This window comes from Paenalcaligenes suwonensis (assembly GCF_011290505.1).
In the GTDB taxonomy this organism is placed as follows: domain Bacteria; phylum Pseudomonadota; class Gammaproteobacteria; order Burkholderiales; family Burkholderiaceae_B; genus Paenalcaligenes; species Paenalcaligenes suwonensis.
This window is the reverse complement of the sequence record NZ_JAANPV010000001.1, coordinates 230,686-346,028: the sequence shown is the minus strand read 5'-3', so window position 1 is coordinate 346,028 and position 115,343 is coordinate 230,686. Positions and strand designations below refer to the sequence as shown.

At 49.6% G+C, this 115,343-nt stretch carries 112 protein-coding genes and 1 pseudogene (2 of these 113 only partly in view); 47 read left to right on the top strand and 66 right to left on the bottom strand.

Translation table 11 applies throughout. The features are described from left to right. The 8 genes in view from GY634_RS01570 to crcB are tightly spaced (at most 27 nt apart) and all read right to left on the bottom strand, a layout consistent with a single transcriptional unit that may run on beyond the window. Nucleotides 1-2,098 carry the 5' portion of a fimbria/pilus outer membrane usher protein gene (locus GY634_RS01570; protein WP_166406820.1) on the bottom strand. It extends 386 nt beyond the left edge of the window, so 2,098 of the gene's 2,484 nt are visible here — the first part of the coding sequence; its start codon is at nt 2,096-2,098; the stop codon falls past the left edge of the window. 27 nt (nt 2,099-2,125) lie between these two features. Continuing rightward, nucleotides 2,126-3,220 carry a sterol desaturase family protein gene (locus GY634_RS01565; protein WP_166406819.1) on the bottom strand — a complete coding sequence of 365 codons (1,095 nt, stop codon included), beginning with the start codon at nt 3,218-3,220 and terminating at the stop codon, nt 2,126-2,128. Nucleotides 3,221-3,224: 4 nt separating this feature from the next. Continuing rightward, entirely contained in the window at nt 3,225-3,860 is a 636-nt protein-coding gene (locus GY634_RS01560) for a phosphatase PAP2 family protein (RefSeq protein ID WP_166406818.1), read from the bottom strand. Continuing rightward, complete coding sequence (locus GY634_RS01555) at nt 3,857-5,182, bottom strand: F390 synthetase-related protein (RefSeq protein WP_166406817.1); 1,326 nt, start codon at nt 5,180-5,182, stop codon at nt 3,857-3,859. Before GY634_RS01555 ends, GY634_RS01560 begins: the two co-directional genes overlap by 4 nt. Then, nucleotides 5,179-6,015, bottom strand: coding sequence for an MBL fold metallo-hydrolase (locus GY634_RS01550; protein ID WP_166406816.1), 837 nt, complete (start codon nt 6,013-6,015; stop codon nt 5,179-5,181). The genes GY634_RS01555 and GY634_RS01550 overlap by 4 nt, the downstream gene beginning before the upstream one ends. Nucleotides 6,016-6,019: 4 nt before the next feature. Continuing rightward, nucleotides 6,020-7,057, bottom strand: a complete 1,038-nt coding sequence (locus GY634_RS01545) for an NAD-dependent epimerase/dehydratase family protein (RefSeq protein ID WP_166406815.1) — start codon at nt 7,055-7,057, stop codon at nt 6,020-6,022. A gap of 7 nt (nt 7,058-7,064) precedes the next feature. Beyond that, complete coding sequence (locus tag GY634_RS01540; RefSeq protein WP_166406814.1) at nt 7,065-8,051, bottom strand: 3-oxoacyl-[acyl-carrier-protein] synthase III C-terminal domain-containing protein; 987 nt, start codon at nt 8,049-8,051, stop codon at nt 7,065-7,067. A 13-nt stretch (nt 8,052-8,064) separates the two neighbouring features. Continuing rightward, nucleotides 8,065-8,451 (bottom strand): fluoride efflux transporter CrcB, encoded by a 387-nt coding sequence (gene crcB / locus GY634_RS01535; RefSeq protein ID WP_166406813.1) that lies wholly within the window; start codon nt 8,449-8,451, stop codon nt 8,065-8,067. A gap of 299 nt (nt 8,452-8,750) precedes the next feature. Here crcB and GY634_RS01530 point away from each other — a divergent pair, with 299 nt between their 5' ends. Beyond that, nucleotides 8,751-10,133, top strand: a complete 1,383-nt coding sequence (locus GY634_RS01530) for an undecaprenyl-phosphate glucose phosphotransferase (RefSeq protein ID WP_166406812.1) — start codon at nt 8,751-8,753, stop codon at nt 10,131-10,133. Nucleotides 10,134-10,174: 41 nt separating this feature from the next. On the opposite strand, the gene GY634_RS01525 is transcribed toward GY634_RS01530, so the two are convergent. From GY634_RS01525 to GY634_RS01470, 12 genes are all read right to left on the bottom strand, one after another. Next, nucleotides 10,175-11,590, bottom strand: coding sequence for a mannose-1-phosphate guanylyltransferase/mannose-6-phosphate isomerase (locus GY634_RS01525; RefSeq protein ID WP_166406811.1), 1,416 nt, complete (start codon nt 11,588-11,590; stop codon nt 10,175-10,177). A gap of 20 nt (nt 11,591-11,610) precedes the next feature. After that, nucleotides 11,611-12,387, bottom strand: a complete 777-nt coding sequence (locus GY634_RS01520; protein ID WP_166406810.1) for a WecB/TagA/CpsF family glycosyltransferase — start codon at nt 12,385-12,387, stop codon at nt 11,611-11,613. A gap of 6 nt (nt 12,388-12,393) precedes the next feature. After that, entirely contained in the window at nt 12,394-13,539 is a 1,146-nt protein-coding gene (locus GY634_RS01515; RefSeq protein ID WP_166406809.1) for a glycosyltransferase, read from the bottom strand. Continuing rightward, nucleotides 13,532-14,812, bottom strand: a complete 1,281-nt coding sequence (locus GY634_RS01510) for a hypothetical protein (protein ID WP_166406808.1) — start codon at nt 14,810-14,812, stop codon at nt 13,532-13,534. Before GY634_RS01510 ends, GY634_RS01515 begins: the two co-directional genes overlap by 8 nt. A 3-nt stretch (nt 14,813-14,815) precedes the next feature. After that, nucleotides 14,816-15,877: a CDP-glycerol glycerophosphotransferase family protein gene (locus GY634_RS01505; RefSeq protein ID WP_166406807.1), complete on the bottom strand. Its 1,062-nt coding sequence runs from the start codon at nt 15,875-15,877 to the stop codon at nt 14,816-14,818. After that, nucleotides 15,858-17,084, bottom strand: a complete 1,227-nt coding sequence (locus GY634_RS01500; RefSeq protein ID WP_166406806.1) for an oligosaccharide flippase family protein — start codon at nt 17,082-17,084, stop codon at nt 15,858-15,860. The genes GY634_RS01505 and GY634_RS01500 overlap by 20 nt, the downstream gene beginning before the upstream one ends. Then, nucleotides 17,081-17,983: a dTDP-4-dehydrorhamnose reductase gene (gene rfbD, locus GY634_RS01495; protein WP_166406805.1), complete on the bottom strand. Its 903-nt coding sequence runs from the start codon at nt 17,981-17,983 to the stop codon at nt 17,081-17,083. The genes GY634_RS01500 and rfbD overlap by 4 nt, the downstream gene beginning before the upstream one ends. Nucleotides 17,984-17,995: 12 nt before the next feature. Next, nucleotides 17,996-19,024 carry a dTDP-glucose 4,6-dehydratase gene (rfbB, locus tag GY634_RS01490; RefSeq protein ID WP_166406804.1) on the bottom strand — a complete coding sequence of 343 codons (1,029 nt, stop codon included), beginning with the start codon at nt 19,022-19,024 and terminating at the stop codon, nt 17,996-17,998. A 10-nt stretch (nt 19,025-19,034) separates the two neighbouring features. Further along, nucleotides 19,035-19,496 (bottom strand): adenylyltransferase/cytidyltransferase family protein, encoded by a 462-nt coding sequence (locus tag GY634_RS01485; protein WP_166406803.1) that lies wholly within the window; start codon nt 19,494-19,496, stop codon nt 19,035-19,037. A 156-nt stretch (nt 19,497-19,652) separates the two neighbouring features. After that, nucleotides 19,653-20,141 (bottom strand): GlcG/HbpS family heme-binding protein, encoded by a 489-nt coding sequence (locus GY634_RS01480; protein WP_166406802.1) that lies wholly within the window; start codon nt 20,139-20,141, stop codon nt 19,653-19,655. 92 nt (nt 20,142-20,233) lie between these two features. Beyond that, the gene (locus GY634_RS01475; RefSeq protein WP_166406801.1) at nt 20,234-20,842 is read right to left on the bottom strand and encodes a response regulator transcription factor; all 609 of its coding nucleotides are present in this window, start codon (nt 20,840-20,842) and stop codon (nt 20,234-20,236) included. After that, nucleotides 20,839-22,386 carry a sensor histidine kinase gene (locus tag GY634_RS01470; RefSeq protein WP_166406800.1) on the bottom strand — a complete coding sequence of 516 codons (1,548 nt, stop codon included), beginning with the start codon at nt 22,384-22,386 and terminating at the stop codon, nt 20,839-20,841. The genes GY634_RS01475 and GY634_RS01470 overlap by 4 nt, the downstream gene beginning before the upstream one ends. A gap of 108 nt (nt 22,387-22,494) precedes the next feature. Between GY634_RS01470 and rfbC the strand changes: the two genes are divergently transcribed. Next, entirely contained in the window at nt 22,495-23,034 is a 540-nt protein-coding gene (gene rfbC / locus GY634_RS01465) for a dTDP-4-dehydrorhamnose 3,5-epimerase (RefSeq protein ID WP_166406799.1), read from the top strand. A 44-nt stretch (nt 23,035-23,078) separates the two neighbouring features. Here rfbC and infA read toward each other — a convergent pair whose 3' ends face one another. After that, on the bottom strand, nt 23,079-23,342 hold the full coding sequence (gene infA / locus GY634_RS01460) for a translation initiation factor IF-1 (protein ID WP_135864739.1): 264 nt from the start codon (nt 23,340-23,342) through the stop codon (nt 23,079-23,081). 175 nt (nt 23,343-23,517) lie between these two features. On the opposite strand from infA, the gene GY634_RS01455 reads away from it, so the two are divergent. Together GY634_RS01455 and GY634_RS01450 are read left to right on the top strand one after the other, a co-directional pair. Beyond that, nucleotides 23,518-24,051 carry a VUT family protein gene (locus tag GY634_RS01455; RefSeq protein WP_166406798.1) on the top strand — a complete coding sequence of 178 codons (534 nt, stop codon included), beginning with the start codon at nt 23,518-23,520 and terminating at the stop codon, nt 24,049-24,051. A gap of 20 nt (nt 24,052-24,071) precedes the next feature. Further along, complete coding sequence (locus tag GY634_RS01450; RefSeq protein ID WP_207625450.1) at nt 24,072-24,482, top strand: hypothetical protein; 411 nt, start codon at nt 24,072-24,074, stop codon at nt 24,480-24,482. A 49-nt stretch (nt 24,483-24,531) separates the two neighbouring features. On the opposite strand, the gene GY634_RS01445 is transcribed toward GY634_RS01450, so the two are convergent. Continuing rightward, nucleotides 24,532-27,135, bottom strand: coding sequence for a TRAP transporter permease (locus GY634_RS01445; protein ID WP_166406797.1), 2,604 nt, complete (start codon nt 27,133-27,135; stop codon nt 24,532-24,534). 97 nt (nt 27,136-27,232) lie between these two features. Next, the gene (locus tag GY634_RS01440; protein WP_166406796.1) at nt 27,233-28,228 is read right to left on the bottom strand and encodes a TAXI family TRAP transporter solute-binding subunit; all 996 of its coding nucleotides are present in this window, start codon (nt 28,226-28,228) and stop codon (nt 27,233-27,235) included. Between the two features lie 527 nt (nt 28,229-28,755). Here GY634_RS01440 and GY634_RS01435 point away from each other — a divergent pair. The 3 genes from GY634_RS01435 (at nt 28,756) to GY634_RS01425 (ending at nt 32,923) form a co-directional block, all read left to right on the top strand. Continuing rightward, nucleotides 28,756-29,676 (top strand): LysR family transcriptional regulator, encoded by a 921-nt coding sequence (locus GY634_RS01435; protein WP_166406795.1) that lies wholly within the window; start codon nt 28,756-28,758, stop codon nt 29,674-29,676. Nucleotides 29,677-29,767: 91 nt separating this feature from the next. Continuing rightward, nucleotides 29,768-31,015, top strand: coding sequence for a D-amino acid dehydrogenase (locus GY634_RS01430; RefSeq protein WP_166406794.1), 1,248 nt, complete (start codon nt 29,768-29,770; stop codon nt 31,013-31,015). Between the two features lie 492 nt (nt 31,016-31,507). Further along, the gene (locus GY634_RS01425; RefSeq protein ID WP_166406793.1) at nt 31,508-32,923 is read left to right on the top strand and encodes an aspartate ammonia-lyase; all 1,416 of its coding nucleotides are present in this window, start codon (nt 31,508-31,510) and stop codon (nt 32,921-32,923) included. Nucleotides 32,924-33,167: 244 nt separating this feature from the next. On the opposite strand, the gene GY634_RS01420 is transcribed toward GY634_RS01425, so the two are convergent. Both GY634_RS01420 and GY634_RS01415 read right to left on the bottom strand, forming a co-directional pair. Then, nucleotides 33,168-34,394, bottom strand: coding sequence for an ammonium transporter (locus tag GY634_RS01420; RefSeq protein ID WP_166406792.1), 1,227 nt, complete (start codon nt 34,392-34,394; stop codon nt 33,168-33,170). Between the two features lie 43 nt (nt 34,395-34,437). Further along, on the bottom strand, nt 34,438-34,776 hold the full coding sequence (locus tag GY634_RS01415; RefSeq protein WP_166406791.1) for a P-II family nitrogen regulator: 339 nt from the start codon (nt 34,774-34,776) through the stop codon (nt 34,438-34,440). A 499-nt stretch (nt 34,777-35,275) separates the two neighbouring features. Here GY634_RS01415 and fmdA point away from each other — a divergent pair, with 499 nt between their 5' ends. From fmdA to GY634_RS01400, 3 genes are all read left to right on the top strand, one after another. Beyond that, on the top strand, nt 35,276-36,475 hold the full coding sequence (fmdA, locus tag GY634_RS01410; RefSeq protein ID WP_166406790.1) for a formamidase: 1,200 nt from the start codon (nt 35,276-35,278) through the stop codon (nt 36,473-36,475). 64 nt (nt 36,476-36,539) lie between these two features. Continuing rightward, nucleotides 36,540-36,830, top strand: coding sequence for an FmdB family zinc ribbon protein (locus tag GY634_RS01405; protein WP_166406789.1), 291 nt, complete (start codon nt 36,540-36,542; stop codon nt 36,828-36,830). Between the two features lie 122 nt (nt 36,831-36,952). Next, on the top strand, nt 36,953-37,609 hold the full coding sequence (locus GY634_RS01400; RefSeq protein ID WP_166406788.1) for an HAD family hydrolase: 657 nt from the start codon (nt 36,953-36,955) through the stop codon (nt 37,607-37,609). Here GY634_RS01400 and GY634_RS01395 read toward each other — a convergent pair. Further along, nucleotides 37,606-38,127 carry a putative pterin-binding protein gene (locus GY634_RS01395; protein WP_166406787.1) on the bottom strand — a complete coding sequence of 174 codons (522 nt, stop codon included), beginning with the start codon at nt 38,125-38,127 and terminating at the stop codon, nt 37,606-37,608. The two genes, GY634_RS01400 and GY634_RS01395, sit on opposite strands and share 4 nt — an antisense overlap. 695 nt (nt 38,128-38,822) lie before the next feature. Here GY634_RS01395 and GY634_RS01390 point away from each other — a divergent pair. Further along, on the top strand, nt 38,823-39,071 hold the full coding sequence (locus GY634_RS01390) for a GlsB/YeaQ/YmgE family stress response membrane protein (protein WP_166406786.1): 249 nt from the start codon (nt 38,823-38,825) through the stop codon (nt 39,069-39,071). 8 nt (nt 39,072-39,079) lie between these two features. Here GY634_RS01390 and GY634_RS01385 read toward each other — a convergent pair. The 5 genes and pseudogenes from GY634_RS01385 to GY634_RS01365 all read right to left on the bottom strand — a co-directional run bounded on the left by GY634_RS01385 (nt 39,080) and on the right by GY634_RS01365 (nt 44,054). Further along, nucleotides 39,080-40,521, bottom strand: a pseudogene (locus tag GY634_RS01385) (DUF3482 domain-containing protein). Continuing rightward, nucleotides 40,514-41,935, bottom strand: coding sequence for a DUF2868 domain-containing protein (locus GY634_RS01380; RefSeq protein ID WP_166406785.1), 1,422 nt, complete (start codon nt 41,933-41,935; stop codon nt 40,514-40,516). Before GY634_RS01380 ends, GY634_RS01385 begins: the two are co-directional and overlap by 8 nt. Nucleotides 41,936-41,992: 57 nt before the next feature. Further along, on the bottom strand, nt 41,993-42,487 hold the full coding sequence (locus GY634_RS01375; protein WP_166406784.1) for a TPM domain-containing protein: 495 nt from the start codon (nt 42,485-42,487) through the stop codon (nt 41,993-41,995). Between the two features lie 9 nt (nt 42,488-42,496). Beyond that, nucleotides 42,497-43,423, bottom strand: coding sequence for a TPM domain-containing protein (locus tag GY634_RS01370; RefSeq protein WP_242683568.1), 927 nt, complete (start codon nt 43,421-43,423; stop codon nt 42,497-42,499). Nucleotides 43,424-43,439: 16 nt separating this feature from the next. Next, nucleotides 43,440-44,054: a LemA family protein gene (locus GY634_RS01365; RefSeq protein WP_166407125.1), complete on the bottom strand. Its 615-nt coding sequence runs from the start codon at nt 44,052-44,054 to the stop codon at nt 43,440-43,442. 199 nt (nt 44,055-44,253) lie between these two features. Between GY634_RS01365 and mtnC the strand changes: the two genes are divergently transcribed. The 8 genes from mtnC to GY634_RS01325 all read left to right on the top strand — a co-directional run bounded on the left by mtnC (nt 44,254) and on the right by GY634_RS01325 (nt 53,842). Continuing rightward, entirely contained in the window at nt 44,254-44,931 is a 678-nt protein-coding gene (gene mtnC / locus GY634_RS01360) for an acireductone synthase (RefSeq protein ID WP_166406783.1), read from the top strand. 169 nt (nt 44,932-45,100) lie between these two features. Further along, nucleotides 45,101-45,814 (top strand): LuxR C-terminal-related transcriptional regulator, encoded by a 714-nt coding sequence (locus GY634_RS01355; protein WP_166406782.1) that lies wholly within the window; start codon nt 45,101-45,103, stop codon nt 45,812-45,814. A 99-nt stretch (nt 45,815-45,913) separates the two neighbouring features. Further along, nucleotides 45,914-47,731 carry a sensor histidine kinase gene (locus GY634_RS01350; RefSeq protein WP_166406781.1) on the top strand — a complete coding sequence of 606 codons (1,818 nt, stop codon included), beginning with the start codon at nt 45,914-45,916 and terminating at the stop codon, nt 47,729-47,731. Nucleotides 47,732-47,941: 210 nt separating this feature from the next. Next, entirely contained in the window at nt 47,942-49,264 is a 1,323-nt protein-coding gene (locus GY634_RS01345; RefSeq protein WP_166406780.1) for a DEAD/DEAH box helicase, read from the top strand. A 238-nt stretch (nt 49,265-49,502) separates the two neighbouring features. Then, on the top strand, nt 49,503-50,588 hold the full coding sequence (locus tag GY634_RS01340; protein WP_166406779.1) for an ABC transporter ATP-binding protein: 1,086 nt from the start codon (nt 49,503-49,505) through the stop codon (nt 50,586-50,588). 55 nt (nt 50,589-50,643) lie between these two features. Continuing rightward, a complete protein-coding gene (locus GY634_RS01335; protein WP_166406778.1) occupies nt 50,644-51,687 on the top strand; it encodes an ABC transporter substrate-binding protein in 1,044 nt (347 codons plus the stop codon). Nucleotides 51,688-51,747: 60 nt separating this feature from the next. Then, nucleotides 51,748-52,995: an ABC transporter permease gene (locus tag GY634_RS01330; protein ID WP_166406777.1), complete on the top strand. Its 1,248-nt coding sequence runs from the start codon at nt 51,748-51,750 to the stop codon at nt 52,993-52,995. Between the two features lie 10 nt (nt 52,996-53,005). Further along, nucleotides 53,006-53,842 carry an ABC transporter permease gene (locus GY634_RS01325; RefSeq protein ID WP_166406776.1) on the top strand — a complete coding sequence of 279 codons (837 nt, stop codon included), beginning with the start codon at nt 53,006-53,008 and terminating at the stop codon, nt 53,840-53,842. Between the two features lie 64 nt (nt 53,843-53,906). Here the strand turns inward: GY634_RS01325 and GY634_RS01320 are convergent, their stop codons facing one another. Further along, the gene (locus GY634_RS01320; RefSeq protein WP_166406775.1) at nt 53,907-54,623 is read right to left on the bottom strand and encodes an SDR family NAD(P)-dependent oxidoreductase; all 717 of its coding nucleotides are present in this window, start codon (nt 54,621-54,623) and stop codon (nt 53,907-53,909) included. A 134-nt stretch (nt 54,624-54,757) separates the two neighbouring features. On the opposite strand from GY634_RS01320, the gene GY634_RS01315 reads away from it, so the two are divergent. Next, the gene (locus GY634_RS01315; RefSeq protein WP_166406774.1) at nt 54,758-56,365 is read left to right on the top strand and encodes a peptide chain release factor 3; all 1,608 of its coding nucleotides are present in this window, start codon (nt 54,758-54,760) and stop codon (nt 56,363-56,365) included. Nucleotides 56,366-56,428: 63 nt separating this feature from the next. Continuing rightward, nucleotides 56,429-57,064 carry a hypothetical protein gene (locus tag GY634_RS01310; RefSeq protein WP_166406773.1) on the top strand — a complete coding sequence of 212 codons (636 nt, stop codon included), beginning with the start codon at nt 56,429-56,431 and terminating at the stop codon, nt 57,062-57,064. 81 nt (nt 57,065-57,145) lie between these two features. Here GY634_RS01310 and bfr read toward each other — a convergent pair whose 3' ends face one another. Both bfr and GY634_RS01300 read right to left on the bottom strand, forming a co-directional pair. Further along, nucleotides 57,146-57,619, bottom strand: coding sequence for a bacterioferritin (gene bfr / locus GY634_RS01305; RefSeq protein ID WP_166406772.1), 474 nt, complete (start codon nt 57,617-57,619; stop codon nt 57,146-57,148). Nucleotides 57,620-57,783: 164 nt separating this feature from the next. Then, nucleotides 57,784-58,065 (bottom strand): (2Fe-2S)-binding protein, encoded by a 282-nt coding sequence (locus GY634_RS01300; protein ID WP_166406771.1) that lies wholly within the window; start codon nt 58,063-58,065, stop codon nt 57,784-57,786. Between the two features lie 182 nt (nt 58,066-58,247). Here GY634_RS01300 and GY634_RS01295 point away from each other — a divergent pair, with 182 nt between their 5' ends. After that, complete coding sequence (locus GY634_RS01295) at nt 58,248-58,826, top strand: hypothetical protein (protein WP_166406770.1); 579 nt, start codon at nt 58,248-58,250, stop codon at nt 58,824-58,826. A gap of 271 nt (nt 58,827-59,097) precedes the next feature. Beyond that, nucleotides 59,098-60,792, top strand: coding sequence for a 2-isopropylmalate synthase (leuA, locus tag GY634_RS01290; RefSeq protein WP_166406769.1), 1,695 nt, complete (start codon nt 59,098-59,100; stop codon nt 60,790-60,792). A gap of 100 nt (nt 60,793-60,892) precedes the next feature. Here the strand turns inward: leuA and GY634_RS01285 are convergent, their stop codons facing one another. Beyond that, a complete protein-coding gene (locus GY634_RS01285; protein ID WP_166406768.1) occupies nt 60,893-61,240 on the bottom strand; it encodes a DUF1840 domain-containing protein in 348 nt (115 codons plus the stop codon). A 99-nt stretch (nt 61,241-61,339) separates the two neighbouring features. On the opposite strand from GY634_RS01285, the gene GY634_RS01280 reads away from it, so the two are divergent. The 4 genes from GY634_RS01280 to GY634_RS01265 all read left to right on the top strand — a co-directional run bounded on the left by GY634_RS01280 (nt 61,340) and on the right by GY634_RS01265 (nt 68,101). Next, nucleotides 61,340-64,891, top strand: a complete 3,552-nt coding sequence (locus GY634_RS01280) for a phospholipase effector Tle1 domain-containing protein (RefSeq protein WP_166406767.1) — start codon at nt 61,340-61,342, stop codon at nt 64,889-64,891. 119 nt (nt 64,892-65,010) lie between these two features. After that, a complete protein-coding gene (gene argS / locus GY634_RS01275; protein WP_166406766.1) occupies nt 65,011-66,696 on the top strand; it encodes an arginine--tRNA ligase in 1,686 nt (561 codons plus the stop codon). Nucleotides 66,697-66,701: 5 nt separating this feature from the next. Beyond that, a complete protein-coding gene (locus tag GY634_RS01270; protein WP_166406765.1) occupies nt 66,702-67,418 on the top strand; it encodes an SPOR domain-containing protein in 717 nt (238 codons plus the stop codon). 59 nt (nt 67,419-67,477) lie between these two features. Further along, nucleotides 67,478-68,101 (top strand): thiol:disulfide interchange protein DsbA/DsbL, encoded by a 624-nt coding sequence (locus GY634_RS01265; RefSeq protein WP_166406764.1) that lies wholly within the window; start codon nt 67,478-67,480, stop codon nt 68,099-68,101. Nucleotides 68,102-68,232: 131 nt separating this feature from the next. Here the strand turns inward: GY634_RS01265 and GY634_RS01260 are convergent, their stop codons facing one another. From GY634_RS01260 to GY634_RS01235, 6 genes are all read right to left on the bottom strand, one after another. After that, complete coding sequence (locus tag GY634_RS01260; protein WP_166406763.1) at nt 68,233-69,048, bottom strand: MetQ/NlpA family ABC transporter substrate-binding protein; 816 nt, start codon at nt 69,046-69,048, stop codon at nt 68,233-68,235. Nucleotides 69,049-69,086: 38 nt separating this feature from the next. Beyond that, nucleotides 69,087-69,752, bottom strand: coding sequence for a methionine ABC transporter permease (locus GY634_RS01255; protein WP_166406762.1), 666 nt, complete (start codon nt 69,750-69,752; stop codon nt 69,087-69,089). Between the two features lie 10 nt (nt 69,753-69,762). Further along, nucleotides 69,763-70,590: a methionine ABC transporter ATP-binding protein gene (locus tag GY634_RS01250; protein ID WP_166406761.1), complete on the bottom strand. Its 828-nt coding sequence runs from the start codon at nt 70,588-70,590 to the stop codon at nt 69,763-69,765. A gap of 237 nt (nt 70,591-70,827) precedes the next feature. Continuing rightward, nucleotides 70,828-71,259 (bottom strand): RidA family protein, encoded by a 432-nt coding sequence (locus GY634_RS01245; RefSeq protein ID WP_166406760.1) that lies wholly within the window; start codon nt 71,257-71,259, stop codon nt 70,828-70,830. Further along, a complete protein-coding gene (locus GY634_RS01240; protein ID WP_166406759.1) occupies nt 71,256-72,479 on the bottom strand; it encodes a pyridoxal phosphate-dependent aminotransferase in 1,224 nt (407 codons plus the stop codon). The genes GY634_RS01245 and GY634_RS01240 overlap by 4 nt, the downstream gene beginning before the upstream one ends. A gap of 3 nt (nt 72,480-72,482) precedes the next feature. After that, nucleotides 72,483-73,199, bottom strand: a complete 717-nt coding sequence (locus GY634_RS01235) for a ribonuclease activity regulator RraA (RefSeq protein ID WP_166406758.1) — start codon at nt 73,197-73,199, stop codon at nt 72,483-72,485. A gap of 104 nt (nt 73,200-73,303) precedes the next feature. Here GY634_RS01235 and GY634_RS01230 point away from each other — a divergent pair, with 104 nt between their 5' ends. Then, nucleotides 73,304-74,206, top strand: coding sequence for a LysR substrate-binding domain-containing protein (locus GY634_RS01230; protein ID WP_166406757.1), 903 nt, complete (start codon nt 73,304-73,306; stop codon nt 74,204-74,206). On the opposite strand, the gene exaC is transcribed toward GY634_RS01230, so the two are convergent. Beyond that, nucleotides 74,203-75,726 (bottom strand): acetaldehyde dehydrogenase ExaC, encoded by a 1,524-nt coding sequence (gene exaC, locus GY634_RS01225; RefSeq protein ID WP_166406756.1) that lies wholly within the window; start codon nt 75,724-75,726, stop codon nt 74,203-74,205. The genes GY634_RS01230 and exaC overlap by 4 nt on opposite strands. A 123-nt stretch (nt 75,727-75,849) precedes the next feature. On the opposite strand from exaC, the gene GY634_RS01220 reads away from it, so the two are divergent. Further along, nucleotides 75,850-76,236, top strand: a complete 387-nt coding sequence (locus tag GY634_RS01220) for an RNA-binding S4 domain-containing protein (protein WP_166406755.1) — start codon at nt 75,850-75,852, stop codon at nt 76,234-76,236. Between the two features lie 8 nt (nt 76,237-76,244). Here the strand turns inward: GY634_RS01220 and GY634_RS01215 are convergent, their stop codons facing one another. The 3 genes from GY634_RS01215 to GY634_RS01205 form a co-directional block, all read right to left on the bottom strand. Then, the gene (locus tag GY634_RS01215) at nt 76,245-77,240 is read right to left on the bottom strand and encodes an asparaginase (protein ID WP_166406754.1); all 996 of its coding nucleotides are present in this window, start codon (nt 77,238-77,240) and stop codon (nt 76,245-76,247) included. Next, nucleotides 77,237-78,439 (bottom strand): cystathionine beta-lyase, encoded by a 1,203-nt coding sequence (gene metC, locus GY634_RS01210; RefSeq protein WP_166406753.1) that lies wholly within the window; start codon nt 78,437-78,439, stop codon nt 77,237-77,239. Before metC ends, GY634_RS01215 begins: the two co-directional genes overlap by 4 nt. A 75-nt stretch (nt 78,440-78,514) precedes the next feature. After that, nucleotides 78,515-79,585: an MBL fold metallo-hydrolase gene (locus tag GY634_RS01205; RefSeq protein ID WP_166406752.1), complete on the bottom strand. Its 1,071-nt coding sequence runs from the start codon at nt 79,583-79,585 to the stop codon at nt 78,515-78,517. 125 nt (nt 79,586-79,710) lie between these two features. On the opposite strand from GY634_RS01205, the gene aceK reads away from it, so the two are divergent. The 10 genes from aceK (at nt 79,711) to GY634_RS01155 (ending at nt 90,726) form a co-directional block, all read left to right on the top strand. Then, nucleotides 79,711-81,546: a bifunctional isocitrate dehydrogenase kinase/phosphatase gene (gene aceK, locus GY634_RS01200; protein ID WP_166406751.1), complete on the top strand. Its 1,836-nt coding sequence runs from the start codon at nt 79,711-79,713 to the stop codon at nt 81,544-81,546. Nucleotides 81,547-81,598: 52 nt separating this feature from the next. Continuing rightward, complete coding sequence (locus GY634_RS01195; protein WP_166406750.1) at nt 81,599-82,780, top strand: acetyl-CoA C-acyltransferase; 1,182 nt, start codon at nt 81,599-81,601, stop codon at nt 82,778-82,780. A 655-nt stretch (nt 82,781-83,435) separates the two neighbouring features. Further along, nucleotides 83,436-84,584: an ABC transporter substrate-binding protein gene (locus tag GY634_RS01190; RefSeq protein ID WP_166406749.1), complete on the top strand. Its 1,149-nt coding sequence runs from the start codon at nt 83,436-83,438 to the stop codon at nt 84,582-84,584. A 202-nt stretch (nt 84,585-84,786) separates the two neighbouring features. Then, nucleotides 84,787-85,545 carry an SDR family NAD(P)-dependent oxidoreductase gene (locus GY634_RS01185; protein WP_166406748.1) on the top strand — a complete coding sequence of 253 codons (759 nt, stop codon included), beginning with the start codon at nt 84,787-84,789 and terminating at the stop codon, nt 85,543-85,545. Nucleotides 85,546-85,593: 48 nt separating this feature from the next. Next, nucleotides 85,594-86,256: an amino acid ABC transporter permease gene (locus GY634_RS01180; RefSeq protein ID WP_166406747.1), complete on the top strand. Its 663-nt coding sequence runs from the start codon at nt 85,594-85,596 to the stop codon at nt 86,254-86,256. Nucleotides 86,257-86,267: 11 nt separating this feature from the next. After that, a complete protein-coding gene (locus GY634_RS01175) occupies nt 86,268-87,038 on the top strand; it encodes an amino acid ABC transporter ATP-binding protein (RefSeq protein ID WP_166406746.1) in 771 nt (256 codons plus the stop codon). After that, nucleotides 87,031-87,207 carry a hypothetical protein gene (locus tag GY634_RS01170; protein ID WP_166406745.1) on the top strand — a complete coding sequence of 59 codons (177 nt, stop codon included), beginning with the start codon at nt 87,031-87,033 and terminating at the stop codon, nt 87,205-87,207. The genes GY634_RS01175 and GY634_RS01170 overlap by 8 nt, the downstream gene beginning before the upstream one ends. Beyond that, nucleotides 87,204-88,565, top strand: coding sequence for an amidase (locus tag GY634_RS01165; protein ID WP_166406744.1), 1,362 nt, complete (start codon nt 87,204-87,206; stop codon nt 88,563-88,565). The genes GY634_RS01170 and GY634_RS01165 overlap by 4 nt, the downstream gene beginning before the upstream one ends. Before the next feature lie 9 nt (nt 88,566-88,574). Then, complete coding sequence (locus GY634_RS01160) at nt 88,575-89,456, top strand: transporter substrate-binding domain-containing protein (RefSeq protein WP_207625448.1); 882 nt, start codon at nt 88,575-88,577, stop codon at nt 89,454-89,456. 10 nt (nt 89,457-89,466) lie between these two features. Further along, nucleotides 89,467-90,726 (top strand): NAD(P)/FAD-dependent oxidoreductase, encoded by a 1,260-nt coding sequence (locus GY634_RS01155; protein ID WP_166406743.1) that lies wholly within the window; start codon nt 89,467-89,469, stop codon nt 90,724-90,726. Between the two features lie 87 nt (nt 90,727-90,813). Here the strand turns inward: GY634_RS01155 and GY634_RS01150 are convergent, their stop codons facing one another. Further along, the gene (locus tag GY634_RS01150; protein WP_166406742.1) at nt 90,814-91,077 is read right to left on the bottom strand and encodes a hypothetical protein; all 264 of its coding nucleotides are present in this window, start codon (nt 91,075-91,077) and stop codon (nt 90,814-90,816) included. Between the two features lie 254 nt (nt 91,078-91,331). Between GY634_RS01150 and trxA the strand changes: the two genes are divergently transcribed. Further along, on the top strand, nt 91,332-91,652 hold the full coding sequence (gene trxA / locus GY634_RS01145; protein ID WP_166406741.1) for a thioredoxin: 321 nt from the start codon (nt 91,332-91,334) through the stop codon (nt 91,650-91,652). Nucleotides 91,653-91,739: 87 nt separating this feature from the next. On the opposite strand, the gene GY634_RS01140 is transcribed toward trxA, so the two are convergent. The 6 genes from GY634_RS01140 to GY634_RS01115 all read right to left on the bottom strand — a co-directional run bounded on the left by GY634_RS01140 (nt 91,740) and on the right by GY634_RS01115 (nt 95,467). Then, nucleotides 91,740-92,846, bottom strand: coding sequence for a hypothetical protein (locus GY634_RS01140; RefSeq protein ID WP_166406740.1), 1,107 nt, complete (start codon nt 92,844-92,846; stop codon nt 91,740-91,742). A gap of 24 nt (nt 92,847-92,870) precedes the next feature. Then, on the bottom strand, nt 92,871-93,893 hold the full coding sequence (locus GY634_RS01135; RefSeq protein WP_166406739.1) for a Nif3-like dinuclear metal center hexameric protein: 1,023 nt from the start codon (nt 93,891-93,893) through the stop codon (nt 92,871-92,873). Nucleotides 93,894-94,096: 203 nt separating this feature from the next. Next, complete coding sequence (locus GY634_RS01130; protein WP_242683567.1) at nt 94,097-94,468, bottom strand: DUF2294 domain-containing protein; 372 nt, start codon at nt 94,466-94,468, stop codon at nt 94,097-94,099. Between the two features lie 91 nt (nt 94,469-94,559). Continuing rightward, a complete protein-coding gene (locus tag GY634_RS01125; protein WP_166406738.1) occupies nt 94,560-94,838 on the bottom strand; it encodes a 2Fe-2S iron-sulfur cluster-binding protein in 279 nt (92 codons plus the stop codon). A gap of 15 nt (nt 94,839-94,853) precedes the next feature. Then, nucleotides 94,854-95,159: a ferredoxin gene (locus GY634_RS01120; RefSeq protein WP_166406737.1), complete on the bottom strand. Its 306-nt coding sequence runs from the start codon at nt 95,157-95,159 to the stop codon at nt 94,854-94,856. Then, on the bottom strand, nt 95,159-95,467 hold the full coding sequence (locus GY634_RS01115; protein ID WP_166406736.1) for a 2Fe-2S iron-sulfur cluster-binding protein: 309 nt from the start codon (nt 95,465-95,467) through the stop codon (nt 95,159-95,161). Before GY634_RS01115 ends, GY634_RS01120 begins: the two co-directional genes overlap by 1 nt. 196 nt (nt 95,468-95,663) lie before the next feature. Between GY634_RS01115 and GY634_RS01110 the strand changes: the two genes are divergently transcribed. After that, nucleotides 95,664-95,819: a hypothetical protein gene (locus tag GY634_RS01110; protein WP_166406735.1), complete on the top strand. Its 156-nt coding sequence runs from the start codon at nt 95,664-95,666 to the stop codon at nt 95,817-95,819. Here GY634_RS01110 and GY634_RS01105 read toward each other — a convergent pair. The 6 genes from GY634_RS01105 to GY634_RS01080 all read right to left on the bottom strand — a co-directional run bounded on the left by GY634_RS01105 (nt 95,816) and on the right by GY634_RS01080 (nt 102,761). Continuing rightward, on the bottom strand, nt 95,816-96,841 hold the full coding sequence (locus GY634_RS01105) for a 2Fe-2S iron-sulfur cluster-binding protein (RefSeq protein ID WP_166406734.1): 1,026 nt from the start codon (nt 96,839-96,841) through the stop codon (nt 95,816-95,818). The genes GY634_RS01110 and GY634_RS01105 overlap by 4 nt on opposite strands. A 21-nt stretch (nt 96,842-96,862) precedes the next feature. Beyond that, nucleotides 96,863-97,342, bottom strand: coding sequence for a GlcG/HbpS family heme-binding protein (locus GY634_RS01100; RefSeq protein WP_135865206.1), 480 nt, complete (start codon nt 97,340-97,342; stop codon nt 96,863-96,865). Nucleotides 97,343-97,372: 30 nt separating this feature from the next. After that, nucleotides 97,373-98,833 carry an aldehyde dehydrogenase family protein gene (locus GY634_RS01095; protein WP_166406733.1) on the bottom strand — a complete coding sequence of 487 codons (1,461 nt, stop codon included), beginning with the start codon at nt 98,831-98,833 and terminating at the stop codon, nt 97,373-97,375. Between the two features lie 67 nt (nt 98,834-98,900). Further along, nucleotides 98,901-99,635 carry an iron-containing redox enzyme family protein gene (locus GY634_RS01090; protein ID WP_166406732.1) on the bottom strand — a complete coding sequence of 245 codons (735 nt, stop codon included), beginning with the start codon at nt 99,633-99,635 and terminating at the stop codon, nt 98,901-98,903. Between the two features lie 126 nt (nt 99,636-99,761). Then, nucleotides 99,762-101,237: a gamma-glutamyltransferase family protein gene (locus GY634_RS01085; protein ID WP_166406731.1), complete on the bottom strand. Its 1,476-nt coding sequence runs from the start codon at nt 101,235-101,237 to the stop codon at nt 99,762-99,764. A 9-nt stretch (nt 101,238-101,246) separates the two neighbouring features. Then, entirely contained in the window at nt 101,247-102,761 is a 1,515-nt protein-coding gene (locus tag GY634_RS01080; RefSeq protein ID WP_166406730.1) for a hypothetical protein, read from the bottom strand. Nucleotides 102,762-102,944: 183 nt separating this feature from the next. Between GY634_RS01080 and GY634_RS01075 the strand changes: the two genes are divergently transcribed. Beyond that, nucleotides 102,945-103,685, top strand: coding sequence for a sulfite exporter TauE/SafE family protein (locus GY634_RS01075; protein ID WP_166406729.1), 741 nt, complete (start codon nt 102,945-102,947; stop codon nt 103,683-103,685). A gap of 85 nt (nt 103,686-103,770) precedes the next feature. Continuing rightward, nucleotides 103,771-104,478, top strand: coding sequence for a GntR family transcriptional regulator (locus GY634_RS01070; protein WP_166406728.1), 708 nt, complete (start codon nt 103,771-103,773; stop codon nt 104,476-104,478). Here GY634_RS01070 and GY634_RS01065 read toward each other — a convergent pair. The 6 genes from GY634_RS01065 to GY634_RS01040 are packed head-to-tail and all read right to left on the bottom strand — an operon-like array spanning nt 104,475 to nt 110,178. Then, on the bottom strand, nt 104,475-105,293 hold the full coding sequence (locus GY634_RS01065) for a phosphodiesterase (RefSeq protein ID WP_166406727.1): 819 nt from the start codon (nt 105,291-105,293) through the stop codon (nt 104,475-104,477). The genes GY634_RS01070 and GY634_RS01065 overlap by 4 nt on opposite strands. A 9-nt stretch (nt 105,294-105,302) precedes the next feature. After that, entirely contained in the window at nt 105,303-106,154 is an 852-nt protein-coding gene (locus tag GY634_RS01060) for a carbohydrate ABC transporter permease (RefSeq protein ID WP_166407122.1), read from the bottom strand. A 5-nt stretch (nt 106,155-106,159) separates the two neighbouring features. Then, a complete protein-coding gene (locus tag GY634_RS01055; RefSeq protein ID WP_166406726.1) occupies nt 106,160-107,047 on the bottom strand; it encodes a carbohydrate ABC transporter permease in 888 nt (295 codons plus the stop codon). A 12-nt stretch (nt 107,048-107,059) separates the two neighbouring features. Next, nucleotides 107,060-108,322 (bottom strand): ABC transporter substrate-binding protein, encoded by a 1,263-nt coding sequence (locus tag GY634_RS01050; protein WP_166406725.1) that lies wholly within the window; start codon nt 108,320-108,322, stop codon nt 107,060-107,062. An 18-nt stretch (nt 108,323-108,340) separates the two neighbouring features. Beyond that, entirely contained in the window at nt 108,341-109,411 is a 1,071-nt protein-coding gene (locus GY634_RS01045) for an ABC transporter ATP-binding protein (protein WP_166406724.1), read from the bottom strand. Further along, a complete protein-coding gene (locus GY634_RS01040; RefSeq protein ID WP_166406723.1) occupies nt 109,408-110,178 on the bottom strand; it encodes a DeoR/GlpR family DNA-binding transcription regulator in 771 nt (256 codons plus the stop codon). Before GY634_RS01040 ends, GY634_RS01045 begins: the two co-directional genes overlap by 4 nt. Before the next feature lie 171 nt (nt 110,179-110,349). Here GY634_RS01040 and GY634_RS01035 point away from each other — a divergent pair, with 171 nt between their 5' ends. Both GY634_RS01035 and GY634_RS01030 read left to right on the top strand, forming a co-directional pair. Next, on the top strand, nt 110,350-111,360 hold the full coding sequence (locus tag GY634_RS01035) for an acyltransferase (protein ID WP_166406722.1): 1,011 nt from the start codon (nt 110,350-110,352) through the stop codon (nt 111,358-111,360). Between the two features lie 6 nt (nt 111,361-111,366). Then, entirely contained in the window at nt 111,367-111,795 is a 429-nt protein-coding gene (locus tag GY634_RS01030) for a YbaN family protein (protein ID WP_166406721.1), read from the top strand. Between the two features lie 33 nt (nt 111,796-111,828). On the opposite strand, the gene GY634_RS01025 is transcribed toward GY634_RS01030, so the two are convergent. Beyond that, nucleotides 111,829-112,299, bottom strand: a complete 471-nt coding sequence (locus tag GY634_RS01025; RefSeq protein ID WP_166406720.1) for a DUF4148 domain-containing protein — start codon at nt 112,297-112,299, stop codon at nt 111,829-111,831. A gap of 247 nt (nt 112,300-112,546) precedes the next feature. Here GY634_RS01025 and GY634_RS01020 point away from each other — a divergent pair, with 247 nt between their 5' ends. Together GY634_RS01020 and GY634_RS01015 are read left to right on the top strand one after the other, a co-directional pair. After that, nucleotides 112,547-113,476: a LysR family transcriptional regulator gene (locus tag GY634_RS01020; RefSeq protein WP_166406719.1), complete on the top strand. Its 930-nt coding sequence runs from the start codon at nt 112,547-112,549 to the stop codon at nt 113,474-113,476. A 117-nt stretch (nt 113,477-113,593) separates the two neighbouring features. Beyond that, nucleotides 113,594-114,055, top strand: coding sequence for a Smg family protein (locus GY634_RS01015; protein ID WP_166406718.1), 462 nt, complete (start codon nt 113,594-113,596; stop codon nt 114,053-114,055). Here the strand turns inward: GY634_RS01015 and GY634_RS01010 are convergent. Then, nucleotides 114,052-115,343: the 3' end of a GDYXXLXY domain-containing protein gene (locus GY634_RS01010; protein WP_166406717.1), read on the bottom strand. The gene runs 1,330 nt beyond the window's last position; only the last 1,292 of its 2,622 coding nucleotides appear in the window; the start codon falls outside the window, past its right edge — the gene reads right to left on this strand; it ends in the stop codon at nt 114,052-114,054. The genes GY634_RS01015 and GY634_RS01010 overlap by 4 nt on opposite strands.

Below are 115,343 nucleotides of genomic sequence, written 5' to 3'. Positions count from 1 at the left end.
GGTAGGCCGACAAGCCGGGCACTACAGCCAAGCCATCTTCATCAGTATGTACATTCACCCCATTTAACACCCGAATGCCTTCGGCGTCGGGGGCAATAACCATCACATTGGCCTCGGACAACGGGTGGGAAAACACCACGCCATATTCGGACGCCGTCACCGCGCCCATTACCCCGTAACTCAAGGTGCTGTGATTATGCCGTGCATACGAGTACGCCGCATTGACCTCACCAAAACCACCTTTATAAACCGCGTTTACACCACCGTAATTACCCACACCCTGCGTACCAAAACCTTGTTGCACACCCCAACCCAGTCGTTTGTCATAGGCATCACCATCTAAGCGCACACTTTGATCTACACCACCCTCGTTGTTGTGGCTCACCGTATAGCCTGCCCGCAGACTATTTTCCCCTTTGCGCGACAGCGGAATACTGAGAGTCAGCATCACTTCGCTAGAGTTACGGCCACGCTCGGCCGATGCCAAGGCACTGCGCTCGCGGCCAGTGTCCTGATAGCGCCGGAAATACAAACCATAATTGATGCCTTTGTAGGTGCCCGTGTAGCCCACACTTAACGAACGAATATCACGCCCGCTGCTAAATCGTTGATACACCATGTCGGCGTTAAGTGCCCCCAAACTATCGGGTAAGCCTTGCACCACCGATGCACCTATACGGTTTTTTTCCTGATCGGCAGGTCTATCAAAAGCAATAGCATCTTTAAAGTTCAGGTAATTTTTATCCAGTTGCTGTTGCAAGCTAAACGAGAAACGCGTGTTCGTGCTCGTGACTCCCTTGGCATAGTCTACGACCAACGCGCGCCCACTACGTGTACCCTCGTGACGGGTGTCATATCGCGCATACTTCACCCCGCTAGACAATGCGCCAAACTGCCCTAAGTTCAACCCTAGCCCCATGGATGCAGCACGGTAATCACCAGTTACCTGCGCCCCACCATATAGCGTGGTGTAGTCGCTTAGGCCATACACTAGCTCGGCCTGCCCCACATTGTGGTGCGCACCATCCCAACTATCTTCCAAGTAGCGGCCAGCCGAAACACTGTATTTCACGCCCCCTTTACGCTCCAAGATAGGTACGGAGGCAAAAGGCACAATAAACTCATTGGTACTACCGTCAGACTCTTGCACAGTAACGTGCAGATTCCCACCATAACTCGCCGGTGAGTAATCAGTGATCGTAAAGTGCCCAGCGGGCACAGAACTTTGGTACACCACTTGGCCGTTTTGCCGTATGGTTACCCGCGCGTCTGTGCTGGCAACCCCGCTTACTGCCGGCACATAATTACGCTCAGAGACGGGGCGCATCTGCTCGCTACTTTGCAGCATCACGCCCCTAAACTGTATAGAGTCAAACACTGTGGCAGAGGAATACACATCGCCCAACACTAACTCGCTGTGCCACGAACGTATGTTTCGTGACAGGGTGTTGTTTAGGTTTTCCCAGCTTTGCTTCACATCGTCTTTATGCCAAACCGAGTAATTCCGGTAGCGCCATGCCCCAATATTAATGCCGGGGCGTACGTTCAAATATTGCTCTCGTTTATTGGCATTTTGTGAAGCCGAGTAAGCGTAGTTCAGGAAGACATTGTCTATTCCATCGTCCCACATCCCCTCTTCCACCTGACGCAGCTTGTGGCTATCTACGTAGGTTTGCGGCACTGTTAGCAGCAACGAACGATCATCCCAATCGGCTTTGTAGGAAATGTAGCGTAGCTTATCTAAGTCTAAGCACGCACGTTCACCGCTTTGAAACGTAGCGGGTTTGAATAACCAAATCCCGGCATTGCTCAAGGTGTCTTCAGATAAACACGGCAGCAGTTTACGTTGGTCGCCCTGGCCCTTTTGTGCAAATGGAATCTCCAGCACATCGACCAGCTTATTATTCACGTACAAGTGCATGCCATAACTACCGGGAATCACCCCGCCATCCGGCACCATCACGTCGGCTTGATTAAGTTGTTCTACTTCTTGTGCTACCCAATCAGGCAATGGCTGCGACACCGCGCTACCTGCCGTGAGCAACCCACCTGCACTCACCACACCACACAGCACGAGAACACGAAATAGCTTATTCATCTGCTCTGTGCGAGTCGCTTTACTGGATCATGATGACGCTACTGGCGACGGTCTATGCCACAGCACCCACAAGGCATGTAGGCCTAAACCACCCAAACATAACCACCAATACCATTGGTGCCACGCCAATACGCCTATGACCCAAATGGCTAGCCCCGCTACTACTGCAAACCAGCCCCAACGCGCCCAGTTTCTACCCTCTGAAAGCCCCCCTATGGCGACAGTCCCTAGTACCAATAGTGCAAAAATCGAGTATTGCTGCCACGTCTCCCAGTAGCCATCCCCCGCCACATACAACAGCACCACGACAAACAGCCCCACCCCGGCTGTCGCAATCACCCATGCTGGCCATTCAACCGTCATGGCTGAGCGTGGTAACACCGGTTTTCGTAACCAGCGACGCAGTGGGTCGTGATTGGTGTGTACAGGGTTGGTAGAGGCATCGTGCCCCGTTACGCCATAGCACAAGGGGTATTCAGGCTGTGCCGTTTTATAGGTACCAAACAACTTATCCCAGATGAGAAACGTGCCACCAAAATTGGTGTCGTGATACACCGGATGATCGCCATGGTGCACGCGGTGATGGTTAGGCGTCACCATGAATGCTTCCAGCCATGGGGTACGCGGTGTCACCGCATTATGGTTAAACAACTGCACGCCATAATGGAAGGTAGAGACCACGAGGAATATTTCTACCGGTAGCCCCAAAAATGCCATCCAAATAAAGAATGGAACCGAGCTTAACGACGAATACCACGAGTTACGCGCCCCCAACGACACGTTGAAATAACGCCCTTCGTGATGCACCTCATGAATGGCCCACAGCAACCCTATTTTGTGATGCGTGTAATGCAGTACGTAGAAACAAAAGTCCCACACAATAAAGCCAAACACCCACTGCCATACGGTAGGCCAGCTAGAAATAACGCCTAGGCTCCAATGGCTGGCTACCCAGCCAAAGGCAAATACTTCAAAACCACGGAACAGCCATAGCACCACATGCCCAGAATTTAGGTTCAAGATGGTGTCTTTCCAGCTGTACTCTGAGCCCCTACCCTGCCATTGCAGCACAAACATTTCGGCCACAATAAAAAACAGCATAAACGCGAGAGGAAAAACCATTAGATTAATCTGCGTCACTCTGCACCTCTGCTTTCCCTGCACCAGCATAATGGCTCAAGGCAATCAATACGACGGCTATTGCTATGGCGGCCAACACATCGATAAAAAAATGCCGCTTTAACTGCAAAACGGTATAACCCACCCACACCAACCAGCCCACGTAGCAGCCTTGTACCCACCAACGCTTAGCGTGCGAAACCGCATATACCGCTAATAACGATAACAAGATATGCAGCGAAGGCACACAGTTTTGACTGGAATCCAGATGTAACAACCAGGCCACCACTTGCCCTGCCCAGGTTCCTGTTTCTACGGGTGGATACACTATCGTTGTGGGATACAGCAGGTAGATTACCCCGCAAAACAAGGCCCCCCACTGCATTTGTCGCGCCAACGTTTTAACTCTGGAGATGTCAGAAAATAGGTACGCAGCAGGTATAAGCAAGAAAAAAGACAAATATCCCCAAATAGCCGTTTGATCGTACCCCACCGCCCTATCTACCCAAGTTTCATGCACCACGTTCCCCGCTCCTTGCCAGTAGTCAGTGAGGGAGTAAATCACCCCTACCGTGCCCCAGCCCCACGCCATCCACCACAAGCGGTAGAACAGCGATTGCTTCTCTGTGGGTAACACACTCACGCTACCACCTGCTTTGTCACACGCACAATACGGCGTTTTTTCCGCAGAAAATCGCGCTCTGGGGGTTGGGCCACACCTTCCCACCGCAACAGCGATACATCCACGTTCTGAGTGGCTAGCCACGACCACAGTGCATCGTGCACCTGCTGCAATTGCGGTGCAGTAAGCGGGGCGTAAAAACGCAGTAACACGGTGTTTTCGCCCTCGTCTGGCATGACGTGCTCGAGCACATAATCCGCATCCCACGGCAACGTGTGGGCCAATACCCTATTACATGCATCGGCAAATATCGTTACCCACGGCTGCTGGCTGCCGGGCAACCTTAATTGGTCGTCAGCCCGTCCTTCTATGTGGGTAATCACACGCGTAGGCCTGCCACACAGGCACGCACACCCGCCATCGTGCAACACATCGTCTAGCCTATAGCGCACTACAGGCTGCGTAGTACGCCTGAAATCGGTAATGATAGGAACAAAACGTGTTTGGTCTACCCATTCAGTTTCTATGTACAGCGACTCTTCATTTAAGTGCATTGCACCTAACTCGCAGGTAGCCCCCAAAAAGCCCTCAGTTGCTTGATACACCTCGGCCACATCACCAAACTGGTGTTGTAAACGTTGTTTGTCGTGGGGACTCAACACCTCGGCGGCGGAAATCACCCGTGCGGGCTGTAAGGTAATGCCACCTTGCTGCGCTTTTTCTGCCAGCGCTACCAACACTTGGGCCGGTGCCACCAAAATCGTAGGTTGATACTGTTGCAATGCCTCGCACTGCTCATCAAAATTTGCCAACAAATCAAAAAATCGGAAGCTTAAAAAACGGCTGTTCACGTTCTGATAGAGCGCATTGTCAGCACGCAAGAACAATGCCACCCGTTCACCAGCAAACAAGCCTTTAGGCAGCAGCTTAGACAAAATCGTGCCGGACCAGAGGGCACGCTCAGCTTTACTGGTCACAAACAAGCCACGTGTACCAGACGTACCCGACGACAACCCCACACTGTATTCAGACACTAACTGCGAGAAATCACGGCTAGTCTCTGCACGCAACGCATTTTCCAGCACTACATCACGCTGCAAGCCTGCCGTATTCATCTGATCAAACTGCGCCATCATGAGCGCTTTATTCATCAACGGCCATGTGGGTAACGGCTGGCCCACATACGCACTAAAGTACGGGCTACGCACCAACACGCGTTGCATAAAGCGCTGTAGTTGTTGCTGTTGATACTGTTCTAACTGTTCACGCGACCACGCCCGTAAACGTTTCTGTAACCGTTTTGCTTTGTAGTACTGCCATAACGTCTGCACACTTTGCGTCATAGCGCAGACTCCGTGACTGAAGTAGAAGGAATCCCCCCCTCGTGCGCCAACTGAATCTTCACCTTGCCACGCTTATGCAGCTCGTGCAGTTTTTGTAAGGTCTGGAACATGTGCTTGGCATCGTCCATGATTAAACGTGATATCCAAGCAGGTTGACGTAATTCTGTGTAGTTTTCAGGAGCCCATGCGGCATCGGCAGCCAACAATATCCAACCAGCGGCGGTACGTATAAACACGCCCAAATGCCCACGCGCATGTCCTGGCAACGACACCACAAAGACTTCACCTTTACTGTGCGGCAATGCCCAGCCCTCCTCAAACGGAGCCAGCTCAGCCGGTAACGCACCGTACTCCCACTCTTCTACAAAGCCTAAGCGCGACTCGAAGTCCTCCGGAATTAAACCTGGTACAAAGCCTTTACGTACGGCACGCAGCCCTTTCAGCAACTTGTAGTAATCCCAGCCCGGTTGGCTGGCATACACTTCAACGCCGGGGAAATCTCGCAGCCCTGCAATGTGATCACCGTGGAAATGCGACACTACAATGCCACGTATGTCTTCACGGCCTATGCCGTGTTCGGCCAACTGTAGAATCAGCGCTTCATCATTTTTAAAATGTACCGGGGTCACTGCGGGGTATAAGCGATACACCCCTCTAGCGGTATGACTGTGAAAATGGCTGGCATAACCGGTATCCCACACCCATAAATCACGCCCCACTTCAATCACATAAGCACGCGCCGGAAAGCGACACAACTTAAAGCCGCCTCCCTTTAGCGCCACACACGCTGGGTGCATGCAGTACCCCACCTCGTACGTATGTAAAACAGCCATCTTCTTACCTTTGTGGCTGCTGTCGCAGCCAGTCAGCGGTTAAGGCGATGGCCTCTTGCATGCTATAGCGCGGGTAATACCCCAGTTCTTGCTGCGCCTTGGTTGAGCATAAGGTCATATCAAAACTCAGTGCCCCCACGCTATAACGCGTCAACATAGGTTCTTTATGTGTGAGGCTAGCCGTGGCTTCCATCCCTGCGGCAACCGTATAGAGCAGCGGATACGGCACCGCTTGTATACGTACATGTCGCCCTAACGCTTTTACAAATAACGCCTCAATCACCTCACGCAGCATCATAGGCTCTTGATTGCTAATGTTGTACACCGCGGCCGGAGGCAATGCTGGCTGAGTACTGGCCAAGTGCATGGCATGCACCACATTCAGTACAAAAGTTAAATCCACGCAGGCTTGTCCACCACGCGGCAACTTAAGCACACCATTAAAACGCGCTAACTGCTCTTGCAAACGCGGCACAATCACTCGATCGTGTGGGCCAAAAATTCCACGTGGACGCAATAACGTAAAACGCGTAGTCGGATAACGCTGTTGCGCCTGTTGAATACAGCCCTCCGCCATAAACTTGGTTTCCGCATAGGCGTTAGCAAAACGCGCCGCAATAAACGTCTCTGGGATATTGCGTCTAGCCTGAAAATCAAAATACAGCGACGGCGTAGAAATATGCACAAACCTTTGCACCTGTGCCTGCCCCGCCGCCTGAGCCAGTTTTTCGGTCGCCAGTACATTAGCGGCTACAAAATCAGCCCTAGCCCCCCACGGCGACGACAAGGCGGCACAATGCCACACCCAATCTACCGATTGCACCAAAGCATCTAGCTGGCTAGGCGCTGCGGTGGCTAAATCGCAGGCCACAAACTGTATGCCCTGCTGCGCTAGGGCAGCACCCGCTGCTTTATCACGACCCACACCGACAACAGCATAGCCTGCTTGCTGCAACCACAATGCGGCATTACGCCCCAGCCCACTGGTTGCCCCCGTGACCAACACCTTAGGAAGCACTGCTGCGCCACTATGTTGTGTCATCGCTTGCTCACAGTTTCAGTACCATGCCTGCAAACGACACGCTGGCGGCGGTGGCAATCAACATCACCACATCACCGGCTTTACACCGCTGCTGGTGCAGTGCTTCGTACAATGCCGTCGGCACAGAAGCTGCCACCTGATTCCCGTGCGTCGCATAAATATCCATCAACTTATGCGTAGGAATATCCAACTGCTTGTGTATATGCTGCATGGCTAAATGGCTGGCCTGATGCGGAACCACTAAATCCACATCACGTAGCGTCACACCGGCTTGCGCCAATAACGCGTCTTGATAGTCATTAATAAAACGCGAGGCGATCTTAAACACCTTACGCCCCTGCATCTTGAAATAAAAGTCGTGCTCCTGCATACCCGCACGGGGGTTGGCTCGCGTACCACCAGCACGGATTTCGCAAAAATCACCTTCTAGCACATGGTTCTCTAAGCGCGTTGCCAGAATCCCCTTAGACCCATCGCCTTTTTGCACCAACGCACACGCCGCGCCATCGCCAAATAAATAGGAAGACTCTTCATCATCCCAATTCAAACCGCGCGATGCCAATTCAGCGCTCACAATAGCAATGCGTTGATAGCGGCCAATTTGCAATAAACCGCTAGCCACCTCTAGTGCCGCCACAAAACTGGCACAACTGACATTCACATCAAAACCGGGCGTGCCATCTGGCGCCTGAGCCGCCCGCAAAATATGCGTCGCCGTGCAGGGCAGCGCCTGCACAGGAATAGCAGAAGCACTAATGAGCAGATCCACATCTGCCATTTTCCACCCTGCAGTGCGCAATGCATTATGTAGCGCCTCGGCACCTAATTCTGCTTGTGACACATGACTATCGGCCAAGGATCGCGACACAATCCCCGAACGTTTTTGAACATAGCCTTCAGCCTTACCCAACCGCGCATCCAATTCAGATGACAACACCGGCGTAGAAGGTAGCGCCTTGCCCATAGCGCTGATTTCAAGCGGGACTAGCCCCATGCTTAGTAATCCTTTACCACACCGACTTCAACCACCAAACCGTGGCCAAACCCGCTATAGTCATTAACAGCGAACCCAGTACATGCACGCTGACCATTCCCAACGCCCAGCTGTAAGCGCCCCGTTCCAGAGCAGTTACCACTTCAATAGAGAATGTAGAAAAGGTGGATAACCCACCACAGAATCCCGTAATAATGACTAAACGCCATTCAGGGGATAAATTAGGCATCTGCGCAAAAACTGCCACAGCAACACCCACGATATAACCGGCAACCAAGTTAGACACCAACGTACCCAGCGGCATATTCGGCCACACAGCATTCAAGCGCAGACTTAACATCCAGCGCATCACACCGCCGCAACCCGCCCCAACAGCAACAGCCGCTATGGCTTTCCACATAGAGCACTCTCCATCACGACACACTGCCGCTTTGTTGGCAGCATCACACTTGCACTACCCAGTAAAACGCTTATCGTAGCACCAGAAAAGCCGTGGGTTTTGGTCTTTTTGCTGATTTTGAAATCCTGTAACTCAGTGTAATAGTCTAAAAAATTACTCCCTACAAGACATTTACAGTAGTTACATTGTCATAAAGCGTCATCAATGGGCAGAGTTAAGTGGCCGCCACGCGATGTCCCTTCTATAATCAGTCATCCTCTGACCTCGGCTATGTGTTTTAGCCTACTAAATTTGTGCGCATGTCCAAGAAACACTCTCCAGCTCCAATTCTTGCAGAACGCTATCCCCTCGCCTTGTTGGCCGGGCTTATTGATATTGCATTAGTCATTGGCGCAGCATACGTTGCTTATCATCAGCGCTTTGACTTCTGGAGCATGAGCTCTCGCTATGAAGTTGCCACATTAGCCTTAGCTTTAATGGGCACTATCTGTCAGTTGGGTATGGACACCTATGGCTCATGGCGAGGCCGCCCCTTCCTAAAACAACTTGGCCGCGTCTATACAGGCTGGTTACTGGCTTTTGCTCTACTGTTAGGTATTGCTGTTGCTACAAAAGTTACTGGCCAGTATTCTCGCCTCTGGCTAAGTACTACCGCTCTGTATGCCTTAGTCGCAGTTACCCTTTTTAGGCTAAGCACCTACCTACTATTACGTTTTGCTCGAACCCAAGGTAGAAACCAAAAGCACGTATTAGTGGTAGAAGGACATATCCCTTCTGACGAGCTCAGTAAAAGCCTGCCTGATTTAGGACGTGTAGGCTATGAAATACGTCAGCGTCTCACACTAGAAAACAATCAACAATGGTTCGACAAGCTCATTGCTACAGTAAGTGAACAAAATGTACATGAGGTATGGCTGTGTTTACCTTTACAAGAAGGAGAATCTATTAAAAAAATTCTACATAGCCTACGTCACCTCACTGTAGAAGTACGTTTCATACCCGACTTAGGTGACTTACCCCTCTTAAATCATCGGGTGAGTCAGATTGCTGGACTTTATGCGCTAGATATTAGCTTAAGCCCCATGGAGGGTTCAGCGAGACTAGTTAAACGAATAGAGGATCTTATTATTGGTAGCCTTATCTCTATCCTGATACTACCAGTCTGTCTACTAATCGCTATTGCGATCAAGATGACTTCAACAGGGCCCATCATTTTCAAGCAATACCGAACAGGGATTAATGGCCGACAATTCAAAGTTTATAAATTCCGCTCCATGGAAGTACACACCGAAGTGGCTGGTCAGATAACCCAAGCCAAATTTGGTGATCCTCGGGTGACTCGCTTAGGTGCTTTTCTACGTAAAACCAGCTTAGATGAGCTCCCCCAGTTTTACAACGTACTACAGGGACGCATGTCCATTGTAGGACCACGCCCTCACGCGCTGGCCCACAATGAACATTACAAAGATTTGGTTGAATCCTACATGAAGCGCCACAAAGTCAAACCAGGTATTACTGGTTGGGCACAGGTAAACGGCTATAGGGGTGAAACCGATACTATTGAGAAGATGCAAAAACGTGTTGAGTACGACCTGTGGTATATCAATAACTGGTCGCTCTGGTTAGATTTGAAGATTATCTTCTTGACCGTTTTTAAAGGGTTTGTCAATAACAAACCCTGATCAAATCTCTCCGCTATCCGTTATGCTTAAAGTGTTTACTCTTAGATTCTACCGTACCTATCCTCAAAGCGAACAATATCATCCTCACCTAAATAAGCACCTGATTGCACTTCAATCAACTCTAAAGGAATAACACCAGGATTCTCAAGCGCGTGAATCTGCCCGATCGGAATATAAGTTGATTCATTCTCTGTTACTAAATAAGTTTCATCGCCATTTGTAACTCGCGCCACACCACTGACAACAATCCAATGCTCTGCACGATGATGATGCATTTGGACTGACAATTTACCGCCGGGCTGTACAGTAATTCTCTTGACTTGGTAACGCTCGCCCTCATCAATAGACTCATACGTCCCCCAGGGGCGATAGACTTGTTTATGTGCAGAAAATTCGTCCCTACCCTGCTCTCTTAGTCTTTCAACAACCGTCTTAACTTTTTGCGATTGCGTCCGCTCAGAGATAAGAACGGCATCTTTTGTTTCTACAACAACCAAATCTCTAAGTCCAACAACAGCAACTAGCCGTGAGTCTGCTTTCACATAAACACCTTGTGAATCCTCAACACAAACGTCACCAATCAGAACATTATTGTTTTCATCTTGCTCAGCAATTTTCCATAAGGCTTCCCAAGCGCCAAGGTCACTCCAGCCGACCGAAAGAGGCACAACAGCTGCATTCTGTGTATGCTCCATAACAGCATAATCTATAGACTGCGACGGAGACTGTTCGAAAATATCACCTGGGATCCGTATAAAATCCATGTCAATTTGTGAGGCATTAAATGCATCCTGACAAGTTGCTAATATAACAGGCTCAAATTTCTGAAGTTCACGAAGGTAAAGATCACTTTGGAAAGCGAACATCCCGCTATTCCATAGATATTTTTTAGATAGCACATACTCTTCAGCTAAGGCCAGAGTCGGTTTTTCTACAAAACTATCCACCAAAAAACCGGCAGAGCCTGAGATTGGTGCCCCACTTTTGATATAGCCGTATCCTACCTCAGCGTAATCAGGCAACACCCCAAACGTGACCATATACCCTTGTTCTGCAAGGTCTAATCCTTTAGCTACTTGAGATATAAATGCATGTTGATCAGAAACAAAATGATCAGCTGCTAAAACAATCAGTATAGAATTCTTGCATTGGTCTGTAGCAGCCAATGCGGCTAGAGTAATTGCTGGGGCTGTATTTTTTCCGATAGGTTCAAGGATAATCTGAGCACTATCTATTCCTACTTCTCGCAATTGCTCTGCCACAATAAATCTATGCTCATCAGCACATACTATTATGGGCAAATTATTAGATAGACCCTGTGCCCTTAAGACTGTTTCTTGAAACATTGAAAATTTATCATTAGTCAACTTTAGAAACTGCTTAGGCTTGCTTTTTCTGGATAATGGCCAAAGTCTCGTACCAACACCACCGGCTAATATTACAGGAATAACTCTCATTGTCCGAACCTACATAAACATTAATCTATCGATCTTTTATCTCTCTCCCCAGAGAAAGACTCAATACCTCTAACCAGAGAAAATATCTTAAGATTATCATAATATCTTTTCCAAAGCCTACGAGGATTTTGAAACAATCTAAACAACCACTCAAAACCAATAGTAGAAACTATCTTAGGTGCCCTTTTCTCTTCACCAGACAAGAAAAGAAGAGAAGCCCCTATGCAAAACCCTAGCCCTTTAGATCCTTCCAGCTTTGAAAATTTGTTCGCCAAGATTTCTTGCTGAGGGGAACCAACTGCAAAAAAAACAAAATCAGAAGGATTATTTAACAGAAAATCCAAACATTTCTTAACCTCAATGTCATCATTAATAAATCCCATTTTAGGATTATAGTGATTTACAAACTGTAGTTTGAATTTTTCTTTTACTTTATCTACTGTCTCTTCGCTTACTCCTATAATAGATATTGTATTTACACTACCATCAATAATTTCTTCAAAAATCTTTAAAGTCAAATCACTACCTGTAACTACACTTCTAATAGGGTATGATTTTTTAGTTAACAACCTATATAACACTCTACTATCACACAGGCTTAGCCACGAATCCTTATAAAGATTCTGATACTCACTAGATCTACAATTTCTCACTACATGATCTACATTAGGAGTAACAATATACCTAAAACCCATTTCATTTAAATCATTTAAACCAGAAATTATCGACAAAACCTCATCTTCAGAAAGTAGATCAAAGTAAGTATTTAAAACACTAATTCTATCAAAACTGATCATAAATATCTATTCACCAAAAATAAAAATATCACCCATTTGTTTATCAAATTTTATATTTCTATCATTAATCCATTTCAAATCCTTAATGGTCAATGATTTATGATGATTTTCATTAATAGAATTAGAAAAATCAATAGGATCATCAGTTACAAAAAGGTTAGATGGTAGCTCATCAATTCCTCTGACTGCCTTATTTGTTAAAACCACAGGTTTACCTAATGATATAGCCTCTAAGGTTTTTATTTGTATCCCACTACCTTCAATAGAAGGAATTGCTATACACTTACCCGATAGCAAAAACTCAGTAGATGATTCAACAAACCCTACATATTCAATATTCTCATATTGATTAAAAAAGTCTTTTTCAAAACCTCTTCCTGCAATTCCTATCTTTACATTTTTATCTAATCTAGGATAGACCTTATCTAAGAACCAAAGCAACCCGCTTCTATTTGCATCCCAAGACCAACTCCCCAGCATAACAACATCATATAATATATTACATTCTCTGTACTTATCTCTATCTAATTCAGGTATAGGTAAGTTGACTTGTTTTATCTTACCTTCATTCCCATAATTAATAGCATAACTATCTCTATCACTTTCCGTTAAAACCACTGTGCATAAAGATCTGTTAATTGCTAATCTCTCAATCTTCTTTATTAGCCTACTTTCTCTTTTATAGATTAACTTTTTAAAAAAAGATCCAGAGTTTTCAGCTATCTCTTCATATAACTTTGACTCATCATTATGAGATATAAATACACAATTCCCCAGATCCAGATACTTTAGCACCCATGCCATCTGTGCATGCTCAACTACAATATAATCATAACTATTTTTTTCTATTTTTTCTTTAATCAATTCCAAATATTTTTTTGAAAAAAACTTGTATGACGAGTATGGCATATTACAAAAAATAGCCATCAGAAATTTTTTAATAAAGAAAAAATTTCTGAAATTAGTTTCTATAGATATAGAATCAACAACAGAACCTTTAACAGCTCCACCATCAGAATCTCTACTATATCCTAAAACATCAATTTTAAAATTATTGCTTAACCATTCAGTAAAGAAATTAGTTGCAACTTCTCCGCCAGTAGAGGGTTTATCAAATAAAACAGTTGTAATAAACAAAATATTTTTAGTCATTTATATAGATACTCTCTCTATTTTTCTTATTAATAAACGGCAGCAAAGCATAGAGAAAAAATGTTCCTGAATAAGTTAATGACGATTCCGTAAAGAAAGACACAACCAAAGTGGAAAAAGAAACCAAGTATACAGAAATCAAGAATCCATTTAAGTTTCTAATTTTTGTTTTAATAAAATAATAGAAAAATGAAACATAGAGAAAAATTGCAAAAATCCCAATCTGACCTACCATTGCACCAAAGTAGCTTTCAGAAATGTTAAATTTATTAGTCCCATATAAATTCCCATAGTTTCCCGAAGATCCAATCCCTTGCCCAAATGGATATTCAATCAACGATAAAAAAATATTTATATAAGATTCAATCCTGACATAAACGGAATTTATTTTCCCAGAAAAAGCAAGATACAACAAAGAAAACACCAAGGCAGAAAAAATAGCTATCGTAAATGTATTAATAATTATTTTTCTTAATTTAGTTAAATTATTATTTTTAAAATTATAGATTATAACCGAAAGAAAAAATACTAAAACTCCGCCTTTACTTATGGTCAGCAAAACCGCCAGGGATGACAAAATAAATAATAAAAATCTTTTACTAACAAATGCATAGACCATTAAGAATGAAGCAATATGACCAAAGATAGTTGGTTCAATAATAAAAAGAGAAACCATTCTTCTTACTGATCTATCAAAAAAAGAGATCAAGTCATAGCTATAAAAATTCCCTAAAACCCCACCTACTCCATAAGCCCACTTATCCATACCTTTTACACTAAGCAGGTCTTTAAAATTCATCATGGACCAAAAGGATTCAGTAGCATCATGCAAGAAAAATAACTCTACATAACCGCTAATAATCAAAAAAATCAACACAGGAACTAGAATATTTTCTATTTTTTTAACCAAACCATCACTTCTTGAAGATGACGAAAAAATTTCTCCATATATCAATGCTAACGGTAAAATCAAAATTTGTCTAAATGACTCAATGTATACCCCAAGAAAAATAGAAACAAAAAGATAGTAAGAAAGAATTAATATAAAAATCAAAAGAAGGATAGAATACCGACCAAGACCCTCTCTTCTTAAAAAGTAGCAATAAAAAGAACCCAACAAACAAACCAAGATAATATAAAAATCTTTTAAAACTAAAAAATACTTACTTGGGTCAAAATAGAAATTAATCAGCAGAAAAAAGAAATTCTGAAAAAACCCAAAAATAATAGGCAGTAAAAAAAACACTGCTAGTCTTGCATCTGTAGATCGCATTTCCTATGGCCCTACTAATTTTGATTTTATAAAATCTAAATCTTTATAAAAATTATCATTTGAGTAATATGAATCTAAAATATTACTGATACCAACTCTGTCTTTATACTCTCTATAATCAGGGGCAACCAAAAAGCAAGATAACTGCCTTTCCATACAATCCAAAAAAATACTAGAATAATCAGTTACAACAAATTCGTAAGAGCTCAAACTCTCGTATAAATCTAAGCTAGTATCAATTTCTATATTATTTACATCACAGAAAGAAACAAAGAGCTCTTTATCAATAGGATGAGGCCTAACCACTAAATCATAATTTATTGATTTTAAATAATTTGAAATTTTCACTAGATTTATTTTTTTAAAATACAAATCAAAATCAAAATTCTTGAACTGCAAACTTCTATGAGTTGGAGCGAAAAGTATTTTTCTTTTTTTCTGGATTACTACATCGTTGAAATAAGAATTTCTAGGCTGTTCTCTTATTATTATCTTTGGTCTTGAAACACAAAAATAATTACTATAGTTTTTTTTCAAACTAGGAAAAGGACAGTAAACATAATCACACGTCATGTAGTAGGCTGGAGCAAAAATCCTGTAGAACAAGATTTTTATTTTAAGCATAAACTTGTTATCAGAAGACCAATCTGTAACAGGGCCAATATCTTTCAACGGAACGCCATGCCAAAGGTTATGTTTTTCAGCCCCCATCACTAAAATTGAGAAAAAATCAAATAACCCATGTGTGAAATATATTTTTTCTGCTCTAATCTGTAAGAAAATTCCTTTTAAAGACCACCCATAAACAACATTAAATTTTGTTTTTTGATAAGAATTTACAACATCAGGATTAAAAGTTATAAAGTACTTTTCCTTATCATTGCTACTTAGATATTCATATTTTGCATTATCTACTATAGAGTAACCATTCATTGACCCATACAAGACCAAATCTTTTCTCTTTGGGATCAAGGCTAAAATATAAGCAATAGGTGAAAATATAATATAAAAAAATTTTTTTAAGGTATTTCTTTCATAATAAGATTTATATTCTCTTTTTTTCATTTTTATAAAATTTTAAAAAAATAAACAATCTAAAAACAAATACAAATATCTCTGTTATAAATACAGAAATAGCCATACTTATTCCCGTAATATTATCAGATAAAAACATTATTACCACTAATGCTATGAATAATATTCCGCCAGAAAAAACTGAATAATTGGCCCATTTTATTTTTCCTATAGACCCTAAAGCAGTATAGCCAAACATAACAGAACAATAGTTTGCAACTAAGGTTAATACCATAATATTAAGGATTGAAAATGATTCTTTATATTCAATCCCAAAAATAATGATAATTAAATTTTCTCCTACAAACCAAAATAAACCTATACCTAATAATAATAATAAAGAGAAAAAAACTACGTACTTAAAGAAAACATCCCATTTTTTTTCTTTAACCATATATGGGAATATGGATTGTGATACAGATGAGGTTACTGCTTGTCCTGCTTTGTATCCCTGCTCTGCTACTGCATATAATCCAGCTTGTTGTAAAGAAAAAGCACCTACAATAATTGAACTAGAGGACGTATACAAAACAGATGCTATTCTCGACCAGAAAAATGCTGATGTTTTTTTAAGTTCTTTCCACGCGCTACCTATACTAGAAAATCCAACTTTGAAGCCCAGTTTTTTCATTACAAACAATGCTATAAATAGGCCTATTCCATTAGAAACTGACCAGCTCAGCAAAACTAGGTAGCCATCATCATCCTTCTTAACCAAGAGATATGCCAAAAACAAATGCAATACCTTTGATGCTCCCATATATAAGGAATAAAATTTTAATTTTTCTAACCCTTGATATAACCATATGGGTTGATATGATTGAAAAATTATGGCCAATATTCCTGACCAAAATATATATTTATAATCATAATAACTCGGCAGAATAGATACTATAAATAGAATAGAAATTACTATTAAACATAGGAAAATTTTTGATGTAAATATTACTGCTATTAATCCATTGATATACCTGATATTATTTCTATTTTTTGATATCCTGTATGTAGCAGCAAGCGAAAATCCATAATCTGTAATGATATTAGATGTAACCACCATAGCCATCGCTGTCATTACTGCTGAAAACTCATTAATTTCTAATATACGTGTTAAATATGGTAGTAATATCAATGGTGGCAAATAATTTAGCAACTGCAAAGTCGCAAGAGAAATAGTATTGCTTAATACTCTATTTTTCATATTTCTTTATCTCTTTGAATCCAATCCTGGATTCCTTTTCCTCTTAATGCATCCAGCCATCCTTTTGGTTTTATTTTATACATCAAAAAAATCTTATCCATACATAATTTTGTAGATTTTGGCCTTAATGTTCCACTTTTGTATTCATTTTGGCTGATAGGAATTATTTCAATTTCTTTTTTTATGTTCAATTCTTTATTTATTTCTACAGCAAACTCATACCATGAGCAGTAGGGATAATTTGTATAATGATAAATCCCCCATTCCAATTTATTTTCTTTACGATAGATAGTAAAGATTTCCCATATTACTTCAGCCAGAAATTCTGCTGATGTAGGGCTTCCATACTGATCATTTACTACTTTTATTTCTTCTTCTTCTATAATTTTTCTTATTATTTTCTTCAAAAAGTTATCCCCATACTTACTAAATAACCAACTAGTTCTTAGGATTAAACTTTTTGAACACATTTTCAACAAATCTTCTTCACCTTCCAGCTTGCTTTTTCCATACACATTTACTGGATTAGTTTTATCTTCCTCTGAATATGGATTTGGATTTTCCCCATCAAATACATAATCTGTAGAAATATGAAAAACGGGAATTCCTCGTCTTTGTGCATACTTCCCTAGATTTCTAGGCCCATCTTTATTTACTTTATATGCTTTTTTTTTATTAATCTCAGATTTTTCCACTTCAGTATAAGCAGAGGAATTGATAATAACGTCAGGTTTATATACACCCAAATTTATTAAAACCATATTCTCATCGCTCACATCAAAATCAGCAGAACTTGGTGCCCATATTTCTATATTTTCAGGTTTTTTTCGCAACAATTCCCGTCCTAGCATTCCGCTACCACCGCATATAAAAACCTTTAATACTTTATTAATATCCATACTATTTATATTTTAGTATTTTTGAATAGTTTCCAGCCATTTAAAATTTCTAACATACCACAATACAGTTTCTTTCAGCCGATCCTCAAAACCAACTTCTGACTTCCATCCTATTTCTTTATTTAGTTTTTTAGTATCAAGCGCATAACGAAAGTCATGCCCTAATCTATCCTCTACAAATTCAATAAGATTATTATGTGGTTTATTTTTTGATTCAGGAAAAATATCGTCTAATATTGAACAAATAGTGGTTACCAGGTCTATATTTTTCACTTCATTATTTGAGCTAATATTATAACTATCTCCTATTTTTCCTTTTTCTAAGATACTATATATTGCCCGAATATGATCATCCACATGTAACCAATCTCTTACTTGCTCTCCATTTCCATAGATTGGTATATTTTTTCCTGATATGGCATTTAGAATAACTAGAGGGATTAACTTTTCAGGATACTGATATGGTCCAAAATTATTGGAGCAATGAGTTATCACTACTGGTAAACCATATGTTCGCCACCAAGCCCACACTAAATGATCTGAACTAGCTTTGCTTGCAGCATAAGGAGAGCTAGGTGCATAAGCGCTGTTTTCCGATGTTAGGTTCTGGCTATTTTCACCCAGATCACCGTATACTTCATCTGTTGAAACATGTAATAGTTTAAAATTATTTTTTTTGTTCTCAGGTAATGATGACCAAAAAAGATTAGAAACTTCCAATAATACATAAGTACCAATTATGTTATTTTTTATAAAATCTTCTGGTCCTGATATAGAACGATCAACATGCGATTCTGCTGCTAAGTGAATAACCCTATCTGGCTGATAATTTTCGAAAATATCTTCCATAGCACTTCTATTACATATATCAGAACGTATAAAACTAAAACGCTCGTTATCGGAAACGTCTCTCAGTGATTCTAAGTTTGATGCATAAGTCAGCTTATCAATGACAACTACTTGGTGGTGCGTTTCATTAATGAGATAGCGTACCAATGCTGACCCCACAAAACCAGCTCCACCCGTCACTATTATTTTCATTTCGTTATTTCTAATTTAATTTATCTAAAATTGATCCAACAAAATCTATGGATTTTTTTAGATCTTCCAAATCCTTTCTATTAACAAACCCGAACTTTGATTTAATTGCTGTAGTTGATATACCAGTCGTTCTAGGAATATATACAACTTCGCATAAAGTTTTTAAATTATCGAATTTCCCCTGCCAATCATCACCTATACCAAATATTGAAACATTGTAATTCTGTATATCTTTTTCTTTTTGATCCCAGGAGTTCTCAGGAATAACTATATCTACACACTTTATTGACTCGACGATACTTAATCTATCTTCAAACTTTATAATTGTACTTTTTCCTTTCTCTTCATTAAATTCATCTGTTGATACTCCAACAATCAACTCATCTCCCAAACCTTTTAACTTTTTCAAAAGGTTAAGATGCCCAATATGAAACAAATCGAATGTTCCATATGTTATTACCGTTCTTTTCATTGCTTCTCTTCCAATAGAGTCTCTACGATGACTACATTGTACTGCCAGCTGCTCCGCTTATCCGCACAAATACTGCATCCTAAGGTACAAAATACAAGAAAGCCCGCCTAGCGAAAACCAGGCGGGCTTTTCAAAACGTTACAATCGCAAGCTTATTTACACATCTGCACCGATGGCTTTTAACCCTGCTAAAGCACATTGTGCATCAATATCGCCGTTAGGTGCTCCACCCACGCCAATGCCTGCAACTAGGGCATTATTAAACTTAACAGGCAGACCGCCGCCTTGTATCACCATGCGCTCATCCATATCGCGCATACCGTTGTTGGCAGGCTTAGAAGCAATGAACTCAGCTAAGCCTGCCGTGTCGCGGCCCATAGCAGCTGATGTAAAGGCTTTACCGGTGGCACTGCCTACGGTGTGCGGGCCAGAGTTATCGGCTTTCAACAAGGCTTTGGTGGAACCATCACGTGCCACAACGGCCACGCTTACCGCATAGCCTTCGGCCGCACACGCTTGTACGGCGGCTTGCGCGGCTGTAGTAGCCAGCTCTAGCGGTAGGTAAGGTGCTGTGGGCAAGGTGGTTTGCGCACCAGCAGCCAAAGGAACAAGTAATGCAGACGTTAACGCGAGTGTACGAATCATGCTGAATCTCCACTAAGTTAAAAGATACCTACAGAATAAACAGCTCACCTTTTTTGCACCATGCGTAGTGCTTGCAGACCAACTACGTAATCCTACGGATACTCCCGCCCTTCTAGCCATAATCGCGTCATTTCTGCCTGCGATGTAGTACCTAGCTTAGCGCCCAACGCCGCTCTATGGCTTTCTACTGTGCGAGGGGACAAACCCAAGCCTTCTGCTATTTCTTTAGAGGTAAAGCCAGCGGCTACTCTTCCTAGTACTTCTTTTTCTCTGGGTGTCAGACTCGCCAGCAATGCAAGGGTTTCGTCTTTTTCTGCCTGCTCACGCAATCGTCTCTCTACGATTTCTTGGCCTTTTTGTATGGCATCAATTAAGTCTTGCTCATCTACCGGTTTAGATAAGAAATCTATAGCGCCATTTCTAAATGCACGCCTACAGGCTTCTATATCGCCGTGCCCAGAGATGACTATCGTTGGCCAGTTCACCCCAAGCTCTAGGAGTTTTTCTTGTACTTTAAGTCCTGACACCCATGGCATACGTATATCCATGATGATGCAACCAGGTTCTAACTGGCTCACTGTTGCCAAAAACCGCTGTGGATCGGCAAAACTCTGTACAGTGATGTCTACGGTAGATAACAGCAGCTCTAATGCGTCGCGTACTGCCTGATCGTCATCGACTAAATAAACCGGGTGACTCATTCACGAGGCTCCATGACAGTGGGGTGGCTGACTAAGCGTATTCTGAACAAGGCCCCCGCGTTAGAGTTTTCTTGTAACAGTAATTCACCACCTGCACGTTCTACCAACCGCTGACTTAACGCTAAGCCCAGCCCCGTGCCCCCTTCTTTGCTTGTCACAAAGGGCGTAAACAGTTCGCTGTGTAAATGTGTGGGTACGCCCGGACCGTTGTCGGCCACATCTACTTGCACATAACCCTCTTGTTCCATCGCCGTAATATGAATGCGCCGCTCTGTACTGGCCTCTTTTAAGGCATCCATGGCATTGCGCAACAAATTAAACAGCACCTGCTCCATTTCTATGGGATCGGCTTTTACCAGTAATGGCGTTGCCGGCACATCCAAACTGATATGTACCTGCAAGTTCTGCGCTTCTTGCCGCACTAGCGCCAGCACATTTTGCAACGCATCACGCAAATCAAAAGACACCGTAGGCAAACGCTGTGGGCGTGACCAATGACGGAAATGCTCCAAAATAGCCGATGCGCGCTGCGCCTGAATCACGGTTTCATCTAAAGACTTTGCCAAACGCTCGGTGTCACCCTTGGTAAGCAACCGTCTACCGGCCTGACTTTGCGCCAAGATTGCAGTTAACGGCTGGGTCAGCTCATGCGTGAGCCCGCTTGCCATTTCACCCAAGGCATTGACCCTTGAGGCATGCGCTAACCTAGATTCCATGCCACTAATACGTGCTTGTTCTACCGCAGCTTGTACTCGTCTACGTTGACGCCAGCCCAAATAAATACCTGCATACGCTAGGCTTACCAGCAACACCATGCCTAAAGTTGGCCACAGCGGTAGTAGATCGCGCCATTTTAGTTTCAGCCCGGTTTCCAACAGCAGGGGCTGTGTTGCACTGCTCAGCGCTTTAGAAAAATGCATGGCATTCGCTGTATCTATAGGCTCGCCCAAAAAGGGCGTGCCGTCAGGCAACGATAATCGTAACGTCACGTCTGGCTGCGACCACAGTGCTTCGCCATTGCCCAGCAACCTCGCGGCATCTATATCCAACAACAGCGCATACCCCAATGCATCCAACCCTGGATTACGCTTGATCAGCAAGTAATGCCCTGCATGTGTGGGATGCACCAACAATTTCATGTGTTCGTTGCCCGTCCATGCCTGCTCTTGTATCCACGTTTGAATACTAGGGTCTACAGCCCCTACACCGGTAGGTGCTTCATCGGCTGTGGGTTGTGTCACCAACTCAATGGCATCAATGCTGGGATAAAAATTCAGAATACTGTGCGCTACATCTTTGAAGAGCTCGTGACCACTCTGATCTACCGAGGTTTGCACCACAGCAGCTAAGGCAGTCAAATGCGCATCATGCTGACCGGCTCGTTGCGATGCCAACCGCTGCAGCAATACGCTTTCTTTTTCTAAGACCTGTACATGGGTGTGATAACGCCAACTCGCCAACCCTGCAATGGTTAGCAGCACCAGCAATACACCAATCAGTATTGCTACACTGTAGCGGTAAAGAAAAAACGAGCTTGTACGCATAACGTAACGCGTCCCATAACGCATGATGAGTACGAATTATGGCATAGGGCTCGCACCGCGTTTATCACGCATACCGTAAAATCACCCTTTCACCACCTGACCATAACGATGAAAGTCATCACCACTGCACTACCCGGCGTACTCATCATAGAACCCAAGGTTTATAAGGATGAGCGTGGTTTTTTTACTGAAACCTTCCAACTGGAACGCTATCAGCAAGTGGGAATTACGCAGCCTTTTGTGCAGGAAAATCACTCTAGGTCCCAGCGTGGTGTGTTGCGTGGTTTACATCAGCAACGTACACGCCCCCAAGGGAAACTGGTTAGAGTCAGCCGTGGAGCGGCCTTCGATGTAGCCGTAGACCTTAACCCCGCATCACCCACTTATACACAGTACGTGGGGGTAGAGTTAAACGACGAGAACCACCTACAACTCTGGATTCCTCCAGGTTATGCGCATGGGTTCTGCGTATTGGGCGACCTTACCGACGTGCACTATTCGTGCACAGACGTGTACTGCCCGGACGATGAAGATGGCGTACGCTGGGATGACCCCGATCTGGCCATCCCCTGGCCTATTCAGCAGCCTGTTTTATCTACCAAAGACCTAGCACTGCCTACGTTACAAGCACGTATGCAACGACTATAAAAAAGGTTTACAAAACTGCTGTGCAACAGCCTGCAGCGTACAAATTAACGACGTGCAGCGCGATTCTGCGGCTGACGAGGGGCGCGATCTTTGAGGTGACGGAAGGTAATACGACCTTTGCTTAGGTCATAAGGTGACAGTTCTAGTGAAACATCATCACCAGCCAAAATGCGAATGTGGTGTTTACGCATTTTGCCGCCTGTGTAGGCAATCAATTCATGACCGTTTTCTAAGGTCACACGGAAGCGTGAATCTGGCAGCACTTCATTCACTGTGCCACGCATTTCAAGGATTTCTTCTTTAGCCAATAGTTTGCTCCTAAAAAATTAGACTACTAGTATAACATACGCCTTTTTTTAGTGATTTTTCAATAAAGTACGCTAAACTTGGCGGTTACTTGCGGCTTGGGATTCTTGCCCTCTGTCGCGATCTTCGCTATGACGCTGCGCCGGACTATTTTTCTGGTGGCGGCAGGAGTTTTCTATGTTGCGCGCTACATGGCTAGCGGCGTATGCCTGCGCCGTTCTGTTAGCCAATGTCTACTTGGACAGCTTTATTGAACTGCCCTGGTTTGGGCTGTTTAGTATTGGCTCCATCTTTTTTGCAGCCGTTTTCACCCTACGTGATCGCCTGCACCAATACGGTTTACCTACGGTGTATCTGGCCATAGGCTCCGCTGTACTCATCACCACCTTATACGGCCAGTTTGTAGCCCAGATCAGCCCCCGATTTTTATTGGCATCGTTTATCGCGATTTTGGTTAGCGAACTGGCTGACACAGCGATGTTTCAGCGCTTGCGTCATTACCGCTGGCATAAACGTGTACTCGCTAGCCACGCCGTGAGTGTGCCCCTAGATAGCCTTGCTTTTACCCTACTTGCCTTTGCCGGCATGATGAGCAGCTACGACATGCTGCAAATTATCTATGCTGACGTGTTGGGTAAGTATCTGATTGCTGCGGCAGTGGCGTACTTGCCGTTTATTTCTGTGCGTGAACGCCGCACGGTATCACCCTGATTTCCTCGTAGGCCCTACTTATGACTACATCTACTGACCACACTTATGTGCCAGCCGATGCACACAGCTATCGCTCACCGGATACGGGTGCATTACTGAAAACCATTGCCAACCCTCACCCACAGTATCAAAGCTGGCAGGAACACCTACTGACCTTACCCGAACTGTGCCCTGCCTCTCGCAACCCCGGTACAGGCTCTACGCTGTCTATTCGCTATCACGCCCCCCAACGTTTTTTAGAAGTGTTCTCGCTTAGCGCATATATACAGGCCTTTATAGGCCACAAAACCGTGCGAGATGTGGAAATGCTGACTCAGGTGATCGCGAGAGATTGCGTTGCTGTGTTGGGTGTAGCCGTAGAAGTAGAAGGCTGCTTTGAACTACCCGCTTTAGGCCAGCGCGTCACCACGCGCGTTCAGGCGCAACCCTAACAAAAAGGCCACCGTTATTAGGTGGCCTTTTTTCTGCGTAGATAAGGCATTATGCCTCTTCGGTTTTACGCATACGTACACCTTGATTCCACCACAAGAATGCCAGTATCAGCAACGCTGGCAAATACATGTAGTAATCCATCAATGCACTAGGGTTAGGCTGTTTAACCACCATCACATCCCACCCTTGCTCCCAACCAGAACGTCTGGCTTGGCTACCAAAACCGATATTGGAAAGTTGCACCATATCACCAAAGGCCATCACCCCAATGCCCGCATCTGCCATACGCTTACGACCGGCTGCTTCACCCGTCAGCGTAGAGCCCTCTTCTAGCATCGGCAATTCAGCACCTACCGTTTTACGGATGGTATCGCCTTCTAGCGTCATCCCTTCAATTTCCACCACCAGTTGTTGGCCTGGGCGTAAATCGGCGGCCACAGCATAGATTTGTGCTGGTTCTGCATCCAAGTAACGCGTTTGGATATGGTTCATGAACCAATCTGGGCGGAACATGATGAACATCACCACCAAGCACAGTACGATTTCCCACCATTTTGACTTGATACGCATCCAGCCCATGGTTGCTGCCGCAAAAGCCAGTGAGCCCATGATAGAACCGAACGCCACAAACACAAATTCGTACCAGCTTTCTATACCTATCAACAGCAGCAGCGGGTTAAACACAAACATAAAGGGCAGCACGGCGGTACGCATCGCGTATTTAAAGCCTTGCAGACCAATTTTCAGTGGGTCTTCCCCAGCAATCGCCGCCGCCGCAAAGGTTGCCAGCCCCACGGGTGGCGTAATATCGGCCATTAGCCCGTAATAGAACACGAACATGTGTACGGCAATCAGCGGAATGATCAGGCCGCTTTGTGCGCCTAATTCAACCACTACAGGCGCCATCAAGGTAGCCATCAAAATGTAGTTGGCGGTAGTGGGCATACCCAAACCCAACACCAAACACACTACAGCAGTGAAGCCCAACATCAACAGCACGTTCCCCATGGACACCAGTTCCACGAAAGATGTCATGCGCAGACCTAGCCCTGTTAGGGTGATGGTACCCACGATCAAACCTGCCGTACCACACGCCAAGGCAATACCCACCATGTTGCGGGCACCTTCTTGCAAACCTACAAGGGTGTCTTTAATACCTTCTGCTAACGCCTTGCCTACCTGCTGACGGCGGAAAAAGGCTTGCAAAGGGCGGCGCGTTAGCATCAACGTCAGCATGGTTGTGACTGCCCAGAAAGCAGATAAACCTGGCGAGAAACGCTCAATGGTTAAGCACCACACCAAAATACCAATAGGGATCAGGAAGAACAGACCAGTACGCACCGTGGGCCACACCTCAGGCCGCGTCATAGTGCCATCTTGCTTCACCAAATCAGGCAAGTCATCATGCTTAGAGGCCATCCACACCAACCCCACATACAGTGCGATCAGTAAGGTCACTAAAATACCAAAAGCCTGTTGCGGGAATAACTGCTGTGTCCCCACCCCTATCCAATAGATCAACGCGACCACAATAATGGTGGCGGAAATCCCCATCCCCATTCGCCCTATGCGCTGAATAGGTGTACGCGCTTGCGTGGCCGCCTGCATGGGTTGCAAGCCCAAACGCAGTGCTTCTAAGTGCACAATGTAAAACAGTGACACATAGGACAGTACCGCAGGCAATAGCGCGTGCTTGATGATTTCCGTGTACGGAATACCCACATACTCAATCATCAAAAATGCCGCCGCACCCATGACCGGTGGCATGATTTGCCCGTCAGCCGATGCCGCAGTTTCAATCGCCCCTGCTCGCACGCCACCATAACCAGCACGCTTCATCAGCGGAATAGTAAAAATACCGGTAGTCACGACGTTCGCCGTAGACGAGGCTGACACCATGCCGTTCACAGCCGATGACACTACTGACACCTTCGCTGGACCACCACGCAAGTGCCCCAACAACGAGAAGGAAACCTGCATCATGTAGTTCCCTGCCCCGCAGCGGTCTAGCAATGAGCCCAACATCACAAAGATGAAAATATAGGATACCGACACACCCAGCGCCACACCGAACACCCCTTCGGTAGTCAGCCACATGTGCGAAACCAAACGTTCTAGCGACGCACCACGGTGTGCCAACACATCAGGCAAGTGCGGGCCTAGAAAGACGTAAATAATCACTAACGTACCTAACACTGCCATGGGAGCGCCCAACGCACGGCGCGTTGCTTCTAACAGCAACACCAAACCAATGCTGGCAACTACAACGTCCATGGTGGTAGGAATACCGGGGCGCAATGACAGTTCTCGGTAGAACAGGAACAAATACGCACCACAAAACGCCGCAATAATCGCTAGTACCCAATCGAGTAAGGGAACACGATCGCGGTTTGATTTTTTGCTAGCAGGATACGAGACATAGCCCAGAAACATGGCGAAGCCCAAGTGCAATGCACGCGCCTCAGTATCATTAAAAATGCCAATGTGAAATGTAAACGGCAACGGTGAGGCATACCACAACTGGAAAAATGCCCAACATAACGCCACCACCGAAATGATCATTGCTACTGCGCCAGTAACATTGCGACCACCTCGATCTACCTCTTCTACCATCTGCTGTAAGGCTTGCTGATTGGAATTACTACTCATCATCCATCCTTCTTCTGATTATCTAGATAACGTGGGCCACCCTTTTGGGGCAGCCCACGATGAAGAGGTGCATGCGCACACCCCTTCGCACTACAAAGGATTACAGCAGACCTTGCTCTTTAAAGAAGCGCTCTGCACCAGGGTGCAACGGTGCGGACAAGCCATTTTTCACCATGTCTTCTTTCTGCAAGTTAGCAAACGCTGGGTGTAAACGTTTGAAATCTTCAAAGTTGTTAAATACCGCTTTTACGACTTCGTACACGCGGTTCTCAGGCACGTCTTCAGAGGTCACAAACGTCGCCAACACACCATAGGTAGGCACATCATTAGGGTTGTTCTGGTAGATACCGCCAGGGATCACCACTTTGGCGTAGTAAGGGAATTCTTCTACTAAGGAATCTACCGCCTCACCCGTGATGCTCACCAATTGAGCGCCACATGTGGTGGTAGGGTCTTGAATGTTGGCGGAAGGGTGACCTACACCGTAGAAAAAGCCATCTACTTTGCCGTCACACAGTGCTTGACCATGCTCATCAGGACGCAGCTCAGACGCCAATGAGAAGTATTCTTGCGGGGTTGTGCCCATACGCTCTAGCAACTGCTCCATCGAAGCACGTGTCCCGGAACCGGGGTTACCAACGTTAAAGCGCTTACCTTTAAGCTCTTCAAAGTTTTTCACGCCACTTTCTTTACTGGCCACAGCCGTAAAGGGCTCAGGGTGAATGGAAAACACTGAGCGCAATTTTTTGTATTCGCCAGCATCTTTAAACTGGCCTTCACCGTGGTACGCGTTATAGCCCACGTCGGACTGCACAACGCCCAAGTCCAATTCGCCCGCTTTAATGGTGTTCACGTTAAATACTGAGCCACCCGTGGACTCTACCGAGCAACGTACGCCGTGATCCTTACTGTCTTTATTCACCAAGCGACAAATCGCACCACCTGCGGCGTAGTACACGCCAGTTACACCACCAGTACCAATACTCACAAACTCGGTTTGTGCAGCAGCTGGCAGAGGAGCCAGCAAGAGTGAGCAGAACGCAGCACCCACTGCGAATGTAGAACTTTTTACTTTTAGATTTAGCTTTTTATTCATATATGACTCCTCTATTGACGCGTCTTGCGACGATGCAACCCCTTGGGTTGGCTCAGAATGAACCACTAGATGGTACAGATCTCCTGCTTGAAAAAAACAAGTGAAATCCCTGATTCGCAGCGCATTTTAAACAACAAATGATTCCTGAAAACACGTTAACGAAACATCTGTATCGGCGAATCATACTTGAAAATCAATGGATAACAAATACTTGTTTATCCGTAGCCCTAGAAGACTGGCACAGCCAACTTATACACCAGAATACTTTCATCACATAACTGTAAGCCCAAAATAAGCCATAAATTTGGAAACCAAATGCGTTAAATCAATAAAATTCCAATCAGCGAAACACATGAATCCTACTCATTTCATGCCCTAAAAAGATCCGCTAGGCAGCCCTATTTCTCTAGGCTTAGCCAATACCCCCCACGCAGCGACCCCACCGCCTTAACCACCCTGCCACCCTATAACTTAAAGGCATGTAATAATGGCAGCATCACCTTTGTTTCTACTGCGTTCTTCAGCCCATGCGATTACGCCATATTGAGATTTTTGATGCGATTTGCCGTACCGGATCGCTAACGGATGCCGCTAAGCTGCTGCATATTTCACAGCCTGCCGCCAGCAAACTGCTTGCTAGCGCAGAGCAGCAATTGGGCTTTAAGTTATTTGAACGCATCAAAGGCCGCCTGCAACCCACTCGAGAAGCGGGCATCTTGGAACCACGCGTTGCCCACTTACAGCATGAGCTAGCCCACGTACGTCGTTTGGCATTTAATTTACGTCATAGCCAACATGGCCATTTGCGCATAGGCATCAACCCCACCATGGGTTTAGGCTTGTTACCCGAGGTAATGCGTCAAAGCCAAAAAGCACAGCCACATATCACCTTCGATTTACGCGCACACCACAGTGGCGAATTACGTGAAGCCCTACTGTCGCGTGATCTCGATATGATTATTTCTTTTTCTAGCGAACAAACGCCGGGCATTCAGCTCACCCACCTCGGTCAAATAGAACTGGTGCACCTAGGGCCTGAAGGCACACTAGGCGCAAAGCACATTAGCGATCTAAACCATAAGAACTACATTGCACTAGACCCCCGAGACCCATCGGGTAGCGTCTTACAAGGCGTTCTGGATGAACACAAAGTAGAAGCCAAAGTCTGCGCACAAGTACAAACACACTATGTAGCGTGTTCATTAGTCGCAGCGGGTTTAGGCGAAACCGTTATAGACCTCATCACCGCCCACGCCATGCTGCGACCAGGGCTGATGATTAGTCGATTAACCCCCCACACCACAATCCCCATCACCTTGATGACCCATGCCAACGACCCGTTGTCTGCCATACAGCGCACCTTAATCGACAGACTACAAAAAGCCTGCAAACAGTATGTATTTCCCAGCAAAACGGATAACCTACTTTCCCCTCACTCTATAACCTAATGTTATAGACCACACCCGCTTCGCTATTGGAAAAGTCCGTGCTTCACTGTCAGAATCGAAGCGTTACTCACTTAACGTTACGGTTATATTCATGCATGTCTGCATTATTGGCGGTGGGATTGTTGGCGTAGCCGCTGCCTACCAACTAACTAAACAGGGCATACAGGTCACCCTGATTGAAGCTGAACACGATGTTGCTCTGAAAGCGAGTTTCGCCAATGGCGGACAGTTAAGTTACAGCTATGTGGCCCCACTGGCTGACCCCTCTGTCTTTGTTGACTTGCCCAAATGGCTGGGCCGCAAAGATTCCCCGTTGAAATTCACCCCACAGTTCAGCTTCGCGCAATGGCGCTGGCTCACCCACTTTTTGATGGCTTGCCGCAGCTCGGTGCAAAGTGCATCAACTAAGGCTTTGCTGACACTGTCCTACCAAAGTCGCCAAAACATTCATCATTGGCTGGAACATGACGGGCTGGAGTTTCATCACCAAGTCAATGGCAAACTCATTGTGCATGAGAACGCTAAAAGCTGGGACAGCGCGCGCCGCCAAGTAGAAAAACAAGCAAAGCTGGGTGCATCGCAAAAGCTGTTGGATGCCGAAGAGCTGTTCGCGCTTGAACCTGCTATGGAAGGTATGCGTGGCCGCGCTATTGGTGCCGTCTATACCGCCGATGAAGAGGTTGGCGACTGCCATGTATTAGCGAAATCCATGCTGCAAAAGCTGCAACAAAGCAGCACCTTCACCCTGTTAAATGGTGTAACGGCGCACGGGTTCAAAAAAACAGGATCGGTGGTTCATGCCGTGCAGACCAGCGCAGGCGATATAGAAGCTGACCACTTTGTGGTGTCTGGTGGCGTACAAAGCGGTAGCTTGCTAAAACCCTTAGGCTACTCACCACTGCTCTTCCCCCTCAAAGGCTATAGCCTGACTTTGGATCAGGAAAATCAGTCGGCACTGTTCCCAAAAATCAGCGTCACCGATTACGCACGCCGCATTGTGTATGCCCCTATTGGCACACAACTGCGTATTGCGGCCATGGTGGATATCAAGAACTTCTCTAACGATGTAGACCCAGCGCGCATTGGCATCTTGAAAAACCAAATTCAAGGTACTTTCCCGCAACTGAATCTACAAGAAGCTCAGCCGTGGGCAGGGTTACGTCCCGCTACACCGACAGGGAAACCCGTGATAGGTGCCTGCCCTAACACGCAAAATGTGTGGATGAATATTGGCCATGGCGCATTGGGTTTCACCCTCGCTGCCGGTTCAGCCCAGTTGCTAAGCGATATGCTGACCAACAGCCCGTTGTCGGTAAACCCAGCTCCTTTCGCCCCCTAACCACCAACTGCGTTTCTAGCACGCATGTCACTCCTAGTAGGCTGCCTGTAGTCCTCAACCACTACGAGCAGCCCAATGTCCACGCGGTGAACACCCTAAAATCCTTTAGGTTACAAAAAAGTGAATCTCACGCAACGATTGGAGTTTTTTTTGTAAATCAGCCGAAACAATTGCTCCATCTGAACCCTATAATTAACAGAACGGTGTCACTTCCCAGCTGTGCCTGTTAGTATGTAGGGTTCATGTCATGGTTACTACCCTACAAAGTACGGGTCGCGGGCATCGCGGCGTCTTGCCAAAAACATAGATGACGAACATTGAAGTCCTACGCTCACTCCCTACACAGGATTTTGTGAATGCGGCTCCATCACTCGTAAAAACCTGCATGCTCATCACAAGCATCGCCCATCATCGACTGGCTTTGGTAAGGGGCGATCACTTCATTTTTTGTTTTTTATCACCGCGGACATCTACGTCTAAAAACATTTAATTATGAGCACTTCTTCACTCTCACGTATAGAAAAAGACCTTCTTGGAACACGAGAGATCCCTGCTGAGTCCTACTACGGTGTACAAACACTGCGCGCAGCCGAGAACTTCAATCTGACCGGTATTACTCTGGCAAACTATCCTAAGTTTGTCGCCGCCTTGGCAATGGTCAAACACGCCGCCGCAACAGCCAATAACAAATTAGGCTGCCTGAGTGACGAGAAATGCCAAGCCATTACCAATGCGTGTAACCGCATTATTAATGGCGAATATCTGGATCAATTCGTTGTAGACATGATTCAGGGTGGTGCTGGTACATCCACCAACATGAATGCCAATGAAGTGATTGCAAACGTGGCGCTGGAAAGCATGGGCCATCAAAAAGGGGAGTACAAACACCTGCACCCCAACAATGATGTGAACATGGCTCAGTCCACAAACGACGCTTACCCTACTGCGATTCGCGTAGGCTTGTTGCTAAGCGTTGAGCGTTTGACTCAAAGCTTGGACCAACTGGTTGCATCGTTCAACAGCAAAGCTGACGCCTTTGACGGCATCTTGAAAATGGGCCGTACCCAAATGCAAGACGCTGTGCCTATGACAGTAGGTCAAGAGTTCCGCGCTTTCGCGAACAACATCGCTGAAGATGCACGTCGCATTCGTCAACAAGCACCAGAATTGCTAGAAGCGGTTAACTTGGGTGGTACAGCGATTGGTACAGGTATCAATGCTGACCCTGACTACCAAATGCTAGCTGTGCAAGCTTTGGCTGATGTCAGTGGCTTTAACATTAAAGCCGCTCCAGACTTGATCGAAGCCACCTCTGATATGGGCGACTTCGTTTCCTTGTCAGGCGAACTGAAACGCACTGCTGTGAAGCTGTCCAAAATCAGCAATGACTTGCGTTTGTTGTCTAGCGGCCCACGCACTGGTATTGGCGAAATCAACTTGCCAGCACGCCAGCCCGGTAGCTCCATCATGCCAGGTAAAGTAAACCCTGTAATTCCTGAAGCCGTAAGCCAAATCGCTTTTGAAGTGATTGGTAATGACCTAGCCCTGACATTTGCTGCGGAAGCAGGTCAGTTGCAGTTAAACGCGATGGAACCACTGGTTGCCTACAAGCTGTTTAGTTCTATTGAAATGTTGGCACGTGCTGCCGACATGATGCGCACACTGTGTATTGACGATATCACTGCTAACCAAGAGCGTTGCGAAACACTGGTTAAACAGTCTATTGGTCTGATCACTGCATTGAACCCTTACATCGGCTACGAAAACTCCACACGCATTGCTAAACATGCGCTGGATTCTGGCCGTGGTGTGTTGGAACTGGTTCAAGAAGAACAGTTGCTGGCAGAAGATGTTCTGGCTGACGTAATGCGCCCAGAAAACATGATTGCTCCGCGCAAAGCCAAGTAATTCGTTACTGGCACTATAGAAGACCGCATAGCGCTCTAACACGGTATTACTGCTAAGTTAGACACTACGCAGCTAAGGTCTGAGATTCTGGTATCACACCGAACTCAGGCCTTTTTTGCGCCCGTTACCTAGACCTTATCACCATAGCTAAACCCTAAAAACAGAGCGTTAAGGCTTAACTATGCTGACAGTAGAAAGGCAGGCCAAATGGCCTGCCCTTGCTCTTTCTGTACGTGTAGTACGTTTAGAGGGAATATGCGGATTCCCCATGCGAGGTAATATCCAAACCTGTGCTTTCTTCATCTTTACTTACTCTCCAACCAATCGTTTCATGTACGGCTATGCATGCGCCTAATGCCACAACGCCGGACCATACCATGGTAATCAGTACGCCTTCTGCCTGTATCCACAGTTGATAAGGTACTTCGGAAAAGCTGGCCAAACCGGGCCCACCCAATAATTGGGCATTAAAAATACCGGTTAGAAGTGCACCAACGATGCCACCAACACCATGAATCCCGAACACATCCAGCGCATCGTCCACTTTCAGCATGTGGCGCAAACCATTTACTCCCCACACGCATGCCGCTGCAGTCAGTAAACCAATCACCAATGCCCCAAATGGCCCAACCAAACCAGCCGCTGGTGTAATACCCACCAAACCCGCTACAGCACCTGATGCCGCTCCTAGCAAGGAGGCTTTGCCTTTCACTAGACGCTCTACCAACAACCACGCCAAAATACCGCCTGCTGCCGCAATAAGCGTATTCAAAAAGGCTAAGGCTGCCTGCATGTTGGCACCCAAGGCCGAACCCGCATTAAAGCCAAACCAACCTACCCACAATAATGCTGCGCCAGTCATGGTCATAGGCAAGTTATGAGGCCGTAACGCTTCACGCCCATACTCTAATCGACGCCCGGTATACCACGCAGCCACTAGCGCTGCCATACCCGCATTGATGTGCACGACCGTACCACCAGCAAAGTCTAATGCCCCTCGCTCAAACAACCATCCACCCGGCGACCACACCATGTGGGCAACAGGCAAATAGGAAAATGTCATCCAAATGGCTGTGAATAGAATCACCGCACCAAAGCGTACTCTATCGGCAAAACCACCCACAATCAGTGCGCACGTAATACCAGCGAAAGTGGCCTGAAACGCCGCAAAGCTGATTTCAGGAATGCTGCCGGCCACCTCAAACGAGTCGCTAGATAGATCCAACATGCCAGCAAAAAATAGTTTGGACCATCCGCCAATCACGGCATTGCCTTCGGTAAACGCAAACGAGTAACCATAAGCAAACCATATAACCACGGCCAAACTGAAGGTGGTCAACACTTGGGTAGACACCGACAGCACATTTTTACCGCGCACCAATCCACCGTAAAACAAAGCAAGACCGGGCGCGACCATCATCAGCACGAGCAACGTCGCGACGCTGACCCAAACAAAATCTGTTGAGTTCATGTGTATTCCTTAAATAATAAATAGCATCAGCAGGGATCAGGCGTCATATCGCCCCATCCCCTGTTTCCTGTGTACGAATGCGGATCACCCGCTCTAATGGCAAAACAAACACCTTGCCATCGCCAATGGCACCGGTATAAGCCGCCGCGCATAGGCCATCTATTGCCCGGTCAACGTCGTGGTCGCTGACAGCAATTTCTATTCGTAATTTGGGGATAAAGTCGACAACATAATCGGCACCGCGATACTGCTCGGTATGGCCTTTTTGTCGCCCGAAGCCTCGCGCTTCGCTGATGGTCATGCCCTGAACACCAAGCTCAGACAATGCTTCTCGAACATCATCCAGCTTGAAGGGCTTAATAATGGCAGTAATCAATTTCATGATTATTTCCTCTGTTGCTCTTTAAAAAGATGTGCAGGCACGCTAGGCGTGCCAGAGCTCCAGAGAAAAAATACCTTGCGATCACGAGGCCTGTTTCCAGGAATACTCGGACTCGCCAAACGCCCTATTTACTAAAATAAACACAAATAAAAAAACGCACCAGAACTTCGTGTTTACCCTTAGATTCTCGTGGTGGCGCTACTACAAAAATCACCAACAATGCATTTTCAGAGGGGTAATGGGCCTTCTGAACTGCGGCTACGTCGCTCCCAAACGTATGAAACACAACGGTATCAGAGGTAATACGTTTTCCATCCTCAAAAACCGGCCTAAGAAACAATGTGACCGACGGGTTATATCCGTGAACTCAACAGCGGATTTCCCTCTTTGACAAAGCGCCTCACACCATGCTGTTATTACGAAAGCTAGCGTAATACATTACGCGGCATATATTTTTATAAACACAAGCAAGCGTCCTTCGCTATAAAAAGGAGACCTTATGCAGCACATTAAAATCAAACCTGGTGCTCCATTATCTGAACAGGCAGAAATCGGCCATAACCGCTGGCACCCTGACATCCCAGAACTCACTAGCGTCAAACCCGGCGAAGAGATGATTTTGGAATGTCTGGACTTCTTAGATGCCCAGATTAAAGATACCGATAGCGTGAACGATGTACGTGATGTAGACCTGACTCGGGCACACCCGCTGACAGGCCCTATTCACGTAGAAGGTGCCGAACCCGGTGACATCCTCGTAGTAGACCTGCTGGACATCCGTTACATCACTCCCGTTGGCTTCTCGGGAATTTTTGCCAAAGAAAACGGTGGTGGTTTCTTGGTAGATACGTTCCCTGACGCCGACAAAGCTATCTGGAATTTGCACGGTATGCATGCCACCTCACGTCATATTCCTGGCGTGCGTATTGGTGCCATGATGCACCCAGGCTTGATTGGTACCTTGCCATCTCACGACCTGCTGCGCGAGTGGAACCGTCGTGAAGCTCCTTTGGGCGCTAAAAAACAAGCCAACATGCCTTACGCAGAAACAGCCGTACTGCGTGGTCTGAAAGGCGCTGAGTTTGACCGTATTGCTGCTGAAGCTGCACGCACCGTGCCTCCACGTGAGCACGGCGGTAACTTGGACATCAAAAACCTGACTATAGGCTCACGCATTTACTTCCCGGTATATGTAAAAGGCGCTGGTCTGTCCATGGGTGACTTGCACTTCTCCCAAGGCGATGGCGAGATCTCCTTCTGTGGCGCGGTAGAAATGGACGGTGCAGCACATCTGGGCTTTGACTTGATCAAAGGCGGGATGGCGAAATACGGTATCACTGCCCCTATCTACGTACCTGGCAAACACGATGTACGTTACGACGAGTGGCTAAGCTTCACAGGTATTAGCGTAGAAAACCGCGTGAACACCTACCTGGATGCTACCGTTGCCTACCGTCAAGCGTGTTTGGCTGCTATCGATTACATCTCGCGTGTTACCGACCTAAGCCCTGCACAAGCCTACATGCTGCTGACAGCAGCGCCTGTGGAAGGCCGTTACGGCGGTGTAGTTGACCTGCCCAACGCTTCAGCTTCCGTATCCATTCCTACTGGAATTTTCGATACCAACATTCTGCCGCAAGGCGCATTGAATGAAGCTGCCCACTATGGCCGCCCCGGTGTGAAAACCACCCGAGGCTAATTGCTAAAAACAGCCTGTGCCAATCACCTTGGTACAGGCTGCGTAGACTACTAGGTGACTACACATGCCTATTTACGATTATGAATGCTCCCATTGCGACAGCATTGTGAGCGCGTTACGCCCCATGGCACGTCGCCACGACCCAAGCACCTGCCCCGATTGCGAAGCCGGTACGCTTAGCCTCAAAATTACAGCCCCTCGCAGCCTGCAATTTAAAGATGGCCCTAGGCGCGCCATGACCCCTCAGCAGGCCTTGGCGGGTACTGATGTACGTGGCCCAGGCACACGTTCTGGCACGCGCAATTCGGTATTGCATAACTGTGCAGGTGCAGCCTGTGCGGTGTGTGCAGCGTAGTGAGCATCCGGTATCAGACCCGTATTTCTACACGGGCCTGATCGCACCATAACGCCCCACAGACATTCCGGTATTGTGTAACAATGTACCGGTGCAATACATTTGTTGGAGTAGCAGTAACCATGCCATACAAGGCCATTCTTTTTGACTGTGATGGAGTCTTAGTCGACAGTGAACCCTTGGCTTTGAGGCTGTTGCAAGAAATGCTGGCCGATTTAGGCTGGCACCTTAGCGCAGAAGAATGCGAAACCCTGTTTATAGGTAAGTCCACCAAGGACGAGCTGCAACTGATTCAGGCCCGCACAGGCAAAAAGCTGGAACAAGATTGGATTGACGAATTTCATCTGCGCTTAATGCAGTCGTTACGTCAAAAACTCGTACCTGTACCCGGCATTATTCCTACACTGCAAGCGGTACAAGCGCATTGGGGAACGCACATGGCCTGCGCCTCTGCCAGTGAATACCGCAAACTGCACTTACAACTAGAAATGACGGGGCTTTTAGCGTTTTTTGATGACCGCATTTTTAGTGGCGGCGATGTCGCACGTAATAAACCCTACCCCGACGTCTACCTAAAGGCCATGTCTAGCCTTGGCTGCGCACCGGAAGACTGTTTAATTATTGAAGATAGCGTGACCGGTATACAAGCGGGTGTTGCGTCGGGTGCGACCGTATGGGCATACGACCCAAAACACCGCCCAGCCCCTTTGCTAGAGCTGGGTGTACAACGCACTTTCAATCATATGCAAGAATTGCCCGCATTATTACAGCTGCATTAGCCGTGCGATATTTCTTCGTCGCAATAATCACAATTGCTGAGATTACGGTTTAGCTGACTGTCATACACCACAACAGTGCGTAACTGCCATACCCAACGCATGTCATAACGAATGTCCTGCAACTCTTTCATAGAGTCGCGTGGGTATACCACCCATACAGGGCCGAAATGGCGCACAGACAGTCGTAGCCCACTCATGGAGTGCGCAAAAATTGCATCAAAACGTCTGAAATCGCTTAACGGTACATCAACGATATAGCCGTTCAGCGCCTCTAGCCGGACGGTATCGCCTTCAAAATTGTACCTATCCAATACATTACGGATCAAAGGACCGCTAAATATATGCGATCCATATGTCACTTGCGTGGATGTCTGTATTCTCTGTTCAGGGAAAGCATACAGCTCGGCATAGCTCATCGTGTAAACCTGGGCTTCGTTCTCGCCCGCTTTCTGACCCACAAAAGTCAGCACTACATCGTCACTATTCTCAGCCTGAGCAGGAACGACTGTGAAAAGCATGAGCAACAACATGCCCATGCAGTACCAGAGCCCTACTCTTTGCTTTGCCCCATTCGGCATATCACCCATTGCTGTCTCCGGCTACATACAAAATGAAGCAGATAAATATTTTCGAAAATGATAATCACAGTATGGCAAATTATTGTCACACAAATAAACTTATTTACAATATTTGAAGATATTAGATTCTTTTAACAGCCAGTTATTAACCGTTATTAACAATTAACATTTAGATTTTTAATGGTCACTCATTGGGGACGTAGGCTAAACACCAAAACTACCCTCTACTGCTTGGAGATGATACAACCACTTACCAGCAGGCGCTGCAAAACAACAGTTACAGGAAATAACTAACCAAAGCTATGCCCTGCACTCTATACGTAGCAAGCCTTAGCAGTATTTCTGGTATGGAAAACACGTCACACCCATGACTTCTGTTACCCAACAGTATCAGTGCTGTGCAGTCGTAACAAAGCGTCTATTGTGAAGTGACTCTTTTATATCTTTCATTATTTAATCTAGTCGTTTATTTATAATTATTTACATTCTTATTAGATTAAAAATTAATAAAAATCCAAAACAACTACTCAATAACAATCTAACAATTATTGACAGAATTTATTACGCCAATACCAGACAGATAACATGCTCCATTCCTAAAATAGATAACTCTTGTAGGTAACTGGGAGCACATTATGGGCTTTATCTGGATGCTAATCGTTGGCTTTATTGTAGGTTTGCTGGCACGCGCCATCATGCCCGGCAATCAAAGCATGGGCATTATTCTGACTACCGTACTGGGCATTATCGGTGCACTAGTAGGTGGTTTCTTAGGCCAAAGCTTGGGTTTGTATCAGGAAGGTTCGCAAGTAGGCCTGATAGGCTCCGTTTTCGGTGCTATCGTCGTGCTCTTCATTTATGGGCTAATTAGCAAGCGAGGCTAACGACGCACTTATAACCGTAATTTGGCCGTCAGAGCAGCTACAGCCTGCTCTCGTCGGCTAGATACCGTTTGCATATGCTGCATGGTGCTCCATTCAGCATGCAATCTAGCCTCAGACAATTCAGTTGGCAAACTCCCTTTACGCCAATCCAATGCTGATGCTTGCCCTTCTGGCATAACAGGCACAGTGGCACTGGTACTGTCGGCATCCAACGCCACGACTGAGCGTGCAATGGCGATAGGAATTTGTGCCGCATGACCGCGTCTCTCTAGGGCGTGAATCAATGCCGTTTGGCGTAATGCCAAAACGCGTATCACACTGTCATCGACGGTAAGCTCCATTTTTCCCTGCCACTTACCTAACAAGCGCTGTCCCCACTTATCCAACCCTGCCAGACCCCACCCGCCGCTGCGCCAATAACGGTACCGCTGCCCAAGCTAAAGCCTAGGGTTAGCAAATCTACTGTGGCACCAGCCAAGGCCCCCGCAGCCACCCCTTTACCCATATGCACGCCCAAGTCTTTTAAGGCTTCGGGGTTAAACAAATCCATTTCCCAACGCGTACCGTCTAACGACAACGTATCGGGTAAGTAGTCTCTAGACGTAAAGTTAAACCGTTTGAGCAAAGCCTTCACACAACGCTCTTCACGCTTACGCACCTGCTCTTGCATGGTACGAGTACTTTCCTGCATGGATCGCTCGTCGGGCTCACTCACCATACGCCATGCCGCCACGTCTATAAGCAAGTCAGCCAGAAGTCGCCAAGCGTCTTCCAATCGCTGTACACGCTGCTGCTGCACGTTCGTAATCAAAGCGCGCAGTGTTTGCGCATGCGCCTCGCTGAGTAACAGGGCCAAACGCTCATATAACTGTTCTTCGCCATTGAGTGGCGGGGCCACCGTATCGAATTCGCTCACCGCATGCAAACCCACAGCGGCCAACGCTGCTCGCCATTCATCAATGCGCTGTTCTTCACTGCGAGTGAAGTTGAGTATGGGCAGCAGTGGTTTACCTGCCCATGCCAGAATACGCAATTCATCTTGATGTTTGGCCAACACAGGGTCGCGTACATCAATCACGTAAAGCCCTGCATCCGACGCCAAGAGCTGCTTCACCACACGGGCTTCCTGCTCAAAACGCCCCACCGCTTCGGGGGTTTGTAAGAAACGCTCTAAAACGCTGGGGCCATCTAAGCGTTCGCCTGGTAACACCAAGCGCTCTAAGTAATCACGTAACGCCATACTGTCTTCAATACCCGGTGTGTCGAATAGCTCTACCGCAGCCGGACCATCGCTTTGCAAACGCACAGCTTCTACGTGGCGCGTGGTGCCGGGGCTATTACGTACCTCACCAAACTCGGTGTCACGCGTTAAGGTGCGTAACAACGATGTTTTACCGGTATTGGTATGCCCAACCACCGCCAATCGCAACACTGAAGACAGGTTATTCATAAGTCAAAGAAGAAGGAAATAAAGACTGCACGTTGATGTGTACCTGTTCTGCCTTAAACCCGGCAGCCCCTAACCTATTACGCCATGCCTCTAAGCGTTCGGGTTGTACCATACCATCAGGCTCTAACTGCAACACCACAGCACAATAACGTCCATAACTACTCAATTCACCCAGCCAAGCGACTACACCCCGATCTGGTGTCTGACCCGCATCACACACCACTACTAGGTAGTCAGGTGACTGTTGTAGCAAACGCTGCAATAACTGCTCTCGTTCAGCACGCGTATCCACCACACCAGCATCCACCCACCCTGTGGGTAAGATATGCGGTGGCCAAGGGCGATCAGAAGGGTATTCCACCGCCACTACACACACCGTATCCGAAGGGCTGGGCGGTATAAAAACTGTAGGCTGCACAGCCGCTACGTAATCAGCGGGTGCTTCAGCATCTACCCCCACCTTCACATGCACGGGGAATAGCCGTTCTTGTTGCTCTACCCAACCGGGTAATTGCCTATCCAACTGTAAGTGCCGTAGGCGATAACGCATCACCAGCGCACTGACTACCCAAGCCAGCACACGAGGCAAAAGCCCGTAGCACACCAAACACCCCAATAACCAGCTTGACCATACACGTTGATCCGCCACCGTTAACGGGTTTAAACCATTGCTTAACCGTATAAGCTCTGCCGATGGCACGTCAAAACCTAGCCAACGTGGCACACTGCCCAAACTTTCTACCAACACCACAAAACTACCATCGGACAAAAGCGTAGTTTCCCACCCAAACCCATATCGCCTTGCCGATAAAGCCCACAACAGCGCCAAAATGGCGACTAGTGTTGCCCACACCCAAAAGGTATGGCTGACCAAACCAGACACCCAGCGCCCTAGTTTGTGGCGTGCCACCACATTCACACCAGCCCCCAACACCAGCGTGTTAGCTTCACCACGCGCCACGCGCGCCAAGAGTTTCAGGCTTAACTTGCCCAACAGGCTACCTGGCTTAGCCGAATCCTTAGCCATAAAAAAACTGGCTAACCAAAACAGCAAGGTCAGTACATTTAAGCCCACCAACCCCACCAACGCGGTGATGATATTGATAGTTGAGCCTACTCCCAATACACCCCAGACAGCACTTAAACCGGCAACAACCGCTAGTAGCAGCACCAGCGGCAATAACCACCGCAACACCTGCCGTAAATGCTGATACGCCGTGGCCCACCCTTCACGTTGCGCTAACAACTGCGCTCTAAATAGCAAGCGTTCTTCACTGCTGCCACCGTTAGCTATCGCACGACGTACTTCTGCCGTATCTTCTAAAGGCCCCCACCCGCTTTCTTTTAGGCGCACGGCCTCAGCCAAGCAATGCGCTTGAAAACCTGTGCTATGGGATGTCAACTCGTGTGTCATGTAAACCTAGAAAACGGGAATAAACACATCAATCACAACCAAACTGCTTTTCCATGCTTACAGCAGCACAGGTGTATCTGGCAGATAATTAGGTTCTGTAGATTCTGTTAGCGGTGGCGCCGTACTGCGCAAGATAGCTTCTATGTTTTCTACCGCTTGAAGCAAGCCCTCAACATAGGCTTTACGGCCAAAGGCCTGCTGTAATTTAGTACAAACTTCTTGCCACTGCTCGGCGCTAGCCGAAATACCGCGATCAGCCACAATTTCTATATAGCGCTGATCTAAAGCCAAATACAGTAATACACCGCTATTCAAGGGCGTATCCCACACTCGTAGTCGGCCAAAGACTTCCAAGGCCCGTAGATAGCTGTCTGGCTCATGACTAGGCATCACTGCCTCTACCGCCAACACCAACTCACCACTATGACCTTGTTCGCTGTCATGGATACGTTGTGCAACTTGCTCTAGCACCTGAGCGCTGAAATGCTTGTGGCGCAACCAGTGCCCTTGCACTTGCGCCACGCCCATCATGTTCTTTAATAGTCTTGCCATGGGTTTCTCCTACCAGCTACCAGAAGCACCGCCGCCGCCACTGCCACCGCCGCCTCCGCCGCCAAAACCACCGCCACCACCGAAGCCTCCGCCCCCTCCACCAAAACCACCACCGCCGGGGAAGTTACCTCGACCTCGCTTACGGCCATGGCTAGCCAAGCCATCCAATGCTCCGCCATATTTAGAGGCTCTGCCGGAGCCTGAGCGTCTGCCACCCGCTCCGATGACATACCCTATTAGTGAAATCACCACGCCTACCACAGCCCCTATGAGTGCTAATGGCAAACTTTCAAACAGGATAAATACAAAGACACCCGCCATTAAGGCAGCCGCTACCACAGGCATCACTAGCGCAAAAAAGGCTAACGGAATTAATACGATGGCAGGGCTTTCATCGTCATCAGCACTTTGTGTGACCGGAGGCAAACTTTCACCACGAATCAAACCGCTTAAGCTTGTCACCCCTGCAGCAATACCTGCGGCGTAATCGCCCTGTGCAAAGTAAGGTGTAATCTGCTCGCGAATAATGCGCCCTGCCTGTAAGTCAGTGATGGCACCTTCTAGCCCATAGCCCACTTCAATGCGCAGACGACGATCATCTTTGGCCACTAGCAGCAATACACCATCGTCTACTTTTTTACGCCCTACTTTCCACGCATCAAAAACGCGCCGCGCATAGCTTTCTACACTATCGTTGCCTGTAGTTGGCACAACTAGCACAAATAACTGTGCGCCTTTTTCCAGCTGTAGTGCCTGTAGTTCTTGGCTCATGGCCTGTTGTTGCGCACGGCTTAACGTACCTGTAGTGTCGGTCACCCAATCATTAAGCGGTGGCAAAGGAACGTTTGCGGCCTGCACAGGCAGGCACATCAACGCAAACCAACATGCCATCCAAAAGCCACGCCAACGCAGCAACACGCTAGAACTAGTAGGCATATGTATCACCCGTTGCTTATTGGGCAGTAGCCGATGCTGGTAAATCAAACTTTACTTCGGGGTCACGGCGAATGTCGTATTCCCTATCTACGCCATAGTTTTCCATGACCTTATAGCCAAACAGTTTGGCTGTGACCACGGCGGGGAATTGACGTATGTACACGTTATAGGCTTGTACCGCTTCCACGTAACGGCCTCGCTCGGTGGCGATGCGGTTTTCGGTACCTTCTAACTGTGTCATCAAGTCGCGGAACAAGCCATCACTTTTCAGCTGTGGATAATTTTCTGATACGGCTAGCAATCTAGACAGTGCCGATGACAACTGCCCCTGTGCCTGCTGGAAGCGTTCCATCACAGCTGGATTCTCTAAATCATCTGCCGTAATTTTGATACTACCCACACGTGCACGCGCTTCTGTCACTTCTACCAATACGCTACGCTCATTCACCATATATGCGTTCACCGAACTTACCAGTTTAGGCACTAACTCGGCTCGACGCTCATACTGGTTTAAGGTCTGCGACCACGCCGCCTTCACCTGTTCGTCTAGGCGTTGAATTTCGTTATATCCGCACCCGCTCAGTAACAGAGTTACTGCGGTAATCAACCATAGTCGTAAAGAGTTTTTCATCATGCTCACACGGCAAAAGAAGTAGAGTGAAGAGAGTATCGTGAGCCGCTCTGCGGAACAAGAGTCTCTTTACATTGGTTATCGCTTAGCGACGTAGGTAGCTAGGCAGAAAACTCGATGATACTATGACGTACGCCCTCTGCCTTAACCTGTAGTACTTGTTCACCGTAAACGACTACGCCTAACTTGGCGCCCTCCTATGATTTCTACCATCCTCTGCGATGTAGAAGGCACCACGACAGACACTGCCTTTGTGCATCACATTTTGGCTCCGTACGCGAGACGTCATATCGCAAATTTCTTACGTCAACAGCACGCCCACCCTACGGTCAAACATGCCTTACTGGCCTTACGCCAAGAAGCACAACTCCCGTTAGCGGGGTTAGATAGGCTCATTGCTGAGCTGTTGCACTATATAGATATAGACAAACCCTCCCCAGCACTCAAACAGCTACAAGCCATGATCTGGGCAGAAGGTTATGCAAGCGGACAATTCACAGGCCACGTCTACGAAGACACTTACGAACAATTTAAGCGCTGGCATCAAGCTGGTCTGGCCATTTACCTATACTCGTCGTGCAGCATTGCCGCTCAAGAACAACTGTTGGGTCATAGCGATCACGGTAACTTACTACCGTTAATCACTGGCCACTTCGACACCTCGGTAGGTCCCAAACTCAGCAAAGCCTCGTACAGCAGTATTCGTGAAACACTGGGCATACCCGCCACCGAGTTGCTGTATGTATCGGCCGTACACCGAAAACTGGACGCCGCCAGACAAGATGGCTGGCATACCGTGCAAATTAGTCGTCAAGCACCTGACCGGTTCAGTACACATGAGCAAGTCAGCTCTTTTCTAGACATTCAAACCACGTAGTCGTCACGGCATTGCCTTATAAAATCAGGCTATTACGTGCGTTACTCTACAACAATGTTGATTTTTGTTATTTCTAAGGCGAATCACAGCTTTCAGGGATATCGGAAACACGGGTTTTACGCCATAGTGCCGCTATAAGTATTCCCGTTCTTTTATTGAAAGATTCGCCATGTCTCCTTCTGCCCCCATCACACCAGAACTTACGCTACCTGCTCCCGTACTGATTGTGGAAGACGATAACCTAGTCCAACAGCGACTAGATCTCATCTTGAAACAGTTAGGCTACACGCCTGATGCGTTAGTATTTGCCGCCACCCTCGCTGAAGCGCGCGCCAAGTTGGCCGAGCACCCCGTCGCGCTAGCATTGGTGGATTTGGGCCTGCCAGACGGAAATGGGTTAGATCTAATTGCTGAGCTCTCTGCTGCTGATCCTGCATTGGGTATTTTGGTCATTTCTGCCTGGAGCACCGAAGACGCTATCTTGGCTGCGTTACGCGCAGGGGCCACAGGGTATGTATTAAAAGAGCGCGAGGATGTGGAAGTAGCACTGTCTATACGCAGCGTATTGCGCGGTGGTGCGCCCATAGACCCCTTCATGGCCAGACGTATTATTGCTGAACTGCAACCTGCACCCTCAGCTCCCCCCACCGTCACACCACAACCACCCGAACCCACACAAGCAGCAACCGGTACGCTTACCGTCCGTGAACAAGAAATACTGCAACTGGTGGCGGATGGGCTGACAAACCGGGAAATTGCTGAAAAACTGGAGCTGTCCAGATTCACGGTAGAGTGCCACATTAAACACATCTACCGTAAACTAGCGGTTTCATCCCGTACTCGTGCTGTGGTCATTGCACGATCACAGGGGCTACTGTCCTAAACCGTTATCGGGTTCATGCCTAAACCTTACTGCAGTCGTGTGCGTACTTTATTTTTTCGTCATTGCTGTAGTCTGATAGGGCTATGGCTGGGGCTGCTTGTGGTTAGCGCTTCGGCTCACGCTCAACCCCTCTGTGAACCGCGCATACTCAGCATAGAAGTGGCACAAGCATCTGCTGAACCACTTTCCCCTCCCCCTGAAAACGGCTGGCACAGCACCTCCTTACCCGATATCAGTTGGCAAAAGCGCTGGCCTACCTACAGGGGCAATGCCTGGTACAAGCTACAGTGGCAAAAGCCAGAATGCGACAACCAACCCATTGCACTGCATATAAGCTCACTGGGTGTAGCGGGCGCCGTATTCCTCAACCATTCATTACTCTGGTCAGACGCCAACCTTAGCGAACCGTTATCGCGCAGTATAGGTGTGCCGCGCTACTGGGTACTGCCGGATGCCCTCCTCAAGCCAGGCATCAACACGATTTGGGTATGGGTAAGCGGAGCCACCACTCAATTTACGGGGTTACAGCATCTGGAATTAGGGCCACTACCCGATATTTTGGCTGCACAGCAAGCCTCGTGGTGGCAAAACCAAGCATTGCTACTGCTGAACTTAGGCGTGACAGGCGTACTAGGTACGCTGGCATTTTTTATCTGGCTACGCCGTCGCAACGAACATAGCTATGGTTTGTATGCGTTACAGGCTTTGATCTGGTTACTGTATTGCTCATTACAAATGCGACAAGAAACCGGACCTATGTTCAGCGACTCATTGCAGATGTCCAGAGCAAACATGCTGCTGTTCTTTGGTTTTATTCTAAGTTTTTCGCTGTTCGTATGGAGCTTTGGTAATTACAAGCACATGCGACGTTTGTGGATAGCGGCGTTAGTACTGCTTATTCTGATCGCTCCCGTCGTGTTATTTGTGCCAGCTGCATCGTTGCCGCTGGCACTACTAGGAGTGTTTTTAATCACCTTAATCGTATTTTGGAGCACCTGCTTACTCTTTCCTATACGAGCCTGGCGCACTAAACACGCCGAGCAGCTATGGCTGTCACTGTGTCTGCTGACCTATTTTGCTACCAGCGTACACGACACCGCCTCCATACTTGGCTTATCTACCTCTAGGCACTTGTACTCGGCGTACACCAGCTTGCTCACCATGTTATTTATGTCGGCCTTACTAAGCTGGCGTTTGGTGAACACGATGCGCCGTATTGAACAATTCAATAAAGAGCTTAGCCAAAGTGTGGCTGAAGCCCGTGAAGAACTGCAAGAAACACTGCTGCGCAAACACGAACTCGCTCTGAATAACTCTAGGCTGCAAGAGCGTTTACATATTGCTCAAGATTTACACGACGGTTTAGGCAGCTCGCTCATACGCTCTATGGCCATGATTGAGCAGCAAAAAACCCCACTGCCCAATCAGCAATTTTTATCTATTCTTAAATTGCTGCGTGATGACTTACGTCAGCTCATTGATACGGGTGCCAGTGCCAAGCTAGATGTTCCTGAACTACCCAGCACATGGATTGCCCCACTACGCTACCGCTTCGGTAATTTATTTGATTCGCTAGACATACACGCCGATTGGGCTATTGCACCACATTGGCAACCCAAACCCTCACCATTGCAAGTGTTGGCCCTGACACGCTTAGTAGAAGAAGCCCTCACCAACGTGGTGAAACACAGCCGTGCCACGCACCTAAGCATTGTGCTACAGCAACCCGATGCCCATACCTTGCAGTTGATTATTGAAGATAACGGCGTGGGCTTTGATGTAGATGCTGTGCAGACGGCAGGCCTCAGCATAGGTATGCGCAGTATGAACAGCCGTATGCAGCATATAGGGGCCACCCTCGCTGTGCACTCTCGGCCAGGCCACACTTGCTTGGAAGTTTTGCTGCCACTCACCTAAACACCCTCAACAGCAGCTAGGCTCGGCGTCTTGCTTCAATCCTATACAATAGACTTGAACACGTTATAATTTATAGCTCTCTACGCGTTTTTACCAATTACGACGCGCTACTGTCAGGCCTTTGTATACGCCTGATTTACTCTACCTGCTTATCACTGACCTGGATTGGTATTGCCCCAATGGCGATAAGGTTGGTTGCTGGAAACTCTCTTGAATTCTGACACTACTTTCGCCTCATTAGGTTTGGCCGCCCCTTTGTTGCAGGCTATTACTGATGCAGGCTACACCCACCCTACGCCCATTCAAGCCCAAGCTATTCCACATGTGATGACGGGTGGCGATTTACTCGCCGCAGCACAAACCGGTACGGGTAAAACAGCGGGTTTCACCCTACCTATTTTGCATAGGCTGCTCACCCAACCTGCTCCAAAACTGCAACCAGGCTCCCCTCGCGTTGTGATTCTGACCCCTACCCGCGAACTGGCAGCACAAGTAGAAGAATCCGTGCGTTTATATGGTGCTCATAGCCGTATACGCTCACTGGTGCTGTTTGGTGGTGTGAACATCAACCCCCAAATCCGCGCTCTGCAAAAACCGGTAGATTTGGTGGTTGCTACCCCTGGCCGGTTACTGGATCACTGCGGTCAGAAAACCATAGACCTGTCCCGCACAGAAACTCTGGTGCTAGATGAAGCCGACCGTATGTTGGACATGGGCTTTATTCGTGACATTCGTCGCGTGCTGGCACTGATGCCCAAACAACGTCAAAACCTGTTGTTCTCGGCCACCTTCTCGTCCGAGATTCGTGCGTTGGCACACCAAATTCTTAAAGACCCTATTGAGGTCTCGGTCGCCCCACGTAACACCACGGCAGAGCGCATTACTCAGAACGTCGTACTGACCGAACAAAGTCATAAACGCGAACTGATTAGTCACATCATCCGCGAAAGTGGCTGGCACCAAGTGCTGGTATTTTGTCGTACCAAACACGGGGCTAACCGCTTAGCAGAAAAGCTCAGCAAAGATGGTCTGAATGCGGCCGCCTTACACGGTAACAAAAGCCAATCGGCTCGTACGCGTGCACTAGATGGTTTCAAAAGCGGCAAAGTCGTCGTGCTAGTCGCGACTGACATTGCTGCTCGCGGTATTGATATTGACCAACTACCCTATGTGATCAACTTTGAACTGCCACAAGTACCTGAAGATTACGTGCACCGTATTGGTCGTACAGGTCGTGCTGGCAGCGATGGTCTGGCCTTATCGCTAGTAGACCGCAGCGAAAGCCGTATGCTGCAAACCATCGAAAAAATGATCAATCAAGACATTCCACGTATTGAGTTCCCTGACTTCACGCCACCTACACGTGCTGCGCTATCTGAAGAACGTAGCCGCCCAGCTCGTCCCGAGCGTGAACGCCCCCGTGGTAACAACCAACGTCGCCCCGGTCAACGCCAAGGCCAAGGAAAGCCTCAAGGTCAAGGCAAGCCAGCAGGCCAACGTCGCCCCCGACGCCCTGCTTCTACGGCTTCCTAACCCTAGGGATTTACCCTTTACCCATTGAATACGCTAACTCGCCCCATTTTGGGGCGAGTTTCGTTGTGCGCCGCATCATCACTACCTTTAGCGCTAAAAACTGCACTGCGACTAAAGTTTTATCTCAAAAGTGGACCCATAGTTTCGCACCTAAATGGTTCTATGTCTTGTCCACTAAGTTCACTTATATTGCCCCTAATAAAAGATCATAACGACGAGACAAACAAGGAGACAATCAGTGTCCACACGACCACTGGTTCGCTTTGAGCAAGTACAAAAATCCTATGACGGCGAGACATTTGTAGTTAAAGATCTCAATCTGGATATTCAGCAAGGCGAATTCTTATCATTGCTGGGGCCTTCAGGGTCTGGCAAAACCACCTGCTTAATGATGCTGGCAGGGTTTGAATACCCCACCACCGGCAATATCTATTTAGACCAGCAGAACATCAATCGCGTGCCACCACACCAACGCAACATTGGTATGGTGTTCCAGAACTACGCTCTGTTTCCACACATGACTGTAGAAAAAAATCTGGAATACCCATTGAAGGTGCGCCGTTTGCCCGCTTCCGAACGTAAGGCCAAAGTACGAAAAGCACTGGAAATGGTGCAAATGGAAGCCTTTGCTAAGCGGTATCCCGCTCAAATGTCAGGTGGTCAGCAACAGCGTATTGCCTTAGCCCGTGCCTTGGTGTTTGAACCCAAACTGGTATTGATGGATGAACCCTTAGGGGCACTGGACAAACAATTGCGTGAACACATGCAGTTGGAGCTTAAAGCCTTGCATCAATCGCTAGGTATCACCTTTGTGTATGTGACCCACGACCAAAGTGAAGCACTCACCATGTCGGACCGTGTTGCGGTGTTTAACGATGGCATCATTCAACAGATTTCTTCGGTTAACACCCTCTATGAAGCGCCACAAAACCCCTTTGTGGCAAACTTCGTAGGCGACAACAACCTGCTCACTGGCACCCTATCCCACACTGATGGAGACATGTGTCAGATCACGCTGGGAGATGGCAGTGTCATTCACGGGCTCAACGTTAATCACACGGCAACAGGGCACGCTGCAGCGCTGAGCATACGTCCTGAACGCATACAGGTGATGGCCGCCCCCACACACAACTGCATCCCCGCACAAATTACCAATACGGTGTACTTGGGTGACCACGTACGTCTGATCTGCAAAACCCACGATCAACAAGAGATCAGCATCAAACAGCAGGTCAGCCAACTTAGCGCAGACACTAGTCTGGCTCCGGGCGCATGGCTATCACTACAACTTCCCCCTGCCTTCGCCCGCGTTTTTACCGCCTAAATCACCCTTGGGCACCACGCTGTACATCCTATACCTATATATAACGGAGACAACCATGAAAACATCCCACAAGGTAGTACTTGGTGTAATCAGTAGTATGTTGGCATTTGGCAGTCAGTCGGCCTTGGCGCGCGACCTGACCATTGTGAACTTTGGCGGTGCTGCCGGCGCTGCACAACAAACCGCCTTTGTAGAACCCCTGCAGCAACAAAAGAACATCAAAATCCTTAACGTTCCCTACAACGGTGAACTGGCCAAAATCAAGGCCATGGTAGACACCAATAATGTGGTGTGGGATGTGGTGGAGATTGAAACAGCTGACCTGAGCCGTGGCTGTGATGAGGGCTTATTCGAGCCACTAGATTGGGACAACATCATTGATAAAGATGCGCTGATCCCCGAAGCCGTACACGATTGCGGCATGGGTGTATTTGTGTGGTCCACCGTCATGGCCTACAACGGCAAAACACTGGATCAAACCCCTAACGGCTGGGCTGATTTCTGGGATGTGGAAAAATTCCCCGGTAAACGTGCTCTGCGTAAAGGTGCCCGCTATAACCTAGAGTTCGCGTTGATGGCCGATGGCGTGGCCCCTAAAGACGTGTACACCGTGTTGAACACCCCTGAAGGCGTAGACCGCGCTTTTAACAAACTCAACGAACTCAAACCCCATATTCAATGGTGGGAAGCCGGTGCTCAACCTTTGCAAATGCTGGCGGCTGGCGACGTAGTGATGTCCACCGTCTATAACGGTCGCATCGCTGCGGCCAACGCGGAAGGCCAAGACCTACGCATTGTGTGGAACGGCAGTATCTACGACTTAGACTACTACGTCATCCCTATGGGTTCGCCCAACAAGGCGCTAGCCCAAGAATTTATTAGTTTCTCGGCGCAGCCCGAGCAGCAAATAAAACACGCCCAAAGCATCAACTACGGTGCCATCAACAAAGCTGCTATCGCTGATCTAGACGAGGCCACCTTGGAACAAATGCCCAACTCGCCGCAAAACGCCGAGCATGCGTTGCTGTCCAGCTATGACTACTGGGCTGACCACGGCGAAGAGCTAGACCAACGCTTCACAGCATGGTCCACCCAATAACCCTTCTGTGATGACGCCGTGCTCGGGATAGAGCACGGCTTGCTTAACGGGTAGTATCTAATGACTTCTTCCATGACGCTGTCTACAGCGGACATAAAAAAAGCCGTGGTCAAAGCACATCGCAAGCAACGCTGGCAAGCAGCTGGATTGCTGGCTCCATTGGCGATATTTCTAGTGGTTATCTTTGTTATCCCTGTCGCGGCCTTGCTGTTTAGGGCTGTGGATAACCCAGAGGTAATAGAACACATGCCACGCACCTTAGTGGCACTGAAAAGCTGGGATCAACAAAGTGCACCACCACCTGAAAGCTATGTGGCGCTCGCCACCGATCTGCAGCATGCCAAAGACGGTACAGGCTCCGGCTTATTAGCTAGGCGCTTAAATTACGAAATTGCAGGCTACAGAACGCTAATTTTTAAAACCGTACGCAAAATGCCGTTGGCTGATGTGCAAAACAAATCGGCCGAAAGCATACGTGACGAAATCATCGCCATTGACCCACGCTGGGCCGAGGTGGACTATTGGCGCGCTATCAGCAACAACGACCGCGCTTATTCAGACTATTACTTACTGGCCTCGCTGGACCTAACTCGCAACACTCAAGGCGAGATTGTTGCCGTACCAGAAGGCAGCTCAGCCTTTCAAAGTATCTTTGCGCGCACCTTTGAAATTAGCTTTGGCGTCACTCTTATTGCCTTGTTACTGGGCTTCCCGCTGGCGTACTGGATGAGCCGCATGAGTGCACGCAGTGCCAACTTGGTCATGATCTGTGTGCTGATACCTTTCTGGACGTCTGTATTGGTGCGTATTGCTGCATGGATAGTACTGCTGCAACGCCAAGGTTTAATCAACAAAACACTGATGCAACTTGGCCTAACTGATATGCCGTTAGACCTACTGTTTAACCGTATAGGCGTCTACATTGCCATGGTGCATATCATGCTGCCATTTATGGTTTTACCTATATATAGCGTGATGCGTTCTATTCCGCCTACCTATCAACGGGCGGCCATTTCGTTAGGCAGCCACCCCTTTGCTGCCTTCTGGAAGGTATACGTGCCACAGACTTACCCCGGTATTGCCGCTGGGTGTTTGTTGGTCTTCATCATCTCTATTGGTTATTACATTACCCCTGCCTTACTAGGGGGTGCCAACGACCAAATGATCAGTTACTACGTGGCCTACTTTACGAATCAGACCATTAACTGGGGTATGGCAAGCGCCTTAGGTTTCTTGTTATTGGCCGGCACCTTAGTGCTGTACACCTTGTACCGCCGCCTCTCTGGCCGCGAACTGGGACTGGGCTAAAGGAATAGTCATGACACCTAATCCATATCTTTCGCCTTCTGAGCGCCTGTGGAAAATAACCCAGCGCGTACTGTGCTGGCTCATACTGATTTTCCTGCTTACGCCCATTCTGGTCATTGTGCCCTTGTCGTTTAGTGAGGGCAGCCTGTTGCTGTACCCCATGCCCGGTGTGTCGCTACGCTGGTACGAAGCCTTATTTAGCTCAGAAGACTGGATACGCGCCACACGCAACAGCTTTATTGTGGCCCCCTTGTCTACCGTCATCGCCACCGTCTTAGGCACCATGGCTGCTATGGGGTTGCAACGCGCTAACTTCATTGGCAAAAGCCTGCTGATGGGTATGCTGATTTCGCCTATGATCGTGCCTCTGGTGGTAGTAGGGGTTGGGGTATATCTGTTTTTCGCACCCTACGGCTTAACCAACAGCTACATGGGGTTGGTGCTGACCCACGCTGCCTTAGGCTCACCCTTTGTGCTCACTACGGTGCTGGCGACCTTACAAGGCTTTGATAGCAACTTAGTACGCGCCGCCTACAGTTTGGGGGCTCACCCCTTGCGGGCTTTCTTCACCGTCACACTCCCCATCATTGCCCCCGGGGTAATTGCTGGGGCGCTGTTCGCCTTCATTACCTCGTTTGATGAAGTCATCACGACGCTGTTCTTAGCCGGCCCGCAGCAGGTGACATTGCCACGTCAAATGTTTACCGGCATACGTGAAAACATCAGTCCCATTATTGCGGCCATTGCCGCCATTTTGATTGTGTTTTCCACCGCACTACTACTGACCTTAGAATGGCTGCGTGGCCGTAACGCCAAACGCGCCGTACGCGTAGATAGCAGCACCTAAGTTCGTTATTAAAAAAGGCCCTTTACCGTTTCGAAGGTAAAGGGCCTTTTTGCTATCCATACACTTAAAATCGCTCATCATAACGAGCAGGTAACACCAGCTCGCGTATAAACGACGCATCTGACAACGCCAACATCGTACGCACCACACTGACTACATCATGCACCGGCACCGTATGCCCGTCGTCACGCGCCGCCGCCTCGGCCACTGGCACGGATAACGCATCCTCCGTGTTCAAATAGCCCAACTGCAACACACTCACTTTCAGCCCTTGCGCTCTAAAACCTTCACGCAGGGCGTCTGCCATTCCACTTAACGCAAACTTGCTGGCACCAAAGGCAACCTCAGGCCGACCACTTTGGCGCAACGCCGACGTAGAGCCCGTCAAAATTACCTGTGCTTTGTTAGATCGCAACACATTAGGCATCAAGCGTTTCAGTGCTAACAAAGTCGCAGTGATGTTCACCTCTACCAATTGCTGCAGGCTGTCATCACTGTCATTTAAGAAGTTATAAGCGTCTGAAAACGCCTGCGCCTCCCAAATACCTAAGTTATAAATCAGCACATCAATAGTAGAGGGTGCGGCTGCAGCCAGCGTGTTCACGGCCTGTACAGGATGGCTCATATCAGCCTCTATCCACGCTATAGCCGCACCGTTTAGCGACTGCACATCCTGTGGTCGTTGTCGTGACACACCAATGACGGTATCGCCAGCGCTACCTACGCCTTCTACCAAGGCTCGTCCCAACCCTTTACTAGCCCCTATGATCATGATATTCATGATTTTTCCCTTTTCTGTCTGTGCGAATACCGCCTAATGCGGCAAGATAATTGTGAGTCTGGCAGATTTGAGCGAAAATAGACGTTTTGCCTGATTTTTTCTACAGGCTTTAGCCTCTTTTACCGTATCTGCTGATGTCTACCCTTGCCCAAGAAGCTTCGCGCCGCCGAACTTTTGCGATTATTTCTCACCCTGACGCGGGGAAGACCACCCTTACGGAAAAACTGCTGCTGTTCGCAGGTGCAATCCAAATTGCGGGTAGCGTGAAATCGCGTAAAGCGGAACGGCACGCAGCCTCTGACTGGATGGAGATCGAAAAACAACGTGGTATTTCAGTAGCGTCCTCGGTGATGCAGATGGAATACCGTGACTGTGTGATCAACCTGCTAGACACCCCCGGGCACCAAGACTTCTCGGAAGACACCTACCGCGTGCTAACAGCAGTGGATGCCGCCTTGATGGTGATTGATGCCGCCAACGGTGTAGAGCCACAAACCATTCGCCTGCTGCAAGTATGTAGAGCGCGCAACACCCCTATTATTACCTTCATCAACAAACTTGACCGCGAAGTTCAAGAACCCTTGAACCTGTTGTCCGAGATTGAAGACCACTTGGGCATGGAAGCCATTCCTTTTGCCTGGCCTGTGGGGATGGGGCGTGCATTTGGCGGGGTGTTTAACCTGAATGCCGATCACCTACACGTCTTTACCTCTGGCAAAGAACACCGCAGCGATAACGATGAAAAGCTTCCAGGCCTAGATAACCCCGAAACTGAGCGCCGCTTCGGAGAAAACTTCACTAAAACGCGTGATGAAATTCACCTGATTAAAGAAGCTGTTAGCGACTTCGACCATGACGCCTTCTTAGCGGGTAAACAAACACCAGTGTTTTTCGGTTCTGCACTGAACAACTTTGGTGTGCAAGAAGTGCTGGATGCACTAGTTGATATGGCTCCCCCTCCCGGCCCCCGTATTGCGTTGCAACGTACGGTAGAGCCTGATGAGCCTAAATTCAGTGGTGTGGTCTTCAAGGTGCAAGCCAACATGGACCCCGCCCACCGCGACCGCGTAGCCTTTGTGCGCGTTAGCTCTGGCCATTTCCAACGTGGTATGCGCCTAAAAGTAGCGCGTACCAACAAAGAAATTCGCCCTAATAACGTGGTGTCCTTCTTGTCGCAGCGTCGCGACCTACTAGAAGAAGCTTACGCCGGCGATATTATTGGTATTCCTAACCATGGTGTACTGCAGTTAGGTGACGTGTTGACCGAAGGCGAAAGCTTGCAGTTCACTGGCCTGCCATTCTTTGCCCCTGAATTGTTCCAAGCGGTAGAGGTCAAAGACCCTCTGCGCACTAAACAGTTGCGTATTGGGTTAACGCAATTAGGGGAAGAAGGCGCCATTCAGGTGTTCCGTCCCCACCTCACCAGCGGCGTACTATTGCTGGGTGCGGTAGGTCAGTTGCAGTTCGAAGTGGTGGCGCATCGCCTACGTACTGAGTACAACGTAGACGCCAGACTGTCCCCCTCACGCTACAATTTGGCACGCTGGGTAACAGCCACTGACGAGAAAGCAATGAAGAAGTTCTTAGAGACTAACGCTGCCAATATTGCCTACGACGTCGTTGACGCTATTGCGTTCTTGGCTTCCTCTCCGGCACAGCTACGTGTGGCACAAGAGCTAAACCCCGGCATAGAATTCCATGCCATGCGTGAACATGGCGGACAGGTTTTCGCTACAATGTAAACTTCAAGCTCTGGCCCATTCCTGTGAATGGGCCAGCCGCTACCATCACAGCGAACACTTACTATGTCTTGGCGTTTAATTCTTGCAATCGTGTTACTAGCTTTGGGAGCCTCCGTGTGGGGCGGTATCCAGATGGGTAACTGGCTGGTAGAAAATGGCCCATTGCGTGCTCCCAACATGGTAGCTATTGAAGAAGCTGCTTTGTTAATGCCTACACTAGACGCGGATGGCAAACCCTATGTCACGCCGGCCCCTCAACCCCTGATCAACGGTAGGCTAGGTGTACCAGACGAACTAGAGCCCTTCGACTGGAAGATCACTGCTAAAACAGCAGATAAATACAATCCTCCTATTGCTTTAGCCAATACACGCTTGTCTGCCAGTGCACTGTCGGACTTACGCCAACAAGACTCTACCTCCCCCAGTGGATTACAAGGCATAGCGCGCATTGGTCCTTCCGGTTCCCGAGGAGCGCAAGCCATACAGCCTGTGGATATCACTATTCCACCGCCACCACCTGCTACGCCTGTGCCTAACGTAGGAAGCAACAGCAGCTGGATTCCTCAGTTCCAACGCGAGATGGCAGCCTGCGCACAACGTGGCTTCTTTGAGCGCCCTAGCTGCTCGTGGGATGTACGTAATAAGTACTGTGGTCCTAACAACGCTTGGGGCCAAGTAGACGGTTGTCCGGCGAAATAACCCCTAATGTAAAACCTAGATACAAAAAAAAACGCTACGTACAATACGTAGCGTTTTTTTGATTGACAGTAACAAATGGCGTTAATCGTCGTTCATTTGGGACTGCAAGTAGTTCTGTACACCCACTTTTTCTATCAATTCCAGCTGTGTTTCCAGCCAATCGATATGCTCTTCAGTGTCGTCCAGAATTTTCAGTAGTAGATCGCGAGACACAAAATCGCTCACGCTCTCACAGTACTGCATACCTTCCTTCACGGTGACATGGGCGGCTTTTTCTAGCGCCAAATCACATGCCAACATTTCTGGCACATCTTCACCAATGCGCAGCTTATGCAGGTCTTGTAGGTTAGGCAGGCCTTCTAGCAGCAAAATACGTTCAATCAGCAAATCGGCATGTTTCATCTCGCCGATGGACTCTTCGTATTCTTTCTTGCCCAGCTTTCCAAAGCCCCAATGATTCATCACACGAGCATGCAGGAAGTACTGGTTAATCGCCGTCAGCTCATTTTTAAGCTGCTGGTTCAAGTAATAAATAACTTTGGTGTCGCCTTTCATTGTTCTCACCTCCGGAAAGCTACGTTAAGCCAAACAGACCTTAACTATACCAGTCCGGACACCATTATTTGAGGCTTCAAGCCAGAATAATTAGCGCAAAAAAAGGCAAAAAAGAGAAGCATTCTCAAACACTTAGCTTGAGAATGAGCTGTGAGCTTGTTAGATCAGGACAGGGTGGCGTAAGAAACCGTGCGTGCGGGACGCAATTGTGAGTCATTTGCTGCCAACTCAACAGTTTCAGGTTCACGCGCAATTTGCGTAGCAAACAGCGAACCTTCGCTGGCATATTGCCCACCGGGCAAATACTCAACGGCTGTGTCCGCGCAGGCTCCGCAGCAAGTTGCCACTCCAAGTTGAGCTTGTAAATCTGACATGGTGGAAACACCATTGTTTACAGCTTCTTTGACCTGACGCTCAGTAATAGCGTTACATATACAAATATACATGCGAACTATTATCATCCTCAGTTCCAAAAAAAGCAACTACTGAAGTTTCGTCACACTTTAGCCTTTTTCATAGTTGGTTAAAACCAACGTTATACGCAGCCAAAAACTGGGGTCATCAAAGGCTTTCTGCAACAATACCCCCTTGTCAGACTTTCCTTCCTGATTCTCAAATTTAGGTTGCCATGAAAACAGCTTCTGCTACCCAACGCCCAGACCGCGCTCTGCTACGCAATACGCTGATGCGCCTGACTATGCCCCAGAAACTACTCAGTATCGTCGTCACGCTTGTTGTGGCGCTGATCTGGTGGCCTCTATTGCAGCGTCTAGTACGCTTTGGCGACAGTATCGACTATTCCGGCCTACATGCGCTGGGTTCTGATGGCTTATCGTTTATTCAGCACTACGGTACCTATGTATGGTGGTTTGTTGGGCTGCTTTGCACCCTGCTGATCATCTACATGCTTTATAACTTTGTGATTTTTACCTACGGATTGTGGCAACAACGCGCCGTTAGCGAAAGCACATTAAATACGCTAATTCCGCAGTTATCGCCTGATGCATGTGAAGTCATACACTGGACATGGGCTGAGCGCCGTAATCCCATTACTATCGGTGACTTACAGCGTGCCTCACGCGAATTAGGCAGCGGCCGTTTCGAGAAAATTCGACTCGCCGAACGCCAAGCTGCACTGCTCAATACACACCGCAATGCCGAAACCGTGCCTACAAATGACTTGCAATCGCCCGAATTTCATGTTTGACTAACGGTTATGGATAACGCACGTACTACTTCTCTCAGCATTGCTTCCGCAGACCGTTCAGGTCGCATCGGTGCTGCTGTGCGTGCACGCTTCTCCCTGTCCCAGATTACCCTACTACCACTACTACTAGCGCCCGGTTGCCGGGCCTAGAGCCTAGTGGTAGTTCGGCAGCCAGTATTCAGCCACGTGTTTATCTGCCGTCATTAGCATGACGTAGTGGTTCTGGTGACGGCAAAAAGTTTTATGCTTTTTTCGCCTGACAGGTGCATCAATGATTACCCATCCCGCTTCAAAATACATTCCATTTAAACCTTTCGCCCGCGATTTTTCCGAGCGTACTTGGCCATCCAAACGCATCGAGACTCCGCCTATCTGGATGTCTACTGACCTGCGCGATGGTAACCAATCCCTGATTGAGCCCATGAGCGTAGCGCGCAAATTGCGTTACTTCGACATGCTGGTCAACATTGGTTTTAAAGAAATCGAAGTAGGTTTTCCTTCCGCTTCACAAACCGATTTCGACTTTGTACGTACGCTGATCGATGAAAATCGTATCCCTGACGACGTCACCATCATCTGTTTGACGCAATCTCGCCAAGACCTGATTGAGCGCACTGTAGAAGCCATGGCTGGTGCCAAAACTGCCATGATTCACTTGTACAACGCCTGCGCCCCGGCCTTCCGTAAGATTGTCTTCAAAATGAGCAAAGACGAAGTGCGTCAGTTGGCGGTGAACGGCACCAAAATGATCAAGGAAGCCATTAAGGCTCAACCCGGCACCAAATGGCGCTACGAGTACTCTCCAGAGGTGTTCAGTACCACTGAACCTGAAGTCGCCTTAGACGTATGTAATGCCGTTGTAGAAGCGTGGAACCCTAGCCCAGAAGATCCAATCGTGCTGAACTTGCCCGCTACGGTCGAAGCCACTACCCCTAACCTGTACGCTGACCAAATTGAATGGATGCACAACAACTTGGCGCGTCGCGATAGCATTCTGATCAGCTTGCACCCACACAATGACCGCGGCACTGCTGTTGCGGCTGCCGAGTTTGGCGTCATGGCAGGTGCAGACCGAGTGGAAGGCTGCTTGTTTGGTAACGGTGAACGTACGGGCAACGTGTGTTTGGTCACCTTGGCCCTGAACTTGTACACCCAAGGTGTGCACCCAGGCTTAGACTTCTCGGACATTGACGCTATCCGCTTGTGCGCCGAAGAATGCAACCAGATTCCTGTACACCCACGTCACCCTTACGCTGGCGATTTGGTGTTCACAGCGTTCTCTGGCTCTCACCAAGACGCCATCAAAAAAGGCTTTGTATTGCAGAAAGCCGATGAGCCTTGGGAGATTCCTTACTTGCCAATCGACCCCGCCGACTTGGGCCGCAGCTACGACGCCGTGATTCGCGTCAACAGCCAGTCTGGTAAAGGTGGCGTGTCGTACTTGCTGGAACAAGAACATGGCTTGGTGTTGCCACGTCGTCTGCAAATTGAATTCAGCCGTGCTATTCAGCGTGTAACCGAAGAAACCGGCAAAGAAGTCACACCAGAAGCCGTGTACAGCATTTTCGAAAGCGAATACTTAGACACCAAAGGCCCATGGAAGCTGATTACACACACCATCAGCAGCGCGCCTAAAGACGAAGACGGCAATCAACGCGTCAGCATTGAACTGACCGTGAAAGTGAATGGCGAAGAACGTCATTTGAAAGGCGCTGGCGAAGGTGCTTTGGCTGCTTTCATCAATGCCTTGGATATGCCTATCAAAGTCATGGACTACACTGAGCACGCGATTGGCAGTGGCATTGACACCAAAGCTGCTACCTACATCGAAACTCGTATTGCCGATAACCAAAGTGGTTTTGGCGTAGGGATTCATCAGGACATCCTGACCTCTACGTTTAAAGCTATCTTGAGCGCCGTTAATCGCCATGAACTGGCGAAACGTGCAGAAGCCGAATGTGCGTAATACAGTGATCCTGATTCGCACTCGCTCCCACTAAGCGCCTGCCAGTTACCCTGGCACTACCGCTAAACGCCCCTACCAGGGGCGTTTTTGCATTCTAGGCTTACCACTCAGTGTGAGCAGGTTCCCACATCACATCCACATTAGCCTCGGCAGAGCGGCGCATCATATCCAACAAAGGGAAGGCACGTTGTCGGAAGCTAACCGGTAACTGCATAGGGTGCGTGGTGTTTTCTTCCTCGTCATCTTGATCAGCTTCTTGATGAGACGGGTCTAGTGAAATCGCGCGCTCCACACCAGCGATAGCCGCTGCCAACTGATCATGGGGAATCACCCCTTGTTCTGGCAAAGCATCAAGGTAGGGACGACCGGCCGCTTTCAAGACCAACAGGGCATGCTCCGCAAACATCATGACGTTGGGGGCAGCTTTAGAACTAAACACCAGCAACATAGCACTTTCTCCTATAGATCATCATGGCCCCTATGGTAACGCGCTTAGTCCAAAAAATAGCAGCATATAAGCTGCTTTTTTATGTATGGAGTCACGCTCATGCTACGCCTACCTCTTGCGGGCCTACTGATTTCTGTACCCAGCTTGATCTGGGCCCAACAATGCCAAGCCCCAGCCGTAGGCCAACACTGTAACGCCAGAGTCGGTCGCCCACCTGACAGCTATTCACTGCCCGATGCCACAGCGGGAAACCCCATACACACCGCCAGCGGCAATAAAACCCATCATGATTGGGACCTGTTTGCGCTCGCACACCGAGATCACATAGGTTTTGGCCGCTTTTACAGTGCTCAAGGGCTGACGCTAGGCAGCTTAGGCGCGCAATGGCAACACCACTACGAAATACGCCTGACACAGTCAGCAGATCGTTATGTGGTGCACTTACCCGGTGAAGCCAGTGTGCTACTTAGCGAACAAGCCTCATCACAAGGCTTCATACGTGCAGGCACTACGGCGCATGAGTACACGTGGTATCACCACAGTGGTGATCGCTACACCTTCGTGCAGGGTAGGCTACGGCATCTCGTAAAAAATGGTCAAAACATCTACTTTGACTACTACCCTGCTGATAGCCCATGGCCGCATCAACTGCAACACATACGTACTGAACGAACCCAACTGGTGCTGCAGTATCAACAGCATGGTGGACGCTACTATCTACAACAACTACACAGCCCCATAGGGGTTATACGCTACCACTACGATCAACCTGCAGCATCTGAACTGCTACGTTTGCAGCAAGTGCACTATCCCGATGGGCGTAGCCTGCATTATCTGTACGAACCTGAGCAACAACGTGGGCACCCTTTTGCCCTAACGGGCATCAGCATTCAACACCAACCAAACGGACAGCTCTATCGCTTACGCTATTGGGCCTACGATAGCCAAGGCCGCGCCATTTATTCAGCCCAAGAAGATCAACAACAAGCTGTAGAAATACAGTATCCCACCACCAACACCCACCCCATACGTGTACGCAGCGACATGGGCGAGCAACAGCAAACACTCAACCCTGCACAGCGCCTGATCAGCACAACTGGCAAGGCATGCCCAGGCTGCCCACCGACGAATCTAAAAATTACGTCGCCACGCACCGGGCAATTACACATTAATACGCTACACCTACAGCAACGCCCAAATGGTCTGACCCTTAACCCAGAACACGCCGGCTGGCCCCACTTGCAGCTACATTATGACGCGACAGGTCAACTGCAGCAGTGGTTTAGTGAGCTAAGTGGACACACGCGCTGGGCCTACGATTTAAACGGCATGCCGTTGCGCCAAACACATGCCAATGGCGACCAGCTCACCGTCACCCGCCAGAGCAAAGATCATCGCTGGCAACTAGACTACCGTTCAGCCGCCCAACACAGTCAAACCGTCGTGCACTGGCCAGAGCCAACGCGGTTGCTTGTACAGCACCCACATGACACGCAAGAACAGCGCTTTGATCGCAACGGCAATCTGCTTTACCGCCGTATCACACGCCCTTCAACGTCTAACAGCGAAGACCGCTATCGCTACGATAACCAAGGCCGGTTGCTAGAACATACATTACCCGAAGGTGGAAGCTTGCATTACGGCTGGTCTACTCGCTCTGCGCAGTTACTCACCATAGTGTGGCAAAACGCCACGGGAAAACGTATTACCCTATTGCGTCCCCAACCCGGTGGCTATGCTCACGCTAATAACCTCGTTACCCAACTGGATTACACCTTGGCCAGACAGGCCTATACCTTGTCTGTTCGCTCTGATCAAAAACTGTATTACCTAAGTACACGTTCCTACCATACCGATTCTGGTGCGCTACGTTCAGAGCGGCACGCCTTCCCCCAGCTACCGCATAGCCAGCGTTTTACTTTTGGTTATAACGCCCAGCGACAAACGGTAGTGGTGCAAGGTGATCAAGGCTCCCCCCTGTTTTACGCGTGGTCAGAAACAGGAGCGTTAGCACATACAAACAGCACTGCTATGCTGCACATACAACGCGATGCATCGGGCTTAGCTAGCAGCGTACAAAGCCCCGAGCGTACGCTGACATTACGCTACGGCCCACAACGCCAGTTGCAGCAAGTGTGGCAACAACAGCAACAGCTTGCTCGCTATAGTCACAATGCCTTTGGTCAACTTACCGAGGCACACTACCCTCACGAAAGCCGTTATTTTTATATCAGCGGCACGCGACTAGAACAAGAGCATAGGCGCGCTACCCCTACCGCACCCGTACATGAATCTAGGCGTTATGTTTACGCGCACGATGTGCCTATTGCCATGCTGCGCTATATCCCTAACCAAGCCACTGAACTCTACAACATACATAGCGATTGGTTGGGCGCACCACACAGCATGACTGACCAAGACGGTGCAATAGTGTGGGCAGCTCAGCTATCGCCCTTCGGGCACGCGCAATTGCTGGTGAATAGCGTAGATTTACCCTTGCGTCTGCCCGGCCAATATGCCGACCCAATCACCGGTTGGCACCACAATGGTTATCGCACCTATTTGCCACAGCAAGGGCAGTACCTAGAACCAGACCCTTTAGGTCCTATCCCCGGTTTACAAGCCTTAGGATATGCACGCCAACAACCTCGCCGTTATGCAGACCCCACAGGCCTAGTCCTATTTGCTTTTGATGGCACCCGCCAAAACCAACATACAGACAGCAACGTACAGCTATTTAGCCAACTGTACGATGGCGACAGTTTTTACCAAGCAGGCCCCGGTAACCCCTACTACGTAGAATGGGATGCCATTACAGCCAGTCAGGCACAGCAAATTATTCAAAACCAATGGGCACATCTGCTTAACATCATTGAACGTAGCCAACGTGATGCAGGTGCTGTACTGCCCATAGACATACTGGGCTTTTCCAGAGGTGCAGCCTTAGCCAGACATTTCGCCAACTTACTTGTGCAGCACACTCAAGATGGCTGGTTTCAATACCAACACCCACAGCGCGGTCAGCTAGCCATGTGCGTACAACTGCGCTTTATGGGGTTGTTTGATACCGTTGCCCAATTTGGCTTATCTGGTTCTGCCAACCACTTATACGACCTATCCATTTCACCCGTATGGGGCTGGGTAGCCCATGCCGTTGCCTTGAACGAACACCGATGGATGTTTCCGCTATACAGTCTTGATGTAGCCGCTAACCTAAACAGATTAGAGCAAGCCTTCATAGGCGCACACTCAGACATAGGGGGTGGGCACGACCTGCTTGAGCCCCAACCCGGTGACCTTAGCCGTGTCGCGCTTATGTGGATGCTGTGGCAAGCGCGAGGCGTAGGGCTCAATTTTCGTGATTTACCTAACGATGACACCACCGTTTCCGACCCTATCCTGCATGACGAACGATCCGCATTAGAGCGCTATTTGCTCAACAGTGACCGGCGCGTGCAATCGCCATCACACCCTGCCAATAACCTCTATCAACACGATCATCCAGAACTGGGAAAAACCGTACGTGACCAAGTAGAAGCCTTCTTACGACGTTTTGACGATTGGCGTACACGCGACGACAATCAAGTGGCAGAAGTCGATATGCCAGCGTACTACCGTTGGCTAGCACAGCAAAACGCCCAAACACCTTGAATCAAAGAGGAAATCTATGGCAAATCACGCTATCATGTAACCCTTGGACTTTCTTTACGTGCGGGCCACGGCATACGTCCGTTTTTCCATCACGCAACCTGATACTACACACGATTTCTATGCTTGCAGAGCAACAACAACAGCTCATCGCGCTGCTTCAAAGCGCCGTTCACGCCCTCGTTCCTGACGCGTCACCAACTATCACCCTAGAGCGCCCAAAAGTGGCTGCACACGGTGATGTGGCTTCCAATATTGCCATGCAATTGGCTCGTCCGGCCAAACGTAATCCGCGTGAATTGGCGCAGGAAATCGTTGCGCACGTACAAGCCAACCCTGATGCTCAAAACCTCATTGCCGCCGCCGAAGTGGCTGGCCCTGGTTTCATCAACTTCCGCCTGACGACTGCCGCACACCAAGCTGTGCTGCACACTATCGCTCAGCAAGGTGCTCAATACGGCTACCAACCTAAGCGCACTGACAAAGTATTGGTAGAGTTCGTTTCAGCGAACCCTACAGGCCCACTGCACGTAGGCCACGCACGCCAAGCCGCACTGGGCGACGCCATTTGCCGTCTGTTTGCAACACAAGGTTTTGATGTCACCCGCGAGTTCTACTACAACGACGCCGGTAACCAAATTGAGAACTTGGCGATCAGTGTGCAAGCCCGTGCGCGTGGCATCGACCCGGACTCTGACGAGTTTCCTAAAGACGGCTACCGTGGTTCGTACATCCAAGATATCGCTGAAGACTTCTGCGCTGGCAAAAGCGTAGGCGCTGCCGACGTAGAAACCGTTGTAGCGTCTGGCGATGTGGACAATTTGGATGACATCCGCCGATTTGCTGTGGCTTACTTGCGCCGCGAGCAAGACTTAGACTTGCAAGCGTTTGGCCTGAAGTTTGATAACTACTACCTAGAAAGCTCGCTGTACACCAGCGGCCGTGTAGAGAAAACCGTAGAGGCGTTGGTTAACGCTGGTCACACCTACGAAGAAGAAGGCGCATTGTGGCTACGCACTACCGAACTCGGTACTGGCGACGATAAAGATCGCGTGATGCGTAAGCGTGAAGGCGGCTACACCTACTTCGTTCCCGATGTGGCCTACCACGTTGCTAAGTGGGAGCGCGGCTTCCACCACGCCATCAACATTCAAGGCACTGACCACCACGGCACTATTGCCCGTGTACGCGCTGGCCTGCAAGGCTTAGACATTGGTATTCCTAAAGACTACCCAGCCTACATTTTGCACAGCATGGTCAAAGTGATGCGCAACGGTGCCGAAGTAAAAATCTCCAAGCGTGCCGGTAGCTATGTCACGATGCGCGAACTAATCGAATGGGTAGGCCAAGACGCCGTGCGCTTCTTCCTTGCGCAACGTCGTGCTGACTCAGAGTTCGTGTTTGACATCGACTTGGCGCTCTCTCGTAGCGAAGAAAACCCTGTGTACTACATCCAGTACGCACATGCTCGCATTCACTCTATGGTGAATCAAGCAGGCGAAACTGCTGAGCAAATCCAACAGGCTGACATCAGCCTATTAACAGCCCCCACTGAGCTGACCATGCTGCAACGTTTGGCCGAATATCCTGCCATGCTGCAACTGGCGGCAAACGACTTAGCACCACACCAAATCACATTCTGGTTGCGTGATTGTGCGGCAGACTTCCACGCTTGGTACAACGCAGAACGCGTCAACGTCGATGACCTGCCCCTGAAACGTGCCCGCCTTGCTTTGGCTATTGCCTGCGCGCAAGTCATTGCTAACGGCCTGAGTGTACTGGGTGTGTCTGCACCTGAAAAAATGTAGGAACTATGGCAACACGACGCAAGAGTACTAGCTCCAGAAAAACCTCCAGTGGCGGCGGTGGCAGCACCTTATTTGGCATTATTATTGGCCTGATTCTAGGGTTAGCCGCCGCGGCAATGGTCGCGTATTACATCACCAAAGCACCCATGCCTTTCAATGACAAGGCCTCCAGAGCCGCACCCAATGTGCTGCTTCCTGAAGTGCGTGATGCACCCGATCCGAATATAGGGTTATACCCACGCCCAACCACGGGGGCTAATGGTCAACCTGATAGCTTGAGTCCTGTTGCCCCAGGTGGCGGCACACGCCGCGACGAGGACGTACTAGGTGAGTTAATTGCCACCCTACCGGATGCGGCGAAGCCTCCGGTAGTGGCAGCGCCTACTGCGCAACAACCCACCACACCGGCAGCCAATGCTACCGCTGCTACGGCTGAACCCAAGCAGCTAGCCATGATACCGCCACCAGCACCGCCTAAAGCGGGTGCTTCGCAGCGTTATTTCTTGCAAGCTGGGGCATTCCGATCTGCCAGTGATGCGGATGCCACCAAAGCGCGCATTTTGATGATGGGTTTGCCTGCTGAAGTGCAAGTGGCCGAGGTCAATGGCACGACATTGAATCGTGTACGCGTAGGCCCTTTTAATGGCATAGATTCTATGAATCAGGCACGCATCACCTTAGGTAACGAACAAATTGCTACTTCTGTGGTACGCCAGCCTTGAACTTTATGCTGTACGTACTGTCCTATAGCCCTATTACCTAGCAGGAAGGAAATCCTATAATGAACAAATCTTCAGTTCTTCGTCTGGCGGCTAGCAGTGTACTGACACTAAGCGCGCTTTTCAGTGCCTCTTCTTCTATGGCACAGCAGGCACAACAACCTTACGTCGCGCTGGAACAAGCCCAGCCTTCGGACACGCTTAACAAAACCGAAGTTCTGGAATTTTTCTCTTATAGCTGCCCACATTGCGCAACCGCTGAGCCACTGGTTGCAGAATGGGCCACCAAACTGCCTGAAAACACCGTGCTGCAACGTGTACCTATTGCCTTCAACGCTGGCATGGTAGACCTGCAACGCATGTACTACACCTTGGAAGCCTTGGATCGCTTGGACCTGCACGAAGCTCTGTTTAAAGCGCTGCATCAAGAAAGAAAACCGCTGTTTGATGCAAAAGCCCTGACCCAATGGGCTGTGGACCAAGGCGTAGATAAAGACGAGTTCACCAACACCTTCAACTCGTTTGGCGTGAACACCAAGATTGCTAAAGCCAACGATTTGGCACGCGTATACCGCATCGAAGCCACACCAAGCTTGGCAGTTGCTGGTAAATATGTGACCAACCCAAGCATGGCACGTGGTATTCCACAAATGCTGGAACTGGCTGACGGCTTGTTGAAACAATAAGCTCAGGGGCTTACGGCTAACGTCGTCCCCCTGCGGTCAGACGGTAGACTCCCCATTAAAAAGCCCCCTGATGCATAGCATCAGGGGGCTTTTTGTATGGTTTCACCCATGCACACTACCTATGTAGGCGCTTACAGACCTGCTGGACGTACATAACCTGGGAAATGCTGATCCAGTGCCGCTTTAAAGGCGTCTGATTTGAACGCTGCTTTCAGATCTTGTGCCCAAGGTTTGTCTAGGTCTTCGGTACGCACTGCCACTACCTGTTGGTAGTCCACAGGTGGCTGTTCCAACGCTACAGCGCTGGTTAGATCCAAACCTGAAGCAATCGCAAAGTTACCCGGAACCACCGCGTACTCTACACCACCAATAGTGCGTGGCAATTGTGCTGCTTCTACTGGCTGCAAACGGATGTTTTTAGGGTTCTCAGTCACATCACGCTCTGTTACGCGTAATGGGTCTGCATCTTGCTTCACAGTGATCACTTGATGCTGTTGCAGCAGTTGCAACGCACGCGCCAAGTTACTGGGGTCGTTAGGCACGGTGAAGCGGTCTTTGTCTTGCACATCTGCCAAGCTATCGCGGCCAGTGGCGTAAATACCCATAGGAGCAGTGGTGCTCTGTACTAAATCGCTTAGCGGCAGATTTTGGTCTGTTTTAAAACGGTTCAGGTACGCAATGTGTTGGAACAAGTTCGCATCCAACGCGCCATGAGCCAATGCGATGTTTGGCTGTACGTAGTCGTTGAACTCTATCAGTTTAACCTTGTAGCCTTGCTCTTCTAACTGAGGCACAACAGCCAACTTCAGTACGTCATAGTTATAGCCAGCCGTCGCACCAAACACCAAGCTTGGTTTGTTTGGATCCACTGCGTGAGCAGCGCTGCTGCCCAGAGTTAGCATGGCGGCGATGGTGCCAAGCATAAGCTGGCGGCGTAGCTTTAACATGAGAATACCCCTTGAGTAATACGAGTAAAAAACAAAAATTACGAACGTTTATCCAGACGGTGCGCCAGGGCGTTACCACCAAACTGAATGATCTGCACAATCACAATCAGTATCGCCACCGTCATTAACATCACATCGGTCTGGAAGCGGTAATAGCCATAACGAATAGCCAAGTCACCAATACCACCGCCACCTACTACGCCAGCAACAGCAGAGTAGGACAGAAAACTTACTGCCAGCACAGTGAGTGCCAAGATCAGCCCCGATCTAGCTTCACGGGCCAACACACGCCACACAATTTGCAGCTCAGATGCTCCCATGGCTTGAGCAGCTTCAATCACACCACGCGGCACCTCACGCAGGCTTTGCTCTACTAAACGTGCCAAATACGGAATTGCGGCTACCGACAAAGGCACTGAGGCCGCCAATGGCCCAATGGGTTCACCCACAATTTTCAGTGTGACTGGTGCCAACACCACCAACAAAATAATGAAAGGGAATGAACGTATGGTGTTCACTACCCAACTCACGACCAAATAGGTTTTAGGACTGCTTAAAGATTGCCCGGGGCTCATTAAAAACAGCAACACACCTAAAGGGCCACCCAAAACGATCGCGGCACCCACGCCTATGCCAAGCATTAAAAAGGTTTGGCCTATAGCCAGCCACAAGTCGGGAAGAATAGGAATAATATTGTCAAACATGTACTTACCCTCAAGCGGCGCTTAGCCCTTCTTGGGCATAAAATTTCTGCAATAACTCAGCACGTCGTGCTTCTTCTGCTAGTTCACGCCCCAACGCACTGATACGCGGGGTGTTCTGATCAGCCACATCAACGACCTCTACCAACTGACCGGCTTCCAGAATGGCCGCTCGGGTACACAGCGACAGCACGACTGGCAGCTCATGGGTAACGATCACAATAGTGACCCCCAGTTGGTGATTAATATCACGCAAGGTATCCAGCACCGAACGCGTAGTTTCTGTATCTAGCGCCGAGGTAGGCTCATCGCACAGCATTACTTTAGGGCGTGGAGCCAACGCACGGGCAATCGCCACACGCTGCTTCTGACCACCCGATAACTGAGCGGGGTAATGATGAATCTTGTCACTCAAGCCCACTAGCTCCAAGCACTCACGCACTCGTGCCTCTACTTCTTTCTTATTTACTTTACGGTGCAAGGTCAGCGGAAAGGCGACATTCTCAAACACCGTGGCATTTTGCAGCAAATTAAATTGCTGAAAAATCATGCCCAAATCTTGTCTGGCTAGTCGTAAGTCGCGCTTAGACAGCGTGGTGAGATCTTGTCCTGCCAACAATACACGTCCACTATCGGGGCGTTCCAACAAGTTAATCATCCGCAACAGCGTCGATTTACCTGCACCACTTTTACCAATCAGACCAAATATCTGTCCTTCGGCTATATCCAGTGTCAAGGAACGTATGGCATTAAAAGTGGAACCATCCGGTAACGGGAAAGTCTTGTTTACGGCGTCCAATCGTATCAATGTAGCCGTATTGGTTTGGTTTTTTGATTGCATGGTTACTTCAGAACAAGACTGCTTCGCACGCAGCAAACAGTCGAAAAGAGCGATTCATTATCGCACTTATTGCTTATTTCAAAACTGAACATTTCGCCATAACATAATTTCTTATAGTTATAAGAAAATGACTACGACAAAAACAAGTCAAGGGTGATGGCATCCCATCACCCTTGGCAAGACGTCGTTCAGTATGTGCTAATACTGGGGCACGGCCCCATCACAGCGACTACGTGCTTACACTGCCACCACTAAGGAAATTTCCAGTGGAGACTTGCTAGGCAAGGTGAACACGCCTACTGCAGCACGTGCACTAATACCCGCAGCGCCCAATTCGGCCGCCAAGTAGTCAGATGCAAAGTCAGCCACTTTAGGGTGTTTGTCGAACTCTGGATCCGTACTCGCCACGTACACCGTCATGCTTACTACTTTGCGTAGTTGTTCGGATTCGTTCAACACACTGCGTGCAGCGGTTAACGCATTTTGTACGGCTAACTCGGCAGACTCGCGCAGTACTTCTACAGGATCACTGCTGCTAATACCACCAGTACGAATCAGCACGCCAGCACGACGCGGCGTCATACCTGCTGTAAAAATCAAATTACCTTCGCGGGTAGCAGGCGAATAATTGCCTTGTGGAGCTGGCGTGGCGGATTGGTTACTACTCATTTTTTATACCTCTGGATTAAGGTGGCAACACGCTGCATTGCCTGCACCGTTGCACCATAATCTTGTGAAAAATTAACTCGTATGCTGTTGGTGACGTTAGGCCCGAACTCGCTGCCCGGCGTTACTGTCACCCCTGCTTGCACGCGTAATATACGCACAAACTCTTCTGGCTTAACCACCAAATCAGGTAGCTGAGGAAACAAATAGCTGCCAGCCTGTGAAGGCCGCACTTGCACCCCGTCTACTGCATGCAGGATATCTAGAATAGCATCACGAATACGCTGATGCGCAATAATACGTTGCGACATCCAACCATCCGGCTCATTGAACCACGTACGCAACACTGCTTGGTTATAACCCGCCGCACGCAACGCAATAATGGCCTGCAGTTTCTCCATGCGTTGCACCAAATGTGCTGCCCCAAATGCCACCCCTAACCTAAACCCACTGAGTGATTCTGTTTTAGACGGCCCCATAATGGTCAGCACGTTCTTGGTGTTCATTTCCGGCTGCGCGCGCAAGTGGGTGTACTGTTCACCGCTGTATAACAAGCGTGAGTACAACTGATCCACAATGACGGTCACGTTGTACTGTGCAGCCAATTGTGCCACTTGCTGGATTTCCACAGGGGAATACACCACACCGGTAGGGTTGTTGGGGTTAGAAAATAGAAATACCTCTACTCCAGACTTAAATACCGTTTCCAGCTCGTCCAAATCTAAACCTGCTGCCGTGCGGGTCGCATGGTAATTCAAACGTACGGGTACCTGCTCACCCTCCATAAACGTGACCAGCTTGCGATTGGCGAAGTAATCGGGCTGCACAATCGCCACTTTAGTACCACGCGTCACACAGGCGGCAATGGCCAAAAACAATGCGCCTTGTGTACCCGTAGTAATGATGAGTTCTTCCTCAGCATCTACCGGGCTACCGGTAAACGTACCTAGGTGCTTAGCCACTTCATGACGAATTTCAGCTTTGCCCCGGTACTCGGTATAGGCTTGTGCTCCCCCTTGATGGTAGCCCTCGGTAAACACAGCCAACGCATTATCGACAGGTGGGAACGCATCCACATCACCATGAGAAAAATCCACAGGACGCCCTTCCACGTTGTCACCGCGCAGCAAAGCCTGAAACTCTGCGCCTTGGCGCTGACGCACTTCTTGCCCGGGCGCATTGTCTGTACCCAAGCGACTAAATTTTTCGTCTAACGGATTCATGTTTTACCTCTTTGCATCCAACGCCGCGCGATAAGCTCTATAGCGCGCCATATTTTCTTCATTAGCGGGGTACAAACCTGGCAAGGGATGTCCAGCACGCACTTGCTCTACCACCCAGCCTTCTAAACGCTCTTGCTCGGGTGCTAGTTCTAGCACTTGATCCAATAACGATGCGGGAATAGCCACCGCACCATCTTGGTCAGCCACGATGATGTCACCAGGAAAGACTGCCACGCCACCGCAACCAATAGGCTCTTCCCAGCCTATAAAGGTCATACTCGCCACAGACGGCGAGGCTGCTTGGCCTTGACTCCATACGGGTAAGCCAGACGCCTTCACACCCGCGCCATCACGCATCACGCCATCGGTAATCATCGCTTTAATGTTGCGCTTCACCATACGCTCACACAAAATGTCGCCCCATACCCCAGCATCTGTCACGCCAAACGCATCGGCCACAGCCACACACCCTTCAGGCATGGCTTCAATTGCAGCACGGGTAGAGTTGGGAGCGCTCCACGAAGCCGTCGTCGCCAAATCTTCGCGCGCCGGAATAAAACGTAAGGTAAAGGCTGGCCCCACAACACGTGGCTGCCCTTCTGCCAACGGTTTGGTACCGCGTATCCATGTATTACGTAGCCCCAACTTCAACAACACCGTCGTAATCGTGGCCGTAGTAACCCCTTCTAGGGTTTTGACAATCTCAGCATCTAAGGACATAACCTGCCTTTTAGAAAATGAATAGACGTAGTTAGTCTCTCACCAATTATTTTTAATGAAAAGCTATAATTTTTTATGTTTTCCATCAATTTAATTGATTAATCATGCTGAGTGAATTACGTACCTTTCTCGCCGTTGTGCGCTACGGCAGCTTTGCCAAAGCTGGTGAACACATAGGGCTTACGCAAGGCGCTGTCAGTGCCCAAATTCAACGCTTAGAACAACATGTAGATTTGCTACTGTTTGATCGCAGTGCCAGACGCGCCACCCTTACCCTAGAAGGGCGCGAAGTGCACTCGCGAGCCGAACACATTGTGAATGCCATGCAGCAGTTGGGAAACATGGACTACAGCGATGGCGAGCAAGGCACCGTCGTCTTAGGGGCCATCACCTCGGCACAGCAATCATGGTTAATTGATGCCCTAGCTGCCTTCCGCGCGGAATATGCCCGCATTGCGCTGCGCGTGATCCCTGGTGATTCACTCAACATCATCGCGCAAGTGGACACCGGCGATATGGATCTGGCGGTAATGGTAAAACCGCCCTACACGCTGCCCCCTGATGTCACCTGGCACACGTTATTGCAAGAACCCTTTGTACTCATTGCGTCTGAACATCACCCCGGCACAGAGTGGCAAGAGCTACTGCAAAACGCCCCCTTTGTACGCTATGTGCGCACCTCCTTTGGTGGGCGACGTATTGAGCAGTTTTTGCGTCAGCACCGTTTAGTGGTGCAAGATGCAGTCGAACTCGACGAGATAGGCGGGCTGATACGCGCGGTAGAAAAAGGCATAGGAGTAGGCATTGTGCCGGTCACGGCAGCGCACTTTCCGTTTCCAGCAGGCGTACGCATGCTCCCGTTAGGGAAGCATGCTTTTTCTAGGGAAATTGGTATTGCAGAACGGGGCACACTGACTCACCCCTTGCTGACGCGTCGACTGATAACGCTGTTACGGCACAGCGCAACCGCAAGTGCGATTGCGCTACCTGACACGACTGTTGATTAGAAGAAGCCCAACGCATCAGGGCTGTAGCTCACCAACATACACTTGGTTTGCTGGTAGTTACCCAAGGCAATTTTGTGGGTTTCTCTGCCAATACCAGACTGTTTGTAGCCACCAAATGCGGCGTGTGCAGGGTACAAGTGGTAGCAGTTCGTCCACACGCGCCCTGCTTGTACGCCACGACCTACGCGGTAAGCACGTGAACCATCGCGGCTCCATACGCCAGCCCCCAAACCATAGGAGGTGTCGTTGGCAATAGCGATAGCCTCTTCTTCGTCCTTAAAGGTAGTCACGGCAACCACGGGACCAAAGATTTCCTCTTGGAACACACGCATGGAGTTATCGCCACGCAACATGGTGGGGCTGACATAGAAACCCGCATCTAAACCTTGCATACGGTTTCTATCACCACCAGTTAAGCACGTAGCGCCTTCTTCACGGCCTAGGTTGATGTAACCCAAAATGCGGTCCATCTGTGCCTGCGACACCTGCGCACCCACCATCGTGGCGGCATCTAAGGGGTTACCTTTTTTAATGCGCTCTACCCTCGCCACCACTTTTTCGATGAAACGCTCGTAGATGGATTCTTGCACCAACATACGTGTGGGTGCGGTGCACACTTCACCCTGATTCAGGGCAAACATGCTGGCACCTTCCAATGCTTTGTTTAAGAAAGCATCGTCGTTTTGCATCACGTCTTCAAAGAAGATGTTCGGGCTTTTACCGCCCAGCTCTACTGTTGCTGGAATTAATGAATCAGCAGCATGGTGCAAAATGGTTTTGCCCACTGGTGTAGACCCTGTAAACGCAATTTTGGCAATGCGTGGACTACTTGCCAATGCGTTACCGGCTTCTTTACCAAAACCGTTCACCACGTTCAGCACACCCGGTGGCAACAAATCGCCAATCACTTCCATCAATACCAAGATAGACGCTGGCGTTTGCTCAGCAGGTTTCAGCACAATAGGGCACCCTGCCGCCAACGCAGGAGCCAGCTTCCATGCAGCCATTAACAATGGGAAGTTCCACGGAATAATTTGCCCCACCACGCCCACGGGTTCGTGGAAATGGTAAGCCACTGTGGTGCTGTCTATATCGGAAATAGCGCCTTCTTGGGCGCGAATGCAACCCGCAAAATAGCGGAAATGATCGACTGCCAACGGCAAGTCGGCTGCGCGCGTTTCGCGCACCGGTTTACCGTTGTCGATGGACTCTGCCACCGCTAGTTTTTCTAGGTTTTGCTCTATCCTATCTGCAATACGCAGCAAGATATTAGAACGCTCGGCTACCGAGGTTTTACCCCATGCCTCGCGTGCCGCATGCGCGGCATCTAAGGCCAAATTGATGTCATCCGCGTCTGATCGGGCGACTTCGCAAAAGACTTGGCCCGTGATGGGCGAGATATTCTCAAAATAATTCCCCGCAACAGGAGGTACCCAACGCCCCCCTATGTAGTTGTCGTAGCGTTTTTTATAGGGGAATTCCAGATCGATGCCAAACTGTTTTAAATCCGAAAAACTCATTTCAACCTCCTGGGTCATGCATGAATTGCTCGAATACTGCAGAGCGGAATGTACAGCGGAAACAGCGCCGTGTGATTACTACTATACTGTGATTTCTATCATATCTTTATCCTACTTTGTGATATGGACAAGACCCGTTTAGACAAATGGTTATGGGCCGCGCGTTTTTATAAAACCCGCAGCCTAGCCGTAGATGAAATTACTAAAGGACGCGTACTGCTCAACGGCCAGACTGCTAAGCCTGCCCGCGACGTACAAATAGGTGATGAGATTTCCATCACTAAGCAACCTCCCGCCACGGTGGTCATCGTGCAGGCAATTAGTGCTGTACGTGGCCCCGCAACGGTCGCGCGCACGCTGTATGAGGAAACTCCTGACAGTATTGCCGCCCGTGAACGTGCCTCTGAACAGCGCCGCTTAGCACCTGAACCCGCATTAAGCATTCACGCAGGCCGCCCTACTAAGCGCGACCGACGCAACATTGAACGCCTAAAACGCGACGATTATTAATGCGGATGTTATAGCTCGCCGCAGAAGTTATGACGCCAGTACGTAGGCAATGCGTCTGTATTAACGCCCGCCCCTAACAGGGAAAAAAGCTTTGCCAGCGCCGCTTCACGCGTCATACGTCCACTGGGCAACATACCGGCTTGCACCAACAAGCTACCTGCCGCGTACTGCCCTGGCAATACGTTACCTATAGGGCACTGGCTACTACCTACCACAGCCACGCCTTCGGCCGTAGCACGGCGCAATACCGCCAGCAATTGTGCGTCTTCGGTTGGGCCAGTACCCGTGCCGTAGCACTCTAGCACTATCCCTTGTACACCCGACTCCAGCACACGTTGCAACATGCTGGCCTGAAAACCGGGATAAAACGGCACTACGGCCAACGACACTGGCTGTCGTTGCACCTGAAAATTAAGCTCAGTGGGTATAGCGCCTAGGTCTGGCTGCGCTTCCTCACGCCCTAATGACCTGAATGCGTCATCGGCATCGCTATGCCACTTCGTCACCTGCGCACCATGCAACAACCGCTGGTGGAAGTACACAAATACACCGGCTGTACTGCGCGGTATGGCCGCTAACGCACCAAACACATTCGCCCATGCATCAGTATCTGCCTGTACCGCAGGTCGCATAGAACCTGTGAGCACGACCGGAACCCCTAAGCCGCCTAGCAAAAAGCTTAATGCTGCCGCACTGTATGCCAACGTATCCGTGCCATGCAGCACTACCACACCATTACAACCTTGCTGTACAGCGTGCACGATCTCATCACGCATACGCAGCCATAACTGCTGCGTCATGTTGGCACTATCAATAGGCGGGTCTATAGCCGCATACCGCCACGCAGGTAGTGCGTGAGCGTGCGGCCAGCCCTGCTGTGCTTGTTGAATGCGCTGTTCGAAACCGGCGGCTGGCACCCAACCTTGAGCGCTATGTTCCATCCCCAAGGTGCCACCGGTATAAAGAATTAACACTGGCCCTGTGGTTGATACGTGGTGCGTCATGCTGTTTTAGCAATCGCTAACGCGTGTGTTAGATCCGCAATCAAATCGTCGGGGTGCTCTAAGCCCGCATGCAAACGGATTAATGGCTTCGTGCTGTGATTCCAGTAGGAGTGAGTGTTCACCAGTTCTGGTTCTACATATTGCACCAAACTTTCAAACCCCCCCCACGAGTAACCAATACCAAACAACGTTAACGCATTCACAAAACGGCGTGCTTGCTCGGCTGACAGGTTCAAGCTAAACGCCAACATACCGTTAGAACCTGTGGCATCTCGCTTCCACAACGCATGACCAGGATCACTAGGTAAGGCAGGGTGAAACACGCGTTCTACCTCTGCCTGAGCACTTAAGAACTCGGCTAGTTTCAACCCATTCGCCGCACTTTCACGCATACGTATGGACAAGGTACGTACGCCACGCAAGGCTAGCCACACATCATCGGCGCTGACGGAATACCCCAGTGCATAATTGGTTCTCTTCACGGCTGAAATCAGGGCAGCATGATCCCCAACCACCACCGCGCCCATCATCAAGTCAGAGTGGCCCGCTACGTATTTAGTCGCCGCAATCACCGAGACATCTACCCCTAGGTCCAATGGCCTATACGCATAGCCTGAGCCCCATGTGTTATCGGCGACGGTTACTAAGTTGTGCTCTTTTGCCACGGCTACTAACGCTGGCACATCCAGCATTTGCATCAACAACGAGCCTGGTGACTCCATGTAAAGCACCTTCGTGTTGGGACGTATGGCCGCTCGTACAGAGGCCACATCAGGCGCTACGTAGGTAATTTCTATGCCCAAGCGCTTCGCTAAACCTGAATCGTATAAACGTACGGGCGCATAGGCGGAATCAGTCACCAACACATGGTCGCCATGCTGCACAAAGGCCGTAATACCTAAGGCCACGGCAGCCATACCCGATGGCACCAGCGCACAGTATTGCCCCTGCTCTAACTCGCAAAAAACCTGCTCTAGGGCTGCGTGTGTATCCAAACCACCGCGCCCATACGCAGGCCTACGTTCACCAGCAGCTTGGGCTGCCTGCGCACGATCTAAGTCTTCCAAGGAGCGAAACCGCACGGTGCTGGATCGCATGGCTGGCATAGCAACCGGCGCTGCTCCTGTTTGTGGGTCAAACTCAGCCAACCCAAGGTGAGCAAGCTTGGTGTCCAAATGACGAGAGGAAGACTGACTCATGACGGTATCCTGCAGAAATTAGCTAAAGGTATACGCTAGCATAAAGTCTGCAGGGGCGGTACACGCACAATGGCATTAGCTACACACAAAATAATAGATGCCATCGTCACGTTTTTCGCGACGTAATTTACCCTCAAACCACAGCGCATGCAGGTGGGCTAACGCCTCGCCCATAGCAAAGGTTAATTGGTGCAGATCTAGCTCACGTTTAAACAACACAGGTACCAGCTCAGCGGCACTCAACCCAGTGCTACCGCAGGCCTCTAGTGTGTCTACCAAACGGTCTTTATGGTGTTGAGTCAAATCGGCAATACGACCATGCAAACCTCGGAACACTTTGCCATGTGACGGCAAAATCAGCACATCCTTTGGTAAGACGTTGTAGTCCGCTAATGACTGCACAAAGCAGGGCAAAGGATTGGCTTCAGGCTCGTGGTCAAACACGCTCACGTTGGTAGAAATACGTGGCAGCATCATGTCGCCAGAAATCAGCACGTTCAACGCGGGACTGTATAACGACACATGCTCAGGCGCATGACCGTAACCCACAATAATTTCCCAACGATTCGCACCAATCGTAATACTGTGCCCCGCCATCAAGCGGTGAAAACTGCTGGGCATATCGGACACCAGCCCGGGGTAATACCCAGCACGTTCTTTAATTTTTTGCTGCGACTCGGGGTCACTTAACCCGTTACGCCCAAAGTGGGCCGCTGCATTCTCACCACTTTTTTGGGCCGCTTTGGCATCATTACGACGCTGCGACCACAGACAGGCAATGGTGTAGTCCGTCATGCTCATGTACAACGGCGCATTCCAACGCTCGCACAACCAACCCGCCAAACCTACGTGATCGGGGTGCATGTGGGTCACCAACACACGCAGCACGGGCAGCCCCTGCAACTGCGTGGCAAACAATTTTTCCCATTGCTCTTTCACCACCTCACGGTTCACACCGCAGTCCACAATCATCCAGCCCTGCTTACCCTCTACCTCGTCACGCAACAACCACACGTTGATGTGATCCAAGGCAAACGGTAATGGCAAACGCGCCCAGAATACGCCAGGGGCGACTTCCATTATCTGGCTAGGTTCGGGCAGTGCATCACCAAAGGGGTAGCTCACTGCGTCATGGGTATCTTGCATTCTGTCTTCTCCAATCATTACGTTCGTGCTTTGTAACAGGCATAATAGGACAGCCCTTTGCCTCAGCCAATATTTGTTTGCTGAAGCACACTTTCTGGAACTTTTCACCGCGGTAAGACCACACCATGTTCGAGTCCGATAGTCCCAGCATCACCCCGGTTTCCCCCAAAGGCCCATCGCCCTTGGATATTGCCCAAACCATTTTGAATGGTTTTAACCGCCACTATTCGCTGTTTCGTTACAGTGCCCAACGTGCCAAGGTATTGTTTGAGTCTGCCGCTTGGCACGCTATACAGCACCTGTCACGTGAGCGCATTGAATATTACGATATACGCGTACGTGAATGTGCTGCTGTACTTAGCTCGGCATTACGAGGTAACCGTACCACTACAGACGAACATAGCCAACTGACCCACCTAGACGAACCACAACACCAGTTTTGGCATCAGGTAAAACGGGAATTTGTGGGGCTATTACGGCGTCATCACCAACCCGAATGTGCAGAGACTTTTTTTAATTCGGTATCGTGCCGCGTGCTGCACCGTAACTATTTCAACAATGACTTCCTGTTTGTACGGCCCGCCATTGCCACCGAATACCTAGACGGCAGCCGACCTTCTTACCGTGCGTACTACCCCTTAGAACAAGGTTTAACAGCATCGTTAAAAACCATGATTCAGGGCTTTGGGTTAGCCGCACCCTTTGCCGATTTACCCGCCGATGTACGCGTATTAGCGCGCCGTATTGTTAGCACCTTGCGCCAACGGCTACCGGCAGACCCCGGGCACCGTTTAGGCCCAGACTGCCAATTTCAGGTGTTGAATTCGCTGTTCTTCCGCAATAAGGGTGCCTACATTGTGGGCCGGTTTATTAACCACGGGAATATCCACCCCTTTGCCATTGCCTTAACGCATACCCCGGCGGGCACCATTACCTTAGATGCGTTGCTAGACACCAGTGACGACATCAGTACCTTATTCAGTTTTACCCGTGCCTACTTTTTAGTAGATATGGAAACCCCTTCGGCCTACGTGAACTTTTTGGTCACGCTGCTGCCCCGTAAATCTAAGGCCGAGTTCTACAACGCCATAGGTTTACAAAAACAGGGGAAAACACTGTTTTACAGGGATTTTCTCTACCATTTAGCGCATTCTAACGACCAATTCACCTTATCTGCCGGTATTAAGGGGATGGTGATGTGCGTGTTTACCTTGCCCTCATACCCCTACGTATTCAAGCTAATACGCGACCGCATACGCAAAAGTGGTATGGACCACGCCACCGTCAAAGAACGCTATCAACTGGTTAAAAAACACGACCGTGCAGGGCGCATGGCCGACACGTGGGAATATTCGCAAGTTGCCCTGCCGCTAGACCGTTTCGACCCTGAATTACTAGCAGAATTACGCCGCGAAGTACCTGCCCAAATAGAGGAAAGCGAGGGCTCTCTTGTGCTACGTCATGTGTACATTGAGCGCCGCATGCTACCGTTGAATTTGTTCTTACAACGCGCCAATGACACGGCCATTGAAGGTGCCATTAAACAGTATGGGGATGCCATACGTGAGCTGGCTGCCAACAATATCTTTCCTGGCGATATGCTGTATAAGAACTTTGGCCTCACCCGTTTAGGGCGTCTGGTTTTCTATGACTATGATGAAATCCAGCGCATGACGGAAATGCAGTTTCGCACTATTCCGCCCGCCCCCAACGAAGAAGCCGAATTATCGGGAGAACCGTGGTACCCCGTGGGTAAAAACGATGTTTTCCCTGAAGAGTTTGAGTATTTCTTGCTGGGCGACCCACGCATTAAAACCGCCTTCAAAAAATACCATGCTGAACTGTTGGATGCCCAATGGTGGAACCAGTGCCGTGAACGTGTCGCACAGGGCAGATTGGAGAATATTTACCCCTATCCCCTTACTAAACGATTAGGAAATTGCCGCAGCGCAGCAATTTAATGGATAATGGTGTGACATCAACCTGACTACAACAACCCGAGGAGCTCTTGCCATGTCAGATCCTGTTGTGATTGCTTCGATTGCCCGTACCCCTATGGGTGCCATGATGGGTAGTCTTTCTTCCCTAGCCGCTCACGAACTGGGTGCGGTTGCCATCAAAGCCGCTGTAGAGCGCGCTGGCATTGATTCTGCCCTGATCGACGAAGTGATTATGGGTAACGTACTGCAAGCTGGCCAAGGCCAAGCACCCGCACGTCAAGCGGCTATAGGTGCAGGCTTGCCACAAAGCGTAGGCGCTACGACCGTACACAAAGTATGTGGTTCTGGCATGCGTGCAGCCATGTTTGGTCACGATATGCTGTTGGGCGGTAGCGCTGACGTCGTCGTCGCTGGCGGCCAAGAAAGCATGAGCAATGCTCCCTACTTGCTGCTGCGCGGTCGTCAAGGTTACCGCTACGGTCATTCCACTGTGTATGACCACATGGCGCTGGATGGCCTAGAAGACGCGTACCAAAAAGGTACAGCAATGGGTGTTTTCGCTGAAAGCTGCGTAGACAAATACCAGTTCACTCGTGAAGAACAAGATGCATTCACGGTAGAGTCCCTGCGTCGTGCAAGTGCTGCGACCGCAGATGGCAGTTTTGCCTTCGAGATCACTCCCGTGACTGTTGCTGGCCGCAAAGGCGACACCGTTGTAGACACAGACGAAGCACCTCAGCGTGCAATGCCTGAAAAAATCCCTACCCTGCGTCCTGCTTTTAAGAAAGACGGCTCCATTACTGCCGCAACTTCGTCCTCTATCTCGGACGGTGCCGCAGCCATGGTATTGATGCGCTCTTCCACCGCTGGTGAGTTGGGTGTTAAACCTTTGGCAAAAATCGTAGGCCACACACAGTTTGCACACGAGCCAGAGTGGTTCACAACTGCACCTGTAGGCGCGATTCAAAAGCTGCTGAAGAAAACCGGCTGGACAGTTGAAGACGTAGACCTGTTCGAGATCAACGAAGCCTTTGCCGTGGTAACCATGGCAGCCATGAAAGAGCTGAACATTCCTCACGATAAAGTGAACGTTCACGGTGGTGCGACTGCATTGGGTCACCCTATTGGTGCATCTGGTGCGCGTTTGATCGCCACTCTGGTTGGCGCGCTGAAGCAAAAAGGCTTGAAACGCGGTGTTGCCTCGCTGTGTATCGGTGGTGGTGAAGCTGTAGCTATGGCGGTAGAAATGCTGTAATGCTTGAAGCCAGTGTACTTGCTGGTTTGTAGCTGAGAACCTCTGGTGTTTCGCCAGAGGTTTTTTTGTTTTAGCAGTCACACATCTGTGAAACGCTGTATTCATCGCACTCGCTGGGGGACTGCGGAACAACTTTTTTTGATTTGAGACACCAAATCAAAAAAGTTTTCCTCCGCCTCCTCCGAAGTATCGCAATTGATAGGCTTACCGCCCTTTCTGTACAGAAGTACGCACACCCACAGAAAACACTTACCTAAAAACCTCTGCAAGCGACGATCAAAAGGCGGATGGAAGTGTTTTTTTATTTGGTGTCTCAAATAAAAAAATACTTTCGCAGCCTTAGGCTATGGCAGCAGGTGGTTGATAAGCGGGTTTGCAACCTTAGTCTGCAGTCCAATCGTTGCTAAGCGGGCTTGTAAACTCACCACATACAATCTCCCAATACTTTGAACACTGGAAAGCCCCTTCTTTCTGGTATCACAAGAAAAAGCCCACACATTCCTACAACATCCACACCTGATATCCCGTGCTAACCCTAGCGTGACTACGCTAAAGACCAAAGCAACGCGGGTTATGCGTTAAAATCATTAGATTGAGGTGGGAAATCACTTTCCTACTCTCCCCTATTTCCCCCTGCTTTCTCTACGAGGAACTCATGTTACTGCGTACCTTGCTGGTGACTCTGGCTACTGCTTTTGCTCTGCAATCACCCATCGCCTCTGCTCAAGTCAAGGTAGGGGTTATTACCTCCTCCACTGGCTCTACTGCCATGGTTGGCATCCCGCAAAACAATACCGTGCCACTGCTACCACAGAAAGCGGGTGATCTGGATATTGAATACATTGCGTTGGATGACGCTAGCGTTACCAACCAAACTGTCACGGCATTCCGCAAGCTGATTTCAGAGCACAAGATTGATGCGTTGATTGGGCCTACTGGCTCACCGCATGCGATTAACCTGATTCCGTTTGCTGCTGAGTCTGGCACGCCAATCCTGTCACCTGTGGGCGCAGCGGCTGTTATTTTGCCGATGACACCCGAGAAAAAATGGATTTTCAAAACTACCCAGAACGACGACATTATCGGTTCTGCGTTAGTCAAACACATGGTAGACAATGGCGTTAAAACGGCTGGTTTCATTGGCTTTAACGATGCTTACGGTGAAAGCTGGTTAAACGTGTTTAACCAATTGGCAGCTGAAAACGGCATTGAGATCGTCGCCACAGAGCGCTATGTACGTTCAGACAACTCGGTGACAGGCCAAGCCTTGAAAGTGTTTTCTGCTAAGCCTGATGCGGTGCTGATTGCGGGTACGGGCGCTGCTGCCGTATTGCCACAAGTAACACTGGCTAAACTGGGCTATGAAGGCCAGTTCTATCAAACTCATGGCGCTGCACTACCTGCCTTCTTGTCTCTGGGCGGCCCAGAAGTTGAAGGTACGGTGCTGGCTGCTAGTTTGATGTTGGTGTTGCCCGAAATCGAAGACAGCAACCCATCTAAAGCGATTGCTCAGGACTATATTGACCGTTACACCGCCAAATACGGTGAAGCCCCGGCCACCTTTGGCGCTAACGTGTTTGACGCTGGTTTGCTGCTAGAAAAAGCCATTCCTGTTGCGGCGAAAACAGCGCAACCTGGTACGCCTGAGTTCCGCGCCGCTTTGCGTGATGCGTTAGAACAAACCACTGAACTGGTAGCAACTCAGGGTGTGTATAACATGACCCCCGACGATCACAGCGGCTTTGACGAACGTGGTCGCGAGATGATCATCGTGAAAGATGGTCAGTGGCGTTTACTGAAATAACGCCTACTAACAAGCCGGGAAATCCACTAGATTCCCGGCTTTTTTACTGCCCTACCAACGAAGCATTTATTTACGCCACACCGCTTCTGAAAGCAAAAGCTCCATGCTATGCTGCCCATTAGAAAATTCTTGTCACGCAGTACCTGGGTACTGTGCATGAAATAAGAAAACCTGTTCACAGGTATAACAACGGTGGAGCAACATGCAACAACATAGAGTCATCCTAATCACGGGTGCTGGTTCAGGTATTGGTGCGGCCATTGCCCGCGCGCTAGCCTCGGAACACACCTCCCTGCTTTTACATTCCCGTGGCGCTGACGACAGCAGTAGACAAGCCATGCAACAGGTACTAGATAGCGTACGAGCGCTGGGCGCCAAGGCAGAGTGTTACTTTGCTGATCTAAACGAGCCCCAACAAGCACGCCGTATCGTGGAAGCCTGTGTACAAACCTTCGGCACCATAGATCAGTTGGTCAGCAATGCCGGCCACGCTAGCAAGAAGAACTTGCAAGAGGCCTCGTCTCAGGACTTAGCCGACGCCGTACAAAGCATGGCAGGCGCTTTCTTGGAACTGGTGCAAACAGCCAGACCCTACTTAGAAAAATCTTCCTGTGGCAGCATCGTGCTCACCAGCTCGTTTGTCGCGCACCGCTTCAAACCCGGTGAACTCTACCCCCTGACTGCTGCTGCTAAAGCCACCGCTGAAGCCTTGGCCATGAGCCTTGCCGCTGAGCTGGCCTCATCTGGCATTACCGTTAACTGTGTACTGCCTGGCTACACCCTAAAAGACAGCCAACGTTACCCACACGTAGATTGGCAAAACCGTTTACCTACTCCTCCGTTGGGGCGTTTCGGCCAACCCGATGACGTTGCTGGAGCAGTAGCCTATCTGTTGAGTTCTCACGCCCGCTATGTGACCGGGCAGAAACTTTCCATAGATGGCGGTTTACGCTTAGGGTAATTGCCCGATTTTGCCGTTCTGTTTGCCATAACACGGAGCTATAGGCCTATGTATCAATGGGACTTCAGCCAAGTCTGGCGCTATAAAGAAATTCTGCTGGCAGGCTTGGAATACACCTTGTTTTACACCGTGCTTAGCATCGCCTTTGGGCTGGTGCTGGGCCTGTTTGTCGCATTGGGGCGCATTAGCAGCCCCCGTGCATTGGGCATCCCGTTACGCGGTGCCGTAGAGCTGTTTAGATGCACACCATTCTTAGTAATACTGATTTGGTTTTACTACGCATTGCCAGTGCTGATAGACATTAACTTGTCTGCCCCTACCGCAGCCTTGCTGGCCTTGTCACTGTATGGTGCCGCGTTTTATTCGGAAATCATCCGCGCAGGTATTGTGTCTATTGATGATGGGCAAGTAGAAGCGGCTAAAGCCTTAGGCATGCGCAAGTGGCAAGCTTTACGCCGTGTCATCTTGCCGCAAGCCTTTAAACGCATGATTCCACCGCTGATGAACCAGTCGATTTTGCAGCTGAAAAACACCTCGTTGGTATCGGTGCTAGCCGTACCCGACTTGGTGTATCAGGGGCAATTGATTGCACACGAGACTTACCGCCCGTTAGAGGTCTATACCGTAGTGGCCTTGGCCTACTTCGTCGTGCTGTTCCCAGCCACTTTGCTGGTACAGCATATTGAAAACCGTCTGGCTCGCAGCAACTAGGGAGCACTACCATGATTCATGTACGAAATTTGCGCAAAGCTTATGGCGACAATGTGGTGCTTAAAGATATTTCTCTAGATGTGCCTAAAGGGGCTGTTTTAGCCCTGATCGGCCCCTCTGGATCCGGAAAATCCACCTTATTGCGCTGCTTAAACCTACTGGTACAACCCGATGGCGGCACCGTACAAGTGGGCGATACACACTTTGATTTTGGCGAGAAACACCGTCAACCTAGCGATGCAGCGCAAGCCAGTTTTCGCACCTCTACCGGTATGGTATTTCAGCACTTCAATTTATTTCCCCACATGAATGTGCTGCAAAACGTGATGGAAGGCCCCATCACTGTACGCAAACAAACTCGCGCACAAGCCACTGAACAAGCACAAGCGTTGCTTAAGAAAGTCGGCTTGCTGCATAAGGCAGACTACTTCCCCAACCGCTTATCGGGTGGTGAGAAGCAGCGTGTAGCCATTGCCCGTGCCTTAGCCATGCAACCCAATGTGATGCTGTTTGATGAAGCCACCTCGGCGCTAGACCCCGAGTTAGTAGGTGAAGTATTAAGCGTGATGCGCACACTTGCCCAAGAGGGGATGACCATGGTGATCGTGACCCATGAAATCGAGTTCGCGCGTGAAATGGCTGACCGAGTGCTCTTTATGAAAGACGGTGTAGTGGTTGAAGAGGGGCCTGCGAAAACCTTGATAGACAGCCCCCAACAACCTGCCACACAAGCCTTTCTGAGTCATTTCCACCATGCCAGCCAACGAGATGCCCATGTCTGACTCTGCCATCACAGCGGTGTTAAGCACCGCATTGCCCGACGCAGCCTGTGCCGACGAGCAGCAGGAGTTTCAACGTGGCTTACAACTCATTGCACAACTGATCACCCAACAGTCGCACAATCCCGCAGCCCCTATGCAGGTGCAGCCCATACCGGAGTCTGAATCATGATTCCACGCACCATTGCGGCATTACAAACCGCCTACCGCAACGGCCAACTGCGTATTACTGACGTAGTACAAACGCAGCTTGAACGTATTGCCACTCAACAACCGCACTTACATGCTTACATTAGCTGGCAGGCCGATGCAGCCTTGCAAAAAGCCTCCCTGCAGCAGCAACAATTAGACGCCAACCCTTCTGCCTTACCTCCGCTTTTTGGCGTGGGCATCTCCATCAAAGACAACATGGATGTGGCTGGCATGAAAACCAGTGGCGGCTCGTTCTCGCAGCAACACCAACCCGTTGCCACACACGATGCTGCCGCCGTTGCTCGCCTGCGCGCCGCTGGAGCTATTGTGCTGGGTAAGGCCAACTGCCACGAATTTGCCTTTGGTGGCCCCTCGTTTGATCTGCCTGTGCCCCCCGCCACTAACCCATGGAAAGCCGGGTATTTTCCCGGTGGGTCTTCTAGCGGTTCAGGTACCACGGTGGCCGCCGAGTTGTGCATGGCCTCGCTAGGTACCGATACGGCGGGTTCTATACGGTCGCCAAGTACAAACTGCGGTCTGGTTGGCTTAAAACCCACCTATGGTGCCGTCCCCTTAGACGGGGTACGCATGTTAAGCCTAAGCCTGGATCATGCTGGGCCGCTGGCGCACAGCGTAGACGACTGCACACAACTATTTAGCGCACTGTGCCCACAAGCACCACGCGCTTACCCACTACACCGCCCCATTCGTTTGGGCATACCTACCAGCCACTGGGGGTTGGATGCTTTATTGCAGCCTGAAGTACAAAGCATGATGAGTCAGGTGCAAGAACAACTACAGCTTGCTGGCGTAGAAATCGTGCCGGTTTCTTTGCCCAGCTTACAGGCTCTACACACTAGCAGTGCGCTGATTATGATGGCCGAAGTGGCCTACGTATTTGGCCCTAAAGTACGCCAAAATTTTGATGCCTATGGCCGCATTTTCCGTGGCCGTGTCTTGGTCGGCGAAAACATTCCTGCCAGCGCTTATATACAAGCCCAACAGGATAAACTACGTCTTACCCAGGCCTTGGCACACAGCTTACAGGCTGTAGATGCCCTGCTGCTGCCCGGCGCAACAGCCGTTGCTGGCCCCTTAAGCCACGTGGACACCTTCTACTTTTTGACGCAACCTAATCTCAACGCTATTGCCAACTTAAGCGGACAACCTGCTGTCGCACTACCCAGTGCCATCAGTAGCACCGGCTTACCTATGGGTATACAACTATTAGGTAAACACCAGCAGGATCATGCGTTACTGCACATCGCCCAACGCATAGAAAGCATTCTTGATTTTGCCCACCAACGGGATCAACACTACGCTGCAACCGTCCTTTAGGAGACCACCATGGACCACTACAATAACGATACACCTAATCAGATGTCCCGTCGTCAACTGGCCAAGCTGGCCGCTGCCTCGGCTTTAGGGTTAAGTCTGCCTATCGCCAGTGCTAGCGCCCAATCTGCGTCCGCTGAAACGGAATCCACACTCGCACGAGTACGCCGCACCAAAAAGCTACGTATTGCTGCCCTAGTCGGTGAGCCTCCCTACTTTACCCGCGACCCATTTACCAAAGAGTGGTCTGGCGCCTCGGTAGAAATGGCTAAAGACATCGCCAAGATTTTGGACGTGGAGCTGGAGTATGTGGACTCCACCTACGGCAACTCGGTCATACAGCTACAAACGGGCAAAGTAGACTTAGCAATGGCGCTAACCCCTACACCACAGCGCGCATTGTCCATTGGTTTCTCGCACCCCACCTACCTACACCCTTACGGTATTGTGGCGCAGGAAAGCGTGCAAGCCAGCAAATGGGCAGACCTTAACAAGCCAGAAATTCGCATCGCCGTTGACTTGGGTTCCACACAAGAAATGGCCGCTCGCCGCTATGCGCCACTGGCCCAAATTACTGCCTTTGCTACACGTGATGAAGTGATGCTGGCTCTACAAAGTAAAAAAGTAGACTGCGCGGTATTTGCCGTACTGCTAGGCTTAACTGCTGTGAAGAAAAACCCCAGCATTGGTAAATTCTCCATGCTGACAGACCCTATTGTGGGGCTAACCTCTAACTTGGCGTTTGCTAAAGAAAGCAACACCGACTGGCGCGACTTCCTAAACGTTTGGGTAGATTACAACCGTGATTTAGGCCAAATTAGTGGTTGGATTTTAGATAGCCTAAAACTGTCTGGCATTGAGGCCAGCGACATCCCATCGGACGTCGTGTTCTAAGCACTACGCTATGGATCCCTACTCATCCTCCCCCGCCGTCACCATTATTGGTGGCGGTATGGTGGGCACAGCTTGCGGCTTAGCGCTGCAAGAACGCGGGCTGTCAGTGACCATTATTGATGCGGGTAGCGAACGTGACAAAGCCAGCTTTGGCAATGCCGGTGTGATCAGCAATGGCTCCATTTTTCCCATGGCAAGCCCCGGTATCTGGAAGCAGCTTTTACGCTATGCCTTGAATCGTGATAACGGCCTACGACTACGGTATGGCGACCTCCCTTTTCTTGCCCCATGGCTACTGCGCTTTCTGGCTAATGCCAACACACAACGACGCGAAAACGCCGTCGAAGCCCTAGTCCCGCTTACTGCTCAAGCGCTCAGCTATCACCAAAAATGGGCGCAACGCACTAACAGCGAACACCTTATACGACAAGAAGGCTGGCTACGCCTTTACCGTAGTGCAGAAGGTTTCGCCAGCAGTGCCGCTGATCGCCAATTATTTGAACGCCACGGCGTAAAGTTTGAGGTCTTAGATACACAAACTTTGCATGAGCTAGAGCCTGCGTTACAACACCCGTTTCACCGTGCCTTGTGGTTAACCGAAACGGCCACCGTTGCCACCCCTGGTGAGTTACTGGCGGCCTACCAGCAGCTATTCCAACAGCAAGGCGGTAGATGGGTCAGCGACCACGTGCAGCAACTGCACATTGCTGAAGGACATGTGCAGCTGTACGGCAAGCAACAGCACTATAAAAGCCAAACAGTGGTGTTGGCCGCTGGCGCATTAAGTACGCCATTATGCCAACAACTGGGCTACCGCATCCCTATGGTGGCTGAGCGCGGCTACCACCTCAGCTTGCCCATGCCTGAAGACGGCCCGGTATTACGTCGTGCCGTGTATGACGTGGCAGCCGGCTATGTGGCCGCCCCCATGCAAGACCAATTGCGCTTATTAAGCGGCGTAGAACTGGCACACCCACAAAGTCGTGCCAACCCCATACAACTTGAACGGCTTTACCCAGCCGCCCGTGAGGCCTTAGGACTCGCACCCACGATGGACAGCTCGCAGTTATGGTCTGGCAATAGGCCCTCTACCCCCGACAGCTTGCCTGTACTGGGCTTTGCTCCCCGCCACCAACAGGTGCTGTGCGCGTTTGGGCACGGCCACATTGGTTTTTCTACTGGCCCCATCACAGGTGAACTGATTGCACGGCTTATTTGCAGGGAACATCTGCCTGTGGATATACATCCGTTTAGGGTGGATCGCTTTTAAGCGTATACGTGAGCAGCACCACACACCTCACAAAAAAACGCCCCATATGGGGCGTTTTCATCATGACAACCGTATAAGGTGTACGGCTTAATCCAATGCTTGTTTGGCTTGATCGCGCAGCGTATCCATATTGCCGCCCTGATGCACACCTTCTAACCACTGCAAACCTACTTCACTAATTTGCTCGGCCTGTTCAGCCTCTAGTGCTGCACCAACTTTGTGTTCTGCAAAATCAATAATGTTATTGATGTTTTGCAGTGCCGTCTTCAGCTGAGCATAGTTTTGCTGCATATCACCAACAGACTGAATGTACGCTTCTAGAATGTGAAAAGGATCACGTCTGAACATCATGGGTCTTGCTCCTAGTTGTTATGCCATGCCTGCCCTGCAAGCACATTGCAAATGGGTGAATTCTGCTACGCCTAGTAAGAACCTATTATGCGACAGATTGCCGTATAGGGCACCACAACCCGCGCTTGAATTGACCTAGATTGAACTTTTCCCTATCATTCAAGATAATTATTGAATGATAGGGAAACGCCTATTTCAATAAAACCCGAGCCACTTGCGATGTGCTCGCCCTTCTTTTTTGTAAGGCAGTAATCATGATTACGCATCTAGACACCACCAACTTCGAGCAACTTGTGACTAACGCTCCAGGCCTACACACCGTACGTTTTTGGGCAGAATGGTGTGGCCCATGTCGCATGATGGCACCCATTTATCAACAAACAGCCACTGCGTTGCAGGAACAAGCCTCGTTTGGCGAAGTAGATATTGATGCTGTACCTGAACTGGCAAACCAATTCCGTGTACAAAGCATTCCCACCGTTTTGCTATTTAAAGACGGTCAAGTAGTGGACAGAATGATTGGTGCTGCGGGACAAAGCCAATTGCAGCAACTCATACAGCGCCATGCTGACTAAAAACGCTACGGCACCAACAACACAGCCTAGCCACTACGGCTAGGCTGTTTGCATAGAACGGCTGCACCACACCAACCAGCTAAGTGATTAGCTAATCAACGGTGTCAGTAGCAGCGCTAAAACAGTGGCTGTCAGCAAGCGCATCACAATCCCTAAAATGGCTGCTTTCATAGCCTCTTTTTCGGTCAAATCAGAGCTTTCTGCCCACACTACAGGGATCTGGCCAAACACGGCAGACAATGGCAAACCTGACGAGGCCAAAATAAACGAGCCCACCACCAACGACGGATCTAACCCACTTGCCATGGCTTGCAGTTTGCCCATCGCAAGCGTAGGGCTTACCAACACCGCCAACACGCCGGTTTCTGGATGAATATTAAGCGCCAGCATAGCGCGCTCTAATAACGCATTCACCGGTTGCCAGATGCCCATGTGATCCAGCAAACCAATCACACAGAACACCAGTGCTACCGCAGGAATCAAAATCAAAAACAGCAGCTCAACGCCTTCGCGTGCTGCCTTAAATAACATAGGTGCAAAATCGGTATCGGGCGTGAATTTAGGTGCGGTTAACAAATCTACCGATCGCACATCGCGGTACACCAATTTGGACAAAATCAATGGTGACAGCAGCAGCGGCCCGAAAATGGCAATCATCACGACAGCAAATACGTTCACCCCAGCAAAGGTTAAGGCCATCATCCCCAGCATAAAGGTAGAGAACGATTGCTGAGACTGCACCATGGTTGCCACAGCGATTTTTTGCTCATCTTTGGTCGCACCAGCCTGACGCAGCAATGGACCAGAAATACGGCCAGCGGCATTAATATCGCCAAAAATGTTGTAAACGCTAGGGATAATCACCGCTGGGTTAATGCCTATCCAGCGCATACCTGGCATAAACACACGCATCATCGCGTCGGTAAAACCCAAGCGCTCCAGCAACCTACCAATAATCACGCTAATGATGACGGCAATACCCACTTGGCCAGTCAAAAACACATCGACCACCACGGGTTTGACGGTATTTAAAACCGTATCAAATGCGCCAGACAAGGTACCGGGAAAGAAAAACAAGGTCAGCATTGCCAGACCTAAAAGGGCCAACCCTATCGCCTCAATACGCTCCAACGGTCGTCTAACACCCGTTGGTGCATGCACCACTTTGTCTATTTCTATAGTTTTATTGTTCATGTCTCTCTCCAGCCTAAGGGAAAGTTAGTGGAAACTTAATACGTTCTTACCCATTAAATGGGCGGCCGAGACATGTTGTGCATATTCGCGCAGACGCTCTGTCCCCACTTGGTGCACGGGTGTGGAGGTCACCCTATCTCGGAACATCACCACCTCTACACCCTCCAATAACGCACTTAAGGCATAGGCCAATGGCAATCCGTTTTCTAGGATTTCCAATACATGGCTATTGCCCACCATAAAATTCAAACCTAATTCTTGCGCACACCTAATCAGCTCGTGACCTTCATACACGCGGCTAATGGATGCCAACACTGTGTCCACTTCTGGATTCTCCGCAATGGCTTGACGCAGATGTTCAGGACTAAACCCGGTATGCGGAAAGATGTGCAAAATGTGCTTAACAGGGCTGGCAGGGCTACCCACACGTATTGCCCCGCGTGTGAGCAAACTGGTTTCCTGGATGTTGTCGTTGTTTTTGATACGGCGCTCACTGTGCAGTAGCTGCTCTTCCATATCCAAACCCATGAAACTATCTAAGCGCGCCAACATATCGCCCATGGTATGTACACCTTCCAAAGGCTCACCCACAAACATCACGTTGCCATGTACACCGCCATAGCTAATATCGCTTTTCTTCACTTTATGACCGTGCAAGTACGCAATACCGGGGTGCAAACCATGAAACGCCTCGTGACATTCCAACGCTGCGATGCCATATAAGTTCAGATAGTCACGCAAAGTCACGCCACCACAACTGGCCGCATCGGCAATGGGGTGATGCGCCACAATGGCATCCACGCCGGTGGCACCCGCTAACTCGATGCTGAGTTCAGTCATGGTCATGCACACAGCTACTTTGCGTATTTTTTTCTGCGGATCGCCATGTATTAGCCCGGGTATTTCCAGCACCTCCTTGCCGTAAATACCGGATGACTTCCAAATCACAAAAGGATGGTTGCCGTGTTTCACTTCGTCCATACAGGACACCATACGACCACCTGTGATTACATTCAGCGCATCTAGCAAATCGCTTACACATGTCATTTGTTTGTCTCCAAAATAAAAAGCCGGCCTCATGCCCTGGTCGTAACCAGAACGTGAGGCCGGCGGTATAGTTGTACTTATTGTTGGCGACTTCTACAGCAGGTACCACCATGCATGACATGGGCAGCAACGCCGTTAAAGCACAACAAGACTTCGTACCAGTCGGTTTATGTCTACAGGCTAAATTCAGCAGACCAACACGGTTAGTCTGACTGCGTTTGACCTTCTTTTTTCAGCAAAATCACGGTAGAAGACAATTGCGCCACTGCATCGTAATCTTTGAATATGGCCACTATCTCTAACCCATACTGCTGTATCAAAACCTGTTTCATCTCCTTTTTGAATGCCTTAATCAGGTAGAGGTCTGCCAGATCGGCTATGTGTGCGTTTTCTCGACTTAAGGTATCTAACACCGACTGACGCTTATGAATGGCCAGCATACTGATACGGTCGTCCTGCACATCTATTTTTAGCGTTACCACTCCTGAGGCAAAGATGCTGCTATTAATGCGGTTGTAGTCCCGGGTCAATGCCTGCTTGAACTCGCCTATTGAAGAAAAGCCTGCTATCCCCATTTCCTACTCCATTACCGCTACTACATGTTTGCATCAAAACCGTTTTATACACGGAAAAGCGTAGCGCAGCACTTAGTGCTTTCACGCGCTATCACCACGTCACCGTGACATCCCCACGCACAAAAGTCTGGCAGGCCATGCGATAACCCTGCTGCAAGTCTTCTGTAGTGAGGTGTTTATGCTCCTTGGCTTTCACCTCATCGGTGTTATCCATACCTTCGGTAATACGACATTTGCAGGTACCGCAAATACCGCCACCACACTTAAAGGGAATACCCCCTCGTTCGCGTATGGACACACGCAGCAAATTACTATTTTCTGCGGCCGACACCACCAAATCATTATTGGAAGCAAAGGTTATTTGAACCATAGTTACATCTACCTCTTATACACTCAACGCACGCTCACGCAGCTCGGCTTCAATGGTGCCAAACTGGGTTAGCCCGTAAATCTCGTCATACGCCTCTTGCTGCGTTTGGAATTTTTCCATCTGGCGGGTGGTGATATCGTTAATCGTGCCACCCTCCGTTTCTTCCACAATGCGTACTCGGGATGCATCTTGAATACGAGCAATGGTAAAAATAGCTTTTAGCCGGCCATGGAAATAGTATTCATACGCGGCTATAGGTTCTACGCCTACACCTGCTTCGCTGCGGTATTCACCCGGTTTGCTTGTTAGCACCACATACATTATTCGCCCTCCTCTAGCACCGGCTGCTCTAAGGTGATGTCTTCGTTGATCCACAGTTGGCAGGTCAACCGCCACCCTTGATCCAGCCTGTCGCCCAATTGTTTTTTCTCTTTCCAGTTAGCGGCGGGCAAATGCTCTGCCCCCTCTAGTACCCGGCATGCACATTTCGCGCATTTGCCCATGCCGCAGCCGTAGTTCAAGTGCGGGAAAGGGAATTGTTTGATGCCAGCACGCACCACCAAGTTGGTGTTCTCTTGCACCTCGCCCACATGAACCTGATTATTTTTGTGAAATGTGATGGTTGGCATAAGGCCTCCTGCTTACTACTCACGTTGCTGCCGGATTATCAGCCCGATCGCACCCAAACCCTAAAACGGTATACCGGTAGATATTCCACCTGACTACTAGCATGGATTTCCTACCGTTCTTCCTGTAAAAACCACCAATTTGAGTGAAAACCCTAATTGCGGTATACTTAATTCAGTTTAACCACTTTAAAAAGCCATGAAAAATCCCGTCGAACTTCGCTATCTTGAGCGTCCCATCGGCGAACAACTGCACCCGCATTTCGCCAAACGCCAACAATTGCGCCAACGTATTCCGTTGATTAATCTGCCGCGCTTATCTGAGCTTTTTGGCCGTACCCCTAAAAAGCCTTAAACCGCTACTGCGTGGGCATCTGTTTGAAAATTAAACGCATCGGCGTACACAAACTGGCTATCAGCCCCTTGTAGTCCAAACAGCGCTCTGGCCTCGTCTATCATGGTGGGGGAGCCGCACAAATAAACGGCGTGCTCAGACAAATCAGGAAAGTCTTCACACACCTGATGCTGTACATACCCGCGAGCCCCCGTCCATGTGTCGTCGGCGGCAGAGAGTACCGGTACGAACTGAAACTCAAATAAGCGCTCAGCCCACGCGGCAATTTCTTCTGCCAAGTACAAATCAGCTGCTGTGCGCATTCCCCAGTACAAACTGATGGGTGGGCAATCGTCGTTATCCAACAATGACTCCAGAATCGCCTTAATAGGCGCAATACCCGTACCCGTTGCCACCATCACCATGGGGCGCCAGTCTTTTTCACGCCAATAAAATTGGCCCATAGGCAGCATTAACCGCAACGAGTCGCCGGCCTGTAGGGTTGGCAACAAATGCTGCGTAAACCGCCCGCCTTCAATCTCGCGTATGTGTAGCTCTAGCACACCAGTCGCCGCATTGGCTGTCGCCATAGAAAAGCTACGGGTGCGGCCATCGTCACACAACACATTCAAATATTGACCGGCTCGGTAGTCCATCTCTACGCCTGTAGGCAGTTGCAAGCGCACACGCCAAATGCCAGTACACGCGCGTTCTACCGCTAACACAGTTGCGTCTACCTCTTGCGCTTCAGGCAAGTCATCTTGGTGATTCGCTAAGCTAATTTCTATATCACCACGCAACCGTGCTTGGCACGCTGCAGCCATACCTGCTGCATGTTCATCGTCGGCCACACTCATGGGCAAACAATCGTCCTCGTAGTGCACCTGCCCTTCTGTGACATGGATACGGCACGTGCCACAGCCACCAAACTCGCAATCACTGTGTATGCGTATGCCTTGCCGCTTAGCGGCTTGTAATACGGTTTCTTCGGGCTCTACCCAAAAGTGTTCACCACTTTCCCGTACATTGACACGATGCGCCATATCCTTGTCTCCTAATGCGTACTACTTCTTAATATCAGCCTGTACCAACACATCCAAGCCTTCGGCTTTCAGTGCATCAGACAAAGCTTGCAAAGCGGCTACACCTGCTGCCGTATCTTGCTCGCCATTACCGCCACTCAAACCAATACCGCCCACCACTTCGCCATTAATCACAACGGGGAAACCACCCACGAAAGCAGCAAAACGACCTTCAAAGCTCAGTTGAATACCAAAGGCTTCATTACCAGGCAGTGCCGGACCATTAGGCGCTGTCGTAAACAAATGCGTGGAACGCTTGTGGCCAGCAGCAGTGAAAGCTTTGTTCCACGCAATTTGTGGGCCCGTAATACGTGCACCATCCATACGCTCTAGCGCAATGGGGTAGCCCCCTTCGTCAACCACGCAAATGGTTTCCAACACACCAATTTCTTTGGACTTGGCGATAGCGGCTTCCACCATCAAACGGGCTTCACGCTGTTCAAGACGCAGAATTTTTTTCATATCACTTCTCAACCTTTGGTTTACAAAACATCAAATACCGCGGTACACGGTTTTGATTTGGGTATAAAACTCCAGACCACCCCTGCCAGATTCGCGGAAGGTTGAGGTACTGGATTGCTTCAAGCCACCAAATGGCGCATTCATCAAATTGCCGGTGGTGGTGCGATTAATCTTGACCGTGCCCGCCTCGATGTCAGTACTGAAACGGTGTGCGTATTCAGCGCTGCGTGTCACAATGGCGGCCGATAAGCCATACTCGGTGTCATTTGCCATCGCTAAGGCCTGCTCGTAACTGTCAAATTCAAGTAGCGCAATCACTGGCCCAAAAATTTCTTCACGAGCAATGCGCATGTTTTGTGTGACGTCGGTGAACACCGCTGGCGTCATGTAAAAACCCTGTGCAAAATCACCCTCGGTTAAGCGATCGCCACCACATAAATGCGTGGCTTCCTGCTTACCTATTTCCACATATTCCAAAATACTTTCTAGCTGGCCACGTGTGGCGATAGGCCCCAAGTCTGGAGTAGCGGTCAGGCCATTGCCTACTGTTAATGCCTGCACTTTTTCCAGCAACTTACGTGTAAATTCTGCTTTCACATCACGCTGTACTAACACGCGACTGGTACCCGTACACGCTTGCCCGCTTAACGAAAAACCACCTTGTATAACCAGCTTTACGGCCAAGTCCAAGTCGGCGTCTTCCATCACGATGAGCGGGTTTTTGCCACCCAGCTCCATTTGCGTACGGGTGCTCATGCGCGCTTGTCGGCAAATGTCTTCACCGGCTCGCGTAGATCCCGTAAACGAAATTGCGCGCACTTCGGGGGAGGTCACTAGCACAGGCCCTACTTCGCCCGCACGGCCGTGCACCACGTTCAACACCCCTGCTGGAATACCCGCTTGGGCAAAAGCCTCACACAAGTAATAGCCTGTTAATGGTGTGTCGGATGACGGTTTAAACACCACCGTGTTACCCGTAATCAGCGCAGGGGCAATCTTGCGAGCCGGAATAGAAATGGGGAAATTCCACGGTGCAATCACCGACACCACACCCAGTGGTTCGCGCTGTGTATAAACCAGTTGCTGTGCATCGTCCTGTGGAAAAGTTTCGCCGGTATAGGTCTGACCCTCTACCGCATAAAAACGTAGTGTCTGCGCAGAACGGGTGACTTCCATTTTGCTTTGTGCAAACGTTTTGCCTTCTTCGCGTGTCAAACCTTCTGCAATGCGTTCCACATTCGCATCCAGATAGGCGGCCGCTTTATCCAGAATACGAGCACGAGCAGAAATCGGGGTTGCGCGCCATGCGGCAAAGGCGGCTTGCGCGGCTGCTACCGCTTGCTGTGCGTCATCAGCGGTTGATACCGGAAAGTTGCCCACCACGTCGCGCTGATCAGCCGGGTTTAGATTAGGCTGCGTACGCCCGCTACTGCTGGGTTGCCACTGTCCGTTGATATAGTTCTCGAACACAACATCGTTAAGATTTTCCACCGCTCTACTTCCTTTGTTGCTGTACTGGCGGGCAGCCCATCTGCCCGCCGGTTTTATCTACTGCGAGTTAGGCTGCTTCCAGCTCTAGTTCCTGCAAGCTGATTTCGTCTTTCACGTAGTCGTTGTACAGAGCAGTGGTATACAGCAAGCGCATCTCGGCGCCGATCTCACAAATACGCAAACAGCGCTGTTGCAGCTCTACAGTGTTCGCGTGCTCCAGCACGATTTGGTAGCCACGTTCACCGTGAATTTCATCCGACACGATGTGCAGATCGAAGAACTCCACTTCCTCATCGGTGAAACCGTACTTCTCGCGTAGCGTCGGTGTTTGTTTACGGTAAATAGAAGGTACTTGGGACTCCAAACCCACTACCAAACCCGCTACGGCCACGACCGGATCCTCGCGCATGGCGATTGCGTAGCACCACGCTTGCAACGCACGTGTAGTGGCGTTCATGTTGTCTGGATCTTCGATACGAGCGCGGGATGTGCCACACGCTTCACCAAAGCGAATCAGCAAATCTGTGTGGCGATCGCCACCGATTTCTTCTTCGTACATGTTGGCCAACAAGAAATCTTTGGCTTCTACAAATTCTGCAGGTGTACGGGCGTACAAGTAGCCCAAGTAGTCCGCAAACGGGCCTACGTAGTGGTAATGGTTTTCTGCCCAGCGTGCCAAGTGCTCACGGCTAAGTTTGCCGCTAGCCCATGCAATGCTGAATGGAGACTTGTTAGCGCTTTTGCCTTTGATGGCAGTTTCCAGTGCGGCGCGAAATTCGTCGCGGTTGAGTAGTTTGTCCATGACTGTTTCCCTTTTTAAAAACGTCGCCCTACGGCATCTGACTAAAACATGAAGCTTAAATGATTTAAACATATTGTATACGGTATACAATTTAAGAAAGTAGGGAATTACCCTGCCCGATTCTTGTTATGCAACCACTACACAACCGTCCTTACGTGAGTCGGAAACGGCCTTTAACCCACCATTTTCTTGGCGTTGCACCGCTTGAGCGCCACCAAAATCACTACGCCCCGCCAATTCGCCCACACCCGGGTCGGGTGCAGAAAAACCATGTTCACGCAAAAAACCTGCACAAACGTCGTCAAAACCTTGCTCTAAGGCCAAGCGCCCCGCCGCTTCCAAGCGCCAACGCGGTGCACTCATAGCCTCTTCCAAGCTACGCTGATCGCGCAGCACCTTAGTCCATATCTGTATTTGCCCTTGGGGCTGCATCAAACCACCCACTACCCCTAGCCCCATGTAGAACTGCCCTTGGCGCAACGCCATTGCTGGAACGACGGTGTGGTAGGGGCGTTTATGCGGCCCAGGCGCATTCACATGCCCCGGTGCAGAAAAGCCAAACCCCCGGTTTTGCAGCACAAAACCACAGCCTGGCACCGCATAGGCAGAACCAAAACGCTTAAAAATGCTAGACATCAACGTAACTGCCAAGCCATCACTGTCTACCACCACCGTGCATACGGTGTTTCCCGCCGGATCACACACCACTCGTGATGCATGAGCCATGGCCTGCTCAGTGGCATGCACCAAAGCTAATTCTGCTTCGGGCTGTGCCTGATTTCGGTGTTCCCATACCCGTTTCACCGCTGCTAACACTGCCATACCATGCGTATTAGGCGGGCACTCATAGAGGGTAAAATCGTCCAGCTCTACCTGAACGGGGTCGCAGAAAAAACCCTGGTGGGCGCTAAAATCATTAGCGCGCAGTAACCCGCCAACAGCCTCCATGGCGTGCTCTGCACGCTGGGCAACCTCACCACGGTAAAACGCATCAGGCCCATCGTTTGCAATGGCTTGCAGCACGGCGGCCAGCTCAGGGTTACGAAAATGCTCACCTGCTGCATAGGGTTGCCCAGCCCTATACAAGGCAGCACAAACCGGATCTTTATGCAGCACAAAGTCGAAAATCTTCCACTCTTGCGCCGCTACTTTCGCCACCGCAAAACCGTCTTGCGCCACGCGTATCGCGTCATCAAACAACCGCCGCCACGGCAAACGGCCATAACGCTGGTGTACGTCATACCACCCACGCACTAAACCCGGCGTGGTGATAGATAAGACATGGCGTTCCGGAATGCGCTGATTAGGCAGATCCAACACGTGTTCTGGTGTTAGTAAAAGCGGGGCCGCGCCACTACCGTTGTACGCCAACGGAGCCTCGCCTTGTTTGGCAATCATCGCCAATAAATCGCCACCTATGCCAGTAGCCATGGGCTCTACTACCCCCATGACTACATCAGCAGCAATGGCTGCGTCCACGGCACTGCCGCCCTCTTCTAACATCGTGCGTGCTGCCTGTGCCGCCAGCGGATGGCCGGTTGCTACCGCCCACTGCTGGCCTATGGCGGACTTTTGCACGGATGAGTGCTCACTACTTTGCATACGAATTACCTAAAAGAACAACACAGCACAGATTGTCGATATCGCCATCCCGACGAGCACGGGCACGGTTAAGGCACGCACCAAATCCAGCACATGCACCCGCGCAAAACCGGCTACGGCGATTAACGACGACCACGCAATTAACGTGCCACCGCCGGTCCAAATAGCACCTATTTGTCCTACCGCCGCCAGCGTTTCCACGCTTAAACCTGAGACTGGAGCCAAGGCAGATGCCAACGTGCCGGTTAATGGCAAACCCGAGAAACCGGACCCATCAATACCCGACACAATCCCTACCAACAGCACCCCAAAGGCCACCAAGAAATGGTTTTCAGGAATGTATTGTTGACCTGCAGAGATCAGCTCAAATAACAGGCTAGGCGTTTGGTCTAAAGGTCTATCTAAGATGGCCGATGCCGCTTCACTTGCCCCTAAGAAAAAGAAACCTGCGATAGGCAATACCGAACCCATGGCTCTAAACGCAAACACAAAACCGTCGGTCATGTGATCGGGGCACACATCCAGCGTGCGGCGCGGCCCTTCGGCCATACAGGTGGCAATGGTCATCAAGATAAACGCTACACCGCCCACCAACCCAGCGGCTTCACCGCCCCGCAGCACAGGCAGACTGGGGATAAAACGAGGCAACAACATCAGCCCAATCACGGCCAAAAATGCCAACGGCGTAATCACAGCCAAAATGCGTGAATAGCGCTGTTCTTTGCTGCTCAAACTGCCATGTGCAGTCAGTTCAGAGCCTGCTGTACCACGCGCAATTTCAGCTTTGTCATAAGTACCTTGTGACTCCACCTCGTCTAACGTACTGTCGGGGGCTTGCCCCATCCATTCATCCAACAATTTGGTGTTGGCTGGTTTGAAGTAACGACGCATAAACAAGAATGCCAAGGTCAACGCCACACCGCCTGTGATCCATGACAACACCAATGCTCTATCGGCAATAAGCCCCACATCGGCCGCTACTCCGGCAGCTTTAGCACTAATACCCGGTGCCACACCAATGATGTAGTCCGATGACAAAGCCATACCTTGACCACAAATCGCAATCACCATTGCGCCTACCAATGGCGGCAGACCAGCGGCGATGGCAGCAGGCAGCAAAATGGCCGATACCAACGGCACTGCTGGTGTAGGCCAGAAAAACAATGAGATGAAGTAGGTCGCCGCACCTATCATCAAAAATGACGCTGTACTGTTCACCATCACTTTTCGAAACGGTGCCACCATGCGTACATCCGCCTCTAATCGCTTCAACGAGTTCAGCAACGCTGTCATAAAGGTGATGACCAAGAAGATGTTAAAGAGCTCCTTGGCGGCCACGAAACTGGCCGAGAAAATGCTGATAATCCCCTGTATGGGGCTTCCTGTGATGGCGGTGACTACCGCTAGTGTCCCTATAACGGATGGCACCACCACGTTGGCTCTAAACAGCATGGTGATAATGATCACCAACACCCCAATCAGATACACCCAATGTGCTGCACTCAGCACGACATCGTTTGGCATTCCTGCATCCCCCTTTGTCTAGGTTTTTATTTACGTCATAAGCATTGCGTAAGTCGGTATACTATCTGCAATTTGTTTTAGGCTTCATCAAAAAACCCAAAAATTGGGGAAAACTCTGATAAATTCAAACCTAAAACATTAAATCTGCATACCATATACAAAAAAGGAAACACAAACGTGTTCATGTCATTGCTAAGTTTGGTAGACCCGTGGTCGTGGTTGCTGATGGCGGCTTTAGTCGTGCTTGCCGCTTTTTTACAAGGGGTAGGTGGGGTGGGCTTTGCGATGCTGGTCGCGCCTATTGCCGCGCTTACCTTCCCCGAACTGGTGCCAGGGCCGTTATTAGCATTGGGAGGTAGCGTGTCGTTATTAGCCGCATTACGTGAGCGTCACCACATTGTGCTACCCGTTGTAGGTTATGCCGTTGCAGGGCGAGCCATTGGCTCTGTTATTGCGGTATTGGGCATGACCCAACTGCCCGTGACGGTTATCAACCTCAGTTTTGCCGTGATGATCTTGATAGCGGTCACACTGAGCGCCCGAGGGCTGCGTATATTGCCTTCGTCACGAAATATGGGTTTAGCTGGCATTGCATCAGGCATTATGGGTACGCTGACCTCAGTGGGGGCACCGGCCTTAGCCATTGCAATGCAAAACCTAGCGGCGGCTCAATTGCGCGCATCCTTAGGACTAATTTTATTTTTGGGTGCCAGCTTATCGTTGATTTTGCTGATCGCAGCAGGGCTATTTACCATGCAGCAAGCACTGCTAAGCGTGGTGCTGTATCCCTTTATGCTGTTAGGGTTTGCGCTGTCTGGGAAAATGCGCCATAAGATAAGCCTACCGGTAATACGTAGGCTATTGCTTAGCGTATGTACCTTTAGCGCTGTAGTACTTATTGTACGTACCCTATTGGTAGCCTAAGGCTCATGTGTATACCATATTCGTTAAATCGTCCGGTGACCGTATAATTCAATCTTGGTCCCTGTAGGATTCGCAAGGTCATACCATGAACATTACCAGTTTAAGCGCTACTCAAAGCACCGATAACCGTCGCGTAGGCGACCATCATGCCTCGTTATTCGCCGTCATACGCGATCAACTGCGTGACCGCATTCTTAGTGGTGAATTTCACCCTGGCGACCGCTTAGTAGAGGGCAAACTTGCTACAGAAATGGGCGTATCGCGCATTCCTGTGCGTGAAGCATTGCGTGAGCTAGCCTCGGAAGGCTTAGTGACCATAGAACCTCGTCGTGGTGCCTCGGTATCGGTGCTATCACCTGATATTGCCTACAACATGGCTGAAGTACGTGCGGCGCTAGAAGGCTTAAACGCCAAGCTGGCCGCACAACGTCGCAATCAAAATGGTATAGAGCAGTTACAGCAGATTTTGGACCAAGGTAAAGCCGCTGTAGAACGTGAAGACCTAGACCTACTGCAATCACTCAATCGCGAGTTTCATGAAACTTTAGCTGGTTTGTCGGGCAACATCGTCTTAACAGAACTGATGCGCTCACTGCGTGACCGCACGGCCCTACTGTTTGCACCCAGCAATCTGCAACGCGTGCGCCAAAACTGGGAAGACCACGCCCAGATTTTAAATGCGGTGATTAATGGCAACAGCGACTTAGCTAACCTGCTCGCATCGCAGCACGTGCACAATGCGGCACAAGCTTACCAAGACATGCAGGCAAGCGAGGCCACATCACAAGCTTAAGCGTGCCGGCACTTCAAGGCATCTAAACTGCCCGTATACGGAAAACGCACAGAGTCGTCGTAACCAAAAGGCTGGAAATGCACGGTCACGCCTTCGGCGTGCGGCAAAATCACAGCATAACTGGCTGGCTCAAAGGTAGAAGTCGCCGCACCGTGTGTATGTAAATCCAGCTCATGTTGGTGATTAGTACCGTTTACCGTAAAAAACGGTATACCGTTCCATACCCCTGCTGAACAACGGTGCACATGCCCTGAAAACAAATGCACGGGCTGTGCACAACGCTTCAATAGCGGCAGCACATGCTCGGCATTACTTAAACGCAGCCAATCCATGGCGGGGTACTGCAACATGGGCAGTGGGTGGTGCGAAAACAGCAAAATGGGCCGCGTCGCCTGCTCCAGTTTCTGTTCTAACCACTGTAGGCGACGCTCGCACAGATAGCCATCGGTGTAGCCGTCTTGCAAGCTATCCACATATAAAGCCTCGTAGTCACCCAGTATCTCGGCATACTGCACAAAACCGTCTAACTCAGTAGCTTGTGCGGTAAACACCTGCCCAAAAGCCTGCCTATCATCGTGATTACCCATGAGAAACCGCACAGGCATTTTTAAGGCTTGCAAGCACTGGGCCAAACGTTGGTACGCCAACGGGTGACCCGCATGGGTCAAATCCCCCGTCAGCACGCAAAGCTGCGCATCGGCATGGTGTTTGTTGATGTGCGCGATGCATTGCATCAACTGCGCTGCAGGGTCGGCATCAAATAGGCTTTTTCCTGCTGGCGTAATATGCAGATCGGAAAGATGGATGATTTTCATAACTACCTCTTAACGTATACCTGCACGCAGAAAAGCCTGCATAAATTGTTTCTGGAACAATAGAAAACCCACTAACAACGGCAAAATCGTCATCAATGTGGCGGCACTAATCAACGAAATACTGACGCCACTTTCTGGTGCGCCAAACAGCGACAACCCTACTGTTAACGGGCGTGTATGCTCGGAACTGCTGACCACCAATGGCCACAAAAAATTATTCCAATGCGAAGACACAGACACCAAGGCATAGGCTAGATACACCGGTTTCACTAAAGGCACGTACACACGCCACAACACGCCTAAACGCGAGCAGCCTTCTAAACGGGCTGCATCTTCTAGCTCACGGGGCACTTGTTTAAAGGCTTGGCGCAACAAAAATACCCCAAACGCGCTGGCCATATAGGGCACACCCATGCCCCACACCGTATCCGTCCACCCTAACAACGACACCATGCGGAAATTCTCCACAATCAGCACTTCGGGCAGAATAAACAGCTGCAACAGCAGCAACATGAATAAAAACTGGCTACCAAAGAACTTAAAACGCGCAAATGCGTAGGCAGCCAAGGTACAAATCACCAGTTGCCCCACCAAAATGGTTAACACCAGCATGGTGGTATTGAACACGTAGCGCAGCCACGGCGCACGTGCCCACGCCGCGCTGAAATTCTCAAACGTCCATCCCTGCAGCACATCCAACGATAAGGCGGCAGAGGGGTCTCTAAACGCCGCCCAGCAGGCATACAACAAGGGGGATATCCACAACAAAGCCAGTAGATACGCGCCCACGTTTTCCAATGGAAAAGTACGAATGGCGCGCCACCAGGCGGGGGAACTAGGAACAGAACACGCAGTAGTCATCATGGTTACTGGTAATGCACTCGCTTTTCAGCGTAACGGAATTGAAGAATGGCAATCAGCCCCAAACCACCTAATAGAATCACCGTCAGCACAGCGGCACTCGGCGTATCCATGTAGGCGAAAGCGGTTTCCCATATCCAGTACAACAGCAACTTAGATGCGTTGTTTGGGCCGCCTTTGGTCAGAATAAATAGGTGATCCACCAGCTTTACGGAGTTAATCAGCGCATTGATCAAAATAAACAGCGTGGTGGGTGCCAATAACGGCAGCAATACCCGTTTGCCATACTGCCAACGACTGGCTCCCTCTAGGCGAGCCGCATCACGCAATTCCGGCGGAATCGTTTGCAACGCTGCCAAGTAGAAGATCATGAAAAAGCCAGCCTCTTTCCAGATGGTGACCACCATCACCGCCCCCAACGCGGTTTGAGGTTGCCCCAACCAGTTGGTGGAGCTTGCTCCAAATAACTTCGTGATCTGGTCTAACAAACCCAAATCAGGCGTATAGAAAAACAGCCATAAGTTCGCTGCGGCAATCATGGGCAGCATGGTGGGCGTGAAGTACGCACAGCGCACCCATGCCCGCATACTCATCGCTCTATTTGCCCACAACGCCATTAACAGCGCGAGAGCAATAGACACAGGGATAGTCACCGCCGCATACCAAAGGTTGTTCTTCAGTACCAACCAGAAGGTGGGGTCTGCCAGCATGACGTCATAGTTATCCATGCCCACAAACTGCGAGGGACGACGAGCCGTCCCTTTGCTTTGCAAACTAGCCCATAGCGTGTGCAGCGCAGGAATAAAGGCGAACACACTCAACAACACCAACAACGGCGTCAGCAGCAAATACGCAAACACCGATTCCTTTCGCAACACACGCAAGGGTTTCATCTGTGTTCCAGCTTAGTTAAAAGGACGCAGTAAACGATCCGCTGCCGCTTGGGCTTCATCTAACGCGGCTTGTGGTGTCTTGCTCTGAGTCAGCGCTGACTGCACTGCGTTAGACAACAACTCGCGCACACGAGCGGTTTCGTAGGTGGCAAACTCAGGAGACGCTACCGCCAACTGGTCACGCGCTACCGTCGCTTGGGGGAAGGTCTTGGCGTAATCTTGCAGCGCTTGTGTTTCATACGCTGCGGGGCTCACACCCACATAACCTGTTGCCATCGACCATTTTGCGGCGCGCTCAGGTGCTGTCATCCAACGTACAAACTCCACCGCTGCTGCTTTTTGCTCGTCGCTAGCACCTTTGAACAGGTAGAAGTTACCGCCCCCTGTAGGTGAACCAGCTGTTTCGTTTGCAGGCAGCATGGCTACACCAAACTCAAACGGTGCTTCGTTTTTAACAGCCGTTAAGTTACCCGTGGTGTGCCACATCATGGCTGTTTGGCCTTGTACAAAGGCTTGGCGCAATGTGCCCCATTCGATGGTGCCAGCAGGGCTGACTTTATGTGTTTGCGCTAAGTCTTGGAAAAACTGTAGGGCTTCAACCGCTTTAGGATCGTTGAAGTAGACTTGCGTGCCTTCTTCATTCATCAACTGGTGACCATTTTGCAAAGCCAAAGCTTGGAACATCCAGTACGGATAACCCGTAGAAGGGATCATCAACCCGTAACGCTTGTCTGTGGTGAGTTTTTTCGCAGCTTCCACCATTTCAGCACGTGTTTTAGGTGGCTGATCTGGGTTTAAACCTGCCTCGCGGAACATGTCCTTGTTGTAGAACATCACGATGGTGGAACGCTGGAAAGGGATACCCCACACCTTGCCATCTAAAGTACCGTTAGCCATCAACGCGGGGTAAAAGCTGTTCAACCACGCTTTGCTCTGATCGTCTGTGGCCACATCGCTAAAGGCTTCTACCAAACCTTGGTCTACGAGGTCATGCGTATCCAACGCCCCCAACACGGACAGTTGTACTGACTCACCTGCGCGCAGCGCCGACAACGCGCGCACTCGGGTTTCATCGTAGTTGCCGGAGTACACAGCCTTCACTTTAATCTCTGGGTTTTCGGCTTGAAAATCGCTAATCATGCCATCCACCACATCGGTTAGCGGACCGCCTACCGAGATGGGGTAGTACATGGTCAATTCCACTGCACTCATCGCTTGGGCGCTTAACCCCATCAACAATGCACTGGTCGTAGTCATCACAATTTTTTTCAACATAACCATCTCTCTTAAACGTTAGTCAGCCAACACAGGCGAGGCCAGCTGCAAACGCGCCCCGGTATCCTGACTGAAGTAAAAAGCATGCGCAGGGTTCCAACTCAAACCACAACGTTCCCCTGCCATAAAACGTAGTTGGTGCGGCGCGCGCACAATCAAGGTATTGCCATCTTTCAGTCGCACATACACATAGGCATCAGCACCTTGAAACTCTTGGTGCACAACCGTTACCGCCACACTGTCGGCAGTAGGTTCATGCAGTTGTAATTGCTCGGGACGCACACCAATGGACACGCGGTGCGGTAAATCAAAGCCATAACGTGTGGGCCACAAGGCCAACGGCACAAAGTCGCTATGGATCAGCATCATGGGCGGGCTACCAATAAACCCGGCCGTAAAAATACTGTTAGGCTCTTGGTACAGCTCTTGCGCCGAACCTTGCTGGGCAATGCTGCCCGCATTCAACAACACCACTTGATCCGCCATGCCCATGGCTTCGGTTTGATCGTGCGTGACATACACCACTGTTAACCCCAAACGCTGCTGTAACGCACGGATTTCATGACGCACGCTGTGGCGTAATTTGGCATCTAAGTTAGACAGCGGCTCATCCATCAAACAAATGCGGTGCCCCGACACAATGCTGCGTGCCAACGCCACGCGCTGGCGCTGTCCACCCGATAGTTGTGCCGGTCTACGGTGCTCTAAACCGTCCAAATTCGTCAGAGCCAACGCTTCTTGCAAGCGTTTGTGTTGCTCTGCTTTACTCACGCCTCGCACCTGCAACCCAAACAAAATGTTGTGCGCTACGGTTAAATGGGGAAACAGCGCATACGACTGAAACACCATCGTCAACCCACGTTGTGCTGGCTCTTGATACGTAGCATCGTGCCCATCGATTAACAACGTGCCTGTAGTGGGTTGCTCTAAACCGGCAATAATGCGCAACAGCGTAGATTTACCGCAACCCGAAGGCCCCAGCAACGCGGTAAATTGTCCTTCTGGAATGGACAGATCAATGTGCTTTAACACAGCATGATCTCCCCACGATTTGCCTATACCTTGTAATTGGATGGCGGCTTGACTCATGCTGCACTCTCACTCGCTATTACTACTTGTACGTGTGCAGGAATACGCTGCCTGTAGCCATCAGGCAAAGGCAGATCGGTTACCAGCACATCTATGTCATCAACAGACCCACTACGCACCGCCGCCAGCCGTCCAAACTTGGAATGGTCAAGCACTAAGATGCGCGTGCGGCAATTACCGCGTAGGGCCTTATGGCAGTCAGACTCAGCCATGTCAAAGTCCAGTAACGCGCCTTCTACATCAAAGCCGCCCACCCCTGACACCCCAAAATCTGCTTTAAAACTGTTAAATAATCGCTCGGCCTCTGGCCCTAAAATTTCTGGATTAGGTTGGCGCAACACGCCCCCAGCAATCACCACCCTGTTGCTGTGGTTCTGGCTCAAAGGCATCGCTGCACTCAAGTTGTTGGTCACCACGGTCAACTCGTGATGCTCTACCAACGACAACGCCACCTGTTCTGGAGTCGTACCAAAGCCCAGCAACACACTGGCGCCATCTGGAATGAGCGCAGCCACTGCTCTACCTATTTGTACTTTGGATTGAAAATGCGTAATGCGCCGTGCTTGAAACGACACATTGCGCTCATGCCCAGCCAGCTCTGCCCCACCATGACGCCTACGCACCAAATTGGCTTCATACAGCGCATTCAGATCACGCCTGATGGTCTGGGGGGTCACGTGAAAATGCGCTGCTAGCCCCTCTACAGAGACAGCGCCCTGTATGCGCAGCAACTCAACAATCCCACCCTGTCGAACTGAAAGATTCATAACCCTGCATAACTGTTCATGTGAATAGCAAGCAGTGTAAAAAGCGTAAATTACGCTCGGATTACTACCATATGAACCTTTTGTGACGGTTAATTATGTTCGTATGAACATTTTTGTAGAGTCCAACCCTTTTTGTTAAGGTGATGGGTATGGAGTTTGTACTGAGCCGTTATGACCTACTCACACGCTGATTACGCCAAATTGGACACCGCCCGTTGGATGGCAGCCTTAGCGGTGGTTCTGCTGCACAGTGCTGCGGTTCCCCTCACCAGCACCGCCGCTTACGGTACGCAAGATTGGTATTGGGCCAACCTGTACGATGCAGCCACCCGCTGGTGCGTACCTATTTTTGTCATGGTCAGCGGCGTGCTGTTGCTAGACCCTGCTAAACACGAAGGCTTTGCCTCGTTTTATAAAAAGCGCGGTAGACGCATCTTGCCTGCGATAGGCTTCTGGTCTGTGTTTTATTTATTCTGGGGCGCATGGATGTACCACCAACAAGGTGTGCCCATGGATGCACAAGCCTGGCTGCGTAAAGCCACCAGCGGCGAGCCCTACTACCATCTGTGGTATCTGTACATGTTGGTGGGCCTATACCTGTTTGCCCCCTATTTACGCTTGCTGTACCAACACTGTTCTGCCCGACAAAGCCGCTATGTTGTGTTGTTTATGCTGGTGTTGGCCATGCTGCAAAGCCTGTACCGTGAAGTGCAAGGCAACAGTTATGGTTTTTTTCTGCTCTGGTTCTTACCGTACATCAGCTATTTTTTAGCTGGACGCATGATGTTTGAGGGCCGTATACGTATTCCGTACCCCGGCTGGGTGCTAAGCCTAAGCATTGCTGCAACCGTAGTGGGAACCACGCTCTTATCGTCACACCAGCACTTCAGCACCTACTTCTACGACACCTTTAGCATCACCGTGCCACTGATGTCGTTAGCCGTATTTCAACTGATTTTACAAAGCCCTACACTGCCCACATTGCCCATGTTGGCACCTTTCACCTTTGGGATTTATCTGGTTCACCCCATCTTTTTAGATCTGGCACAACAAACTGGTTTATATCAAGCGCAAACCGGTATAGTCTGGCAAACACCCCTGATGGCTCTCGCGGTATTTATGCTGTCGTGGTTATTCGCTGGCCTATTACGAACATTGCCCGGTGGTACGCGTATCACCTGACGAACTATGACCCAACCCCCTGCGCCTCCCCCTTCTGACCAACGTGCTCAATCCGCGTGGTTGCGGGCGTGCTGGTTCATTCTGGCGGTGTGCAGTTTTATCTTGGCGATTATTGGGGTCATTTTGCCAGGCATGCCTACCACGGTTTTTGTGTTGATCTCGGCATGGGCCGCAGCACGCAGCTCTCCGCGCTTTCATCAATGGCTACTGGATCACCGTATCTTTGGCCCCTCCTTACATAACTGGCAAAATGGCCGACTCGTCACCAAACGAGCCAAGTGGACAGCACTGATCAGCATGAGTGTGTGTGCCGTGCTACTGCTATGGTTAGCGCCTCATTGGTGGATCAGCCTACTCGCCATCAGCTGCATGTTGTGTGTACTACTATGGCTATGGTCTAGACCCGGGCCCCCCACGCAAAAAAGCGAGCCGTAAAGGCTCGCTATGGTTTGCGCCACCGACTCACGATTAGGAGTTCGTTGGGTACAACTGAGGATAAATCTGGTTCAGCGTTTGGCTAGACTGACCTGACACCATATCACCAGCTCGTACGGCATCCGCCAATTCAGACTGAACTTGAGCACGCGATTTCACGGCTACGTCCTGCTGTGCTGCAGAGTACAACGCTGGGTACATTTCACTTAGGGTAGCACTGGACTCACCAGTCACTACATTCCCTTCACGTACCGCTTGTTCCAACTCGGCACGTACTTCAGCACGGGTTTTGACAGCAACAGGTTGTGATGGGTACACAGCTGGGTACATTTCGCGCAGAGTTTGGCTGGAATCGCCCGACAACATCTCACCCGCATTAATGGCTTGAGCCAACTCAGCTTGCACTTCAGCACGGGTAGGAGTGGTGTTCACATTCAACGCCATCGCTTGGCCAGCAAATAGGGTAGCAACAGCAAAACTCAAAACAGGTAATGTGCGTTTCATAATAATGATTCCTTTCATCTTCAATAATAGTGACGATGGCAGCAACACAACCCTGAACACAAGTTAGCTCTTTTCTCGACGCTTTCTTGCGTGTAGCCTTGTACTTCATGCGAAACAAAGGCCCTGTAAATCTGTATCGCTGCATCCATGGCTACACTTTAAGTCAACCGTTAAATCAGATAAACAGGTCAAAAAGACATACACTATTGCTAAAAACGAAATAATAAAATTTTGCCACAGGTAACCTATGAGCCGTTTACTCGCCATGCACGTGTTTGAACGTGTCGCTAATGAGGGAGGGTTTGCCGCCGCAGCCCGTTCATTGAACATGTCCCCCTCTGCAGTCACCCGACACGTCGCCGACCTAGAAAGCCATCTGGGCACACGCTTATTCCAGCGCACCACCCGTAGGGTGCACTTAACCGATGCGGGTGAAGTCTATTTGGCTCGTATACAGCATATTTTGCAGGATATTGAAGAGGCCGATGCCCAAGTCAGTGCACACACCAATGCATTAGCGGGTAAGCTGCGCATTTATGCTCCTCCCGCATTGGCCTATCACGTGGTTGCCCCTATTTTGGGTGAGTTCTGTTTGGCCTACCCCGATATACGCATCGAAATTCAGGTGGGTGCTGAGTACGCACTACCCATTGAAGATTTTGACATCACCATGTTGGGCAATAGCGTGCAAGAAAATGCCAATATCGTCGCACGTAAAATTGTGGAATCCGAGGTAATTTTGGTGGCCTCCCCTGACTACGCTAGCCGCAATCCTTTGCCCCAACACCCCACCGAGTTGTCCAACCACCGCTGTTTACGACTGCGTGATTCTGAGCGCCTTGATAATTGGACGTTTAGACACCCCAATCAGCCCGACGAGCAACTGAGCATTGCCGTAGACCCTGTCATTATTGCCAATCACACGGATACATTGCTGCGTGCGGCCCTTAATGGGGTGGGTATTACATCCGTAGTGTTGGGTCTGGCTGCACCGTACCTAAACCGTGGCGAATTAGTACGTGTTTTGCACCCATGGAGCACAGGTTTCATCAACATGTATGCCGCCTTACCTAGCCGCAAACATATACCCCAGCGCTCCTTGGTTTTTCTGGATTATCTGATTAACCACACTAGACAACAACATATTGAAGCCCGCGCTAACTGTACTGCCTGCTAAACACCACTTTTCACACGCTGTGCTATTTGCCCCCACCCCAAATTCAGCGTAAAGTGGCTACTAGGTTTTACGCTTTTTTGTTTTGGCGCTTCCTATTTCTGTACGGCACTACGCTTTATGTTCGATATTCTTGTCTATCTGTTTGAAAACTATTACAACCCACAGGCTTGTCCTAAAGCTGAAGTTCTAGCACACAAGTTGGCCGCCATCGGGTTTGAGGACGATGAAATCAACGATGCATTAAGCTGGTTACACGGTTTGCATGAGTCTTCCGCTCAGCACCAGCCACTGCAAACATTGCATCATCAACAAAGCCTGCGCGTCTATACCGATCTGGAATATGAGTTTTTAGGTCAGGAAGCCTTGGGCTTCATCAGCTTCTTGGAGCAATCCGGTGCGCTGCCACCTGCCCTGCGCGAGATCATTATCGAACGCGCCATGGCTATAGACGAATCGCCTATAGCCTTGGAAAAGATCAAAATCATCACGTTAATTGTGCTCTGGAGCAACGACGCTGAAGTCGAGCACCTGATCTTTGAAGAATTGGTCACCGACGACGGCGACCGCCTCTATCACTAATCCTTAGCCGCTAATACGTTCCCCTGCTCATCCAACATATGTTTGAGCAGTGGGATACCGTTTTCTACGCGGAATTCGGCAAATTTGGCGGGCTCAAACACCGCTGCTTGGCCTTCTTTGAAGAACCACGCATCTGTACCTGGTGCCCACTGGCCATTTTTACGTACCAAACGCAGCACTACCCAGTCAGGTTGCACGGCCACTTCAATAATCTGGCTTTGATTGCTACCGTCTTCTAACTCTACATAGTTGTGTTGATACGCTTTATCGGCGTCACGCGTGCTTTGCAAGGCTTGCAACTGCCATGCTAGCTCTCCTGCTGCGGGCGGTGACAACCACACCCACACCGCCGAGCCATCGCCTTCGTAGGTGTCTATATTGTCCTGCTGTATACCGCGACTTAACCTAGAAGCGTCTCGTGCCACTTGGAAATCCAATGACATGTAATCGCCCTGCATCAATGAACGTGGGTCTACAGGTGCCAAAGCTAACACTACCGCTTTGCCATCCGACAAAATGCGCTCTTTATTCCAAATGTTGTAGTTAGCCAAGCCTACTACCAGCACCAAGCCCGCTACAATCACAGGCCCCGGGCGTAGATACTTCATACCCTTAGGCATAGGTGCATCTGTAGCATCCGTATCTTTGAAGGCGGCTAACGACTTCACTGTCCCACGGAACAGCAACATATACACCAACAGCACCACAGCACTGCACGTTAATAACAACGCTTTTTGATTCAGGCTAATGTCAAAGTCGTAATACAGTTTGCCTAGCGCAATAAAGAGCGCCAACAACATCACTACGAACAACAAGCGACTGCGCCATGCGTACGCCACCAATAGCCATGCCAAGGTCAACGAAATCGTTGGTGCGCCAGCCCATGTAATAGACAACAACACACACACCACCACACCTGCTGCACTCACCACAGACCAGCTTTTTTGGCGCTGCAATGCCACGGCTAACGCCACAGCAGGCAACGGAAACAGTAACCAGCTTGGCAGCCATGACCCTAGCGCCCACTCTGACAAGGTGGCACCAAACATCAACACTGGGGGCATCAGTCCTATACCCACCAAACTGGCGATCAACCCTGCCCACATGGCGGGTGCCCAGTAACGATAGCGCTCTGGTGTTTGATGGGCTCTAACGCCTATTAACAAACTCGCCACCACCACCGCAAATACTTGCCATTGCATAAACGGCGTTAAGTAGGGGAAATCATAGTAATAGCTAGTGACTAAACCATGAAAATTCAGCCATAAGAAAGCACTGATAATCGTCC

Coding starts and splice junctions, on each gene's coding strand:
- GY634_RS01390 (WP_166406786.1), top strand. CDS start 38,823: ATGGGCTTTATCTGGATGCTAATCGTTGGCTTTATTGTAGGTTTGCTG.
- argS (WP_166406766.1), top strand. CDS start 65,011: ATGCTTGCAGAGCAACAACAACAGCTCATCGCGCTGCTTCAAAGCGCC.
- GY634_RS01485 (WP_166406803.1), bottom strand. CDS start 19,496: ATGAAAAGAACGGTAATAACATATGGAACATTCGATTTGTTTCATATT.
- GY634_RS01025 (WP_166406720.1), bottom strand. CDS start 112,299: ATGAAACGCACATTACCTGTTTTGAGTTTTGCTGTTGCTACCCTATTT.
- GY634_RS01125 (WP_166406738.1), bottom strand. CDS start 94,838: ATGGTTCAAATAACCTTTGCTTCCAATAATGATTTGGTGGTGTCGGCC.
- fmdA (WP_166406790.1), top strand. CDS start 35,276: ATGCAGCACATTAAAATCAAACCTGGTGCTCCATTATCTGAACAGGCA.
- GY634_RS01330 (WP_166406777.1), top strand. CDS start 51,748: ATGACTTCTTCCATGACGCTGTCTACAGCGGACATAAAAAAAGCCGTG.
- GY634_RS01070 (WP_166406728.1), top strand. CDS start 103,771: ATGAACATTACCAGTTTAAGCGCTACTCAAAGCACCGATAACCGTCGC.
- GY634_RS01510 (WP_166406808.1), bottom strand. CDS start 14,812: ATGCGATCTACAGATGCAAGACTAGCAGTGTTTTTTTTACTGCCTATT.
- GY634_RS01435 (WP_166406795.1), top strand. CDS start 28,756: ATGCGATTACGCCATATTGAGATTTTTGATGCGATTTGCCGTACCGGA.
- rfbC (WP_166406799.1), top strand. CDS start 22,495: ATGAAAGTCATCACCACTGCACTACCCGGCGTACTCATCATAGAACCC.
- GY634_RS01380 (WP_166406785.1), bottom strand. CDS start 41,935: ATGACACACGAGTTGACATCCCATAGCACAGGTTTTCAAGCGCATTGC.
- GY634_RS01475 (WP_166406801.1), bottom strand. CDS start 20,842: ATGAGTCACCCGGTTTATTTAGTCGATGACGATCAGGCAGTACGCGAC.
- GY634_RS01525 (WP_166406811.1), bottom strand. CDS start 11,590: ATGAGAGTTATTCCTGTAATATTAGCCGGTGGTGTTGGTACGAGACTT.
- GY634_RS01240 (WP_166406759.1), bottom strand. CDS start 72,479: ATGAATCCGTTAGACGAAAAATTTAGTCGCTTGGGTACAGACAATGCG.
- GY634_RS01315 (WP_166406774.1), top strand. CDS start 54,758: ATGTCTACCCTTGCCCAAGAAGCTTCGCGCCGCCGAACTTTTGCGATT.
- GY634_RS01105 (WP_166406734.1), bottom strand. CDS start 96,841: ATGGCGCATCGTGTCAATGTACGGGAAAGTGGTGAACACTTTTGGGTA.
- GY634_RS01090 (WP_166406732.1), bottom strand. CDS start 99,635: ATGGACAAACTACTCAACCGCGACGAATTTCGCGCCGCACTGGAAACT.
- GY634_RS01500 (WP_166406806.1), bottom strand. CDS start 17,084: ATGAAAAATAGAGTATTAAGCAATACTATTTCTCTTGCGACTTTGCAG.
- GY634_RS01080 (WP_166406730.1), bottom strand. CDS start 102,761: ATGCCAAACGATGTCGTGCTGAGTGCAGCACATTGGGTGTATCTGATT.
- GY634_RS01375 (WP_166406784.1), bottom strand. CDS start 42,487: ATGGCAAGACTATTAAAGAACATGATGGGCGTGGCGCAAGTGCAAGGG.
- bfr (WP_166406772.1), bottom strand. CDS start 57,619: ATGAAAGGCGACACCAAAGTTATTTATTACTTGAACCAGCAGCTTAAA.
- GY634_RS01085 (WP_166406731.1), bottom strand. CDS start 101,237: ATGCAAAGTAGTGAGCACTCATCCGTGCAAAAGTCCGCCATAGGCCAG.
- GY634_RS01325 (WP_166406776.1), top strand. CDS start 53,006: ATGACACCTAATCCATATCTTTCGCCTTCTGAGCGCCTGTGGAAAATA.
- GY634_RS01110 (WP_166406735.1), top strand. CDS start 95,664: ATGAAAAATCCCGTCGAACTTCGCTATCTTGAGCGTCCCATCGGCGAA.
- GY634_RS01030 (WP_166406721.1), top strand. CDS start 111,367: ATGACCCAACCCCCTGCGCCTCCCCCTTCTGACCAACGTGCTCAATCC.
- crcB (WP_166406813.1), bottom strand. CDS start 8,451: ATGTGGAAAGCCATAGCGGCTGTTGCTGTTGGGGCGGGTTGCGGCGGT.
- GY634_RS01370 (WP_242683568.1), bottom strand. CDS start 43,423: ATGCCTACTAGTTCTAGCGTGTTGCTGCGTTGGCGTGGCTTTTGGATG.
- GY634_RS01455 (WP_166406798.1), top strand. CDS start 23,518: ATGTTGCGCGCTACATGGCTAGCGGCGTATGCCTGCGCCGTTCTGTTA.
- GY634_RS01215 (WP_166406754.1), bottom strand. CDS start 77,240: ATGACGCACCACGTATCAACCACAGGGCCAGTGTTAATTCTTTATACC.
- GY634_RS01130 (WP_242683567.1), bottom strand. CDS start 94,468: ATGGGGATAGCAGGCTTTTCTTCAATAGGCGAGTTCAAGCAGGCATTG.
- GY634_RS01530 (WP_166406812.1), top strand. CDS start 8,751: ATGTCCAAGAAACACTCTCCAGCTCCAATTCTTGCAGAACGCTATCCC.
- GY634_RS01310 (WP_166406773.1), top strand. CDS start 56,429: ATGTCTTGGCGTTTAATTCTTGCAATCGTGTTACTAGCTTTGGGAGCC.
- GY634_RS01170 (WP_166406745.1), top strand. CDS start 87,031: ATGTCTGACTCTGCCATCACAGCGGTGTTAAGCACCGCATTGCCCGAC.
- GY634_RS01055 (WP_166406726.1), bottom strand. CDS start 107,047: ATGAAACCCTTGCGTGTGTTGCGAAAGGAATCGGTGTTTGCGTATTTG.
- GY634_RS01160 (WP_207625448.1), top strand. CDS start 88,575: ATGGACCACTACAATAACGATACACCTAATCAGATGTCCCGTCGTCAA.
- GY634_RS01140 (WP_166406740.1), bottom strand. CDS start 92,846: ATGAACAATAAAACTATAGAAATAGACAAAGTGGTGCATGCACCAACG.
- GY634_RS01335 (WP_166406778.1), top strand. CDS start 50,644: ATGAAAACATCCCACAAGGTAGTACTTGGTGTAATCAGTAGTATGTTG.
- GY634_RS01425 (WP_166406793.1), top strand. CDS start 31,508: ATGAGCACTTCTTCACTCTCACGTATAGAAAAAGACCTTCTTGGAACA.
- GY634_RS01420 (WP_166406792.1), bottom strand. CDS start 34,394: ATGAACTCAACAGATTTTGTTTGGGTCAGCGTCGCGACGTTGCTCGTG.
- GY634_RS01300 (WP_166406771.1), bottom strand. CDS start 58,065: ATGTATATTTGTATATGTAACGCTATTACTGAGCGTCAGGTCAAAGAA.
- GY634_RS01540 (WP_166406814.1), bottom strand. CDS start 8,051: ATGGGGCTAGTCCCGCTTGAAATCAGCGCTATGGGCAAGGCGCTACCT.
- GY634_RS01195 (WP_166406750.1), top strand. CDS start 81,599: ATGTCAGATCCTGTTGTGATTGCTTCGATTGCCCGTACCCCTATGGGT.
- GY634_RS01060 (WP_166407122.1), bottom strand. CDS start 106,154: ATGACTACTGCGTGTTCTGTTCCTAGTTCCCCCGCCTGGTGGCGCGCC.
- GY634_RS01320 (WP_166406775.1), bottom strand. CDS start 54,623: ATGAATATCATGATCATAGGGGCTAGTAAAGGGTTGGGACGAGCCTTG.
- GY634_RS01445 (WP_166406797.1), bottom strand. CDS start 27,135: ATGATGAGTAGTAATTCCAATCAGCAAGCCTTACAGCAGATGGTAGAA.
- GY634_RS01175 (WP_166406746.1), top strand. CDS start 86,268: ATGATTCATGTACGAAATTTGCGCAAAGCTTATGGCGACAATGTGGTG.
- GY634_RS01470 (WP_166406800.1), bottom strand. CDS start 22,386: ATGCGTACAAGCTCGTTTTTTCTTTACCGCTACAGTGTAGCAATACTG.
- GY634_RS01120 (WP_166406737.1), bottom strand. CDS start 95,159: ATGTATGTGGTGCTAACAAGCAAACCGGGTGAATACCGCAGCGAAGCA.
- GY634_RS01450 (WP_207625450.1), top strand. CDS start 24,072: ATGACTACATCTACTGACCACACTTATGTGCCAGCCGATGCACACAGC.
- GY634_RS01115 (WP_166406736.1), bottom strand. CDS start 95,467: ATGCCAACCATCACATTTCACAAAAATAATCAGGTTCATGTGGGCGAG.
- GY634_RS01295 (WP_166406770.1), top strand. CDS start 58,248: ATGAAAACAGCTTCTGCTACCCAACGCCCAGACCGCGCTCTGCTACGC.
- GY634_RS01515 (WP_166406809.1), bottom strand. CDS start 13,539: ATGACTAAAAATATTTTGTTTATTACAACTGTTTTATTTGATAAACCC.
- GY634_RS01565 (WP_166406819.1), bottom strand. CDS start 3,220: ATGGTTTTTCCTCTCGCGTTTATGCTGTTTTTTATTGTGGCCGAAATG.
- GY634_RS01405 (WP_166406789.1), top strand. CDS start 36,540: ATGCCTATTTACGATTATGAATGCTCCCATTGCGACAGCATTGTGAGC.
- GY634_RS01270 (WP_166406765.1), top strand. CDS start 66,702: ATGGCAACACGACGCAAGAGTACTAGCTCCAGAAAAACCTCCAGTGGC.
- leuA (WP_166406769.1), top strand. CDS start 59,098: ATGATTACCCATCCCGCTTCAAAATACATTCCATTTAAACCTTTCGCC.
- GY634_RS01545 (WP_166406815.1), bottom strand. CDS start 7,057: ATGACACAACATAGTGGCGCAGCAGTGCTTCCTAAGGTGTTGGTCACG.
- GY634_RS01245 (WP_166406760.1), bottom strand. CDS start 71,259: ATGAGTAGTAACCAATCCGCCACGCCAGCTCCACAAGGCAATTATTCG.
- GY634_RS01505 (WP_166406807.1), bottom strand. CDS start 15,877: ATGAAAAAAAGAGAATATAAATCTTATTATGAAAGAAATACCTTAAAA.
- rfbB (WP_166406804.1), bottom strand. CDS start 19,024: ATGAAAATAATAGTGACGGGTGGAGCTGGTTTTGTGGGGTCAGCATTG.
- GY634_RS01285 (WP_166406768.1), bottom strand. CDS start 61,240: ATGTTGCTGGTGTTTAGTTCTAAAGCTGCCCCCAACGTCATGATGTTT.
- GY634_RS01065 (WP_166406727.1), bottom strand. CDS start 105,293: ATGAAAATCATCCATCTTTCCGATCTGCATATTACGCCAGCAGGAAAA.
- GY634_RS01280 (WP_166406767.1), top strand. CDS start 61,340: ATGCTACGCCTACCTCTTGCGGGCCTACTGATTTCTGTACCCAGCTTG.
- GY634_RS01415 (WP_166406791.1), bottom strand. CDS start 34,776: ATGAAATTGATTACTGCCATTATTAAGCCCTTCAAGCTGGATGATGTT.
- rfbD (WP_166406805.1), bottom strand. CDS start 17,983: ATGGATATTAATAAAGTATTAAAGGTTTTTATATGCGGTGGTAGCGGA.
- GY634_RS01265 (WP_166406764.1), top strand. CDS start 67,478: ATGAACAAATCTTCAGTTCTTCGTCTGGCGGCTAGCAGTGTACTGACA.
- GY634_RS01260 (WP_166406763.1), bottom strand. CDS start 69,048: ATGTTAAAGCTACGCCGCCAGCTTATGCTTGGCACCATCGCCGCCATG.
- GY634_RS01255 (WP_166406762.1), bottom strand. CDS start 69,752: ATGTTTGACAATATTATTCCTATTCTTCCCGACTTGTGGCTGGCTATA.
- trxA (WP_166406741.1), top strand. CDS start 91,332: ATGATTACGCATCTAGACACCACCAACTTCGAGCAACTTGTGACTAAC.
- GY634_RS01395 (WP_166406787.1), bottom strand. CDS start 38,127: ATGCTTTTCACAGTCGTTCCTGCTCAGGCTGAGAATAGTGACGATGTA.
- GY634_RS01050 (WP_166406725.1), bottom strand. CDS start 108,322: ATGTTGAAAAAAATTGTGATGACTACGACCAGTGCATTGTTGATGGGG.
- mtnC (WP_166406783.1), top strand. CDS start 44,254: ATGATTTCTACCATCCTCTGCGATGTAGAAGGCACCACGACAGACACT.
- GY634_RS01135 (WP_166406739.1), bottom strand. CDS start 93,893: ATGACATGTGTAAGCGATTTGCTAGATGCGCTGAATGTAATCACAGGT.
- GY634_RS01155 (WP_166406743.1), top strand. CDS start 89,467: ATGGATCCCTACTCATCCTCCCCCGCCGTCACCATTATTGGTGGCGGT.
- GY634_RS01165 (WP_166406744.1), top strand. CDS start 87,204: ATGATTCCACGCACCATTGCGGCATTACAAACCGCCTACCGCAACGGC.
- GY634_RS01555 (WP_166406817.1), bottom strand. CDS start 5,182: ATGACGCAAAGTGTGCAGACGTTATGGCAGTACTACAAAGCAAAACGG.
- exaC (WP_166406756.1), bottom strand. CDS start 75,726: ATGAGTTTTTCGGATTTAAAACAGTTTGGCATCGATCTGGAATTCCCC.
- GY634_RS01035 (WP_166406722.1), top strand. CDS start 110,350: ATGACCTACTCACACGCTGATTACGCCAAATTGGACACCGCCCGTTGG.
- metC (WP_166406753.1), bottom strand. CDS start 78,439: ATGAGTCAGTCTTCCTCTCGTCATTTGGACACCAAGCTTGCTCACCTT.
- GY634_RS01400 (WP_166406788.1), top strand. CDS start 36,953: ATGCCATACAAGGCCATTCTTTTTGACTGTGATGGAGTCTTAGTCGAC.
- GY634_RS01040 (WP_166406723.1), bottom strand. CDS start 110,178: ATGAATCTTTCAGTTCGACAGGGTGGGATTGTTGAGTTGCTGCGCATA.
- GY634_RS01235 (WP_166406758.1), bottom strand. CDS start 73,199: ATGTCCTTAGATGCTGAGATTGTCAAAACCCTAGAAGGGGTTACTACG.
- GY634_RS01100 (WP_135865206.1), bottom strand. CDS start 97,342: ATGAAAAAAATTCTGCGTCTTGAACAGCGTGAAGCCCGTTTGATGGTG.
- GY634_RS01185 (WP_166406748.1), top strand. CDS start 84,787: ATGCAACAACATAGAGTCATCCTAATCACGGGTGCTGGTTCAGGTATT.
- aceK (WP_166406751.1), top strand. CDS start 79,711: ATGTTCGAGTCCGATAGTCCCAGCATCACCCCGGTTTCCCCCAAAGGC.
- GY634_RS01220 (WP_166406755.1), top strand. CDS start 75,850: ATGGACAAGACCCGTTTAGACAAATGGTTATGGGCCGCGCGTTTTTAT.
- GY634_RS01020 (WP_166406719.1), top strand. CDS start 112,547: ATGAGCCGTTTACTCGCCATGCACGTGTTTGAACGTGTCGCTAATGAG.
- GY634_RS01440 (WP_166406796.1), bottom strand. CDS start 28,228: ATGAATAAAAAGCTAAATCTAAAAGTAAAAAGTTCTACATTCGCAGTG.
- GY634_RS01205 (WP_166406752.1), bottom strand. CDS start 79,585: ATGCAAGATACCCATGACGCAGTGAGCTACCCCTTTGGTGATGCACTG.
- GY634_RS01180 (WP_166406747.1), top strand. CDS start 85,594: ATGTATCAATGGGACTTCAGCCAAGTCTGGCGCTATAAAGAAATTCTG.
- GY634_RS01520 (WP_166406810.1), bottom strand. CDS start 12,387: ATGATCAGTTTTGATAGAATTAGTGTTTTAAATACTTACTTTGATCTA.
- GY634_RS01250 (WP_166406761.1), bottom strand. CDS start 70,590: ATGCAATCAAAAAACCAAACCAATACGGCTACATTGATACGATTGGAC.
- GY634_RS01430 (WP_166406794.1), top strand. CDS start 29,768: ATGCATGTCTGCATTATTGGCGGTGGGATTGTTGGCGTAGCCGCTGCC.
- GY634_RS01230 (WP_166406757.1), top strand. CDS start 73,304: ATGCTGAGTGAATTACGTACCTTTCTCGCCGTTGTGCGCTACGGCAGC.
- GY634_RS01075 (WP_166406729.1), top strand. CDS start 102,945: ATGTCATTGCTAAGTTTGGTAGACCCGTGGTCGTGGTTGCTGATGGCG.
- GY634_RS01480 (WP_166406802.1), bottom strand. CDS start 20,141: ATGATTCGTACACTCGCGTTAACGTCTGCATTACTTGTTCCTTTGGCT.
- GY634_RS01190 (WP_166406749.1), top strand. CDS start 83,436: ATGTTACTGCGTACCTTGCTGGTGACTCTGGCTACTGCTTTTGCTCTG.
- GY634_RS01015 (WP_166406718.1), top strand. CDS start 113,594: ATGTTCGATATTCTTGTCTATCTGTTTGAAAACTATTACAACCCACAG.
- GY634_RS01550 (WP_166406816.1), bottom strand. CDS start 6,015: ATGGCTGTTTTACATACGTACGAGGTGGGGTACTGCATGCACCCAGCG.
- GY634_RS01355 (WP_166406782.1), top strand. CDS start 45,101: ATGTCTCCTTCTGCCCCCATCACACCAGAACTTACGCTACCTGCTCCC.
- GY634_RS01150 (WP_166406742.1), bottom strand. CDS start 91,077: ATGATGTTCAGACGTGATCCTTTTCACATTCTAGAAGCGTACATTCAG.
- GY634_RS01365 (WP_166407125.1), bottom strand. CDS start 44,054: ATGAAAAACTCTTTACGACTATGGTTGATTACCGCAGTAACTCTGTTA.
- GY634_RS01045 (WP_166406724.1), bottom strand. CDS start 109,411: ATGAGTCAAGCCGCCATCCAATTACAAGGTATAGGCAAATCGTGGGGA.